The 115,343-nt window shown below is 27.2% G+C and carries 115 protein-coding genes, 4 tRNA genes and 1 other annotated feature (1 of these 120 running past the window's edge); of the genes, 105 read left to right on the forward strand and 14 right to left on the reverse strand.

Annotation, left to right across the window (positions count from 1 at the left end; all coding sequences use genetic code 11):
* Nucleotides 1-368 precede the first annotated feature (368 nt).
* From ACLGL0_RS06195 to ACLGL0_RS06230, 8 genes are all read left to right on the forward strand, one after another.
* Entirely contained in the window at nucleotides 369-686 is a 318-nt protein-coding gene (locus ACLGL0_RS06195) for a transcriptional regulator (protein WP_411014035.1), read from the forward strand.
* Between the two features lie 11 nt (nucleotides 687-697).
* Nucleotides 698-1,327, forward strand: a complete 630-nt coding sequence (gene tmk, locus ACLGL0_RS06200; protein ID WP_314559074.1) for a dTMP kinase — start codon at nucleotides 698-700, stop codon at nucleotides 1,325-1,327.
* A complete protein-coding gene (locus tag ACLGL0_RS06205; protein WP_314559076.1) occupies nucleotides 1,324-1,650 on the forward strand; it encodes a cyclic-di-AMP receptor in 327 nt (108 codons plus the stop codon). Before tmk ends, ACLGL0_RS06205 begins: the two co-directional genes overlap by 4 nt.
* 8 nt (nucleotides 1,651-1,658) lie before the next feature.
* A complete protein-coding gene (locus ACLGL0_RS06210) occupies nucleotides 1,659-1,931 on the forward strand; it encodes a cyclic-di-AMP receptor (protein WP_314559078.1) in 273 nt (90 codons plus the stop codon).
* Nucleotides 1,932-1,934: 3 nt separating this feature from the next.
* Complete coding sequence (locus ACLGL0_RS06215; protein ID WP_411014036.1) at nucleotides 1,935-2,741, forward strand: hypothetical protein; 807 nt, start codon at nucleotides 1,935-1,937, stop codon at nucleotides 2,739-2,741.
* Nucleotides 2,742-2,753: 12 nt separating this feature from the next.
* Nucleotides 2,754-2,882: an LPXTG cell wall anchor domain-containing protein gene (locus tag ACLGL0_RS06220; RefSeq protein ID WP_233056389.1), complete on the forward strand. Its 129-nt coding sequence runs from the start codon at nucleotides 2,754-2,756 to the stop codon at nucleotides 2,880-2,882.
* Between the two features lie 260 nt (nucleotides 2,883-3,142).
* Complete coding sequence (locus ACLGL0_RS06225; RefSeq protein WP_411014037.1) at nucleotides 3,143-3,652, forward strand: hypothetical protein; 510 nt, start codon at nucleotides 3,143-3,145, stop codon at nucleotides 3,650-3,652.
* 111 nt (nucleotides 3,653-3,763) lie between these two features.
* Nucleotides 3,764-4,033, forward strand: a complete 270-nt coding sequence (locus tag ACLGL0_RS06230) for a Veg family protein (protein WP_411014038.1) — start codon at nucleotides 3,764-3,766, stop codon at nucleotides 4,031-4,033.
* 73 nt (nucleotides 4,034-4,106) lie between these two features.
* Here ACLGL0_RS06230 and ACLGL0_RS06235 read toward each other — a convergent pair whose 3' ends face one another.
* Nucleotides 4,107-4,670 (reverse strand): ECF transporter S component, encoded by a 564-nt coding sequence (locus ACLGL0_RS06235; protein WP_233056386.1) that lies wholly within the window; start codon nucleotides 4,668-4,670, stop codon nucleotides 4,107-4,109.
* A 171-nt stretch (nucleotides 4,671-4,841) separates the two neighbouring features.
* Here ACLGL0_RS06235 and ACLGL0_RS06240 point away from each other — a divergent pair, with 171 nt between their 5' ends.
* From ACLGL0_RS06240 to ACLGL0_RS06305, 14 genes are all read left to right on the forward strand, one after another.
* Entirely contained in the window at nucleotides 4,842-5,975 is a 1,134-nt protein-coding gene (locus tag ACLGL0_RS06240; protein WP_313961931.1) for a THUMP domain-containing class I SAM-dependent RNA methyltransferase, read from the forward strand.
* A gap of 12 nt (nucleotides 5,976-5,987) precedes the next feature.
* Nucleotides 5,988-7,103 carry a SpoIIE family protein phosphatase gene (locus ACLGL0_RS06245; RefSeq protein ID WP_411014039.1) on the forward strand — a complete coding sequence of 372 codons (1,116 nt, stop codon included), beginning with the start codon at nucleotides 5,988-5,990 and terminating at the stop codon, nucleotides 7,101-7,103.
* Nucleotides 7,103-8,371: a glucose-6-phosphate isomerase gene (locus ACLGL0_RS06250; protein WP_411014040.1), complete on the forward strand. Its 1,269-nt coding sequence runs from the start codon at nucleotides 7,103-7,105 to the stop codon at nucleotides 8,369-8,371. Before ACLGL0_RS06245 ends, ACLGL0_RS06250 begins: the two co-directional genes overlap by 1 nt.
* Nucleotides 8,372-8,384: 13 nt before the next feature.
* Nucleotides 8,385-8,957 carry an AI-2E family transporter gene (locus tag ACLGL0_RS06255; RefSeq protein WP_411014041.1) on the forward strand — a complete coding sequence of 191 codons (573 nt, stop codon included), beginning with the start codon at nucleotides 8,385-8,387 and terminating at the stop codon, nucleotides 8,955-8,957.
* On the forward strand, nucleotides 8,947-10,176 hold the full coding sequence (locus tag ACLGL0_RS06260; protein WP_411014042.1) for a molybdopterin molybdotransferase MoeA: 1,230 nt from the start codon (nucleotides 8,947-8,949) through the stop codon (nucleotides 10,174-10,176). The genes ACLGL0_RS06255 and ACLGL0_RS06260 overlap by 11 nt, the downstream gene beginning before the upstream one ends.
* Nucleotides 10,166-10,660 carry a molybdopterin-guanine dinucleotide biosynthesis protein B gene (gene mobB, locus ACLGL0_RS06265; protein ID WP_411014043.1) on the forward strand — a complete coding sequence of 165 codons (495 nt, stop codon included), beginning with the start codon at nucleotides 10,166-10,168 and terminating at the stop codon, nucleotides 10,658-10,660. The genes ACLGL0_RS06260 and mobB overlap by 11 nt, the downstream gene beginning before the upstream one ends.
* Nucleotides 10,661-10,804: 144 nt before the next feature.
* Nucleotides 10,805-10,880: transfer RNA gene (locus ACLGL0_RS06270), tRNA-Lys, on the forward strand.
* A gap of 668 nt (nucleotides 10,881-11,548) precedes the next feature.
* A tRNA-Phe gene (locus ACLGL0_RS06275) sits at nucleotides 11,549-11,624 on the forward strand.
* A gap of 3 nt (nucleotides 11,625-11,627) precedes the next feature.
* Nucleotides 11,628-11,702: transfer RNA gene (locus tag ACLGL0_RS06280), tRNA-Gly, on the forward strand.
* A gap of 9 nt (nucleotides 11,703-11,711) precedes the next feature.
* A tRNA-Cys gene (locus tag ACLGL0_RS06285) sits at nucleotides 11,712-11,785 on the forward strand.
* Nucleotides 11,786-11,856: 71 nt separating this feature from the next.
* Entirely contained in the window at nucleotides 11,857-13,332 is a 1,476-nt protein-coding gene (locus tag ACLGL0_RS06290; protein WP_411014044.1) for a UDP-N-acetylmuramoyl-L-alanyl-D-glutamate--2,6-diaminopimelate ligase, read from the forward strand.
* An 86-nt stretch (nucleotides 13,333-13,418) separates the two neighbouring features.
* A complete protein-coding gene (asnB, locus tag ACLGL0_RS06295) occupies nucleotides 13,419-15,242 on the forward strand; it encodes an asparagine synthase (glutamine-hydrolyzing) (RefSeq protein ID WP_411014045.1) in 1,824 nt (607 codons plus the stop codon).
* Nucleotides 15,243-15,253: 11 nt separating this feature from the next.
* Nucleotides 15,254-16,444, forward strand: coding sequence for a carboxylate--amine ligase (locus ACLGL0_RS06300; protein ID WP_411014046.1), 1,191 nt, complete (start codon nucleotides 15,254-15,256; stop codon nucleotides 16,442-16,444).
* Nucleotides 16,444-17,124 carry an aspartate/glutamate racemase family protein gene (locus ACLGL0_RS06305; protein WP_411014047.1) on the forward strand — a complete coding sequence of 227 codons (681 nt, stop codon included), beginning with the start codon at nucleotides 16,444-16,446 and terminating at the stop codon, nucleotides 17,122-17,124. The genes ACLGL0_RS06300 and ACLGL0_RS06305 overlap by 1 nt, the downstream gene beginning before the upstream one ends.
* A 16-nt stretch (nucleotides 17,125-17,140) precedes the next feature.
* Here ACLGL0_RS06305 and ACLGL0_RS06310 read toward each other — a convergent pair whose 3' ends face one another.
* On the reverse strand, nucleotides 17,141-19,066 hold the full coding sequence (locus tag ACLGL0_RS06310) for an acyltransferase family protein (protein ID WP_411014048.1): 1,926 nt from the start codon (nucleotides 19,064-19,066) through the stop codon (nucleotides 17,141-17,143).
* 313 nt (nucleotides 19,067-19,379) lie between these two features.
* On the opposite strand from ACLGL0_RS06310, the gene ACLGL0_RS06315 reads away from it, so the two are divergent.
* The 14 genes from ACLGL0_RS06315 to ACLGL0_RS06380 all read left to right on the forward strand — a co-directional run bounded on the left by ACLGL0_RS06315 (nucleotide 19,380) and on the right by ACLGL0_RS06380 (nucleotide 34,763).
* Entirely contained in the window at nucleotides 19,380-19,826 is a 447-nt protein-coding gene (locus ACLGL0_RS06315) for a Dps family protein (protein WP_411014049.1), read from the forward strand.
* Between the two features lie 353 nt (nucleotides 19,827-20,179).
* On the forward strand, nucleotides 20,180-21,883 hold the full coding sequence (locus ACLGL0_RS06320) for a proline--tRNA ligase (RefSeq protein ID WP_411014050.1): 1,704 nt from the start codon (nucleotides 20,180-20,182) through the stop codon (nucleotides 21,881-21,883).
* A gap of 124 nt (nucleotides 21,884-22,007) precedes the next feature.
* Nucleotides 22,008-23,798: an ABC transporter ATP-binding protein/permease gene (locus tag ACLGL0_RS06325; protein ID WP_411014051.1), complete on the forward strand. Its 1,791-nt coding sequence runs from the start codon at nucleotides 22,008-22,010 to the stop codon at nucleotides 23,796-23,798.
* Nucleotides 23,788-25,458 (forward strand): ABC transporter ATP-binding protein, encoded by a 1,671-nt coding sequence (locus ACLGL0_RS06330; RefSeq protein WP_411014052.1) that lies wholly within the window; start codon nucleotides 23,788-23,790, stop codon nucleotides 25,456-25,458. Before ACLGL0_RS06325 ends, ACLGL0_RS06330 begins: the two co-directional genes overlap by 11 nt.
* 107 nt (nucleotides 25,459-25,565) lie before the next feature.
* Nucleotides 25,566-25,979: a hypothetical protein gene (locus ACLGL0_RS06335; protein ID WP_411014053.1), complete on the forward strand. Its 414-nt coding sequence runs from the start codon at nucleotides 25,566-25,568 to the stop codon at nucleotides 25,977-25,979.
* An 88-nt stretch (nucleotides 25,980-26,067) separates the two neighbouring features.
* Entirely contained in the window at nucleotides 26,068-26,472 is a 405-nt protein-coding gene (locus ACLGL0_RS06340) for a YbaN family protein (RefSeq protein ID WP_411014054.1), read from the forward strand.
* A 235-nt stretch (nucleotides 26,473-26,707) separates the two neighbouring features.
* Entirely contained in the window at nucleotides 26,708-28,831 is a 2,124-nt protein-coding gene (gene nrdD / locus ACLGL0_RS06345) for an anaerobic ribonucleoside-triphosphate reductase (RefSeq protein WP_314558161.1), read from the forward strand.
* A gap of 12 nt (nucleotides 28,832-28,843) precedes the next feature.
* Nucleotides 28,844-29,338 (forward strand): anaerobic ribonucleoside-triphosphate reductase activating protein, encoded by a 495-nt coding sequence (gene nrdG, locus ACLGL0_RS06350; protein ID WP_314558162.1) that lies wholly within the window; start codon nucleotides 28,844-28,846, stop codon nucleotides 29,336-29,338.
* A 2-nt stretch (nucleotides 29,339-29,340) separates the two neighbouring features.
* A complete protein-coding gene (locus tag ACLGL0_RS06355; protein WP_411014055.1) occupies nucleotides 29,341-30,513 on the forward strand; it encodes a cation diffusion facilitator family transporter in 1,173 nt (390 codons plus the stop codon).
* Between the two features lie 112 nt (nucleotides 30,514-30,625).
* On the forward strand, nucleotides 30,626-31,276 hold the full coding sequence (locus ACLGL0_RS06360; RefSeq protein ID WP_411014056.1) for a YaaA family protein: 651 nt from the start codon (nucleotides 30,626-30,628) through the stop codon (nucleotides 31,274-31,276).
* A gap of 483 nt (nucleotides 31,277-31,759) precedes the next feature.
* Nucleotides 31,760-32,467, forward strand: a complete 708-nt coding sequence (locus ACLGL0_RS06365) for a CPBP family intramembrane glutamic endopeptidase (protein ID WP_411014057.1) — start codon at nucleotides 31,760-31,762, stop codon at nucleotides 32,465-32,467.
* Nucleotides 32,468-32,546: 79 nt separating this feature from the next.
* On the forward strand, nucleotides 32,547-33,245 hold the full coding sequence (locus ACLGL0_RS06370; RefSeq protein WP_411014058.1) for a CPBP family intramembrane glutamic endopeptidase: 699 nt from the start codon (nucleotides 32,547-32,549) through the stop codon (nucleotides 33,243-33,245).
* A gap of 26 nt (nucleotides 33,246-33,271) precedes the next feature.
* On the forward strand, nucleotides 33,272-34,006 hold the full coding sequence (locus tag ACLGL0_RS06375; protein ID WP_411014059.1) for a CPBP family intramembrane glutamic endopeptidase: 735 nt from the start codon (nucleotides 33,272-33,274) through the stop codon (nucleotides 34,004-34,006).
* Nucleotides 34,007-34,055: 49 nt separating this feature from the next.
* Nucleotides 34,056-34,763: a CPBP family intramembrane glutamic endopeptidase gene (locus ACLGL0_RS06380; RefSeq protein ID WP_411014060.1), complete on the forward strand. Its 708-nt coding sequence runs from the start codon at nucleotides 34,056-34,058 to the stop codon at nucleotides 34,761-34,763.
* A 47-nt stretch (nucleotides 34,764-34,810) separates the two neighbouring features.
* Here the strand turns inward: ACLGL0_RS06380 and ACLGL0_RS06385 are convergent, their stop codons facing one another.
* From ACLGL0_RS06385 to ACLGL0_RS06400, 4 genes are all read right to left on the reverse strand, one after another.
* Nucleotides 34,811-35,989, reverse strand: a complete 1,179-nt coding sequence (locus tag ACLGL0_RS06385) for a M20 metallopeptidase family protein (RefSeq protein ID WP_411014061.1) — start codon at nucleotides 35,987-35,989, stop codon at nucleotides 34,811-34,813.
* 35 nt (nucleotides 35,990-36,024) lie between these two features.
* Nucleotides 36,025-36,681: a hypothetical protein gene (locus ACLGL0_RS06390; RefSeq protein WP_411014062.1), complete on the reverse strand. Its 657-nt coding sequence runs from the start codon at nucleotides 36,679-36,681 to the stop codon at nucleotides 36,025-36,027.
* A 1-nt stretch (nucleotide 36,682) separates the two neighbouring features.
* Nucleotides 36,683-37,405, reverse strand: coding sequence for a DUF5058 family protein (locus tag ACLGL0_RS06395; protein WP_411014063.1), 723 nt, complete (start codon nucleotides 37,403-37,405; stop codon nucleotides 36,683-36,685).
* Between the two features lie 126 nt (nucleotides 37,406-37,531).
* A complete protein-coding gene (locus ACLGL0_RS06400; RefSeq protein ID WP_411014064.1) occupies nucleotides 37,532-39,076 on the reverse strand; it encodes a PucR family transcriptional regulator in 1,545 nt (514 codons plus the stop codon).
* A gap of 310 nt (nucleotides 39,077-39,386) precedes the next feature.
* On the opposite strand from ACLGL0_RS06400, the gene ACLGL0_RS06405 reads away from it, so the two are divergent.
* The 11 genes from ACLGL0_RS06405 to ACLGL0_RS06455 all read left to right on the forward strand — a co-directional run bounded on the left by ACLGL0_RS06405 (nucleotide 39,387) and on the right by ACLGL0_RS06455 (nucleotide 49,661).
* Nucleotides 39,387-39,623 carry a hypothetical protein gene (locus ACLGL0_RS06405; RefSeq protein ID WP_313962190.1) on the forward strand — a complete coding sequence of 79 codons (237 nt, stop codon included), beginning with the start codon at nucleotides 39,387-39,389 and terminating at the stop codon, nucleotides 39,621-39,623.
* Nucleotides 39,624-39,899: 276 nt separating this feature from the next.
* The gene (gene lpdA / locus ACLGL0_RS06410; RefSeq protein ID WP_313962189.1) at nucleotides 39,900-41,300 is read left to right on the forward strand and encodes a dihydrolipoyl dehydrogenase; all 1,401 of its coding nucleotides are present in this window, start codon (nucleotides 39,900-39,902) and stop codon (nucleotides 41,298-41,300) included.
* 57 nt (nucleotides 41,301-41,357) lie between these two features.
* Entirely contained in the window at nucleotides 41,358-43,451 is a 2,094-nt protein-coding gene (locus ACLGL0_RS06415; RefSeq protein WP_411014065.1) for a Tex family protein, read from the forward strand.
* 341 nt (nucleotides 43,452-43,792) lie between these two features.
* On the forward strand, nucleotides 43,793-44,596 hold the full coding sequence (locus ACLGL0_RS06420; protein WP_411014066.1) for a DUF169 domain-containing protein: 804 nt from the start codon (nucleotides 43,793-43,795) through the stop codon (nucleotides 44,594-44,596).
* Between the two features lie 74 nt (nucleotides 44,597-44,670).
* Complete coding sequence (locus ACLGL0_RS06425) at nucleotides 44,671-45,588, forward strand: TDT family transporter (protein WP_411014067.1); 918 nt, start codon at nucleotides 44,671-44,673, stop codon at nucleotides 45,586-45,588.
* Between the two features lie 142 nt (nucleotides 45,589-45,730).
* Nucleotides 45,731-46,288: a translation initiation factor IF-3 gene (gene infC / locus ACLGL0_RS06430; RefSeq protein ID WP_411014068.1), complete on the forward strand. Its 558-nt coding sequence runs from the start codon at nucleotides 45,731-45,733 to the stop codon at nucleotides 46,286-46,288.
* Nucleotides 46,289-46,303: 15 nt separating this feature from the next.
* Nucleotides 46,304-46,495 (forward strand): 50S ribosomal protein L35, encoded by a 192-nt coding sequence (rpmI, locus tag ACLGL0_RS06435; RefSeq protein WP_004832272.1) that lies wholly within the window; start codon nucleotides 46,304-46,306, stop codon nucleotides 46,493-46,495.
* 18 nt (nucleotides 46,496-46,513) lie between these two features.
* Nucleotides 46,514-46,858: a 50S ribosomal protein L20 gene (gene rplT / locus ACLGL0_RS06440; protein ID WP_004832268.1), complete on the forward strand. Its 345-nt coding sequence runs from the start codon at nucleotides 46,514-46,516 to the stop codon at nucleotides 46,856-46,858.
* A gap of 43 nt (nucleotides 46,859-46,901) precedes the next feature.
* Entirely contained in the window at nucleotides 46,902-48,251 is a 1,350-nt protein-coding gene (locus tag ACLGL0_RS06445; protein ID WP_411014069.1) for a TrkH family potassium uptake protein, read from the forward strand.
* Nucleotides 48,252-48,259: 8 nt separating this feature from the next.
* Entirely contained in the window at nucleotides 48,260-48,901 is a 642-nt protein-coding gene (locus ACLGL0_RS06450) for a potassium channel family protein (protein WP_314558183.1), read from the forward strand.
* Nucleotides 48,876-49,661 (forward strand): TrmH family RNA methyltransferase, encoded by a 786-nt coding sequence (locus ACLGL0_RS06455; RefSeq protein ID WP_411014070.1) that lies wholly within the window; start codon nucleotides 48,876-48,878, stop codon nucleotides 49,659-49,661. Before ACLGL0_RS06450 ends, ACLGL0_RS06455 begins: the two co-directional genes overlap by 26 nt.
* A 34-nt stretch (nucleotides 49,662-49,695) precedes the next feature.
* Here the strand turns inward: ACLGL0_RS06455 and ACLGL0_RS06460 are convergent, their stop codons facing one another.
* Nucleotides 49,696-50,229 (reverse strand): TDE2712 family protein, encoded by a 534-nt coding sequence (locus ACLGL0_RS06460; protein WP_411014071.1) that lies wholly within the window; start codon nucleotides 50,227-50,229, stop codon nucleotides 49,696-49,698.
* 216 nt (nucleotides 50,230-50,445) lie between these two features.
* On the opposite strand from ACLGL0_RS06460, the gene ACLGL0_RS06465 reads away from it, so the two are divergent.
* The 5 genes from ACLGL0_RS06465 (at nucleotide 50,446) to ACLGL0_RS06485 (ending at nucleotide 57,378) form a co-directional block, all read left to right on the forward strand.
* Nucleotides 50,446-51,345 carry a YitT family protein gene (locus ACLGL0_RS06465; RefSeq protein ID WP_411014072.1) on the forward strand — a complete coding sequence of 300 codons (900 nt, stop codon included), beginning with the start codon at nucleotides 50,446-50,448 and terminating at the stop codon, nucleotides 51,343-51,345.
* Nucleotides 51,346-51,580: 235 nt separating this feature from the next.
* Complete coding sequence (locus ACLGL0_RS06470) at nucleotides 51,581-54,046, forward strand: L,D-transpeptidase family protein (protein WP_411014073.1); 2,466 nt, start codon at nucleotides 51,581-51,583, stop codon at nucleotides 54,044-54,046.
* A 239-nt stretch (nucleotides 54,047-54,285) separates the two neighbouring features.
* Nucleotides 54,286-55,677, forward strand: a complete 1,392-nt coding sequence (locus ACLGL0_RS06475) for a glycine--tRNA ligase (protein WP_411014074.1) — start codon at nucleotides 54,286-54,288, stop codon at nucleotides 55,675-55,677.
* 9 nt (nucleotides 55,678-55,686) lie between these two features.
* Nucleotides 55,687-55,953, forward strand: coding sequence for a glutaredoxin domain-containing protein (locus ACLGL0_RS06480; RefSeq protein WP_411014075.1), 267 nt, complete (start codon nucleotides 55,687-55,689; stop codon nucleotides 55,951-55,953).
* Between the two features lie 9 nt (nucleotides 55,954-55,962).
* Nucleotides 55,963-57,378, forward strand: a complete 1,416-nt coding sequence (locus ACLGL0_RS06485) for an aminoacyl-histidine dipeptidase (RefSeq protein WP_411014076.1) — start codon at nucleotides 55,963-55,965, stop codon at nucleotides 57,376-57,378.
* Between the two features lie 84 nt (nucleotides 57,379-57,462).
* Here the strand turns inward: ACLGL0_RS06485 and ACLGL0_RS06490 are convergent, their stop codons facing one another.
* On the reverse strand, nucleotides 57,463-57,654 hold the full coding sequence (locus tag ACLGL0_RS06490; protein WP_233056342.1) for a DUF1858 domain-containing protein: 192 nt from the start codon (nucleotides 57,652-57,654) through the stop codon (nucleotides 57,463-57,465).
* Between the two features lie 166 nt (nucleotides 57,655-57,820).
* Here ACLGL0_RS06490 and ACLGL0_RS06495 point away from each other — a divergent pair, with 166 nt between their 5' ends.
* From ACLGL0_RS06495 to mnmA, 6 genes are all read left to right on the forward strand, one after another.
* Entirely contained in the window at nucleotides 57,821-58,405 is a 585-nt protein-coding gene (locus tag ACLGL0_RS06495) for a methyltransferase domain-containing protein (protein WP_314558199.1), read from the forward strand.
* A gap of 21 nt (nucleotides 58,406-58,426) precedes the next feature.
* Nucleotides 58,427-58,582, forward strand: a complete 156-nt coding sequence (locus ACLGL0_RS06500) for a hypothetical protein (protein WP_233056340.1) — start codon at nucleotides 58,427-58,429, stop codon at nucleotides 58,580-58,582.
* A 12-nt stretch (nucleotides 58,583-58,594) separates the two neighbouring features.
* Entirely contained in the window at nucleotides 58,595-59,878 is a 1,284-nt protein-coding gene (locus tag ACLGL0_RS06505; protein WP_411014077.1) for an MFS transporter, read from the forward strand.
* A gap of 144 nt (nucleotides 59,879-60,022) precedes the next feature.
* On the forward strand, nucleotides 60,023-61,357 hold the full coding sequence (gene glmM / locus ACLGL0_RS06510) for a phosphoglucosamine mutase (protein WP_411014078.1): 1,335 nt from the start codon (nucleotides 60,023-60,025) through the stop codon (nucleotides 61,355-61,357).
* Between the two features lies 1 nt (nucleotide 61,358).
* Complete coding sequence (locus ACLGL0_RS06515; protein WP_411014079.1) at nucleotides 61,359-62,195, forward strand: DegV family protein; 837 nt, start codon at nucleotides 61,359-61,361, stop codon at nucleotides 62,193-62,195.
* A gap of 10 nt (nucleotides 62,196-62,205) precedes the next feature.
* Nucleotides 62,206-63,282 (forward strand): tRNA 2-thiouridine(34) synthase MnmA, encoded by a 1,077-nt coding sequence (gene mnmA / locus ACLGL0_RS06520; RefSeq protein ID WP_411014080.1) that lies wholly within the window; start codon nucleotides 62,206-62,208, stop codon nucleotides 63,280-63,282.
* Between the two features lie 29 nt (nucleotides 63,283-63,311).
* Here mnmA and ACLGL0_RS06525 read toward each other — a convergent pair whose 3' ends face one another.
* Nucleotides 63,312-66,260, reverse strand: a complete 2,949-nt coding sequence (locus ACLGL0_RS06525; protein ID WP_411014081.1) for a transglycosylase domain-containing protein — start codon at nucleotides 66,258-66,260, stop codon at nucleotides 63,312-63,314.
* 297 nt (nucleotides 66,261-66,557) lie between these two features.
* Nucleotides 66,558-66,627, forward strand: a sequence feature (ribosomal protein L21 leader region).
* Nucleotides 66,628-66,637: 10 nt separating this feature from the next.
* On the opposite strand from ACLGL0_RS06525, the gene rplU reads away from it, so the two are divergent.
* The 9 genes from rplU (at nucleotide 66,638) to ACLGL0_RS06570 (ending at nucleotide 72,888) form a co-directional block, all read left to right on the forward strand.
* The gene (gene rplU, locus ACLGL0_RS06530; protein ID WP_233056334.1) at nucleotides 66,638-66,949 is read left to right on the forward strand and encodes a 50S ribosomal protein L21; all 312 of its coding nucleotides are present in this window, start codon (nucleotides 66,638-66,640) and stop codon (nucleotides 66,947-66,949) included.
* The gene (locus tag ACLGL0_RS06535; RefSeq protein WP_347713970.1) at nucleotides 66,949-67,287 is read left to right on the forward strand and encodes a ribosomal-processing cysteine protease Prp; all 339 of its coding nucleotides are present in this window, start codon (nucleotides 66,949-66,951) and stop codon (nucleotides 67,285-67,287) included. Before rplU ends, ACLGL0_RS06535 begins: the two co-directional genes overlap by 1 nt.
* A 3-nt stretch (nucleotides 67,288-67,290) precedes the next feature.
* Nucleotides 67,291-67,569, forward strand: a complete 279-nt coding sequence (gene rpmA / locus ACLGL0_RS06540; RefSeq protein ID WP_233056332.1) for a 50S ribosomal protein L27 — start codon at nucleotides 67,291-67,293, stop codon at nucleotides 67,567-67,569.
* Between the two features lie 81 nt (nucleotides 67,570-67,650).
* On the forward strand, nucleotides 67,651-68,976 hold the full coding sequence (der, locus tag ACLGL0_RS06545) for a ribosome biogenesis GTPase Der (RefSeq protein WP_411014082.1): 1,326 nt from the start codon (nucleotides 67,651-67,653) through the stop codon (nucleotides 68,974-68,976).
* Complete coding sequence (gene plsY / locus ACLGL0_RS06550) at nucleotides 68,969-69,565, forward strand: glycerol-3-phosphate 1-O-acyltransferase PlsY (protein WP_411014083.1); 597 nt, start codon at nucleotides 68,969-68,971, stop codon at nucleotides 69,563-69,565. Before der ends, plsY begins: the two co-directional genes overlap by 8 nt.
* 172 nt (nucleotides 69,566-69,737) lie before the next feature.
* Nucleotides 69,738-70,925, forward strand: a complete 1,188-nt coding sequence (locus ACLGL0_RS06555) for an acetate kinase (RefSeq protein ID WP_411014084.1) — start codon at nucleotides 69,738-69,740, stop codon at nucleotides 70,923-70,925.
* Nucleotides 70,926-71,016: 91 nt separating this feature from the next.
* On the forward strand, nucleotides 71,017-71,196 hold the full coding sequence (gene rpmF, locus ACLGL0_RS06560; protein ID WP_009448574.1) for a 50S ribosomal protein L32: 180 nt from the start codon (nucleotides 71,017-71,019) through the stop codon (nucleotides 71,194-71,196).
* A gap of 73 nt (nucleotides 71,197-71,269) precedes the next feature.
* Complete coding sequence (locus tag ACLGL0_RS06565) at nucleotides 71,270-72,160, forward strand: M15 family metallopeptidase (protein ID WP_411014085.1); 891 nt, start codon at nucleotides 71,270-71,272, stop codon at nucleotides 72,158-72,160.
* A 290-nt stretch (nucleotides 72,161-72,450) separates the two neighbouring features.
* Nucleotides 72,451-72,888, forward strand: a complete 438-nt coding sequence (locus ACLGL0_RS06570) for a hypothetical protein (RefSeq protein ID WP_411014086.1) — start codon at nucleotides 72,451-72,453, stop codon at nucleotides 72,886-72,888.
* A gap of 242 nt (nucleotides 72,889-73,130) precedes the next feature.
* Here the strand turns inward: ACLGL0_RS06570 and ACLGL0_RS06575 are convergent, their stop codons facing one another.
* Together ACLGL0_RS06575 and ACLGL0_RS06580 are read right to left on the reverse strand one after the other, a co-directional pair.
* Nucleotides 73,131-73,331: a hypothetical protein gene (locus ACLGL0_RS06575; protein ID WP_411014087.1), complete on the reverse strand. Its 201-nt coding sequence runs from the start codon at nucleotides 73,329-73,331 to the stop codon at nucleotides 73,131-73,133.
* Between the two features lie 39 nt (nucleotides 73,332-73,370).
* Entirely contained in the window at nucleotides 73,371-73,571 is a 201-nt protein-coding gene (locus tag ACLGL0_RS06580) for a hypothetical protein (RefSeq protein WP_411014088.1), read from the reverse strand.
* A 233-nt stretch (nucleotides 73,572-73,804) separates the two neighbouring features.
* Here ACLGL0_RS06580 and ACLGL0_RS06585 point away from each other — a divergent pair, with 233 nt between their 5' ends.
* The 4 genes from ACLGL0_RS06585 to ACLGL0_RS06600 are packed head-to-tail and all read left to right on the forward strand — an operon-like array spanning nucleotide 73,805 to nucleotide 77,351.
* On the forward strand, nucleotides 73,805-74,821 hold the full coding sequence (locus ACLGL0_RS06585) for a FecCD family ABC transporter permease (RefSeq protein ID WP_411014089.1): 1,017 nt from the start codon (nucleotides 73,805-73,807) through the stop codon (nucleotides 74,819-74,821).
* On the forward strand, nucleotides 74,808-75,599 hold the full coding sequence (locus ACLGL0_RS06590) for an ABC transporter ATP-binding protein (RefSeq protein WP_411014090.1): 792 nt from the start codon (nucleotides 74,808-74,810) through the stop codon (nucleotides 75,597-75,599). The genes ACLGL0_RS06585 and ACLGL0_RS06590 overlap by 14 nt, the downstream gene beginning before the upstream one ends.
* Nucleotides 75,586-76,287: a class I SAM-dependent methyltransferase gene (locus ACLGL0_RS06595; protein WP_411014091.1), complete on the forward strand. Its 702-nt coding sequence runs from the start codon at nucleotides 75,586-75,588 to the stop codon at nucleotides 76,285-76,287. Before ACLGL0_RS06590 ends, ACLGL0_RS06595 begins: the two co-directional genes overlap by 14 nt.
* Nucleotides 76,284-77,351, forward strand: a complete 1,068-nt coding sequence (locus tag ACLGL0_RS06600) for an ABC transporter substrate-binding protein (RefSeq protein WP_411014092.1) — start codon at nucleotides 76,284-76,286, stop codon at nucleotides 77,349-77,351. The genes ACLGL0_RS06595 and ACLGL0_RS06600 overlap by 4 nt, the downstream gene beginning before the upstream one ends.
* A gap of 40 nt (nucleotides 77,352-77,391) precedes the next feature.
* On the opposite strand, the gene ychF is transcribed toward ACLGL0_RS06600, so the two are convergent.
* Nucleotides 77,392-78,486, reverse strand: coding sequence for a redox-regulated ATPase YchF (gene ychF / locus ACLGL0_RS06605; RefSeq protein ID WP_411014093.1), 1,095 nt, complete (start codon nucleotides 78,484-78,486; stop codon nucleotides 77,392-77,394).
* A 159-nt stretch (nucleotides 78,487-78,645) separates the two neighbouring features.
* Between ychF and ACLGL0_RS06610 the strand changes: the two genes are divergently transcribed.
* From ACLGL0_RS06610 to ACLGL0_RS06620, 3 genes are all read left to right on the forward strand, one after another.
* On the forward strand, nucleotides 78,646-79,062 hold the full coding sequence (locus tag ACLGL0_RS06610) for an NUDIX hydrolase (RefSeq protein ID WP_233056321.1): 417 nt from the start codon (nucleotides 78,646-78,648) through the stop codon (nucleotides 79,060-79,062).
* A 2-nt stretch (nucleotides 79,063-79,064) separates the two neighbouring features.
* On the forward strand, nucleotides 79,065-79,988 hold the full coding sequence (whiA, locus tag ACLGL0_RS06615; protein ID WP_347713980.1) for a DNA-binding protein WhiA: 924 nt from the start codon (nucleotides 79,065-79,067) through the stop codon (nucleotides 79,986-79,988).
* A 102-nt stretch (nucleotides 79,989-80,090) separates the two neighbouring features.
* Nucleotides 80,091-80,705: a DUF4230 domain-containing protein gene (locus tag ACLGL0_RS06620; RefSeq protein WP_411014094.1), complete on the forward strand. Its 615-nt coding sequence runs from the start codon at nucleotides 80,091-80,093 to the stop codon at nucleotides 80,703-80,705.
* Between the two features lie 37 nt (nucleotides 80,706-80,742).
* Here ACLGL0_RS06620 and ACLGL0_RS06625 read toward each other — a convergent pair whose 3' ends face one another.
* Nucleotides 80,743-81,630, reverse strand: a complete 888-nt coding sequence (locus ACLGL0_RS06625) for a linear amide C-N hydrolase (protein ID WP_411014095.1) — start codon at nucleotides 81,628-81,630, stop codon at nucleotides 80,743-80,745.
* Between the two features lie 102 nt (nucleotides 81,631-81,732).
* Between ACLGL0_RS06625 and ACLGL0_RS06630 the strand changes: the two genes are divergently transcribed.
* From ACLGL0_RS06630 to ACLGL0_RS06660, 7 genes are all read left to right on the forward strand, one after another.
* Nucleotides 81,733-83,520: an ABC transporter ATP-binding protein gene (locus ACLGL0_RS06630; protein WP_411014096.1), complete on the forward strand. Its 1,788-nt coding sequence runs from the start codon at nucleotides 81,733-81,735 to the stop codon at nucleotides 83,518-83,520.
* Nucleotides 83,513-85,258, forward strand: a complete 1,746-nt coding sequence (locus tag ACLGL0_RS06635) for an ABC transporter ATP-binding protein (protein WP_411014097.1) — start codon at nucleotides 83,513-83,515, stop codon at nucleotides 85,256-85,258. The genes ACLGL0_RS06630 and ACLGL0_RS06635 overlap by 8 nt, the downstream gene beginning before the upstream one ends.
* Before the next feature lie 9 nt (nucleotides 85,259-85,267).
* Entirely contained in the window at nucleotides 85,268-86,104 is an 837-nt protein-coding gene (locus ACLGL0_RS06640) for a P-loop NTPase (protein WP_411014098.1), read from the forward strand.
* 124 nt (nucleotides 86,105-86,228) lie between these two features.
* Nucleotides 86,229-87,155: a bifunctional riboflavin kinase/FAD synthetase gene (locus ACLGL0_RS06645; protein WP_411014099.1), complete on the forward strand. Its 927-nt coding sequence runs from the start codon at nucleotides 86,229-86,231 to the stop codon at nucleotides 87,153-87,155.
* 9 nt (nucleotides 87,156-87,164) lie between these two features.
* On the forward strand, nucleotides 87,165-88,181 hold the full coding sequence (gene galE, locus ACLGL0_RS06650; protein ID WP_411014100.1) for a UDP-glucose 4-epimerase GalE: 1,017 nt from the start codon (nucleotides 87,165-87,167) through the stop codon (nucleotides 88,179-88,181).
* 11 nt (nucleotides 88,182-88,192) lie between these two features.
* The gene (locus tag ACLGL0_RS06655) at nucleotides 88,193-89,527 is read left to right on the forward strand and encodes an MATE family efflux transporter (protein WP_411014101.1); all 1,335 of its coding nucleotides are present in this window, start codon (nucleotides 88,193-88,195) and stop codon (nucleotides 89,525-89,527) included.
* 9 nt (nucleotides 89,528-89,536) lie between these two features.
* Entirely contained in the window at nucleotides 89,537-90,079 is a 543-nt protein-coding gene (locus tag ACLGL0_RS06660; RefSeq protein WP_411014102.1) for a TIGR01440 family protein, read from the forward strand.
* 53 nt (nucleotides 90,080-90,132) lie between these two features.
* Here ACLGL0_RS06660 and guaB read toward each other — a convergent pair whose 3' ends face one another.
* Nucleotides 90,133-91,596 carry an IMP dehydrogenase gene (gene guaB, locus ACLGL0_RS06665; protein ID WP_411014103.1) on the reverse strand — a complete coding sequence of 488 codons (1,464 nt, stop codon included), beginning with the start codon at nucleotides 91,594-91,596 and terminating at the stop codon, nucleotides 90,133-90,135.
* 494 nt (nucleotides 91,597-92,090) lie between these two features.
* Here guaB and gcvH point away from each other — a divergent pair, with 494 nt between their 5' ends.
* The 24 genes from gcvH to ACLGL0_RS06785 form a co-directional block, all read left to right on the forward strand.
* The gene (gene gcvH / locus ACLGL0_RS06670; protein ID WP_347713988.1) at nucleotides 92,091-92,462 is read left to right on the forward strand and encodes a glycine cleavage system protein GcvH; all 372 of its coding nucleotides are present in this window, start codon (nucleotides 92,091-92,093) and stop codon (nucleotides 92,460-92,462) included.
* 70 nt (nucleotides 92,463-92,532) lie between these two features.
* Nucleotides 92,533-93,420: a DMT family transporter gene (locus tag ACLGL0_RS06675; RefSeq protein ID WP_411014104.1), complete on the forward strand. Its 888-nt coding sequence runs from the start codon at nucleotides 92,533-92,535 to the stop codon at nucleotides 93,418-93,420.
* A 291-nt stretch (nucleotides 93,421-93,711) separates the two neighbouring features.
* Entirely contained in the window at nucleotides 93,712-95,241 is a 1,530-nt protein-coding gene (locus ACLGL0_RS06680) for a G5 and 3D domain-containing protein (protein ID WP_314558269.1), read from the forward strand.
* Between the two features lie 304 nt (nucleotides 95,242-95,545).
* Nucleotides 95,546-96,766 carry an MFS transporter gene (locus tag ACLGL0_RS06685; RefSeq protein ID WP_411014105.1) on the forward strand — a complete coding sequence of 407 codons (1,221 nt, stop codon included), beginning with the start codon at nucleotides 95,546-95,548 and terminating at the stop codon, nucleotides 96,764-96,766.
* A complete protein-coding gene (locus tag ACLGL0_RS06690; protein ID WP_411014106.1) occupies nucleotides 96,766-97,656 on the forward strand; it encodes a LicD family protein in 891 nt (296 codons plus the stop codon). Before ACLGL0_RS06685 ends, ACLGL0_RS06690 begins: the two co-directional genes overlap by 1 nt.
* Nucleotides 97,657-97,814: 158 nt before the next feature.
* On the forward strand, nucleotides 97,815-98,522 hold the full coding sequence (gene nadE, locus ACLGL0_RS06695) for an NAD(+) synthase (protein ID WP_411010023.1): 708 nt from the start codon (nucleotides 97,815-97,817) through the stop codon (nucleotides 98,520-98,522).
* Nucleotides 98,523-98,524: 2 nt separating this feature from the next.
* Entirely contained in the window at nucleotides 98,525-99,268 is a 744-nt protein-coding gene (locus tag ACLGL0_RS06700) for a YebC/PmpR family DNA-binding transcriptional regulator (protein WP_314558278.1), read from the forward strand.
* A 1-nt stretch (nucleotide 99,269) separates the two neighbouring features.
* Nucleotides 99,270-99,902, forward strand: a complete 633-nt coding sequence (locus ACLGL0_RS06705; protein ID WP_411014107.1) for a TIGR01906 family membrane protein — start codon at nucleotides 99,270-99,272, stop codon at nucleotides 99,900-99,902.
* Nucleotides 99,903-99,911: 9 nt separating this feature from the next.
* The gene (gene lgt, locus ACLGL0_RS06710) at nucleotides 99,912-100,661 is read left to right on the forward strand and encodes a prolipoprotein diacylglyceryl transferase (protein ID WP_411014108.1); all 750 of its coding nucleotides are present in this window, start codon (nucleotides 99,912-99,914) and stop codon (nucleotides 100,659-100,661) included.
* Between the two features lie 286 nt (nucleotides 100,662-100,947).
* Nucleotides 100,948-101,385: a division/cell wall cluster transcriptional repressor MraZ gene (gene mraZ / locus ACLGL0_RS06715; protein WP_233056299.1), complete on the forward strand. Its 438-nt coding sequence runs from the start codon at nucleotides 100,948-100,950 to the stop codon at nucleotides 101,383-101,385.
* Between the two features lie 11 nt (nucleotides 101,386-101,396).
* On the forward strand, nucleotides 101,397-102,329 hold the full coding sequence (rsmH, locus tag ACLGL0_RS06720; RefSeq protein WP_411014109.1) for a 16S rRNA (cytosine(1402)-N(4))-methyltransferase RsmH: 933 nt from the start codon (nucleotides 101,397-101,399) through the stop codon (nucleotides 102,327-102,329).
* Between the two features lie 13 nt (nucleotides 102,330-102,342).
* Nucleotides 102,343-102,708 carry a septum formation initiator family protein gene (locus ACLGL0_RS06725; RefSeq protein WP_314558286.1) on the forward strand — a complete coding sequence of 122 codons (366 nt, stop codon included), beginning with the start codon at nucleotides 102,343-102,345 and terminating at the stop codon, nucleotides 102,706-102,708.
* Nucleotides 102,709-102,809: 101 nt separating this feature from the next.
* Nucleotides 102,810-105,233, forward strand: coding sequence for a penicillin-binding transpeptidase domain-containing protein (locus tag ACLGL0_RS06730; protein ID WP_411014110.1), 2,424 nt, complete (start codon nucleotides 102,810-102,812; stop codon nucleotides 105,231-105,233).
* Between the two features lie 15 nt (nucleotides 105,234-105,248).
* Complete coding sequence (gene mraY, locus ACLGL0_RS06735; RefSeq protein ID WP_314558292.1) at nucleotides 105,249-106,220, forward strand: phospho-N-acetylmuramoyl-pentapeptide-transferase; 972 nt, start codon at nucleotides 105,249-105,251, stop codon at nucleotides 106,218-106,220.
* A 13-nt stretch (nucleotides 106,221-106,233) separates the two neighbouring features.
* On the forward strand, nucleotides 106,234-107,559 hold the full coding sequence (gene murD / locus ACLGL0_RS06740) for a UDP-N-acetylmuramoyl-L-alanine--D-glutamate ligase (protein WP_411014111.1): 1,326 nt from the start codon (nucleotides 106,234-106,236) through the stop codon (nucleotides 107,557-107,559).
* Complete coding sequence (locus tag ACLGL0_RS06745; RefSeq protein WP_427189422.1) at nucleotides 107,559-108,662, forward strand: FtsW/RodA/SpoVE family cell cycle protein; 1,104 nt, start codon at nucleotides 107,559-107,561, stop codon at nucleotides 108,660-108,662. The genes murD and ACLGL0_RS06745 overlap by 1 nt, the downstream gene beginning before the upstream one ends.
* 1 nt (nucleotide 108,663) lies before the next feature.
* Nucleotides 108,664-109,776 carry an undecaprenyldiphospho-muramoylpentapeptide beta-N-acetylglucosaminyltransferase gene (murG, locus tag ACLGL0_RS06750; RefSeq protein ID WP_411014113.1) on the forward strand — a complete coding sequence of 371 codons (1,113 nt, stop codon included), beginning with the start codon at nucleotides 108,664-108,666 and terminating at the stop codon, nucleotides 109,774-109,776.
* A 788-nt stretch (nucleotides 109,777-110,564) separates the two neighbouring features.
* Nucleotides 110,565-111,428 carry a cell division protein FtsQ/DivIB gene (locus ACLGL0_RS06755; RefSeq protein ID WP_411014139.1) on the forward strand — a complete coding sequence of 288 codons (864 nt, stop codon included), beginning with the start codon at nucleotides 110,565-110,567 and terminating at the stop codon, nucleotides 111,426-111,428.
* 80 nt (nucleotides 111,429-111,508) lie between these two features.
* A complete protein-coding gene (ftsZ, locus tag ACLGL0_RS06760; RefSeq protein WP_314558306.1) occupies nucleotides 111,509-112,564 on the forward strand; it encodes a cell division protein FtsZ in 1,056 nt (351 codons plus the stop codon).
* Nucleotides 112,564-113,010, forward strand: coding sequence for a transcriptional regulator NrdR (gene nrdR, locus ACLGL0_RS06765; protein ID WP_314558308.1), 447 nt, complete (start codon nucleotides 112,564-112,566; stop codon nucleotides 113,008-113,010). The genes ftsZ and nrdR overlap by 1 nt, the downstream gene beginning before the upstream one ends.
* Before the next feature lie 163 nt (nucleotides 113,011-113,173).
* Nucleotides 113,174-113,665 carry a hypothetical protein gene (locus ACLGL0_RS06770; protein ID WP_411014114.1) on the forward strand — a complete coding sequence of 164 codons (492 nt, stop codon included), beginning with the start codon at nucleotides 113,174-113,176 and terminating at the stop codon, nucleotides 113,663-113,665.
* A gap of 14 nt (nucleotides 113,666-113,679) precedes the next feature.
* Nucleotides 113,680-114,480, forward strand: coding sequence for a peptide chain release factor N(5)-glutamine methyltransferase (prmC, locus tag ACLGL0_RS06775; protein WP_411014115.1), 801 nt, complete (start codon nucleotides 113,680-113,682; stop codon nucleotides 114,478-114,480).
* Nucleotide 114,481: 1 nt separating this feature from the next.
* Nucleotides 114,482-115,003: a chromate transporter gene (locus ACLGL0_RS06780; protein ID WP_411014116.1), complete on the forward strand. Its 522-nt coding sequence runs from the start codon at nucleotides 114,482-114,484 to the stop codon at nucleotides 115,001-115,003.
* Between the two features lie 9 nt (nucleotides 115,004-115,012).
* Nucleotides 115,013-115,343: the 5' portion of a chromate transporter gene (locus tag ACLGL0_RS06785; RefSeq protein WP_411014117.1), read on the forward strand. The gene runs 206 nt beyond the window's last position; 331 of the gene's 537 nt are visible here — the first part of the coding sequence; the start codon lies at nucleotides 115,013-115,015; its stop codon lies beyond the right edge, outside the window.

Here is a 115,343-nt window from a genome sequence, read left to right on the forward strand (position 1 = left end):
TACGAAGTAACAAGGTTCCCGGGCACCCACCCGATGTGAAGCATCGTGGAAGGGTGGGGTTTTTATTACGAAGTAACAAGGTTCCCGGGCACCCACCCGATGTGAAGCATCGTGGAAGGGTGGGGTTTTTATTACGAAGTAACAAGGTTCCCGGGCACCCACCCGATGTGAAGCATCGTGGAAGGGTGGGGTTCTTATTAATATAAATACAATTGGAAATAAAATAAAATTTTTAAAAAATAAGAGTTTTTAAATTATTTGTGTAATAAAAAATTAAAGTAAAAATATGATATGTCTTAATATTTATTTTTAATTGATAAAATCCTTATATTGTGATAAAATATTAATAAGAATAGGAGAGTGATACTTTGGAAAAATATGGAAAAATGTATTTAGAAAAATTAGAATCATTTGATTTTGCCAGTTTAAGTAAATTTTTTTTCAAAAATAGTATTGTATCTTATATTATTGGATTTTTAGTGATTTATGTTCTTTTTAAATTATTAAAATTTCCTTTTAGAATTTTAAAAAAGATTATTTTGAACTCTATAATAGGTTATGTGATTTTATATATTCTTGCAATTTTTAAAATTGTAATAGTTCCATTTACCTATTTAAGTTATTTCCTAGTAGGTAGCTGTGGAATATTAGGAATAATTTTATCGTATATATTTTATTCAATTTAAGGAGTTATAAAATGGGATTATTTATTACTTTTGAAGGTCCTGATGGATGTGGGAAAACTTCTATAATAAATTTAATTAAAGAATATTATAAGAATAATGAAAAAATAATATTTACTAGAGAACCAGGTGGAACAGAAATATCAGAAAAAATTAGAGAACTTATTCTATCTAATGATAATGATAAAATGTCACCAAGAACGGAAGCATTGCTTTATTCTGCGAGTAGAGCTCAACATATAGATGAACTTGTAAGACCTAATTTAGAAAAAGGAAATATTGTTATTTCCGATAGATTTGTTTTAAGTTCACTTGCTTATCAAGGTGGAGGCAGAGAACTTGGGGTTGAAAATGTTAAGAAAATAAATGAATTTGCAATTGATGGAGTTAATCCTGATTTAGTTATTTTCTTTTATGTAGATCCACTAACAACTTTAAAGAGAAAGTCTTTGAGTGAAAATGCAGATAGACTTGAACTTTCGGGAGATGATTTCCATAGTAGAGTTTATGATACTTATATGGAACTTCTTGATAAAATGAAAGATCAAAAAGGTTTAAGGAAAGTTGATGCTACTAAGAGTATGGAAGAAGTTTTTGAAACTGTAAAAAATATAATAGATGAAAAATTGGAGGAATTGCTATGAAGATGATAATTGCAATAGTTCAAGATCAAGACTTGAACCCACTACAAGAAGATTTAACTGAAAAAGGATTTAGAATGACAAATCTAGCTTCTACTGGTGGATTTTTAAGATCAGGAAACTCAACACTTTTAATAGGGGTTGAAGAAGAAAAACTAGAAGAATGTTTAAAGACAATTGAAGAAAATTGTAAATCTAGAGAAATTACTACATCTGTACTAAGCGTAACAATGCCAGGAGACGCTTATATTCCTTTCCCTATGGAAGTTTTAGTAGGCGGAGCTACTGTTTTTGTTCTTGATGTTGTTGATTTCGTAAGAATGTAGGTGATAATATGAAACTTATTTTAGCAATTATTCAAGATCACGTTGCTCAAGATGTTTTACATGAACTTTCTGAAAATAAAATTAGAGCTACAAAATTATCTTCTACTGGTGGTTTCTTCAAAAAAGGAAATACTACAATTTTAATTGGTATAGAAGATGAAAAAGTAGATAGAGTTAAGGAAATGATTTTAAATATTTCTAAGAATAAAGAAACAGTTGATGATATTACTGCCAATACTGTAATGTTCGTTCTAAATATGAATCAATTAGTAAGGATGTAATCTATGAATTATACTCTTTTCAAAGAAAAGATTAATGCTTTTGAATTTTCTCAAAATTATATTATTGAGGGAAATGAAAGTTTTTTAGATACTGTTTCTAAAGAGTTAACTTTAAAGGTTTTGAATCCAGATCAAGACTTTAAAATAACAAGAGAAATTGAGGAACAAACACATCCTGATTTATTGATAGTTGAAAGTGAAAGAAATAACATTTCAATTGAGTCAATTAGAAATATGATTAAATATGTTCAAAAAAGACCTTTGGAATCTAAATATAAATTGGTTATCATAAAAGGTGGACAATTTTTAAGGACTGAGGCTTCAAATGCTCTATTGAAAACTCTAGAGGAATCTTTTGATTATGTTATAATTTGTATTTTAGTTGATTCAAGACATAAACTATTATCAACAATAAAAAGTAGATGTATATTTGTTTCTGAAGCAAATTCTTTTGAAAGTTTTGATTATTCGGACTATGGAAAATTATTAGAAATTTTATCTTTAGCATTAAAAGGTGATTTTTTTGCTATTTATGATTCGAAAAATAAAGAGTATTTACTTGGTTTAAAAGAAGATAAAAATTTCATTCCATTGTTATATAATTTCTTTAAAGAATTTTATATATTTTTAGAAACAGGAAAAGAAATTACAGATAAAGAAATTTCAAAGATATTTAAGAATAATATTTCTTTTAATAAGGAAAAATTGTTAAAAATTTTAGATACAATTGATGTTGTAAGAGAAAACTTATATAATAATGTGAATTTTCAATTATCAATTGAAAAAATATTCATAACAATTTTAAGATAGATGGAGGTTTGTATGGAAAATTTTACTAATCTAATTCCATTGATGAATGTTGATAGTAGTAAAAATTTGTTTCTAATTGTAGGACTTTTGAGTCTAATAGCAATTATAGCTGTATTAGTTATAAAAAGAAAAAATAAATAAATTAAATTAGTAAAAGCACTATATTTGAAAAATATAGTGTTTTTTTGTTGATTAAAAAACTTCAAAGTTAAAAAATAATATGATATTATATTTAATAGTTGTTGACAAAATTAATTTTGAGTGATATTATGATAATGTAGATATAAAAGTGAAATAGCATATTATAATGGAGGTTGTTATGAATTATTTAAATCTTCAGAGGTATAAAAACGGAGACTAGTTAGAATGCAGGATTAAAGTCAATTGTATAATTTATTTAAATGGAGGTTATTTATGAAAAAATATTAATAACATGTACATTTATTTTGTCTATTGTTTTAGGTTATAATATAGTAATGGCAAGTGAATACTTTGAGCCAACTCATAAAAACACTAAATCTGGTAAAGAATATGGAACAAAAGAAGAATATAGAGTTAGAGAATTAGATAATGGTAAATTAGAAATTGAATTTCAAAAGGGAAAGTTTACTATTGTAGAAAAAGATGAAATTTCTACGATTATTGCTCTAGATAGTGAAGAAGAAACTGAGATAAACAATGAATTTGATGAAATATATAATGAATATAAAAATAGTGTAGTAACAAGGTATAAGACATTAAAAGAATATGGAGATTCATCATATTTTCCATATAGTAAATATTATGAAGAGTATGATGAGTATTTGGAAGCCTGGTATGGTGGCACTTTAATTTTAGATAATGTTGATTGTATAAATTCAAAAACCTATAGGGCTACTTATAAAGGAACAATGTATTTATTATCTAAGTAGCATATAAAATATAAAATGATAATTTTCTTATTTAAAAAAAGCACAGACATAGAAAGTCTGTGCTTTTTTAAATTTTGTAAAAACTACTTTATTTGACTTTAATTCTTTTTTATGTTAAAATATATAAAAGGCGGTGCTGTTATGGATACAAAAGAAAAATTAGTTAAAATTAAGAGAGTTTTGAGCAACAACATTGGAAAAAAAGTATTAATTACTATTAGACGTGGGAAAGAAGAGTACGTTGAAACTAAGGGAGTAATTAATGAAGTTTTTACATCATTTTTTACTGTTGAGATTGAAACGGAAGAACATAAAAAAAGAACTTGTTCATATTCATACTTTGATGTTTTGACATCACAAGTAAGTTTAAAAGCAAGCTAATTTAAATTTTTAGGACTTTGATTTTCAAAGTTCTTTTTTTATAAAAAACCTGAGTAATTACTCAGGTTTTAGTTTAAAATTTTAAAATTTTTTGTAGACTCTTGTAAATCATTGGAACCAATATTGAGCATACAATTATTTCAGGAATTCCATTTGAAATTGCAACTCCAAAAAGAAATTTTGCAGGATTTAATTTAAGTGCTTCATAGATTTGATTTGCACAGAAAATATATGCCATGGATAATACTCCGAATGTGTTTATCATTGTTCCTACCATACTTGCAATTATAACATTAAAAATACTTTTAGTATATCTTTTTACAAAATTAAATGTGTAATATGTTCCAAGTCCTATTAATGCTCTTGGTAGAACAGATACTAAAGGATTTATAAACATAAATGATAATGGACTTATTCCTGATAAATGTTGAAAAAATGAAAATAAACCAAAGATTAGACCAACAAAAAACGATACTGTTGGTTTTTCTATTAATGCGATTAATATTATTGGTATATGAACTGTAGTTATTCTAACAGGTCCTAATGGAATAAATCCTATTGGAGAAAGTGATAAAATAATTACAATTGCACTTAAAATACCGATTTTTGTAATAGATTTTGTTGAAATGTTTTTCATGAATTCCTCCTTTAATCTTATTTATTAAATTCTTGTTTATTATAACAAAAATAATAGAAAATTTCTATAAGTTTTAAATTTGTTTTGTGTTTTTTATGCAAATTTGATATAATTATATTTAATGGTGGATAAGTGTTTGTCATATAAGATTTTTATATAAATGGTGATATAATGAAAAAAATAACTTTGATTGCTACATGTGCTTTTGGACTTGAAGCTATTGTTAAGAGGGAAATTATCAAACTAGGTTTTGATGATATAAAAGTTTCTGACGGAAAAGTAGAATTTGTGGCAAATGTAAATGATATAGCAAAAGTTAATTTATGGGTTAGATGTGCAGAGAGAATTTTATTGAAATTGGATGAATTTAAGGTTCTAAGTTTTGAAGATTTATATCAAGGCATAAAGAAAATTAAATGGGAAGAATTAATTTCAGTAAATGATAAATTTCCAGTAAATGCAAATAGTGTAAAGTCAAAACTTTTTAGTTTATCAGATATACAAAAGATTACTAAAAGAGCAATTGTTGATAGACTTAAAGATATCTATGAAGTTGAGTGGTTTGATGAAACTTCTGATGCCTTATACTATATAGAGGTATCTGTTTTAAAAGATATTGCTACTGTTACAGTTGACACATCTGGAGAGGCTTTGCATAAAAGAGGATACAGAAAAAGAGCGGGAGATGCACCACTTAAAGAAACTTTGGCAAGTGCTATGATTAGTCTTTCTTTTTGGGATCCAAGCAGAGTGTTTTATGATCCATTTTGTGGAAGTGGAACACTTTGCATTGAAGCTTATATGATTGGTAGAAATATTGCACCAGGAATAATGAGAAATTTTGCTTTTGAAAATTGGAATTTATTGGATAAAGATGCTTTAAAAAATGAAAAAAATAGAGCAAGAGCATTAATTGATTATGATAGAGAATTAAAGATTTTAGGATCTGACATAGATAGACGCTCTATTTTAAGAGCAAGAGATAATGCTGATATTTTAGGTGTAGAAGATGAAATTTCATTCTTTATAAAAGATATGAGAGATGTTGATTTATATAATGAATACGGTGTTGTAGTTACAAATCCTCCTTATGGTGAACGTATGGGAGATGTTGAAGAAGTTGAAAGACTTTATAGAGATTTTGGTAAAAAGTTTAAAGAATTAGATACTTGGTCTGTATATTTAATTACAAGTATGGAAAATTTTGAAAGATTATATGGAAGGAAAGCAGATAGAAAGAGAAAGTTATTTAATGGGCGAATTAAAGTTGATTTCTATCAGTTCTATGGACCAAAACCAAAATAATGGGAGAACAGCATGTATAAGAATAACTTTGTAAATTTGGATTTTGAACTAGTGGATTTTATGGAAGATTTAGTTAGAGTTTATGATAAAACTGGACTAATTGTCTATACTAATACTAGTATGAAAAAATTTTTAGAAAATGAAGAAGGAAAATTTTGCTTTTTTTCAGATGATGATACACATAAAAACGATAAAAAGTATTCTTCTTTAAAGTGTGTTGCACCAATTGGACACAAGGAGCGTGTAGAAACTGAATTGTTATCAGTTGGCGAAAGAGATTTCTTAGTTAAGAGCAGTCCTATATTTGATGATAATAAAGAATATTGGGGTTGTATAGAAGTTTTTAGAGATATTACTGAGGGAAATAGACTTCAAAAAGATTTGCTTAAATATCAACAAATGATTGAAAATGATATGTTGACTGCTTCAGATATACAAAAGTCTCTGTTGTCAAAATTAAATCGTATTGATGGGCTAAATATAGAATATAAATATATATCATCAGATCAATTATCAGGAGATTTTTTTGATGTTATAGAATTGCCAAATGATAAAACTTGTGTATATATGGCAGATGTTATGGGACATGGTATTTCTGCTAGTATGATAACAATGTTTATAAAATTCTCAGTCAGAATGTTAATTCACGGAAGAAAAATAGAACATCCTAGAGAAATTTTAATGGCATTATCTAAAGAGTTTTCAAAATTGAATTTAGAAATGTATTTTACAATATTTTTAGGTATATATAATAGGGCAACTTGCGAATTTGAATATTCAAATGCTGGACATAATTCTATTCCATTAATATTCTGCAAAGAAAAGAATGTTCGCTTAGAATTAAGTGGTTTGCCTATTTCTTGGTTATTCCAAGATAGTAGATATTCTGTTGGTAAAGTTAAATTATGTCATGGAGATTGTATATTATTTTACACAGATGGTATAACTGAAACTAAAAATAAAAATAGAGAAGAATATGGAGAAGAAAGATTTTTTAATGTAGTAGAAAAATATAAAAATTCACTTTCTGATAAAGAACTTTTGGACAAACTAGTTGAGGATGTTTCAGAATTTAGATGTGGAGTTCAAGAAGATGATATTGCATTATTAAGTATGAGGGTTTTATAGTGAAATATAATAATTTTGAGTTAGATTTTTCAGAAGATTTATGTTTTAGTGAATATAAAGAGGATGCTTTTAAAGCATTGGACTTCATTTTAAATAAAAATGGTTTAGGAAATAAATTTTTAGGTTGGGTAACTCAACCAGAAGTTTATGATAGAGAAGAATATGATAGAATGAAACAACTTTCAGAAAAAGTAAAAAAATCAGAAGTTCTTGTCGTTATAGGTGTCGGTGGTAGTTTTCTTGGATCTAAAGCTGTAATAAAAGCATTAAAACCATATTTTAAACAAGAAGGTTTAGAAATAGTATTTGCCGGAAATAACCTAAGTGGAGATTATTTAAGCGAGTTAGTTGAATATATAAAAGATAAAGATTTTTACATAAATGTAATATCGAAATCTGGAAGTACTTTTGAAACAGCGGTTGCATTTAGAGTTTTAAAGAATTTTTGTGAAGAAAAATATGGAAAAGATGCAACAAGTAGAATTATTATTACCACAGATGCAGAAAGTGGATTATTAAAAAAATTAAGTGATAAAGTCGGATACGAAACTTTTTTTGTTCCTGATGATATTGGTGGAAGATTTTCAGTTTTAACAGCGGTAGGATTATTTCCTATTATGTGTGCTGGAATTGATACTGATGCAATTTTACTTGGAGCAAATGATGGTTTGGAGGAATATTCGAAGAAAAGTTTAGATAATATTTCTCTTAAATATGCAATAATTAGAAATGCAATGTTTAAAGATGAGAATAAAGAAATAGAGTATTTAGTTGCTCATGAATTTAAATTATCATATCTTCAAGAATGGTGGAAACAATTATTTGCAGAAAGTGAAGGAAAAAATGGCAAAGGCCTTTATGTAGAAAGTGCTATTTTTACAAGAGATTTACATTCTTTTGGACAAATGATTCAAGATGGAAATAAAATCACTTTTGAAACAATAATTGAAGTTGAAGATTTAAAAAATGATATTATTATTCCTTATATTGATGAAGATTTTGACAATTTGAATTATTTAGCAAAGAAATCTTTAAATGATATAAATAGGGTTGCAGTTACTGCGACTAGAAAGGCACATACAGATGGAAATGTACCAACTGTAAGGATTAAAATTCCAAAACTAGATGCTTACAATATTGGTAAATTAATTTATTTCTTTGAAATGTCTTGTGCTATTTCTGCATATATGTTAGAGGTTAATCCTTTTGATCAACCTGGAGTAGATAATTATAAAAAAAATATGTATCAATTATTAGAGAAAATGTAAAGGAGGAATAAACATGTATCTAAATTATATAAAAGCTTTGTTAAAAAAAGGTAAAAAGACTTTTAATGATTATTTACAAGTTCAAGGTATACTTGTTTTATTAGCATTGCTTACATCAATAGTTGCTGTTTATCTTATGAATTATTCTGGTAGATTTAAAGCTGCTTTAATAATGGGTGTTTTGGAAATTGTTCCAGTAATTGGAAATGGTCTGTATTTATCATATCAAATCCTAATTAATTTAGTTAGAAAAGAGACAGTTATTGCTGCTAATTTAGCAACATTATATTTAACAATACTAAGTGTTAGATTAGTTTTGGAACCTATTTTATTAGGTAGAAAAGTTAATATGAAAATTGCTATAATAATAGTTTTAGCTCTTATATCTAAATTAATTGGTGGAAATAGTGGACTTGCCATTATGACTATAATTATATTTATTTTAAATACTTTAATGAGTATCAATGATATCATTTCTTTTGACCAAAAAAGAAAAATGAGAGAAAGAAAAGAAAAAAGACTTAGAGAAAGAGAACTTAGAAAAAAATATGATTATGAAAATTTAGGAGATGGTTATGATAATTAATAATTTTTCACCTATTGATTTAAAGGTTGCAAGAGAACTTACAGAAGAAATTGTTGTTGATGAACAATTTGAAAAAGTATATTTTAATGATGCTCTAAAAAAAGTTATAGCTGAAGATGTTATATCAAGAGTTAATATACCAAACTTTGATAAGTCTCCTTTAGATGGTTATGCTTTTAGAGAAGAAGACGTTGTTAATGCAAGTAAAGCCAATCCTGTTGTGTTAGAAGTAATTGATGTAATTATGGCAGGAGATGTTTCTGAAAAATCTATATCTAATGGACAAGCTGTCAGAATTATGACTGGAGCAAAAGTTCCTACTGGAGCTAATTGTATAGTAAGATATGAAGATACAGAATTTACTGAAAAAGAAGTTAAAATTTTTGCACCAATTGGGAAAAATAAAAATATTATCAGAACTGGTGAAGACGTTAGAAAAGGCGATGTAATCATAAAAAGAGGAACATTGATTACACCTGCAGAAGTTGGAGTTTTAGCTAGTTTAGGGATTCCTTTTGTTAATGTATATAAATCTCCAGTTGTAAGTGTTTTTGCAACTGGAAGTGAATTACTTGATGTAACAGATGAAATGGAAGATGGTAAAATTAGAAACAGTAATAGCTATACTATTGAACAACTTGCAAAAATGTATGATGCAGAAGTTATTCAATATGGCAAAGTTGATGATAACTTAGATACATTAGTTGACATGTATAAAAAGGCATTAAGAAACAGTGATATAGTTATTTCAACTGGTGGTATTTCTGTTGGAGATAGCGATTTTGTATTAACTGCATTAGATAAGGTAGGAGTAAAAACTATTTTCTCTAGAGTTATGGCAAAACCAGGTGGACATGTTTTCTTTGGAGAATACGAAGGAAAATATGTGTTCGCATTATCTGGAAATCCTGCGGCATCTTTTATGAATTTTTATCTTTATGTAAGACCTTTGATTTTAAAGCTACAAAATAAGAATGTTCATATGCTTAAAGTTCAAAGCGAATTACTTAATAGATTTAATAATAAGGGGAAAGTTAGTAGAATTTTAAGAGCAAACACATACTATAAAGATGGTAAATTCTATACTGAAATAGAAGAAAGGCAAGCATCAGGTGTTCTTTCTACAATGGTTTCTAAAAATTCTATAGTAGTAATGCCAAGTCAAACTGAATATTCTAATGGTGATATAGTAGAAGTGGAGTTTCTATATGAAAAATAGAGCAATTTCTATAGTTGGAGAATGTTCTAATGTTGGGAAGACAACGTTGATTAAACATCTTTTAGAAATTTTTTCTAAAGAGGGATTGAAAGTTGGAGTTGTAAAACATCATCATAAAGAATTTGATTTTGATAGAGAGGGAAAAGATAGTTTTATTTTTTCTAAATCTGGAGCAAGTTGTGTAAAAATGGTGAGCCCAAATAGAGTTATTACTATTGAAAATTTAAATTATGAAAAATCATTGCATGATGTATTAGAAACAATGACAGATTATGATTTTGTTTTAGTTGAGGGTTATAAATGGGAGAACCTCGATAGAATCGAAGTTTATAGAACTGGATATTCAACAAAAATAATTTCCGATAAAGATAAATTAATAGCTATTGTTTCAGATTTAAAACATGATTTGGATGCAGATCAATTCAATCCAGATGAATATGATAAAATTGCAAATAAAATAAAAAAATATTTTAAAATTAATTGAGATGAATAGCATCTCAATTTTTTTATAAAAATTATATTTTTTATTGTTAAAATCTTTACTATAACTTGATTTCATAACAAAAAAGTATATTAAAGTACTTGACAAATTAAATTAAATGTTTTATACTATTTAGGTACTGAATGCGCACCTTTAGCTCAGCTGGTAGAGCACCTGACTCTTAATCAGGGTGTCCAGGGTTCGAGCCCCTGAAGGTGCACCAATAATTTTTTATAATCCAAGATAGTGAAAAGTCGGTATAAGGAAGTGGCAAAAACAACGAAGTTGTTTTTAGGCAATGACTTAGTTTAGTGCGAAGCACGAGAGAATGAGCTATCGAAAGAATGAACTAAAAGAAATTGTAAAAATTACTAAAAATTTGAAAAATTTGAATATTATATGCCCAGATAGTGAGAGTCGGTATAAGAGAGTGGCAAAAACAACGAAGTTGTTTTTAGGCAATATCTTAGTTTAGTGCGAAGCACGAGAGAATGAGCTATCGAAAAAATTAACTAAAAGAAATTGTAAAAATTACTAAAAATTTGAAAAATTTGAATATTATATGCCCAGATAGTGAGAGTCGGTATAAGAGAGTGGCAAAAACAACGAAGTTGTTTTTAGGCAATATCTTAGTTTAGTGCGAAGCACGAGAGAATGAGCTATCGAAAGAATGAACTAAAAGAAATTGTAAAAATTACTAAAAATTTGAAAAAAATTGAGTATTATATGCCCAGATAGTGAGAGTCGGTATAAGAGAGTGGCAAAAACGACGAAGTTGTTTTTAGGCAATATCTTAGTTTAGTGCGAAGCACGAGAGAATGAGCTATCGAAAAAATTAACTAAAAGAAATTGTAAAAATTACTAAAAATTTGAAAAATTTGATTATTATATGCCCAGATAGCTCAGTCGGTAGAGCAGAGGACTGAAAATCCTCGTGTCGGTGGTTCGATTCCGCCTCTGGGCACCATATGCGGGAGTGGCTCAGTGGTAGAGCATCGCCTTGCCAAGGCGAGGGTCGCGAGTTCGAATCTCGTCTTCCGCTCCATTTCAATTTGGCGACATAGCCAAGTGGTAAGGCAGAGGTCTGCAACACCTTCATCTCCAGTTCAAATCTGGATGTCGCCTCCAAGGTCTCTTATGAGACCTTTTTTATTTATATAGAAGTATTTTTAAATATAGAATTAAAATAGGAGATAGATATGTTAGCTAGTGAATTATTATCATATATAAAGTTAAAAAAAATTTGTGGAAATATTGAAGATGTAAATATTGATTATATTTCACAAGATAATAGAAATATAAAAGAAAATACAGCTTTTATTTGCATTGAAGGAAACACAGTAGATGGTCATTCATTTGTTGAGAGTGCTAGGGCAAATGGAGCAAAACTATTTATTGCATCAAAGGATATTTCAGATAAATGTGGGGATATTCCTGTTGTTTATGTAAAAGATACATTAAAAGTTATGGGTCTTCTAGCTAATATTTTGTATAAATGTCCAAGTGAAAAATTATTTATGGTTGGCATAACAGGTACTAATGGCAAAACTACTACTAGTTATTTAATAAATCATATTTTTGAAACTTGTAATTTTAAGACTGGTTTAATAGGAACAATTCATCATAAAATTGGAAGCAGAGTAATTCCAACAAAGAATACAACTCCAATTTCAGTTGATTTACAAGGATTATTAAATGAAATGGTAACTGAAAAATGTGATTGTTGTGTTATGGAAGTTTCATCTCATGCTTTGGCATTAAGTAGAGTTTTAGGATGTGATTTTGATTGTGCTATTTTCACAAATTTATCTCATGAGCATTTAGAGTTGCATAAAACCATGGAAAATTATGCAAATACAAAGGAGCTTTTATTTACACAATTAGGTCATAATTTAAAAAATGGCAAGTTAAAAACAGCTATTTTAAATATTGATGAAGAATATGCAAAAATATATTCAGAACATATTCCAACTGAAATAATAACTTATGGAATAAAAGATAGTTCAGCTGATTTTTATGCAGATAATATCTCTTTCGATGATTGGAAAATGAGATTTGATTTACATGTTTTAGAAAAAGTATATAAAGTTGAAACTAATTTAGTTGGAGTATTTAATGTTTATAATGTATTAGCTGCAATATGTGCGGCATTTACAAAAGGAATATCAATTTCGGACTCAATTGAGGCTTTAAAAAGTTTTTCTGGTGTAAGTGGAAGAATGGAAATTGTTAATTCAGATAGAGATTATAAAATAATAATAGATTTTGCTCATACTCCAGATGGGCTTATAAATGTTCTTGAAACTTTAAATAAAGTTTCACATAATAGAATAATTACATTGATAGGTCATAGTGGTGGGAATAGAGATTCTAGTATGAGACCTGACCTTGGAAGAATTGCTTTAGAAAATTCTGACGAGGTCGTATTCACAGCTGATAATCCAAGACATGAAACGATTAGCAAGATTGTAAGTGAATTAGTATCTGAGTGTGACAAGAAAAATTATACTATCGTAGAGGACAGAAAAGAAGCGATTGAATATGCTTTTGAAATCGCAAGAGAAAATGATATTGTTTTACTTGCGGGAAAAGGTGCAGAGCCTTATCAAGTTATAGGGGATGAATATATTCCATATAGCGAAATTGAAACAGTTAAAGAGATTTTAAATAAATAGAAATAAATTTTAGTATATGATATAATTAAATTAGATTGTTTAGTATATTATAGATTAATTCTTTTAAGAATATTTAAGGAGAAGTTATGTGCGGATTTGTTGGATTTTACAGTAAAGATGTAAGAGATGAAAATGTAATAAAAGAGATGAATAATCAAATTATTCATCGTGGTCCAGATAGTGATGGTTATTATTTTGATAATGGAATAAATTTTGGTTTTAGAAGACTAAGTATAATTGATTTACATGAAGGATCTCAACCAATATTAAATGAGAATAATGATATTGCTATAATTTTTAATGGTGAAATATATAATTATCAAGAAATAAAAGATGATCTACTAGAAAAAGGATATAAATTTAAAACAAATACTGATACAGAAGTTATATTGCATGGATATGAAGAATATGGTGAAGAAGGTATTTTAGCAAAATTAAGAGGAATGTTTGCTTTTACTATTTGGGATAGTAAAAAACAAAGACTTTTTGGAGCAAGAGATCATTTTGGAATTAAACCATATTACTATTCATTAATTGATGGAGATTTTGTTTTTGGTTCAGAAATTAAATCATTTTTAAAATATCCAAAATTTAAAAAAGAAGTTAATGAAAAAGCACTTAAACATTATTTAGTGTTTCAATACAATCCTTTAGAAGAATCCTTTTTTAAAGGAGTTAAGAAGCTAAGACCAGGTCATTATTATATTTTTGAAAATGGTAAATTAGAAATAAAGAGCTATTATAATTTAACTCTTGATTATAAAGAAATGACTTTTGATGAGGCTGTTAGTAAGATAGAAAATGAAGTTGAAGAATCAGTAAAGTACCACAAAATTAGTGATGTTGAAGTAGGTTCTTTCTTATCAGGTGGTGTTGACTCAAGTTATGTTGTTGCAACAGCAATGCCTAATAAGACTTTTTCTGTAGGTTTTGACAACAAGGGATTCAATGAGACAGTATATGCAAAAGAGCTTTCAGATAGACTTGGTATTGAAAACTTTTCTAAGATAATTACTCCGGATGAATTTTTTGATGGAATAAATAAAGTACAATATTTTTCAGATGAACCACATGCGAATCTTTCTTCTGTAGCTTTGTATTTCTTATCAAAATTAGCATCTGAACAAGTAAAGGTAGTTTTATCTGGAGAAGGTGCTGATGAATTGTTTGCTGGATATAATGAGTATGCAGAGGCTCTTCCACAAAGAATTTACAAAAAATTACCATTCTGTTTAAGAAATAAATTATATAAAAAATTAAAAGATAAAAGACATTTTAGTGGTAAGACAATTGTAATGAAATATGGTCAAAAAGTTGAAGATAGATATATTGGACCTGCTGAAATTATGTCTGATGAACAAGCAAATTTAATTTTAAAAGAAAAATATAGAAATTCTGAAACTTCAAGAGATTTAACTAAGAAATACTATGATGAAGTTAAAGATATGGATGACGTTTCAAAAAGATTATATCTTGATATGAAAATGTGGATAGTTGATGATATCTTACTAAAAGCAGATAAGATGACTATGGCAAATTCTATTGAGCTTAGAGTTCCACTTTTAGATAAAAAAATGTGGGAACTTGCAAGAACAATACCAGTAAGACATAAAGCTCATAACGAAATAACAAAATATGCTTTTAGAAAAGCAGCTTTAAATAAATTGCCAGACGATTGGGCAAAGAGAAGAAAATTAGGTTTTGTTGTTCCTTTTGTTTTATGGATTAAAGAAGAAAAATATTATAATATTGTTAAAGAAACTTTTAATAAAGATTTTGTTAGTGAATTTTTTGATGTTGAAAAAATTAACACAATTTTAGAAGATCACTATAATAATAAAAGAAATAATGGACGTAAGATTTATACTATTTACACATTCTTAAAATGGTATGAACAATATTTTAATTAAGAGGTAAAAAGATGAACAAAGCGGTTGTTTTAGGTTGTAATTACTATATAGGACTTAGTATAATTAGATGTCTAGGTCGTGAAGGAGTTCATGTTGTAGCTTGTGATTACGACTTTGAAAACTCTTATGGAGCAAAGTCAAAATATATATCTGAATTTTTAAAAATAGAAAATTTGAATAATTTTGGTGAAGAGGCTTTTCAAGGCTTAATAGAGTACGGAAAGAAACAAGATGAAAAACCTGTTTTACTTCCGACACATGATAAATATGTTGAATTTATTGATGAATATTATGATGAGTTAGAAAAATATTATTTGATTAGTCAAGCTAAAGGACTTAATACAAGATTATTAGATAAATGGACTCTACATGATATTGCAAAAGAAAATGGAGTAAAAATTCCGACTACTATAAGTGCAAATGATGAAAATTTAGTTGAAAGAGTAAATAATGAAGTGGGTTTTCCATGCATAATTAAACCTTTTGATACTGTAAAATTTACAAAAGTATTTAGAAATAAAGTTTTTATTTGTAAAAATATTGAAGAAATGGAAGCTGGAATAAAGAAAGCAAACGATAATGATATTGAAATTTTTGTTCAAGAAATTGTTCCGGGATTTGATGATTGTATGTTAACTTATGACTATTATATTGATAGAAGTGGTAAAACTACTCATTATATGACTGCTCAAAAACAAAGACAGTGGCCAATTAATTTCGGAGCTTCAGTTTTTACAATTCAAAAATATAATCAACAATTAGTAGATATTTCAAAGCCATTCCTAGAAAATATCGGATATAGAGGTTTTGGAGAAATAGAATTTAAAAAACATGAAAAAACAGGAGAAATTTATTTAATAGAGATAAATGCAAGAACTACTAATTTCAACAACTTAATATATAAAGTTGGAATTAATATGCCATATATTGCGTATCTTGATGTAACTGGTCAATTAAAAGAAAGTGATTGTAAATATATTGATTACGATACAAACTTAGCTTTTATTTATGGCTTTGAAGATATGGTTGCAATTTGGCGTTATGCGAGAACTAAACAAGTAAGTATTTTAAAATCTTTAAAGATTTCATTTTCCAGAAAGTGGGCTCCTGCAATTTTTGCAATTAATGATTTAAAACCATGGTTTTTCTTTAATAAAATTCTATTAGGAAAAGTTTTTAGAAAGATATTTAGGAGGAAATAGTGTATAAATTAGGAGTTATTGGGGGTATGGGACCTTTAGCAACTGTTAAATTTTACGATAAAGTTGTTTTAAATACAGATGCACATAATGACAATGAACATATTGATTTAGTTGTATTAAATCACTCAACTATGCCAGATAGAACAAGATGTATTATTGAGAAAAAGGATTTAGAGTTTTTAAGTGTAATAAAAAAAGACTTAGAAATTCTTGATAATATTGGTGTAGATGTAGTTGCTATTCCTTGTAATACAAGTCATTATTTTTATGATGAATTTAGTAAATATACTAATTTAAAAATTATAAATATGATTGAAGAAACAATTCTTGAAATAGAGAGAAGAGGAGTAAAACAAGTTGCCGTTTTTGGAACTATTGGAACTCTTAATTCAAAAGTTTATGATAAATATGCACAAAAATATGGAATAGAAGTTAAAGAATTATCCACTGCGGATAAAAATTCTGTTATGGATATTATTTATAATATTAAAGAAACAAATAACTTAGAAAATAAAGAATTTATTGAAATTCTTAATAAGTATTGTGACAAAGATACTATTGGAATAATTGCTTGTACAGAACTTAGTCTTTTAGATATTTGTAAAAGCATAAATACAATTGATGCTTTGGATGTTCTTGTAAATAAAAGTATTGAACTTAGCGGTGCGAAAATAAAATAATAATATAAAAAGGAGCTTAATGCTCCTTTTTTAAATATTTACTTAATTCAGTTTTTAATAAATTAGTATATTCTTTTGAACCTTGTCCATTTGGATGTGTAGCATCTTTATAGAAAAGTTCTTTTTTATCTTTAGCAAATGAGTACCAATCTATAACTTCTACATTTTCCATTTCATCAGAAAGTTCTTTTAAAGTTGTATTAACTTGTTCTTCCCAAGGATCTGGCACCACACAGTTTATTAAAAATATTTTTCTATTTCCTAAAGATTCAAGATCTGCCTTGAATTTTTCTTTATTTATTTTGTAATTACTTCCTAAATGAATTACAACAATATCTTTTATATTGTTAGTTTCTTTTAAATGATCTAAAACTTTTGGCAAATCCCATGCTTGACGACTAACTTTTGCATCTACTATTGCATTTTTAAATTCACTTTTAATTGCATCTGAAGCTGATAACATTATACTATCTCCAATAAAAGTAATTTCAGTTGTAGATAAATCAATATTGTTCTCAGGTTTTATAGTAGGTTCATTTTTAGTAATTTTTTTATTCAATTCTTCTTTGTTTGGAATTTCTTGATTATTATTTTCAATATTTTGAGCGTTATTTTTTTGAATATTTTCAAGCTTTGTTTTTAGTTCTTCAATATCATCAGTTTTTTGTGAAATTGATAGAATTGATGTTGCAAAAATAATAAATACTGCTAAAATTCCAATTGCTGAAAATAGATTTCTATTTTTTATATCTTCACTACATTTTTTATTTATATAGATTAAATAATTTTCTTTACCTTCAAATAATCTATAACTAATTTCTGCAAAAATAATTGAAAATAAAAGTTCTAATAAAACAAGGTATATAATTGAAATTTTACTCCATTTTAAGTAATCACCTATAAATATTGTAATTGGATATTGCCATAGGTATAAACTATAACTTCTTTTTCCGATTTCTATAAATGGTGTAAAACAAAAGAATTTATTAATTATATTATCTTTTAAAAGTAATAAGATAAGTAAAATTCCTATTAAAATTGAGTAAAAATACATTCCGAATTTATATACTATATCCATCTTTGCATCCATAGTTACTGAAAGATATAATATTCCTAAAAATAGTATAATGGAGATAATACCTACACATATACTTTTTGTTTTTGAAAGTTGAATTTCTTGCACTTTATTTCTTGGAAATAAAAAAGCAAAGAAGCATCCTATTAAAAAGCTAAAAGCTCTTGTGTCAATTCCATAGTATATTCTTGATACATCAGTATTTTGAGAATATAACATAAACATTGTAGTTGCTGACGCTAATGATAGTATCAATGTAATAATCGCAAGGCTTTTTCTTCTTAACTTAAATGTTCTATATAGTAGAGAAATTAAAATAGGCCATATTAAATAGAATTGTACCTCAAGTCCCAAAGACCAAAGATGTGTAAATGGATTTGGATTTCCATGCGCATCAAAATATGATAGTCCATGAAGTATTTGGTAAATATTATTTATTCCAAAGATTGAGCTAAATAAATTTCCAACATAGTCATTTAACATATCATTAAAGAATAATAATACGAATAAACTTACTATGCTAAGCATTGGTAGAAGTGGAGTATAAAGTTTTACAACTCTTTTTTTCCAAAACTTAATAATATCCAGATACATATGCTTATCCATTTCTCGTAAAAAGTTATCAGTTACTAAATAACCACTTAATACTAGAAAAATTACAACACCTAAGTATCCTCCAGGTACTATATGAGGAATAATATGATATAGCATAACAAGAATGACGGCTATTGCACGAAGTCCATCAAAACTCTTTATATGAAATTTTTCTTTATTTTTATCTTCTCTTTTTTTAAAAAAATCAGATTTTTTTATTTGTTTTAATTCATTTAGATTTATTTTATTTAAATTTAATTTAAAGCTTTTCATTTGTGTGTCCTTATAAAATTGTTCATTAGAGATTATAACAGAAAAAAAAATAAAAGCAATTACAAAAATGTTACAATTTAGGCGTTTGTAGGTATTTTTCTAATGGTAAAATTTGTCAAATTCCATTTTACAATTGAAATAATAACAATTTTTTAAAATAATAACCAATTAAATGTTTTTAGATGCTATTTTATATAAAATATCTCCACAAATGAATAAAAAAATTTTTTTTAAAATTTTTAAAAAAAACTTTATTTTTTTAATTTTTGGGTATATAATAGTTGTAATTAATAAAAAATTAGGAGGGTTAAAAATGAAAGATTTTAAAAGTTTAAATGTTTATTTATCAAACATCGCAGTTATGACTACTAAGTTACATAACTTACACTGGAACGTAGAAGGAAGAAACTTCTATCAAACTCATATTTTCACAGAAGGTTTATATGAAAAATTCTTTGATTGGTATGATGAAGTTGCTGAAGCAATTAAAAAGAAAGGTGGATTCCCATTTGCATCATTAAAAGATTATGTTGCTAATGCTACAATTGCTGAATTAGATTCTAAAAAAGTTATAGTTGACGAAGTAAACGAAATTGTTATGAATGACTTAGTTGCTATTAAAGAAGAAGCTACAAAGATTAGAGAAGAAGCTGATAATGATGGAGATTTCATAATTGTTTCAATGTTAGAAGACCATATTGGAGAATTAGAAAAGAATATTTGGTTCTTAAGAGCTTCTAAACCTTGCTGCAATAAATAAGAATAAATAAATTTGGGTTGAGTTTTTACTCAACCTTTTTTTTGTAAATTTAGAAATTTACTATTTTAAGGTTGACTTTTTTTGCTAAATTTAATATAATTTATTCATTAGATATTTAGTGATGATAAGAAATAGTAAATTATTTTTGTATATGTAGAGAGAAGTTGTTTGGTGAAAAACTTTTATGCAGATAATTGAACCTATCTTTGAACTTGTATTAAAATTACAGGGTTGTGCCTTATAGCTTTCAAGTATAAATTAGAGTGGTACCACGGCTTTCGTCTCTTGGAGATGATTGCCGTTTTTTTTATATCATCACAATTACAAATTTGTTATTTTGGAGGAATTATATTATGAAAATGAAAAGATATTACATGCCTACACTAAGAGAAGATCCTCAAGAGGCAGAAATAATAAGTCATAAATTGCTTTTAAGAGCTGGAATGATTAGAAAGAGTGCAGCAGGAATTTACTCTTATCTACCTCTTGGCTATAGAGCAATTAGAAAAGTTGAAAATATAGTAAGAGAAGAAATGGATAGAATGGGTGGATATGAAATTTTAATGTCTGCACTTCAACCTAAAGAAATATGGGAAGAATCAGGAAGATGGCAAACTTTTGGCCCGGAAATGTTTAAAGTTTCTGATAGAAATGAAAGAGAATTCTGTCTTGGACCTACTGCCGAAGAATATTTTACAACTTTGATTAGTGGAGAAATTAAAAGTTATAAACAATTACCTTTAAATATTTATCAAATTCAAACAAAATATCGTGATGAAAAAAGACCTCGTTTTGGAATCAATAGAGCAAGAGAATTTTCAATGAAGGATGCATATACTTTCGATGTAAGTCCTGAAATGATGATGGAATCTTATAAGGAAATGTGGAAGGCATATGAAAAAGTATTTAATAGATTAGGTCTTAATTATAAAATTGTTGCTGGTGATGCAGGAGCAATGGGTGGAAATAGCTCTCATGAATTTATTGCACTTTCAGAAGTTGGTGAAGGAGTTATCTGTTACTGTGACGAAAGTGGATATGCAGCAACAGACGAAAAAGCAGAAGTTATTTACAAAGTTGACGAAAGTGGAGAAGAAAAAGAACTTGAATTAGTTCATACTCCAAATTGTAAAACTATTGAAGAAGTAGCAGGATTTTTAAAACAAGAGATTTCAAAATGTGTTAAGGCAATTGATTTAGTAGTTTCAGGAGAACCTGTAATTGCTTTTATTCCAGGAGATAGAGAATTAAATCTAACTAAACTTTGTGCTTATCTTGGAGCGCCAGAACATGAAGTTGAAATGATGGATGATGAAACAATTTTAAAAATTGGAACATTTGCAGGTTACACAGGACCTGTTGATTTAAAGGTAAGAAAAATTTTAGATAAGAGAGTAACTCTTATGAAAAATACAGTAGTAGGTGGAAATAAAGAAGATCATCACTATATAAATTGCAATTTTGGAAGAGATTTTGATGGAGAAATTGTAGAAGATTTACTTATGGTACAAGAAGGAGATGTTTGTCCAATAAGTGGTCATCCATTAAAATTTGCAAGAGGAATAGAAGTTGGAAATATCTTCCAATTAGGAACAAAATATTCAAAAGCATTAAATGCTACTTTCTTAGATGAAAATGGAGTTAGTCAATATTTTTGGATGGGAAGCCATGGAATAGGGATTACAAGAAGTATTACTGCAATTATAGAACAAAATAATGATGAAAAAGGAATTATTTGGCCTATTCAAGTTGCACCTTATCATGTAATAGTTACTGTTGTAAATGTGAATGATGAAGATCAAATGACTCTTGGAGAAAAAATTCATGATGAATTAGAAGCGCAAGGTGTTGAAGTAATGCTTGATGATAGAAAAGAGAGAATAGGAGTTAAATTTAATGATAGAGATTTAATTGGAATTCCTCTAAGAATTACAGTTGGTAAAAAAGCTAACGAAAATGTAATTGAATTTTCAACAAGAAGAGAAATGGAAAATGTTGAAATGTCATCTGAAGAAGCAATAAATAAAGTTGTAGAAGAAGTTAGAAAGATAAAATAGATAAAAATACCACATTTATGTGGTATTTTTATCTATTTATAATTGAGATTGATTATATTTTTAATTATTATCATTGTGGGGTATTATAAAAAACATAAGTATAATTAATGATGAGGAGTTTTTTATGGATAGTGATTTCAGCACAAAAATTCAGAAACAAAAAATAAGTCGTGAAAGACGAAAAGAATTAAAAAATAGATTAAAAAAAGAACTTGGAGATAGAATGAGATTTGTTTATATTGCATCATTCTTATCTTGGATTCAATTTTTGATGAGAATAATTTCTTTTGGAGTTATTGCAAAAGGATTTTCAAATTTATATAACAATACAGAATTTAGCCTTTTTACATATGTAATTATTGTAATAGGATTAAATATTTTCGGTTTTGCAATTTCAATTTTTGCAAAGAAATATCAAGGTGTAGCATCTCAATTTGCTAGAGATAATTTAAAAGTTAAATTTTTTGATGCTTTTTCTAAAAGTGAGGAAGAAGCGTTTAAAGGTTATTCAACTGCTGATATACTTACAATTGCATCTCAAGGGATCGATAGTTTAGATACCTTTTACAGTAATTATCTAACAACTACTTTAAGAACATATTTTAACTGTGCAACAATTTTATTAATTGTAGTCTATATCTATCCATTAGGAGGTTTGGTTTTCTTAGTAAGCATACCTTTTATTCCAGTTTCAATAGTCTTAATCCAAAAACGTTCTGCAAAAATAATGCAACATTATTGGTCAACATATATGGATGTAAGTAATTTATTTATGGATGATTTAAAAGGGTTAAATACTCTTTATTCTTATTGCGCTGATGGAATTTATGAGAAAAATTTCAATGAAAGTGCTGAAAAATTTAGGCTTTCAACTATGGAACTGTTAAAATTCCAACTTCAATCTGTTGGTTATATGGACGGAGTTATGTATTTAGGAATAGCAATATCAGGATTTTTAGCTGTAAGTTCAATTTCAAATGGTGGAATGTCAATTTTTAACTTTATATTCTTTATACTAATTGCTACTGAATTTTTCACTCCTATTAGAGAATTAGGATATTGTATGCATTTGCTTATGATGAATACAAAAATGGCTGATAGAATTTTTACTTTCTTAGATGGCGTTAAAGTTGATAATATAAATGGTGATTCTAACATTGAATTGAAAAGCATTGATAATATAGAATTTAAAAATGTTTCATTTGCTTATGATGATAGATATATTTTAAAAGATCTTGATGTTATTATTTCAAAGGGCAGTTTATTTGCAATTGCCGGAGAAAGTGGACTTGGAAAGAGTACATTTGCAAAGATATTATTTAAAAATCTTGAAAATTATTCTGGAGAGATTTTACTTGATGGAAAGTCATTAAGAGATTTTTCAAAAGCAGATATAAATTCATTAGGCTTTTATGTTTCTCCTGATTCTTATGTTTTTAATGAAAGTATTATGGATAATTTAAAAAAAGCAACAAAAATGTCTGAAAAAGAAATTTTAGATTGGATTGAAGAAAAAAATATCTTAAAATTCGTACAAACATTACCTGATGGTTTTAATACAATTATTGGAGAAAATGGAAGATTAATTTCTCCTGGTCAAAGACAACAAATTATCTGTGTTAGAAGTTTACTTGCAAATAGAAAAATTTACATTTTTGATGAAATGACTTCAAGTGTCGATACTGAAAATGAAATTGCAATTTTAGAATTAATTAAGATGATTTCTAAAAATTCTATTGTTATGTTTATTTCTCATAAGATGAAACAAGTTAACAAAGCTGACTTTGTTCTATTTATGGGACAAGAAAAAAAATGGGACTTTGGAAAACCTAATGATTTATACAATTCAAACTTTGAATATAAATTATTATTAGATAAACAAAATGAAATGGAGGAAATTTTAAATGAAAGATAGTATAAAACTAGTTACTAGACTAATTAATTTTATGAAAAATTTACTTCCTGTAATTTTGTTGGCTGTATTTTTTGCAGTTTTTGGATTTCTAATTACAGTATATATTCCTGCGAAAATAATTTCTTTAGGATTTGATGTTTTGAACGGAGGGAAGTTAAAGATATTTTCCTTAATAATTTTAGTTGTTCTTGCAGTTTCAAGAGGACTATTCAGATATGGAGAACATTATTTTGGTCATTACGTTGCATTTAAAGTTTTAGCTGATTTTAGAAGAGAAATTTTTGCGAAACTTAGAAGACTTGTTCCTTCAAAATTAGATTCTCAAGACAGTGGAGCTCTATTAAAACTTATAGGAGAAGATGTTGAAGCTCTAGAAGTTTTCTTTGCTCATACATTAGCTCCAATTACAACAGGACTTATTGTTTCAATAGTGCTTATTTTGTACTATTTACATTATAGCTTACAATTAAGTTTAATTGCACTAACTGTATACTTTATACTTGCAGTTATAATTCCTAATGTATTTTCAAGTAAATTAAAACCACATCTTGAAATTCAACAACAATATAGAAAATCATATACTTCATATTTCTTGGAAAGTTTAAAAGGTATGAAAGATTTACTTCAACTTGGAGTTGAAAAAGAAAGATTTAAAAATTTAGAAAAAGAAAGTAAAATTGTTAATAGAAAAGAAAGAAATGTTGCAAAATTAAACTTTTTACAATTTTCATTTAGCTTTTTAACAATTGGTCTCGGCGTTTTCGCTTTTGCATTTGTTGATTTTGTTCTTGTTAAAAAAGAATTGATTAGCATTAAAGATGCAGTAATTACCCTAGTTGTTTTCAGTTCATCTTTTGCTCCTTTCTTAGAGCTTAGTAGACTTCCGTTGGGTTTAGGACGTGCTTTACAAGCTGCAAGACAAACTTTTAGTCTATTAGATGAAAAGGAAGCAGTTGGAAATGAAGGTAGTAAAGAAGTTGAAAAGATTGATGAAATAAAGTTTGAAAATGTTGACTTTTCATATCCAAATAGAGATAAGCTAATTTTTGAAAATTTAGATTTAAAATTTGAAGACAAGAAAATTGTTGGTCTTGTTGGTGAAAGCGGCTCTGGAAAGAGTACATTGATGAAAATAGTAATGAAATGGTATGTTGCAAAATCTGGTAAAATATCTTTAAATAATGATGATATTTTGAATATTGATAGTAGAAAACTACAAGAAAAAATTGCATATATACCACAATTTCCACAAATTTTTTCACAAACAATTAGAGAAAATTTAACTCTTGGAAATAAAAATATTACTGATGATGAAATTTTATATATCGCAGAAAAATGTAGATTAAAAGATAAGATTTTATCAACTGAAAATGGACTTGATACTAAGATAAATTCCGAAAGAGTAATTTTTTCAAGTGGGGAAATGCAAAGACTTGAACTTATGAGAGCATTATTGAAAAAAGCAGATGTTTATATTTTTGATGAGCCAACAAGTAATTTAGACACTTTAAATGAATCAATAATTTTAAATTTAATTAAGGAAAATTGTAAGGGAATGGTATTTTTGATTTCTCATAGAATGAGCACAGTATCATTTGCAGATGTTATTTACAAAGTAGAAAATGGGAAGTGTTTAAAATATAGTATTACAACTCTTTAATTATATCATATTTTGAAATAAATTATCAGTCTTTTTTAAAAATATATATTATGATATAATAGATTTACAGTAAAGTTTTACTGAATAAAAAATTAAGAGGATTTGTAATGAAACAAATAAAAAAAACTGTGTTACTTTTAATGTTAGCATTGGGAACTATTTCAGTCAATAATTCTTTTTATAATGTCTCATTTGCTGAAGAAAATGAAGAAAAAGAGTTTGATAAAGTTTATTTAGAAGAACTTGATAAAACTATTTATGTAAAAAAGGGGTTAGATGTTTCGAGAGACACTTTACTAGATATAGCAAGTTTAAGTGAAGGAGAAGAAATAAGGATTCATAATGTTGTAAATTCTGAAAAGAAAAAACATATAAATAAAACTAACTATAAACCTATGGGAAGAAGAACTTATGAGATTAGTAATTTTTTTATAAGAAATATTAATAGAAATAAAAAGGTATTGGCAATAGTAGGTAGAGGATCTAGTTATACACTAAATAGAGCAATAAATTTTAAATAAAATAAATTTAATAAAATTTAATTTTGTTTTGTTGAAGATTAATTTGAAATATGTTATCATTATCATATCAAAGATATGGAGGTAATATATGAAGAACAAAATTGTTAGATATACATGGATTGTAATAGGTTTAATCTTTTTTGCAATAGGTACAGTTGGTGTTTTTTTACCACTATTACCTACATTCCCATTTTATGTTGTTACGTTATTTTGCTTTACAAGAAGTTCTACAAAACTACATGATTGGTTCGTAGGAACAAATTTATATAAGAATAATTTAGAAAAGATTACAAACCGAAAAGGTCTTACAGTAAAACATAAACTAAAAATTATAGTATTTTTTACATTAACTATGGGAACTGGTTTTTATTTTATGAAAAATACTAAAATCGGAAGAATTATATTAGCAATTGTTTGGTTTTTCCATGTAGTATATTTCATGTTTGGAATAAAGACTTTAAAAGAGAATGAAGAAGAAATAGAAAATATATAAACTGATATGATTTTCATATCAGTTTTTTTGTGCTAAAAATATTTTTAAAAAATTCTTTTTAGTTTATCATGCTACTAATTGTTATAAAATTATTTGCAATGGATTTTAAAGGCTAAAACAACAAAATATACTATATATAGTATATATAAAAATCGTTGACAATATATATTGTTGATGTTATAATCTTACTATCAAGCATTTTTTAAGTGTTTTTAATAATATTTTGGAGGTTGTTATGATTAAGGTTGTAAAAAGAAATGGTCAAGAAGTTGATTTTGACGCAAAAAAAATTGCTATTGCAATAAATAAAGCAATGCATAGCAGTACAGGAGTTTATGAAGAAGGACTAGCAGAAAAGATTGCTAAAGAGATAGAAACTTTTGCAACAACAATTGGTAAGAAAATGAGTATATATGACATAGAAGATCATGTTTATTATAGTTTAATTAAATATGGTAATCCTGCAACAGCAAGAGCATATGAAAATTATAAAGCTGTTCAAACTTTTAAAAGACTTAAAAATACTACTGATGAAAGTATTTTAGGTCTTTTAGATAAGACAAATTTAGATGTTATAAATGAAAATTCAAATAAAAATGCAATTCTAGCTTCTACTCAAAGAGATTTAATAGCTGGGGAAGTTTCAAAAGATATCGCAAGAAGAATGTTAATTCCAGTTGATATTGTTCAAGCACATGATGAAGGAGCAATACATCTTCACGATATGGACTATTTAATTCAACCAATGTTTAACTGTTGTCTAGTTAATATTGGAGATATGCTTGATAATGGAACAGTTATTAATGGTAAGATGGTTGAAACTCCAAAATCTTTCCAAGTTGCTTGTACTGTAATGACTCAAATTATTGCTCAAGTTGCTTCAGGTCAATTTGGTGGTCAAAGTTTAAATGTTGCTCATTTAGGAAAATATCTAAGAAAGAGCTATGAAAAACATTTAAAACTTGCAAAAGAAATTTTAACTGATGAAGAAGATGTTGAAAATATTGCAAGAGCAATGACTAAGAAAGAATTGGAAGCTGGTATCCAAACAATTCAATATCAAATAAATACTTTGATGACTACAAATGGTCAAAGTCCATTCGTTACTCTTTTTATGTATGTTGAAGATGGTTTTGAGTATGAAGCTGAAGTTGCTCAAATTGTTGAAGAAATAATAAAGCAAAGATTAGAAGGAATTAAAAATGAAAAAGGTGTTTATATTACACCGGCTTTCCCTAAATTGATTTATGTTTTAGACGAAAACAATGTAAGAGAAGATAGTAAATATTACTACTTAACTAAACTTGCTGCAAAATGTACTGCAAAGAGAATGTATCCTGACTATATTTCTGCTAAAAAACTTAGAGAAAATTATGAAGGTAATGTATTCGGACCTATGGGTTGTAGATCTTTCCTAGCTACTTATAAAGACGAAAATGGAAATTATAAATTTGAAGGGAGATTTAATCAAGGTGTTGTAAGTTTGAATTTACCTCAAATAGGAATTTTAAATACAGGAAATGAAGAAGGATTCTTTGAAATGTTGGATAAAAGACTTGAAACAGTAAAAAAGGCACTTTTATTTAGAAATTCACTTCTTCAAAATGTAAAGAGTGACAATTCACCTATTCACTGGCAATATGGAGCAATTGCAAGACTTAAAAAGGGTGAAAGTATTAAAAAATATCTTGAAAATGGATATTCAACACTTTCTGTAGGATATATCGGATTGTATGAAGCCACAATGTGCGTAAAAGGTGTTAGCCATACAACAGAAGAGGGAAAAGAATTTGCCCTTAAAGTTATGAAGAGAATTAAAGAAGCAGCTGACAGTTGGAGTGAAGAAACAGGAATGTCATTCTCATTATATGGAACTCCTGCTGAAAGTTTAACTCATAGATTCTGTTCTATTGATAAGAAAAAATATGGAGAAATTAAGGATATAACAGATAAGGGATACTACACAAATAGTTATCATGTTGATGTTAGAGAAGACATTTCTGTTTTTGATAAATTTAGATTTGAAGAAGAGTTCCAAAAATTATCAACTGGTGGTTGTATTTCTTATGCAGAAATTCCTAATATGAATCATAATGTTGAAGCTGTTGAACAAATGATTAGATTTATTTACGATAATATTCAATATGCTGAATTTAATACTAAATCAGATTATTGTCATGTATGTGGATTCGACGGTGAAATTATTGTAAATGATTATAATGAATGGGAATGTCCTCAATGTCATAATAAAGATAAACAAAAAATGAATGTAACTAGAAGAACTTGTGGATATCTTGGAGAAAATTTCTGGAACGAAGGTAGAACTAAGGAAATCAAGTCAAGGGTTCTTCATATATAGTGAGGGGGTAAAATGAGATATGGTCAGATAAGATCTTATGATGTTGCAAATGGTGTTGGTATCAGAACTAGTATTTTCGTAACTGGCTGTACACATAATTGTAAAGATTGTTTTAATAGAAAATATATGGATTTTAATTTTGGGGAGATTTGGACGAAAGATACAACTAATCAAGTAATTGACTATCTTCGTGATGAAAATGTATCAGGTCTTACACTTCTTGGTGGAGAGCCAATGCAAAATGCCAAAGAGCTTCTTGAGATTGTTAGAGATATAAAAAAGAGTGTAAATAAAAACATTTGGATTTATTCAGGATATACTTTTGAAGAAATACTGGAAGATGATGATAGATTCGAACTCTTAAAAGAGTGTGATGTCTTAGTTGATGGGAGATTTGATTATAGATTAAAAGATTTAACTTTAAAATTCAGAGGATCTTCAAATCAAAGAATTATTGATATAAAGAATACACTTGAAAGTGGAAATATTATACTATTTATGGAGTAATTATGTTATATAAAAAAATATTAAATATTTCGAAAATTGAAAACACAGATAAATATGACCGTAAAAAAGTTGGTTATTTTTCAGGTTTGATAGGAACTTTTTTAAATGTTACTTTAGGAATATCAAAATTTTTAATAGGTATATTGGCGAATTCAGTCTCAATAACAGCAGATGCAGTAAATAATTTTTCAGATGCTATTTACTCATTTGCAACAGTTTTAGGCTTTAAATTTTCTTCTGCTCCACCGGATAAAGATCATCCTTATGGACATGGTAGAGTTGAGTATATAACAACTTTAATAATATCTATGATGGTAATGGTAGTTGGTGTCCAATTCACCAAAACATCAGTAGAGAGAATAATCAATCCTGAAAAAATACTAATGGGAAGAATTGGAATTATATTTTTAGTGATTTCAATAGTAGTTAAACTTTGGATGAGTTTCTTCAATAGAAAACTTTCAAAAGCAATAGATTCAAGCATTTTAAAGGCTACATCTATTGACTGTCTAAGCGATGTTTTTACAACTTCGGTAGTTTTAATTGCTATGATTGTTTCTGATTATACAACATTTCCAGTAGATGGAGTTGTAGGACTTGTGGTTTCAGCATTTATACTATTTTCTGGTTTTTCTCTAGCAAGAGAAACGATAAGCGAACTTATTGGAGAAACTCCTGATTTAGAGCTTATCAAATTAGTATTGACGGACATTGAAAATCATAGTGAAATATTAGGAATTCATAATTATACTTTTCATAAATATGGACATTTAAAAACAATTGGTACTGTTGACGTAGAAGTTGATTGTGAAATGAGTCTAGTAAAAGCACATAATCTTATGAGCCTTATTGAAAAAGAAATCTATGATAAATATGAAATTGTACTTGTTATACATGTTGAACCTGTTGGTGGAAACTTTACGGAAAGAGAAATTGAATTAAAAGAAATTACTGAAAATTGGAAAAATCAGTTTGAATATATAAAATCAATTCACGATTTTGCAATCTACAAAGAAGGAGAGGAATATTTTGTAGGTATGCAAGTAGCATTATACGGAAATAAATTAAGTAAAACATTTGATGAAAATATATTTAAATGTGAGATAGAAGAACTGATTAAAAACTATGATAATAATTTAAAAACATCAATAACAATATTATATGATTATTTATAAAATAGCACTTCGGTGCTATTTTTTTATTGACTATAATGAGATTTTTTAATATAATCAAAGTAGTAATTTATTTGGAATATTGCTATTTTAAAATAGATTTAAGGAGAGAAATATGAAAATAATTTTATCACCTGCAAAGACAATTTCTAAAACTTGTGAGAGGTTTTTTTCAGGATTTGATTTTTCTGATAAAACAAATGAAATTTTAAAAAATGTTCCGGAAGTTTTGATATCAAAATATTACTGTAAGGCTTTTTTTATGTATGACGGAATGTGCTATAAAAATATAAAAAGAGAAGATTTTGATGAGTGCGATTTAGAGTATATAAGAGAGCATTTAATTATTATTTCTGCACTTTATGGTGCGCTTAAACCTTTTGATTTAATTAATCCATATAGACTAGATTTTCTTATGAAAACAAAAATGGGAAATTTATATAATTATTGGAAAGATGATATTGCTAAGAACATTTTAAAAGATACAGATTTCATTGTTAATCTTGCAAGTGAAGAATTTTCAAAAACAGTTAAAAAGTACATTTCAGAGAAGCAAATTTTGGATTTTGAATTTTATGAAAAAGTAGATGGAAAGTTAAAAAAACATTCTACGATTTCAAAAAAAGCTAGGGGAATGATGCTTAACTTTATGACTAAAAATAAAATTGAAAATATTGAAGATATAAAGAAATTTGACAAAGACGGATATGTATTTATTGGAGAAATGTCTTTAGAAAATAAATTTGTATTTGTGAAAAATAGCTAGAAATCTCATAAATTTAGAATATGAGTAAACAAAATAAGGACTAGATTATATTCAATTCTTTTAATTTCTATTGAGATTACATACTAGGGATTAGATTTACAGAGTAGTATTAAGTAAATATTTTTTATTTTATAATTATTACTTCAAAAGTGTAAAAACTTTTGGAGTTTTTTTGTTTAAAATATTTTTTATAAAAATGTTTACCTAAAATTAAAAAATTAAGAATAGTAATTTAATTATAAGAAAAAATTATAAGTAATTATAAAATTTTTGTTAGCAAATATAGTATTTACAATAAAATAGAAAAAATAATTACAATATTATATTCTTTTTCCGAATTTTGTGAAATCCATTTGACAAATACGTTTTCTTTTGGTATCATAACTTTGCATAGCAATTATTGTACTGCATTTACGTTTTTTTAGGTAAAATATGGCTAATTTTATTTATTAATTTGTAAATTAAATGATTGGAGTTAGATTTATGGCAAAGATTAAAAGAAGTATTATAATAGGATTTATAGTTTTATATTTAGTTTTGATGTCAGGTCAAATGGAAAATTTAGTTTCTTTTTTAAATAAGGGAAAAATATATTCGTGGGGAATGGATTTTGTAAATGTAGTTAGAAAGTACGAGATAGCCCTTTATGTAATTATAATTTTTTTCAGCATTTTTTTGAGAAATGTAAATTCAATAGAAAAAAACAGTGAAAAATTTAAAATAAAAAACTTAAAGAAATATATATTATCAGTGATTATTTCTTTAACTTTAATTATAGTATTTGGAATTGCATTAACTAAACTTTTATTTTATTTTAAAATATCGGGTGATAGTTTTGGTAAGACAGATTTTTTTGCTTTTCAATATAATTATTTGAATTATGTATTTATTACTTTATTTTCAGCATATGCAGAGGAAATTATATTTAGAGGATACTTTTTTGGCACTTTATATGATATTTATAACGGAACGAACAAATATGTTAGATTTTTTACTGCAAGTTTAATTTCTGGAATAGTATTTGGTATATTGCATGAGGGATTATTTGACTATAGAATGATTCACTATGTATTTATGTCAATGATTTTATCATATCAATATAAATATTGTAAAAATATTTATGTCGTAGGATTTACACATCATTGTGTAAATATTGTGGGAATGGGAATAAATATGTTTCTTTTGAATTAGAAGTTTATAAGTAATTGTTTTTATTGATAGAGTTTAAAAAAATACAGTATATTTAAAAAATATTGTATAGGAGTTAGTTATGGAAAAAACGAATTTATTAAATATAAAAAACTTTAAAAAATGGATATTACCGATTTTGATATTTTTAGCTTATAACTATTATAGTAAAAATATTGTTAAACTTTCTGTGGTATATGGTTTAAAAAGTTTTGCTATGATATATTTTATTGCTCATGTTGTTGGAATACTTTTCTTTATATGTTTAATTCATTTTGTATATAAGGATAAATTTAATTCAATAGATAATTCTAAAAAAATGAATTTACTAAAATCAGTATTGATTTCAATAGTAGTATTTATAATTAGTTATAATTTTGATAAAATTATTTCCATTATTATTTATAATGTATTTGGAAATGTTAAAAGTATTAATGATAGTGTCATAAAAGCATCAGAAAAAGTGAGTATATTCACATATTTTGAAGTATCATTTGCGGGACCTATACTTGAAGAAATTGTATATAGACAATTATTATTTGGATATTTATATGATTTACATTCAGGATGTAATAAATATATTAGATTTATTACTGCAACAATTGTATCATCCATAGTATTTGGTTCAATACATAATGGAGTTTTTCATCCTTATATGCTATATTATGTTACTTCCGGTATAATTTTATCCAGTTTATATGTTTATACTAAAAGATTATCATCACCTATTATTGTCCATATTTTAATTAATTTAATTCCATATCTTAGAAGATTATTATAAAAAATTAGAAAATAAAGGAGAAAACAATGCTAGATACTAATTTATTAAATATAAAAAACTTTAAAAAGTGGATTTTTCCTGCTTTAATGTTTCTATTTTTTGAATTTATCTTTAGGCAGAAAATTTTAAATTCTTTATTTTTTGGAAAAATATTTGTTTTTAAATTTTTTGAAAATCCAATTGTAAATAATTTCTTTGTTGGTGGGATTTGTTGCCTATTTGGGAATTGTATAATATTTTTGATTATAAAGTATGTATTTGATGGAAAATTAAATTCTATAGATAGTTCAGAAAAAATGGACTTAAAAAAATCTATAATTATTTCAATTTTAGTTTTTGTTTTTACTATGTTGATTATATATTTTGCTTTGTACATTGAAAGCATTTTCAAACTTGAGATTTATAGTTTGAATGCAAAAAATATTAGTGGTACTGAAAGACTTAATTTGTTTGTAAGTTTATTTTCGATGTCTTTGGTGAGTATATATGAAGAAATGGTGTATAGGCGAATACTGTTTGGATATTTGTATGATTTACATTCGGGTTGTAATAAATATATTAGGATAATAACATCTATAGTAGTATCATCAATAATCTTCGGTTCAATACATGATGGTGTATTTCATTTAGCTATGATTCAGTATATTATATATGGAATATCTTTTTCAGCAGTATATTTATATACTAAGAGAATCAGTGCTTCTATAACAGTTCATGTTTTAATTAATGTATTTTTAATAATTAGGAATGTTTTTTTCTAATTTAAACATAAAAAAACTTATTATAAAATAAAAATTTTAGGAGGAAGCTATGAGTGTTAAGACAAAAAATTTTATTGTATCATTCTTGCTATCATTGGTGTATTTTTTAGGAATTTCAAGATTTCCTACATTGGCAAATAAGTATATAAAATCAGAATTTGTGATTAAAAACTTAACAAATATAAATATTGCTTTAACTTTGATTTTTGCGATTATTGTATATTTGTTTTGTAAAAAATTCCCTACAAATTCAATTTCCAAAGATGGTAAAAAGGAACCTTTATTAAAATCTATTTTGATTGGAGCATGTTCTGGGATAGCTTTACTGGTTGTAATTCAAATTTTATTTAAAATTTTAGGATTTTTAGGTTATAGTTATGATATGACAGGGGAATTTATTAGAATTAAAAATGTGGTTTCTAATAATAAAATCTCATTAATAAATTTAGTTTTTATTATTCCTTTTGTAACTGAAATAGTTTATAGAAATGTAGTATTCGGCTATTTATATGATTTATATGAAGGTGGATACAAATTTGTACGATTATTCACACCGGCTTGTTTATCAGGAATATTGTTTGCACTTATAAATTTAAAATATACACTTCCTATAGTAGTAGAAATTGTGATTATCTCCTTAACTTTTGGATATGTTTATTTAAAGACAAAGAGAATAGAAAGTGCTATAGTTGGACATATTGTATTTAGTACTGGAATTGTAATACTTTCATTTGTTTTAAAGACAAGTGTTTTATAAAATAGAATATAAAAAAAGCACCTAATATTATTTAGGTGCTTTTAAATTTATTTTAAATAATCATGTACTGCTTGAACGAAGAATTTTACTCCATTTATGAAATATTTTTCATTAAGTCCAAATTTTCCGTTGTGGTGAGGGTAGGCAATACCATCAACATAAAGAGGGTTTCTTAAAAATACATAAGCACCTTTTTTCTCTTCAAGATAGTAAGCGAAATCTTCACCAGCTAGGATTGGCTTTTGTAAAACTTGAACATTTTCTTCGCCTAATGCATTAATTGCACTTTGTTTAGCAAAGTCTACGATATCATTATTATTTACAACAGGTGGTGGACCATAATGGTATTCATAATCTGCTTTTGCTCTCATTGCAATTGCCATATTAGTTGCAATTTCTTCAATTCTTGTAGCTATAAACGCTCTAATTTCTTTTGAAACAGCTCTAACTGTTCCAACTATTTCAACTTCTTCTGGAATTATGTTAAAAGCACTTCCTGCATTTATCATACAAACTGAGATTACAGCAGTATCAACAGCATTTATTTCTCTTGAAACTATATCTTGAATTGCTGAAATAATATGAGTTGATGTAGTTATTGGATCTATGCTCATATGAGGATAAGCACCATGGCTTCCTTTACCTTTTACTTTTATAGTAAATTTATCCATACAAGCCATCATTGAACCATATTTTACACCAATTTTACCTTCATCAAGTTCATCTGTTGTATTTCCATTGTGTAATGCTAATATGAAGTCAACTCCTTCTAAAGCACCACCTTTAATCATATCAATTGCACCTGATCCTGTTTCTTCACCAGGTTGTAATAAGAATTTAACTGTTCCACGTATTTTATCTTTCATTTGATTTAATGCGTAGATTGTTCCTAACATCATCGCAGCATGTGCATCATGACCACAAGCATGCATATTTTGATTTGTAGATTTAAAAGGTAAATCTAAAAATTCTGGCATTGGAAGGCCATCTGTATCTGCTCTTAAAGCAATACATTTATCTCCTTCAAGTTCTCCTTTAATTGTAACTAAAATTGAAGAATTATTAGGGAAGTCTGTTCTATATTCAACACCAATTTCATCTAAAACTTTTTTTAGATAAGCTGTAGTTAATGGAAGATCATTTCCAAGTTCTGGAATTTTGTGTAAATCACGTCTCCAATTAATAACTTTTTCTTCTAAAGTCTTAATATCTTTAATTAAGTCCATAATACTCCTATTTAAAATTTCTAATTATATTAAAATTATTTGTTGTTCTTTTTGTTATAGTCAAAAATTCCAAAAGCTGCAGTTGAAAATACTGCTATAGGAATCATTAAATAAACTGGTAATGATTTTGATAATAACATAGCCATTACTATAACTATTGCAAATGTACCATATTTTAAATTTTTTGATGCAAACATTGCAAACATTGCTCCGAAAATTGCAGATGATACATATTTAAATGCCATTAATACTACTGGTGGAAATAAACTTAACAATGCTTGTCCTCCAATAGCTGCTATTGTTATAATGATAATATTTGTAAAAATTGAACCTGCAATACCTAAAGTTGCAATAAGTTCAGCTTTTTTAGTACCTGGTTCTACTCCTAAACTTTCTTGAGCTATTACGGCACAAGGTACTCTCATGTTTCCGATATTTCCTGATAAGAATGACATATATGTACCAGGTAAGCCTAAAATGGGGAAGTAGCAAATTGGTTCAACTACTGAGTAAATAGCAAACATTGATGCTGTATACATCCAACCAGTTAAAATATTACCCCAACCTGGAAAAGCTCCTTTAGCAATCCATAAATAAATTGCTGGTATAAAACATAGAGGTATAGCAATTAAATTTGTAAAACTTCCATATCTTATAATAGGTTTAGTAAAAGATTTATCGTAATTATTCATATTACATACCTCCTAATTTTAAATAAATTACAGCTGATAACATTCCGGCTAACATTGCAACACCTAAAGTGTATTCTTTAAATTTTGGATATTTATCTGATAATTTTGTTAAACCAAACATTACAACTGCAGCTCCTATTGCTGAAACCATGAAAGGTCTAGTTTCAGGATTTAATCCCTTCATTATTTCTGCTCCACAAAGATAAGCGAATGATCCGCACATAGCAGCGATACTTATAACTCCAAGTTTTTTTGCATCTCCACCAGAAACTTTTTTAGTAATCTTATCTAATTGATGAGAGAAAAGTCCTGTTGTTAATAACCATGCACTTCCGTTTAATGCCGTTACCCAAGCGGCATTTGCGAAGTGAACTAATTCAAATCCATTTCCACCAAGTTCTACTCCCATAGCTTTTGCAGCCATACTTGATGCTGCAAGTTCTGCAGGTGCTGAACCAATTATAGCAAGACGCATCCAAGAAAGAGGTCCTCCTAATACTGACATAAGACCAAGCATTACTACGAAAACTCCTAATGCAGGTCCTATTGAAGAAACAGCTCCAATTTTAAATGCTTTTTTTGCATCACTTTTTGACAAATCAACTAAATCAGCAGATTGAATTGCCTTTTTTGAAAATATGTAAGCTTGAATTAATACTAAAAGCCCTACTGGTAAACATAAAATCCAAAATATTGGACTATTGGCGATTTTTAAATATTCCATTTGAATTCCTCCTAATTTTTTATATGTCTATATAATAACTTAAAAAAATTTCTATTCCTATGGAATATTTTACAAAAAAATATACTTTTTTAGTAAAAAAATACAACTGTTATTTTAACAGTCGTATTAATCTATCATATTTTTATTTAGTTTTATATATCTGTAACCTAATTCTAATAAAAATCTAGTATTGTAATCATCTAAATCTTTATTAATAATTTCAGATATTTTTTCAAATCTATATTTAATAGTATTGTAATGTAAAAATTGTTTTTTTGAAGTTTGTTTTAGACTCCAATTATTTTCAATTAAGTGTGTTAAAGTTTCAAAATAAGTAGTATCTTTTTCTTTATCATAATTGACAAGTTTTATAACATCATTTATAAATCTAGGCGTTTTTGAAGAATTTATAGTATTATTCAGAATTTTGAAGAATTCTATATCATCATATTTGAAAATTCCATCATTTTCTTGTAAAAGTCTTCCTATCTTAATACAATCCATAGCTTCTTGATAACTCTTGTTTATATCTATTATATCTTCACGAATATTTCCCATTCCAACAGTAAAAGTAAAGTAAAAATTCTCTTTAACTATTTGTTTTATCCTTTTTACTAGAGATTCTAATTGATATAATAATGTAGTATCAATTGAATTATGTTTTGTAATTAATACTAAACTATCACTCTTTTTATAGTACAATGCTTTACTTTTAAGAATTTCGAAATTTTGTAATATTTTGTCAAATACTTTTCTTTTTACTTCTTCAAGTTTTATATTTTCTAGTGGATTTTCAACTAAATTGTATTTAAAATTATCTATATCAAAAATTACAACTGAGTTATATCCACTTATATCAATACTGAATAGTTTTGCCCTAGTTAATAGCTCCTCTTTAGAACGAACATTGCCACTTAGAATATCACTAATAAAGTCATTTAAATAATATTCTTTTAGTTTAACTATTGTTATTTCTTTTTCTATTTGTATTAACACAATCTCTAAAGCATATTTTATTATTGTATTATCAAACTCTGATAATTTAGATTTTGTTGTATTTAAAACTAATTTTCCAACTTCTTTATTCTTGCTGAAAACACTTTTTGAAAAATTCTTATGTGTTTCTGAAAATTCTTTATTATAATATTTTTTATCTAAAAAATAGTCATAGAAAATATAATCGATTTTTAATAAATTGTATAGATAATTTAAAGTTATTTCTAATGATTTGTTTTCTACTACAATTCTAATAAAATTATTTCTAATCTTTTCGGTTTTTGTTAGATTATCAACTTTGCTGTCTATAAGTTTTGCTAAAATAGGAGTTAAAATTGCTGAAAAAGGATAATATATAGGAATATTAATTATAGGAAATCTTAGTTCGTTTGCAATTTTTATCATTTCTTCAGGAATTTCACTAAAATATCTTTCTATCTTTATTCCTAAAGCACAACAACCTAATTTTTTTAATCTTTTAATGTAGTTTGTAATCTCTTTTTCGTTTTGTTTGAAAAGATATCCAGAACTTATTACAAACTCATTTCCACAAGCAAATGTTGCTCCATCAGGAGCATCAAGAACTGTAGTATGTAAAATTTCAATATCATCTATATTGAAATTAGTAAGTAGTTCAAAATCTTTAAACATATCCAAAATTTCAGTTAATTTCATTTTTTACTCCTTTCTAAGATTAATTAATTACTATATATTTTACCACAAAAATTTTGAATTTTCATTTAAAACATGATAACTATTTCGTACAAAGTATTGAAAAAAAGTATTTTTGATATATAATATATGTGATAAGGTTAATTAAATAGTTTTATTTGTTTGTGTTATAACATATTTATTAGTTGTTGTATTTTAGAAATAGTTTTGTAGGAGGATATGTTTTGAAAAAAATTTTCAGTTTAATTGTTATCATATGTATTTGTTTATCATTTACAGTTATGAGTTTGCCTTTTTTCAAAATGTTTAATATATGATTAGTTTAGAAATTTTGATGTTTTTACTAGTAGTTATAGATGGTGTTTTAATCTATTTTTACATAGAAAAAACAAAAGATATAACAATTATTGTAGAGTTTTCTATTGAATTTATTTCAATAGTTTTGACTATCATTACGACAACTGATATATCTTTATTTACATCTATAATTCATGGATTGATTATAGTTTTAATGTCTATTTTATTTGTAATATTTATAAAGATATTATAAGAGGTAGTTATGATAAAGAATATGATGAGCTGTCTAGTGATAATTTGTTAAAATGGTTTCAAAAATATAATATTAATTAATTAGTATCGTCCAACTAGTATTTATTGTAAACTCGGTTTTTGTGTTTTTTAATATCAAAATCCGAGTTTTTTAGTTGGTTTTACATTTTTTATTAAATGTGAAAACAATTTTACTTAAAAACTTGAAAAAAAAGTATTTTTGATATATAATTTTAGTGAGTGAAAACTTAAAAAAATTTATTAAGGAGTGTGTTTTATGACTAAAATAGCTGTTATTGGAGCAGGCCCAGGAGGATATGAGGCTGCAATCAGAGCTGCACAAATGGGAGCAGAAGTTGTACTTATTGAGGCAGATAGACCAGGTGGTACTTGTTTAAACAGAGGATGTATCCCAACAAAAACACTTTGGAAAAATGCTGAAATTATGGAAAACATCCATAGAAAAGCAGAATTCGGTTTACTTATGGACGAATGTAAAATTGATCCAATAAGACTTAATGAAAGAAAATGCGAAGTTGTTGAAAAAATCGTAGGTGGGGTAGAATTTTTAATTGGTTCTTATCCAAATATTGAATACCTAAAAGGTTTTGGTTCTTTTGTTGATCCACATACAATTCATGTTAAATTAAATGATGGTTCAGAAAAAGATGTTACAGCTGACTACATAATTATTGCTACTGGTTCTAAACCAAGCGTTCCACCAATTGCTGGAACTGATTTACCAAATGTAATTACAAGTGATGAATTCTTAGATTTAAAAGAAATTCCACAAGAACTTATAGTTGTTGGTGGTGGAGTTATAGGTATGGAATTTGCTAGTATCTATGCTCAATTTGGATCTCAAGTAACTGTTATTACAAATGGTGTTTTACCAGCTACTGATGGAGAAATTCAAAAAAGAATACCAAGTATTTTCAAAAAAGCAGGAATTAAGATTATAAACAAAGTTCGTGCTAGTGAAATTACACAAGAAAACGGGAAATTAAAAGTTTCAGCTAAGAGAGTTGATAAAGATAAAGTTGAAGAAGCAGAAGGTACAATGGTTCTTTTAGCAACAGGAAGAAAAGCTAATATTGATGGATTAGAAATTGAAAAAGCTGGTGTTGTTACTGAAAGAGGAGCTGTAGTTACTGATAAAGGATTTAAAACAAATGTTGACCATATTTATGCAATTGGTGACGTTGTTTATGGAAATGTTCAACTTGCTCACGTTGCAAGTGCTCAAGCAATCCATGTTGTTGAAAAATTAATGGGAGAACATCCTGAAATTAATTTAGACATCGTTCCTGCTTGTACATTTACTTTACCTGAAGTTGCTCAAGTTGGTTTAACTGAAGAAGAAGTTATTGCTCAAAATATTCCATATGTTAAGAGCAAATTTATGTTCAGTGGAAATGGTAAAGCTGTTTCATTAGGAGAAGCTGATGGATTTGTAAAAGTTATCGCAACTGAAGACTTAAAGAAAATTTTAGGTATCCATATTATTGGACCTCATGCAAATGACTTAATTCATGAAGGAACAGTTGCAATGGCAAATGATATGGGAGTTGAATCAATAGGAAAGATGATTCACGCTCACCCAACTCTATCAGAAGCATTTATGGAAGCTATTCACCAATTAGAAGGAAAATCAATCCATAGTGCACCTGCAAAATAATTATTTTGTTAGAATTTTAGGGAGCGTAAGCTCCCTTTTTTATTTAAAGGGGTAAGAATGAATATTTTTGAACAAATTGCAAAAGAGTTAAATATCAAAGTAGGACAGGTTGAAAATACTGTAAAACTTATTGATGAAGGTAATACAATTCCTTTTATCGCTAGATATAGAAAAGAAGTTACAGGAAATTTAGATGATGAAATACTTAGAAATTTAGAACAAAAATTACAATATTTAAGAAACTTAGAACAAAGAAAAGAAGATGTTATAAGATTAATTGATGAGCTTGGCGAGTTAACAGAAGAATTAAGAAAAGAAATCATAAATGCTGAAACACTTTCTAAGGTTGAAGATATTTATCTTCCATTTAGACCAAAGAAGAGAACTAGAGCTACAATAGCGAAGGAAAAAGGTCTTAAACCACTTGCTGATTTAATTTTAGATAGAAAACTTAATGAAGGTAATTTTGAACAAAAAGTTTCTGAATTTATTGATGAAGAAAAAGAAGTTTTAACTATTGAAGATGCTATGGCAGGAGCTTTAGATATTATTGCTGAAATGGTGTCTGAAGATAAAGATTTTAGAGATATTTTGAGAAATGATGCTAATAAAAACGGAGTTTTAGTTTCTGAAAAAGGAAAAGAAGAAAATAATGTTTATGATATGTATTATGAATTTTCTGAAAAAATTTCAAAATTACCAGCTCATAGAATTCTTGCTATTAATAGAGGAGAAAAGGAAAAAGCTTTAAAAGTTTCTGTTAAATTAAGTGATGAAAAAAATATTGATGATATTTTATTCTCATTATGTATGGATAAAAGCAATTTCTGTTATAAATTTTTAAAAGAAGCTGTTGTTGATGGTTATAATAGATTGTTATTCCCTCAAATTGAAACAGAGATTAGAGCTGATTTAAAAGAAAAGGCAGATACTCAATCAATAGAAGTTTTTGGTAAGAATTTAAAACCATATATTATGCAGTCTCCAATTCTTGATAGAGTTGTTTTAGGAATAGACCCAGGATATAGAACGGGTTGTAAGGTAGCTGTAATTTCTAAGACAGGATCTGTTTTAGATCATGTGAATATTTATCCTACAAAACCACAAGAAAAGATTAAAGAAAGTAAGGATATTTTAGCAAAACTTATTAAAAAATATGATGTTAGTTTAATTGCAATAGGAAATGGAACAGCAAGTCGTGAAACTGAAAAAGTAGTTGTAGAACTTATAAACGAGTTAAAAAAAGAAGATTTATTCTATTCAATTGTAAATGAAGCTGGAGCTTCTATTTACTCAGCTTCAAAGCTTGGCCAAGAAGAATTTCCAGATTTAGATGTTACTGTTAGAGGAGCAATTTCAATAGCTAGACGTATTCAAGACCCTATGGCAGAACTTGTAAAAATTGAACCAAAACATATTGGTATAGGACAATATCAACATGATGTAAATCAAAAACAATTAACAGAAACATTATCTGATGTAATAGAAGATTGTGTAAATAAAGTTGGAGTTGATGTTAATACTGCTTCATTCTCTCTTTTATCATACGTTTCAGGTATGACAAAAACTATGGCAAAAAATCTAGTTTCATATCGTGATGAAAAAGGTGCTTTTAAAAATAGGGATGAAATTAAGAAAGTAAAGGGAATTGGACCAAAAGCATATACTCAATCAGCAGGATTTTTAAGAATTAGGAATGGTGAAAATCCTCTTGATAATACCGCTGTTCACCCTGAGAGCTATGAAATAGCGGAAAAATTATATGGACAAGATTTAGATAAGTTAAATGTTTCGAAACTTTCAAAAGAATTAGGAGTAGGGGAATTAACTTTAAAAGATATTATTGAGGAATTAAAAAGACCAGGCCGTGATATAAGAGAAGATATGCCAAAACCTATTTTAAGATCTGATGTGCTTTCAATTGAAGATTTGGAAATAGGAATGGAATTAAAGGGAACGGTAAGAAATGTAGTTGACTTTGGAGCTTTTATAGATATTGGAATTAAAAATGATGGACTTGTTCATATCTCACAAATTTCAAATAAGTATATTAAACATCCTTCAGAAGTATTAAAAGTTGGAGATATAGTTAAGGTTAAAATATTAGAAATTGACCTTGAAAAACAAAAGGTAAAATTAACTATGAGATAAGATCCACGATGCTTTGCATCGGGTGGGTATTCGATAACTTTGTTATTTCAGAATAAAAGAAATGTGTTAAACACATTTCTTTTTTTATTAAAAAATTTAAGAAATTTTTTAAGAAGAATTGTCACATATTATAAGAAATTTTTTAGTTCTAGTTAGTCGCAAAACGTTGGAATTTCAAACAAATCTATTTTACATAAGAAAAACTTATTAATAATCCTTATTAATAGAAAAAAACTATTAGACTATTTTATAACTGTATGGTAAAATAAGCGTAATGATAATTTTTTATGTATTAATAAAATAATTTATCAGATATAAATATTCTATTTAGGAGGTTATGAATGAATATTCAAGAAAGTGTTAAACTAATTAATTCGTATTTAGATTTAAATCGTAAAGTTGTTGGAGTTAAATTCTTCCATGACGAAGAAAGTTATGAAAATTTTGAAGTACCTGAAAGAGAAACTAAAGTTACATATTGTAATGCTGTTAATTTAGCATCAAAAGGTTCAAACATAAAGGTAAGAAAGGTACATCAAGGTTGTCCAAATGGAGCAGTTGCTTTTGGCTTTAATCAAGCGCCACCAAAGTTAGCTTCAGGTGAAGCTAGATTAAGCAAAAATATTTATAAAGACCTTGAAACTTCAAAAAGTGTTTCTGATGAAATGATATTTTTATCTAAAGATAAAATATACGGAATGGCTGTAATGCCTTTAGAAAATTTCACAGTTGAACCAGATGTTGTTGTTATGATTGAAAAAGCCTTTAACATCATGAGAGTTGTTCATGGATATTCTTATTTTAATGGATATTCTCCAGAAATGAAAACTGTAGGATTACAAGCTGTATGCCACGATCTTACAACTCTTCCTTATGAACATGGAACAATTAATATTACATTCTTATGTCCAGGAACAAGATTAATGGCTAACTGGCATCCAGATGAATTAGGTATCGGTATGGCTTGGAAACATTGGTATAATGTTGTTCAAGGAATTGTTGAAACAACAAATCCATTTGAACGTAATGGAAATAAGAGAAAAATAATTAAAAAGATGAAACAAAACAAGATGGACGATTCTGTAATAGAATTAAATAAAAACTATGATACAGGAGTTTATTCAGGTGGTCCAATAGATAAATAGATTAAAAAAGTTAGGAGTTTCTTTTTTGAAATTCCTAACTTAAATATTATTTAATATTAGTAAAGGAGAATTTTATGAATTTATTAAAAAAATTACCTATTCCTATTGCGGGATTGATTTTAGCTATGTTCGCACTTGGAAATTTACTACAATCTTATAGTAATGCAGTTAGATTAGGGATTGGAGCGATAGCATTTATTTTATACTTAATTTTTGTTTTAAAAGTTGTTGTTTTGAATAGTAAATTAAAAACTGTTTTAGAAAATCCAGTTGCTGCAAGTGTTCTTTTAACAATTACAATGGCTACTATTTTACTTAGTAGTTATGCAAAACCATATTCATCAGGTTTAGCTGTTGCGTTTTGGTTTGCAGGTGTAATATTACATACATTACTTATGGTTTGGTTTAGCATAAAATTCTTACCAAATTTTTCAATTAAAAAAGTATTTCCATCTTGGTATATAGTATATGTTGGTATTGCAACAGCTAGTGTTACAGCTGGTGCTGCTGGACAATTAAAGTTAGGACAAATTTGCTTTTGGTTTGCTTTAGTAGGATATTTAATTTTAATACCTGTTGTTTGTTATAGAGTATTTAAAGTTAAAGAAATTCCTGAACCTGCACAACCTACATTCGCAATATTATCTGCACCTGGTTCACTTGTACTAGCAGGATATTTGAATACTTTTCCAGAAAAGAGTTTTACTTTTGCAACTGTTTTATTTGCAATTTCAGTATTATTCTTTATTATAGTTTTAGTTAATTTACCAAGATTATTAAAATTAAAATTTTCACCAGGATTTTCAGGATTTACTTTCCCATTAGTAATTAGTGCGCTTTCATCTAAATTATTTAATGGATATGTAACTAAAGTAAATGGTGCAAATTCAATTTTAAAATTATTTGTTAATTTCCAAGAAATATTAGCGACTGTTATAGTGCTATATGTATTTATTGGTTATATGAAATTTTTATTAGAAAAAGAAAACTAAAATTTTTTTAAAATTACTTGACTAATCTTATTCTTTATGGTAAAATATTCGAGTAATATGATTGATGAAGTAGAGTACTCGCTCTCACCTAGTTACTATTTTGTTTCAGGTTTATGTTAATAATTTAAGTTTTGTAATTATTATGGCGAGTTTTTTACTCGCCGTTTTTTTATATGGAGGTGTTATTATAAAAGAGCTTTTAATTAATGAAGAAATTAGAGCAAAAGAAGTTAGATTAATTGATGCAGAAGGTAATCAAATAGGAGTAGTTTCAATTGCTAGAGCAATGGAAATGGCAAGCGAAAAGAAATTGGATCTTGTAAATATTTCTCCAAATGCTAATCCACCTGTTTGCAAAATATTAGATTATGGAAAATATAGATATGATTCTTTAAAGAAAGAAAAGGAATCAAAGAAAAAACAAAAAGTTATAAATGTTAAAGAAATTAGACTTACTCCAAGTATTGATAAACATGATATTGAAGTTAAAGCAAAACACGCAAATAACTTCTTAAAAGGTGGAGATAAGGTAAAAGTTTCTGTAAGATTTAGAGGTAGAGAATTGGGACATACTGAAATTGGTAAGGTAGTTTTAAATAAATTTAAAGAACTTACTGAAGAATATGGAAATGTAGAAAAAGATTCTGTAATGGAAGGTAGAAATATGACAATGTTTTTATCTCCAAAACAACAAGATTAATAGGAGGTTTTAGGTATGGCTAAAATGAAAACACATAGAGCGTCAGCTAAGAGATTCAAGAGAACTGGTACTGGTAAGATTAAAAGATTTAAGGCATATAAGAGCCATTTAACAAGTAAAAAATCACCAAAGAGAATTAGAAACTTAAGAAAATCAACAGTTATCAGTAGTGGAGATCAAAAAAGAATCAATCATATGATTCCTTAATTATGGAGGTAAAGAGTAATGGCAAGAATAAAACGTAGTTTAAATGCAAGAAAAAAACATAGAAAAGTATTAAAACAAGCTAAAGGATATTACGGCGCAAAGTCAAAATTATTCAAAGTTGCTAACCAAGCAATTATGAAATCTATGACTTATGCTTTCATCGGAAGAAAGAGAAAGAAAAGAGATTTCAGAAGTCTATGGATTGCTAGAATTAATGCTGGAACAAGACAATATGGTTTAAGTTATAGCAAGTTTATGTATGGACTAAAGAAAAACAATATAAATATGAATAGAAAAATGCTTTCTGAAATGGCTATAAATGATCCTGAAGGATTCAAAAAATTAGTTGAATTAGTAAGATAGAGAAATGTCCCTTCATAAGAAGGGATTTTTTTTGGAGGTTAATTTGAAAAAAATTATAGATAATATAAAAGGTAAACTTGAATCAAATCCTCCGGCAGTTTTAACTTTAGGATTTTTTCTGGTTATAGCAGTTGGATCAATTTTATTGTTTTTACCTTTTTCATCTAAAAACTTAAATTTTACAAATTTTTTAGATTGTGTATTTATATCAACTTCATCTGTTTGTGTAACAGGTCTTTCAACTATAAATATAACTAATGAATTTAATTTTTTCGGGAAAACAGTCATAATGTTATTAATTCAAATGGGAGGATTGGGTTTTATGACTATGGCTACAATGGTAGCGATGATTTTAGGTGAAAAGATAACTTTAAAAGATAGGCTTGTAATTCGAGAACAAATGGGTTCAACAAAACTTAGTGGAATGGTTAAACTGATAAGATATGTAATTTTTTCAACTTTTTTAATAGAAGGGCTGGGAGCGATTTTACTTTCTTTTACATTTGTTCCAAAGTTTGGTATAAAAGGAATTTTTTATTCTATTTTTCATTCAGTATCAGCTTTTTGTAATGCTGGTTTTGATATTTTAGGTGAAAATAGTTTAGAAGGTTTTAATACAAATCCTTATTTACTTTTAGTTATTTCTTTTTTAATAATTTTAGGTGGGCTCGGATTTAACGTTTATATTGATATAAATAATTTTAAATTTAATTTTAGAAAATATTCTTTGCATACTAAGATTGTTTTGGTAATGACTTTAGGATTACTTATTTTTGGGACAATTGTATTTTTCATCTTGGAATATTCTAATTCAAAAACTTTAAAGAATTTTAACTTTTTTGATAAAATAACAAATTCATTTTTTCAATCTGTTACTACCAGAACAGCAGGGTTTGCATCTATAAATCAAACTGGTTTTACTGAATCGTCAACGATTTTAACTATTTTTTTGATGTTTATAGGAGGTTCGCCTGCAAGTACTGCTGGAGGAATAAAGACTACTACGATATTTTTACTTATTGTTACTACAATATCTTTTATAAAAAATAATGATGAGATAGAAGTATTTAGTAGAAGAATTTCTTTTTCTCTTGTTAAAAGAGCTATTGGTATTTTTGTAATATCTATAATATTGGTTAATTCAGTTGTATTCGTTTTAAGTCTAATAGAAGATTATAGTTTTATAGACTTACTTTTTGAAACAATATCAGCTTTTGCAACAGTAGGTCTTAGTAAAGATTTAACTCCGCATTTGAAAGATATTACAAAAGTGTTTATAATTATATTGATGTTTATTGGAAGAGTTGGACCGCTTACAATTATTTTTTCTTTCTATAATAAAGTTAATAGAAAGAAATTTAAGTATTCAAACGGAAATGTTATTATTGGATAGGAGATATTATGAAACAAATTGTTGTTATAGGTTGTGGAAGATTCGGAATGAATTTAGCCATTACCTTAGAAAAACTTGGAAATGAAGTAATGGTTATAGATAAAGACGAAGAAATCATAAATTCTATTGCAGATAAAGTTACTCATGCAGTAGTTTGTGATGTTAGAGTTGAGGGAAGTTTAAAAGAATTAGGTTTTGCAAACTTTGATATTTGTGTTGTTGCGATAGGATCTGATTACAAAACTTCTATTATCGCAACTGTTGAAGCCAAAGAACTTGGTATTCCTAAAATCATTGCAAAGGCTACTGATAGTGTTCAAGCAATGGTACTTAGAAAAATAGGAGCAGATAGAGTTATAATTCCTGAAAGAGATATGGGAATAAGAGTTGCAAATTCTATTAATAATTTGAATGTTTTAGATTCTATTTATTTATCAGATGAATATTCAATTGTTGAGATTTCTCCGATTTCTGAGTGGGTTGGAAAGACAATAAAAGAATCAGAAGTTAGAAATAATTATCATGTTAATATTGTAGCAATAAAATCGAAAGACGGTTTGGAAATAAATGCTTTGGCTGACTATATAATAAAAGATAGTGATATTCTTTTAGTTGCCGGAAGAAATGATATTATTAGCAAGTTGGTATAATATGGATTTTAAAGTGATAGATAGTAAAGAAAATAAAAAGTATAAATTTTTTAAGAGCCTATTTTTAAAGAAAAATAGAGATAAAAATAAGTTATTTTTATTGGAAGGAAAAAAACTCTTAATTGAAGCTCTAAATGAAAATCTAAATATTGAAAATATAATTTGTACTGAAAAATTTGTAAAAAGTTTTGAATTTATAGATAATACAGTAAATAAAATAATAATATTATCCGAAAATTTATTTAAAAATTTAACAGAACTAACAAATTCTGAAGGAGTAATTACAATTGTAAATTATGTTGATGAGAAAGAAATTTCATCTAAAAATATAATTTGTCTTGAAAATGTAAGTGATCCAGGTAACTTTGGTACAATAATAAGAACGGCAAATGCTTTTGGAATTAAAGATATTTTAACGATAAATTGTGTTGATAAATATAACTCAAAAGTATTAAGAGCCACTATGGGAGCTTTGTTTAGAACAAATATTGTAGATTGTAATATTGATAAAATTAAAGAGCTTAAAGGAAATGGATATAGATTAATTTCAACAACATTAAGTGAAAATTCAAAATTTTTAGAAGAATTTAATTTCGAAGGAAAAAACATTGTTGTTATGGGAAATGAAGCTAATGGAGTTTCTGAAGAGATGCTCAATATTTCTAATGACCATTTGAAAATAGATATGGATAATTCAATGGAGTCTTTAAATGTTTCGATAGCAACAGCTATAATAATGTATAAAATATTTAAAAATTGAAAGGAAGTGTCAGACACTTCCTTTTTATATAAAATTATTTTAAAACTTCTTTTAATTTTTCTAGAATGTATTCATCGATAGGTTGTCCTTCGATAAATGCATTTTCTCCATCCGGAAGCATTATTCTAAAGAAGTTGATGATTAAATTTCCGTCAACTATATAGTAATCGTCCAAATGTAGAGGAGCAATATATACCTTTAAAATTTCTCTATCATTATTTGGGAATTCTTTATTTAATTCGTCAATTAAGTGATTTACATTTAAAACTTTTATAGGTTTTGCCATAAGTTTTGGAAGTTCAAGATCTTCCATCATCCACATATTGTTATTCCAAAATCTTTTTTCTTCATTAGTTGCAGCAGAAAGTAATTCTCTATTTTGGATAGCAGATAAAACTTTTCTTACTGATTCTTCATTGAAATCTTTAGTTTTAATAGCTTGTAGTGGATATTGTTTAGCTACATCAATAAAAAAGCTTTCAGCAACTTTTTCTTTTTCAGCTAAAGCTGTCCATAAATATAACATGGATTCGATAGTTTCTAAGTTTAATTCAATTTGTTTAATCATATAAGCCTCCAATATATTTTTTATTTCACTTTGCAGATAAATTATTTTTTTCTTAAAAAATATCTAGTATAAAAAAATTTTATCGAAAGTGTAAAATATAGTATAAATTTATTTTAAACTTTTTTTATAAAAAAATCAAGACTTATATAATTTGATTGTTGTAAATTTTTAAAAGTTTTGTTATACTTGAACGGTGGAATATAGGAGGTCTGGATTATGAATTCAAATACATTTAAAAAAATTATAATTACTACATTAGCATCAGTTTTGGTTTCAGCAGGAGTTTATTTCTTTATGATTCCTTATAATTTAACAATAGGAGGAACAGCTGGACTTTCAATAGCGCTTTCTAAATTTATTCCAGGCATTCCTGTTGGAGCTTTTCAACTTGGAATAAATGTTATATTATTTATTTTAGCTTTCTTGCTTATAGGATCAGAGTTTGGCGGATTAAGTATTTATGCTACAGTTGTACTATCTGTTGCACTTATAGTTTTTGAAAAATTAATTCCAAATGTTCAACCTGTAGTTGATACTCCTTTTATGAGTATGATTATTGGTGTTGGAGTTACAGCTATAGGGATTGCTTTGACATTAAATCAAAATGCTTCAACCGGTGGTACAGATATTGTTGGTAAGATTTTAAATAAATATATGCATGTAGATTTGAGTGTTGGTGTATTTATTGCTGACTTTTCAGTTGTAGTTATGGGATATTTTGCCTATGGAATAAATGCAGCCATGTATGCAATTGTAGGTATTTTATTTAATGCAATAGTTATTGATAAAGTTCTAACAGGATATAAAACGAGAATTAAGGTTTATATCAATTCAAGATATTGGGAAGGAATTAATGAGTTTATTGTTCATGAATTAGTAAGAGGAAGTACACTTTATGAAGTAAAAGGTGGATATAATAAGAGTGAAAGAGTTATGGTAGAAACAATACTTACAAGACCAGAATATATAAAACTTATGAATTTTATAAGAGAATTTGATGATACTGCATTTGTAAATGTTGCAACAGTTAATGAGGTATCTGGAGAAGGATTCAGTTATCTTACAGAAGATAATCTTAAAATTTTAAAAGAAAAGAATAAAAGAAGAAAAATGTAATTTAAAAAACTGTTATAGATATTTATTTATAACAGTTTTTTGTTGCAATTTTTCGAAAGTAAACGTTCGCATTCGATTGACTTTTGTCCGAAAATTTTATATACTATATTATGAGCGATTTATACTATTATATTAGATAAAAATTGTTTTATTTAACTATTTATTAAATATAATTTTTGGGTAAATTAGTTATGATTTTATATATTGATTTTTATTTTTATGTTTAGGAGGAATTATGAAAAAGCGAGTTTTTTCAAGAAGTATTCTAGTTTTCTCACTACTTTTTGCAAATGTTTTAGTTGTAAATAAGTATTCAGACAAAAAAATAGTTTTTGCTGATGAATTTAGTGGTTGGAAACAAGAAGGTAATGAAAGATATTTTTACCAAAAAGGAAAAAAATTTACTGGAGAATTTGAAGGTAAATATTATTATGAAGGAAAATTTGCTACCGGTTGGTTTAATAATGGAACTGCTTGGTATTACTTTAGAGAAGGTATAAAACATACTGGGAAAGGAAAAGATGCTAATGGTGAAATGTACTTCGTAAATGGTAAATATGCAAATGGTTATGTTGGAGATATTTACTATTATGAAGGTAAAGTCGCTAATTGGTGGTTTAAAGATGGAGCTGAATGGCATTTCTTCCAAAATGGTAAAAGACACATAGGTTATGCAAAAGATGGTAATGGAAGAAGATATTTTGCTAATGGTAAATATGCTAATGGAATATATGAAGGTAAACTTTTTAAAGATGGTGTAGAGTCAAAAGGTAAAGTTTATGCTAATGATATTTTCTATGATGAAAATAGTAAGCCAGCTAACGGATGGTATGATGATGGAAGTGCATGGTATTATTTCAAGAACGGAAAAAAACATACTGGAAAAGCCAAAGATGGAAATGGCGAAGTGTATTTTGTTAATGGAAAATATGCAAATGGATATGTAAATAACTCTTTCTATAAAGATGGAAAAGTTGTTACAGGTTGGTATGATGATGGAAGTGCTTGGTATTTCTTTAAGGATGGAAATAAATTTACCGGAAAAGCAAAAGATGGTAACGGGGAAATGCAATTCATAAATGGTAAATACGCTAACGCTTATATAGGCGGTACTTACTATGGATATGGTAAAATTGCTAATGGATGGCATGATGATGGAACTGCATGGTACTTCTTTATAAATGGTAAAAAATTTACTGGTAATGGAGTAGATGGCAACGGTAAGAGATTATTTGATAATGGTAAATATGCTAATGGGATATATGAAGGAAAACTATATAAAGATGGTGTAGTTTCAAAAGGAAAAGTATATGCAAAAGGCATTTTTTACGATGAAAATAGCAAACCAGCTACTGGTTGGTATGATGACGGAAGTGCATGGTATTACTTTAAAGATGGTTACAAATTTACTGGAAAAGCAAAAGATGGTAACGGAGAAATGCAATTCATTAATGGTAAATATGCTAATGCTTATATAGGCGGTGTTTACTATGGACATGGTAAAATTGCTAATGCATGGCATGATGATGGAAGTGCATGGTATTACTTTAAAGATGGATATAAATATAGTGGAATTGGTATAGATGGTAATGGCATTAGATTTTTTGTTAATGGTAAATATGCTAATGGAAAATATAATGGAAATTTATACAAAGACGGATTAGACTCTAAAGGCAAGACTTATGTAAATAATATTTACTATGATGAAAATAAAGTTCCTGCAAATGGATGGCATGATGACGGAAGTGCGTGGTATTTCTTTAGAGATGGAAATAAATTTACTGGAAAAGCTAAAGATGGAAATGGAGAAATGCAATTCTTAAATGGTAAATATGCTAATGCTTATATAAATGGAGTATATTATGGTTATGGAAAAATCGGTAATGGCTGGTATGATGATGGAACAGCTTGGTACTTTTTCTTAAATGGTAAGAAAGTTACAGGTTTTGCAACTGATGGAAATGGTAGAAGATATTTCATAAATGGTAAATATGCTAATGGAAGATATGATAATAAACTATATAAAGAAGGTTTAGAGTCAAACGGAAATACTTATATAAGCGGACAATATTATGATGGAAGTAAATATCCAGCAAGTGGTTGGTATGATGACGGAAGTGCATGGTATTACTTTAGAGATGGTTACAAATATACTGGATATGCAACAGATGGTAATGGAAATAGATACTTTATAAGTGGAAAATATGCTAATGGATGGCATGATGGAACTTCTTATATTGATGGAGTTGAAACTGAATTAGCTGATTCTAATTGGTATGTTCAAAATGGAATCTGGAGAGTAAAAGGTTCAGGTAGAAGCTGTCATGTAAATGGAAATTTTATAGTTGTAAGTTTAAGCGACCAAACATTATGGCTTGTTAGAAATGGTCAAATTATTTCAAAAATTGGTATTGTTGGTGGTAAACCTTCAACTCCTACTGTAACTGGAAATTTCAGTGTTCAATCAAGAGAAACTTCTAGAATTTTAAGAGGGCCAGGATATGCTTCTAGGGTTAGTTACTGGATGCCATTCCATGGAAGTTATGGAATTCATGATGCAAATTGGCAACCACGTTCAGCTTTCTCAAATAATAGATTCTATAGATGGGGTGGCTCACATGGTTGTGTAAATGTAAGTCCTGGATCAATGGGATATATTTTCAATAATTCATTTGTTGGAATGAGAGTAATAGTTTACTAGTTGATTTTAAAAGGCAAATATGTTAGAATAAATTCATTAATATTTACGTTGAACGATAAAAAATAATATGAAATTTTTAGAGAGTAATTGTTTGGTGAAAAATTATATTTTTGTATTATGGGGATATCGGGAGTAATTAAATTTTAGAGTGATGTTTTTTAACATAATTAGGGTGGAACCACGGTCATATCGTCCCTTACGATATGACCTTTTTTATTGTAAAAATATAGGAGGATATTATGAAGTCAGAAAAAAGTATGGAAAAAATTGTTTCTTTATGTAAAAGTAGGGGAATAATTTATCCAGGGTCAGAAATTTATGGTGGACTAGCAAATACTTGGGATTATGGTCCTTTAGGTGTTGAATTTAAAAATAACGTTAAAAAAGCTTGGTGGAAAAAATTTGTTCAACAATCTAAATATAATGTTGGTCTTGATAGTGCAATCTTGATGAATCCAGAAGTTTGGGTTGCATCTGGTCATGTAGGAAGTTTTAGTGATCCTCTTATTGACTGTAAAGAATGTAAATCTCGTTTTAGAGCTGATAAGCTTATTGAAGATTTTTATTTTGAAAATAATCTTGGTGATATAAATGTTGACGGATGGGAAAATGAAAAAGTTGAAGAATTGATTAAGGAAAAAAATATTTGTTGTCCAAACTGTAAAAAGCAAAATTTTACTCCTATTAGAAGATTCAATCTTATGTTTAAAACTTTTCAAGGAGTTACTGAAGATAGTAAATCTGAAATTTATTTAAGACCTGAAACTGCACAAGGTATTTTTGTCAATTTTAAAAATATTGCTAGAACTTCAAGAAAGAAAATTCCTTTTGGTATCGCACAAGTTGGTAAATCTTTTAGAAATGAAATTACACCTGGTAATTTTACTTTTAGAACTCGTGAATTTGAACAAATGGAATTAGAATTTTTCTGCAAACCGGGAGAAGATTTAGAATGGTATAACTACTGGAAAAACTACTCTTTCAATTGGTTATTATCTTTAGGAATGAATGAAGAAACTCTAAGACTTAGAGATCATGAACAAGAAGAATTAAGTTTTTACAGTAAGGCTACTTGTGATATAGAATTCTTATTCCCATTTGGTTGGGGAGAACTTTGGGGAATTGCAGATAGAACAGATTATGATTTATCAAGACATATTGAAGTATCTGGTGAAGATTTAAGATATATAGACCCTGTTACAAATGAAAAATATATTCCATATTGTATTGAACCTTCACTTGGAGCAGACAGAGTTGCTTTAGCTTTCTTATGTAATGCTTATGATGAAGAAGAAATAGGAGAAGGTGATGTTAGAACTGTATTAAGACTACATCCTGCCCTAGCTCCATTTAAGGCTGCAATTTTACCACTTACAAAAAAATTATCAGATAAATCTGATGAAATTTATGATGAACTTTCAAAATATTTTATGATAGATACAGATGTTTCTGGAAGTATAGGAAAGAGATATAGAAGACAAGATGAAGTCGGAACTCCTTTCTGTATAACTGTTGATTTTGATACTTTGGAAGATGAATGTGTAACTGTAAGATTTAGAGATACAATGGAACAAGAAAGAATTAAGATTTCAGAATTAAAAGATTTCATTGAAAAATCTTTAGAATTTTAGGAGGTAATTATGGTTAGTAAAAAAGTTGTTTTTGGATCAAGTATGTGTCCTGATTGTATTGTTATGAAAAAGGCTCTTGATGAGAGAGAAGTTAAGTATTTGTATTTAGATATTACTGAAAATTTAGCAAATCTAAAGAAATTCTTAAAGTTTAGAGAAGATCCTGCATTTGATTTTGTTAAGGAAAATGGATCTATCGGAATACCAGCAATGGTTGTAAATGATGGAGAAAAAATAATCTTTAGTATTGAAGAATTTGATGAATATTTTAAATAGGAGGTATTTATGTTAGAAAATTTAAAGCCTGAAAGAGTTTTTCATTATTTTGAAGAACTTACTAAAATTCCAAGAGAATCAGGAAATGAACAAGCTGTAAGTGATTATTTATACAGTGTTGGAAAATCATTAGGATTAGAAACAATCCAAGATGAAAGTAATAATATTGTTATTAGAAAACCTGCATATAAAGGTTATGAAGATCATGAACCAGTTGTAATTCAAGGACATATGGATATGGTTGCTGAAAAAGCTGATAGGGTAGAACATGATTTCTTAGTTGATCCTATTCCTGTAATTGTTGACGGAGATTGGGTTAAAACTAAAGGAACAACTCTTGGAGCCGATGATGGTATTGCTGTTGCTATGGGACTTGCAATTTTGGAAGATAAAGAAGCTAAACACCCTGCATTAGAACTACTTGTAACTACAGATGAAGAAAGAACAATGGCAGGAGCTAGAGCTGTAAAAAGAGAATTATTAAACGGAAGAAAACTTTTAAATATTGATGCTGAGGAAGAAGGAGTTCTTTTATCAGGTTGTTCAGGTGGACATAATGTTATGGGAACTTTAAAGGTTAAATTCGAAGAAAATAATAAGAAAAATACTTTTATTCTATCAGTAAACAATATGCTTGGTGGTCACTCTGGAATGGAAATTCATCAACAAAGAGGAAATTCTTTAAAATTTGCTTTAAGAGCAATGGATTTAGTTAAAGAAATCGCTGAATATAGATTAGTTAGTATTGAAGGCGGAACAAAACATAATGCAATTCCAAGAGATGCAAAAGTTGTTTTCACAAGTGATGCAGATGAATTTAAAATTGATTTTTCAAAATTAATAAGTGAATATCCACTTGATAAGGATATGAGAGTATCTATAGAAAAAGTTGAAAATGTAAAAGAAGTTTTATGTCAAGGATGTCAAGAAAAAATTGAAAATGTAATTAGAAATATTCCTCATGGAGTATATTCAATGATGGAAGAATATCCTTCAATTGTTGAATGTTCTGATAACTTTGCTATGATTAAATTTGATGGAAATTTCGTTAGATTTACACTTTCATTAAGAAGCTCAAATCCTAAAACTTTTGAAGAATATACAAATATTGTAAAAAAAGTTTATGAAGAAAATGGTGTAGAATATACATTAGAAGATTATTATAAACCTTGGGAATTTGCAAAAGTTTCAAAATTGAGAGATACTGCATTAGAAGTTTATAAGAATTTAACAGGAAAAGAAATGAAAGTTGAAGTTGTTCATGCTGCTTTAGAGCCAGCTGTTTTTGTTGATACATTCCCAGATATGGAAATGATCTCAATAGGACCTACAATGAAAGATGTTCATAGCCCTGTTGAAAGATTAAATATTCCTTCAACACAAAGAACTTTTGAATTTGTAAGAGAATTATTAGAAAATCTTTAATAGTAAAAAATCGCGAGTTATAACTCGCGATTTTTTTATGTATTACTCACCAAGCACTATTGTGAAAGGTGAGGAATTTTAAACTTAAGCGTTTTCGTTTAAGACATCAAGAAGTAAATCTAAATTAAGTCCATGAACCATAGTAGCTTCTTCAAGAGTCTCCATTTGACTTGCAGGACATCCTACACAAGAAAGTCCGAAGTTAAATAGAATTTCAATTGCATCTGGATGGATTTGAATAATGTCCCCGATTAACATATCTTTTGTTATTTTCATAACTGCACCTCCTAATAATCTTATACCCATATAATACAAGGAATTGATAAAAAAATCAAGGGATAATGATTAAATAATTAAATAGAATTGGAAATTTTGGTTATCTATATAATAGACTAATATTTTGTTTTATGGTAAAATAATGAAGTCGTTGAGGAGGGAAATTATGAAATGTTGTGATAACAAAAAAGCAATTGATGAATTGTATAAAAATATTGCTTTAAATGACAGATTAAATGAAACAGAAGATAGTAAAGAAATAGAAGAAAGAATTGCCTTAAGTTTAGGCTATACTTTAGAGGATTTGGAAAATGGTGCAAATCTTGGATTAGGATGCGGAAACCCAATTGAAAATGCGAATTTAAAAGCTGGAGAAACAGTTCTAGATTTAGGCTGTGGCAAAGGAATGGATGTTTTTAAAGCATGTAAAATAGTTGGTGATGAAGGCTTGGTAATCGGTGTAGATAGACTTGATGAAATGGTTGAAAAAGCAAAATATATAAGAGGTAAAAAAGGATTTTTAAATACTGATTTTAGAGTATCTGATATTGATGACCTAAAAGTAGATAGTAATACAGTTGATTGTGTAATTTCAAATTGTGTTATAAATCTATGTGAAGATAAGGAGAAAGTTTATTCTGAAATTTTTAGAGTTCTAAAACCTGGTGGAAGAATTTCAATTTCTGATATTGTTCAATTTAATGAATTGCCAACTTGGGTAAAAGATGAACCAATTTTTCATGCGACTTGAGTTGCTGGATCTATAACTTCGGTGAAGTTAAAGAATATATTGAAAAAAGTTGGTTTTGAACTTTATACAATAATTGAAGAAGAGTTGACAGACGAATATCTGGCAAAATGGGGTCATAAGTTAAATTTAAGAGATTATATTAGACGTGGAAAAATTTTAGCATTTAAGCCAAAATAATTAGGAGAAAAAATGATTAAACTTTATTCATCAATCTTTATGATTGTTTTAACTTTTATTATCGTATTTTTTATTTCAAAAAAATATGATTTAGATAGAAATCAAAAATTAATATTTTGGCTTTTTGTACTATTTTGGAGCGGAATAACAGTTGTAAGAGCTTATAGAAAACTCTATGCTATTAGTCCCATAGAAGAGGGTGGACTTGGATATTCGATTATTTTAGCAGCTCAGATAACATCGGCATATGGACTTATAAGTTGCTTTATTAGATTGCCTATATTTATTTTGAGTGATATTTTTAATAAGAAGAAAATATTTATTCAAATTGCACTTTTTGTTTTAACATTGACTTCTTTTTTAGTTGTATTAAAACCTGGATATAACTCTCTTTATTTTTCATCAATAGCAATGGGTATTTGTGCTTCAATGCTAGCGGTATTTAATGTGTTGTTTTCAGAAACTTTTTCAAAAGAAAAAGCTGCAATTTCAGCATCAATTTTATCTACTGCACCACTTCTCGCAGAGTTTATCGCAGCTCCAATACAGTATTTATCAACTTTTGGAGCATATAAAAATTTTAAATTGCTTTGGGGGCTTTCTGCTACAATTTCGATAGTAGCTTTAATCTTAACTTTTTTTGTAAAAGATGTTTCTTATTCTGCAAAGAGATTTAGTTTTGAAAAAGTAAAAAAAGTTTTTGAGTTTAAAGGCTACTTATATATTTGTCTGATTGCGGTTTTAGTATCTTTTATAAAGTTTTCAACATCCGGAGCAAATATGATTGCCTATGCTAAGGTTACTTTAAATATGCCACCAATTCTTTTGGCATATATTGATGTTTTATTTGCTTTCCCTCAATTGATTGCAAGTGTTCTAGCTGGAACTTATTTTGCAAAAAAAATCGGAATAGAGAAGACATTAGTACTAGGTTTGATATCAAGTTTAGTTTTCTATATAATTATAATACTAACTGATTCATATGTACCTGCTTTTTTAGGATATATGTTTAATGGTTTTGGATATGGAATTGCTTATACATGTCTAATATCAATGGCTATGCAATATTTTGAAAAAGAAGATAGAAATGTAAGTATGGGAATATTTCAATTATTTTTTGCGATGGGAGTTTATTTTGGAGATAGAGTATATTTATGGATTTCAAAACTAATTCCAAATGGTATTTTAGGTTTTGAACAAAACAAATCAATATACCTTATTGTTATTGGAATAACATTGATCAGCATATTAATGGCACAATTAAAGATTAAAGATAATGTAGGAAGAACAATATAGTTTGTATTTTATAAAAACAATTATTTAGCAATTAAATAATTGTTTTTTATTTTATAATTAATGATTTTTTTAATAATTTGTGATATAATTACAGTGATTATTTATATAATCATGAATATTATAGAGAATTAATTAGGAGATAAAATGGGAAATTATTTTGGAACAGATGGCCTCAGAGGAGTTTATGGAGAAAATTTAACTGATGAACTTGCTTATAAATTAGGTAAATCTGTTGGATACATTTTAAAAGATAAAGAAGAAAAATTATTTATAATTGGTAGAGACACTAGAGAAAGTGGAAAAAATCTTGAAAATAGTTTAGCAAAAGGTTTATTGGAAATAGGACTTAATGTAGTTACAGTAGGAATTGCTCCAACACCAACTGTTGCCTACTTAATCAAATACTTTAAAGCTGTTGGAGGAGCTGTTATTTCAGCATCCCATAATCCTTATATTTATAATGGTATTAAGGTGTTTAATGAAAATGGTTTTAAAATTTCTGATGAAATAGAATATAGAGTTGAAAGTATTTTAGATGATGAAAATTTTGATTTTGGAGAAATTCAAGAAGGGATTTTCACAGAAGAAAAAGAAGCGGTTTCTATTTATGCTGACTATTTAAAATCAAGAGTTGATGCTGATTTTTCAAATTTAAAAATAGCAGTTGACTTTGGAAATGGTGCTAGTTATAAAATTGCTAGAAAATTATTTGAAGAATTAGGAATAGAAGTAATCTCTTTAAATACAGCTCCTGATGGGAAGAATATAAATTTAAACTGTGGTAGTACAAATATGGAAGTAATAAGACAGGCTGTTTTAGAAAATGATGTTGACATGGGATTTTCTTTTGATGGTGATGCTGATAGATGCTTAGCTGTTGATGAAAAAGGAAATATCATGGATGGAGATCATATTTTAGCAGCTATGGCTAAGTCATATAAAGAAAAAGATGAATTAACAAATAATGCTGTTGTTGGAACAGTTATGAGTAATATTGGTCTTAAAAAATACTTAGATTCAATTGATGTTGATTTTGTACCAGCTAAAGTTGGAGATAGATTTGTTTTAGAGCAAATGCTTGAACATGACTATATTTTGGGTGCAGAACAATCTGGACATATGATTTTCTTAAATGATAGTACTACGGGAGATGGAACATTTACAGCCCTAAAAATTTGCGAATTAGTTGCTAGTAGTATAAATAATTTATCATATTTTAATGAGCTTATGGTTTCATATCCTCAAGTTTTAGTAAATGCAAAAGTTAAGCTTGAAAATAGAAATGCTTATGCACAAGATAAAGAAATTGTATCTGAAATAAATAAAATTGAAGAAAAATTTTCAGGAAATGGTAGAGTTTTAATAAGACCTTCAGGAACTGAGCCTTTAGTTAGAGTTATGATTGAAGGAGAAAATCAAGAAGAATTAGAAGTTGAAGCTAATAAACTTGCAAAGTTTATTGAAGAGAGGTTAGGATAAGATGAAAGATAGACTCATAGTAGCTGATAGTTGTTGTGATTTTACAGAAGAATTGAAGAAGGAACTAAAAGTAGATATTGAAATGGTTCCTCTAACATTACAACTTGATGATATAGATTATTTAGATGATGAAAAATTAGATATAGATAAATATATAGAAGAGATGAAAAAAGCAAGTTCTATAAAAACTGCTGCACCTTCTCCTAAGCTTTTTATGGATAAATTTGAACAAGCTAAGGAAATTTTTTGTTTAACTTTGTCAAGCAAATTGAGTGCAACATATTCTAATGCTTGTTTAGCTAAAACTATGGTACTTGAAAAAGGCGAAAGATTAATCCATATTTTTGATACTAAGTCAGCTGCTTCTGGAGAAACTTTAGTTGCTATAAAAATACAAGAATGTATAGACAAAAAGATGACATTTCAAGAAATTGTAGATAATGTTACAAAATACATTTCAGAAATGAAAATATTTTTTGTTTTAGAAAGTCTTGATAATTTAATAAAAAATGGTAGAATTTCTAAAATAAAAGCAATGATAGCTTCTGCTTTTTCTATTAAACCAGTTATGCAAGGTGTAGATGGAGAAATAGATATTTATAAAAAAGTCAGAGGCCTAAAAAAGGCATATTGTGAACTTATTGATGCAATAGGTGAAAATTGTTCTAACTTTCAAGAAAAAACAATGGTAATTACACATTGTAATTGTTTTGAAAGAGCAAAGGAAATAAAGAAAAAAATTATTGAAAAATATAATTTTAAAGATGTTTTAATTGTTTCCGCTAGAGGTTTATCTACTACTTACGAAAATGAAGGCGGAATAATTATAAGCTATTAGTGAGGTAGTTTTGAATAAAAGAGTAATTTTAGGAATGAGTGGCGGGGTCGACAGTTGTGTTGCCTGCCATTTGTTATTGAAAGAAGGATATGAAGTAATAGGTGTTACAATGAATTTGGTACCAAAAGGTCATCTATATGATGAAGAAAAAGGTTGTTGTTCATTGTCTTCTGTAATGGATGCAAAAATAGTTGCTGAAGCTATGGGTGTTAAACATTATACAATGAGTTTTAGAGAAGAGTTCGACAAAAAGATAATTGAAAATTTTGTTAGAGAATATTCTCTAGGATATACACCAAATCCATGTGTTGCTTGTAATAAATATATAAAATTTAATAGTTTTGTAGATAAAATAAAGCCTTTAAAGGCAGATTTTATTTCTACAGGACATTATGCAAAGGTTGAATTTAATAAAGACTACAATAGATATCTTTTAAAAAGAGCTAAAGACTCTAAGAAAGATCAAACATATTTCTTATATAATACTAGTCAAGAAGTTCTTTCAAAGACTATATTTCCACTTGCTGATTTGCTAAAAGATGAAGTAAGGGAAATAGCTAAAAATGAGGATATTTTAACTTATTCAAAAAAAGATAGTGAGGAAATTTGTTTTGTTCAAAATAGGGACCATGGATTATTTATAAAACAAAGAAATCCAGAACTTATTAAGGAAGGTTATTTCGTTGACGAAAAAGGTGAAAAACTAGGAAAACATAATGGAATAGTTTATTATACTGTTGGTCAAAGAAAAGGACTTGGAATCGCTCTTGGAAAGAGAGTTTTTGTATCAAAAATAAATGCTTTTGACAATACAGTTACATTATCTGATGAAGATGCTTTATATAAAGACAAAATAAAGATAAGAGATGAAAATTTTATTCCATTTGATAATTTAGAAAAACCATTAGAAGTAAATGTAAAAGTAAGACATGGACAAAGTGAAACAAAAGCATTATTATATTATAAAAATAGTGAATTATTTGCAGAATTTGAAAAATCTGTAAGAGCGCCAAACAAAGGACAGTCAGCTGTTTTCTATTTGGATGATATTGTAGTTGGTGGCGGAATAATTGATGAAGTATATTAAAAAAAGAGTTGCGATTTGCAACTCTTTTTTTATGGATTATTGTTATTATTATTTTCACCATTATTATTGTTATTATTATTGTTATTGTTATTGTTATTATTATTGTTATTATTATTGTTGTTGTTATTATTGTTATTATCTCCATTATTTGGATTAGGATTAGTATTTGTATTATTATCAGTAGGATTTGGAGATTCATTAGTATCGACTATATCTGATACTTCTCTAGGTGGTGCGTTTATAAACTCATCACTTGAGTAACTAGTTTTACCTTCTTTATATGCACTAGGTTTTATATAGAATTTCTTTTCTTCTATATACTGTGCAGGAGTTGATGAACTAGCTAATTTACCATTTCTTGTATCAATTTTGTAAATTATATAATATAGTTGTTCGTATTTTGTAGGCTCAGTGCCTTTTACGAAGTATTCGTATACTCCACCTGCTCCTTCTGGAACTAATAAACCGGATATCATAGAAACATATCTTTTTATTACATTTTCAGGAGCTGGAGCAAATTTTCTCGCTTCTTTTCCTTCAAGAACAATTTTATTAACCTTTCCCCATAGGGTAGCAGCCATTGAATTGTTGTTGTTAAGTTCTATATTTTGATTATCAAATCCTATCCAAGTACCAATCGTATAATAAGGTGTAAAACCAACAAACCAAGAGTCTCTGATATCATTTGTTGTACCAGTTTTTCCTGCGACTTCTATGGTTGGATGCTTTGCACCAGGTGCCATTGCATCAGGTACTCCTTTAAGAATATCTCTCATAATAAAAGCATTTTCTTTAGAAGTAACTTCATTTTGCTTTTGATCTGGTTCTAATATAACTTTTCCTGTTGAATCTACAACTTTTGTAAATGATATTGGTTCAAGGTATTTTCCATCATTTGCTATAGCAGCATAAGCTCCTGTCATTTTAAGAGTTGTTACACCTCTTGTCATGGCACCAAGAGCCATACTTGATAAGTTTTCGTCATTGTAATCTACATTTTCAGATCTTGAAACATAAGTATCATCTAATTCATTTTCTCCATTAATTATTCCGAATTTCTTTAGATATTCTTTTGATTTTTCTATTCCAACTTTTTCTAATACCTTAACAGCATTTACGTTTATAGATTGCACAAGACTTGTTCTTAATGTTTGTAAACCTCTATATCCATTATACCAGTTTTTAGGCCATAATTCACCTTTGTCGTTATAATGTGGGGCGTCATCAATTCCAGTAGCGGCTGTAAATCCGTTATCTAATGCAGGAGTATAAACTCCTAATGGTTTCATTGTAGAACCTGGTTGTCTAGGAACTCTATAAGCTCTATTTAGTGGACGACCAGTTGTTTCTCTACCACCAATTATTGCAATTAATTCACCATTAGTGTGGTCAATTACAACAGAAGATGATTGAGGTTGAACAGTTCCATTTTCATCAATTTGGAAATATTTAGAATTTAAAACTAAATTTCCGTTATTATTTACACTATAGAAATCTTTGTATGTTTCAAAGAAATCTGCAGAAATTTTAAAAGTTTTTTCTCCCTCATTAGTTAATTTATCTTCAGGGATTTGGAAATTTCCAATTCCATGAGTAACTAAGTTATTTTGATTATTAATAGTATAAAAACTAGCTATTGAAAGAACATTTTGATAAACTGTTACTCTTGAACTCTTTAAGACTAATGATTTATCTTCATTAACAGTAAATTCTCCTTTTGGAATTATAATACCATTATTTCCATCTAAAAGATTAGCTTTTTTATAAAATATTACTTTTCCTTTTGCATCCGTAATATTACCTGATTTATCTCTATTAAACGATGCAAATGCAGGTCCACCGCTTTTTGGAGCATTCATAACACTTGCAAAATTACTGTAAAGATTTTCTAATTTTTTTTGAATGTTTTGATCCATTGTTGAATGGATTGTTAAACCTCCATTGTAAATTTTGTCCCAAGCGTCTTCTTTTGAATAATTATATTTTTTCATTAACTTTTCAGCAACTTGATATTTAACATATTCGGTGAAGTAAGTTGAAACTTCTCTTTCAAAACCTTTGTTTGGTTTTATAGCAGCAAAAACATCTTCATTAATTGCTTCTTCGTATTGTTCTTTGGTTATTTTTTTAAGTTCATACATTTTTTTCAAAACATATTTTTGTCTATCTAAAACTTTAGGATTATATACAGCCTTGTATATTTGTCCTCCTATATTTAAGTCTTTAATAACTGAAGCTTCATCACTTACATCTTCAGGCTTAATAGTTTTATAAAGAGAATAATTTGTTGGACTTTGAACAATAGCTGCAAGAAGAGCTGACTCTGCAATAGTTAAGTCTTTAACATCTTTTGAAAAGTAACCTTGACTTGCAGATTGAACGCCGTAAGAGTGTTGTCCTAAGAATACTCTATTTAAATAAGCCTCAAGAACACCTTCTCTTTTTATGCTATCAGTAATTTTAATAGCAAGGTATGCTTCCTTTAATTTTCTTTCTATTTTCTTTTCATTTGAAAGATACATATTTCTCGCTAACTGTTGTGCAATTGTAGAACCACCTCTAAGTCTACCTCTAGCAGTATCTAAAAGACTCTTTGCAATACCAATAGGGTCAACACCATTATGAGAATAAAATCTTTCATCTTCGATAGAAATAAAAGCATCTATTAAATGCTGAGGTACATCACTTAGCTTTACAATAGTTCTGTTCTCTAAATTTTCTATTTTCTCAACCACATTTCCATCTCTATCAAGAATTTTTGATGATTGAATCATAAGATCATTCATATTAGATGTATCAACAACAGGAGCATCTTTCATAATATCAACAAAAGTTGTTGCAAAAATACCAGTTATACCTGCTCCAATCATTAAGATTGCCAATATTGTAATACTTAAAATTCTTAAAAAGGGTTTTAAAGGACTTTCTTTGTCTTTTTTATTTTTCGATTGTATACTTTTTATTTTTTTTCCTGACATAAAAAACCTCCTCAAAGAACAATCATTTAAATTTATATTAATTACCTTTTTATCTAGTTTTAAAAGTAAAAAAACAAATTTTAAAAACATAAAATCACTATCAAGTAATTTTGATGAATTTATTATAGTCTTGTCATAAGGACAAGGTTACAATAATTATATCATAAAATTAAAATAATATAAATATGCCGAAAACGTTGAAATTTAGATGTTTATAACGATACTGATGATTGATTCTATTTTTCAACTAAAAAAATTTGAAAATCCTTGATTTTTTGTTCTTTTTATGATATACTACTTGTTGTGTTACCGCACGGATTAGGTTTTTAAAGCATAGCACCTAATTTCGGCGAGTCTTAAGAATGAGGAGGTGCACTATGTACGCAATAATTGAAACTGGTGGTAAACAATACCAAGTTGAAGAAGGACAAAGTATTTTTGTTGAAAAATTAAATGTTGAAGAAGGTTCTAAAGTATCTTTTGATAGAGTTCTTTTAGTTTCTAAAGATGGAGATATTAAAGTTGGTTCTCCAGTAGTTGAAGGAGCTAAGGTTGAAGGTACTGTTGAAAGACACGGAAGAGGAAAAAAAGTTATAATTTTCAAGTTTAAAGCTAAGAAAAATTATAGAAAGAAAAAAGGACATCGTCAACCATTTACAAAAGTTAAGATTGAAAGTATCGTATTTTAATGACTAATATTTATATTTTTAAGAAAAAAGATTTATATTATGGATTTGAAATGGATGGACATGCTGATTTTAGTGAAGAAAATGATATTCTTTGTGCATCATTGTCTATTTTATCAATAAATACACCAAATGCTATTGAAAAAATTTGTGCTTTAGATTCAAAGAACATGGATTTAGAAGTAGGAGATGGATATTTAAGAATGATGATAGATATTGATAACTTGGATGATTATAAGATTAGAGATGTTCAGACTATAATTAGAACTTTTGAAGTTGGCATTATATCATTGAAAAAAGAATATAATAAATATATTGAGATTTATTATAAGGAGGTGTAGAGTATGTTAAAAATGAATTTACAACTTTTTTCTAGTAAAAAAGGTTTAGGTAGTACTAAAAACGGTCGTGATAGTAGAGCTAAAAGATTAGGTGCTAAAAGAGGGGATGGACAATTCGTTCTTGCAGGAAATATTTTAGTTAGACAACGTGGAACAAAAATACACCCAGGAGTAAATGTTGGTAAGGGTGGAGATGATACACTTTTTGCTAAAGTTTCTGGTGTTGTAAGATTTGAAAGAAAAGGTAGAGATAAAAAACAAGTTTCTATTTATCCAGTATAATAATGAGCTCCTTCTAAGGAGCTTATTTTTTTAAATAATAAAATATGATAAAATATATATTAAGAAGATGGAGGTGAAGTTATGGAAAGACCTTTAGTTTGTGTGGTTGGACGTCCAAACGTTGGAAAGTCAACACTTTTTAATAAACTTATTAATAAAAGAATAGCTATTACTGAAGATACTCCAGGTGTTACAAGGGATAGATTATATCAAGATGCTGAATGGCAAAACAAACATTTTATTCTGTGTGATACAGGTGGATTAGAGCCTAATAGTGATGATATAATTTTACAAAAAATTAAAGCTCAAGCAGATGTTGCTATGGAGAATGCTGATGTAATTTTATTTGTTGTAGATGGAAAAAATGGTTTGATGGATGAAGATAGAGAAATTTCAAACTATTTAAGAAGAACAAAAAAACCAATTGTTCTTGCAATAAATAAAATTGATAGTCACAAGACACCAGCTGAAGTATATGAGTTTTACGAACTTGGTTATGAAAAATTAAATGTTATTTCTGCTACTCAAGGATTTGGACTTGGAGATTTACTTGATGAAATTATTCGAGAGTTTCCTGAAAACAAATATACTGGAGAAGAGGATGATGTAACTAAGATTGCTTTAATCGGAAAACCTAACGTAGGTAAAAGTTCTCTTATGAATAGAATTTTAGGTGAAGAGAGAATGATTGTTTCTGATATTGCAGGAACAACAAGAGATTCTATTGATTCAAGAGTTGAGATTGATGGAAAAACTTATATTTTTACTGATACTGCAGGACTTAGAAGAAAGAAGAATATAACTGAAAATTTGGAAAGATATAGTGTTGTTAGAACTTTAAATGCAGTTGAAAGATCTGATATTGCTATTCTTTTAATAGATGCTACTGAAGGTGTTACAGAGCAAGATACAAAAGTTATAGGGTTTGCTAAAGAGCAAAATAAGGCTTTAATTATTGCAGTTAACAAATGGGATTTAATAGTAAAAGATAATAAAACTTATAAGGCTTTTGAAGATGATATTAGAACTAAATTAAGTTTTGTTCCTTATGCACAATTAGTTTTCATTTCAGTTAAAACTGGTCAAAGAATAGATAAACTTTTTGATGCTATAAAAATTGCAGATGAAAATTATAGTACAAGAATTTCAACAGGAATTCTTAACGATATTATTAATGATGCAGTAGTTCATAATTCACCACCGACAGATAAAGGACAAAGACTTAAAATATTTTATGCAAGTCAAGTTTCGGTTAGACCTCCGAAATTTGTTATATTTGTTAATAAAGTAGAATTGATGCATTTTTCTTATTTAAGATATTTAGAAAATCAAATTAGGAAGAATTTCTCATTTACTTCTTCACCTATAGTTTTTGAACTTAGAGCAAGAGGAGAAGAAAATGTTTAAAGTTATCAGTTGTATTATTATTTCATATCTTTTAGGTAATATATCCGGAGGAATGATTTTCGGAAAATTATTATTCAATAAAGATATTAGAGATTATGGAAGTAAAAATGCTGGAACAACAAATGCATTAAGAGTTTTTGGATTAAAAGCGGGAGCTTTGACTTTTATTATTGATGTTTTAAAGTCAATATTAGCTTGTTTTATAGGAATGAAACTTTTAGGATTAAATGGTGTATTATTAGCTGGAATTTTTGTTGTTTTAGGTCATAATTGGCCTGTATTTTTGAATTTTAAAGGCGGTAAGGGAATAGCATCATCTTTTGGTTTTATTATATTTTTAGACTATAAAGTTGCAATTTTAGCTATTACATTTTTTATAGCTATAGTTTTATTAACTAAATATATTTCATTAGGATCAATGTTGGCAACAACATCTGCTTTACCTATATCATATATAATTTTTGGTTATAGAGATACTAATGTTTTATTAACATTTGTATTTTTAGCAGGACTTACTATATTTAGACATAAGAGCAATATTATTAGACTATTAAATGGAACTGAAAATAAAATTACAGTAAAAAAATAAGAAAATTATAAACAGAAATTCTAAAGAATTTCTGTTTTTTGTTTTATAATTTTTTATTAAAAAATTTTTAGATTTTTTATAATAATATAAAATTGTATTGACTTATTAAGCTCAAAATAGTAAAATATTTATGTATGTAAAATATGTTTTTAAACAATTTAGGAGGACATTAATGAAAATTTTAGTTATTAACTGTGGAAGTTCATCTTTAAAATATCAATTATTTGATATGACTGATGAAAGTGTATTATGTAAAGGATTAGTTGAAAGAATTGGTATTGAAGGTTCAAAATTAACTCACAAAGTTGGAAGTGAAAAATTAGTTGTTGAAGAAGCTATGAAAGATCATACAGCAGCTATTAAACATGTATTTGATGCTCTTGTTGACGAAAAATACGGAGTTGTTAAAAGCTTAGATGAAGTTAATGCAATTGGACACAGAGTACTTCACGGTGGAGATAAATTAACTGCTTCATGTATAATTGATGAAAATGTTAAAGCAAAAGTTAAAGAATTTATTAAATTTGGACCGCTACATAACCCTGCAAACTTAATGGGTATTGAAGCTTGTGAAAGCTTAGTTCCAGGAAAGAAAAATGTTGCAGTATTTGATACAGCATTCCATCAAACTATGCCTGCAAGAACATTTATGTATGCGATTCCTTATGAATACTATGAAGATTATAGACTTAGAAAATTCGGTTTCCATGGAACAAGCCATAGATATGTAACTTTAAGAACTGCTGAATTATTAAATACAGACAAGAAAAACTTAAATGTTATAACTGTTCATTTAGGAAATGGATCATCAATCGCAGCAATTAAAAACGGAGAATGTTATGATACAACAATGGGATTAACTCCGTTAGAAGGTCTTTTAATGGGAACAAGAAGTGGGGATATTGACCCTACAGTTATGACATTCTTAATGAATGAAAAAGGATATTCAGCTGATGAAATGAATCAAATTTTAAATAAAAAATCCGGAGTTCTAGGAGTTTCTGGATTAAGTTCAGATTTTAGAGATTTAGAAGAAGCTGCTGAAAAAGGAAATGAAAGAGCTCAACTTGCATTAGATATGTTTATTACTAGAGTAAGAAGATATGTAGGTGGATTTATGGCAGAATTAGGTCATATTGATGCTATTTCATTTGCAGGTGGTATTGGAGAAAATTCAGCTTCAATGCGTAAATTAATATTAGAAAATATGGAAGAATATGGAATCATTATTGATGATGCTAAGAATGACACAAGAGAAGAAGCTATTATTTCAGCTGATAACTCAAGAGTAAAAGTTTTAGTTGTTCCTACAAATGAAGAATTAATGATTGCGAGAGATACTATGAATTTAGTAAAATAATGTTGACAAATTAATTTTTTTGTAGTATAATACTTCTGTTATCCGTTTGAAACGGAGGTATATGTTATAAAATTCAGAGGAGGTGTTATTAATGGCAGTACCAAAGAGAAAAACTTCAAAAGCAAAAAGAGACAAAAGAAGAGCATCTTCATATAGACTACCTAAAGTGGCTCTAGTTAGAGATCCTGAAACTAATGAATTGGTTGTACCTCACAGAGTTAATCCTGACACAGGAATGTATAAAGGAAGAAAAGTATTAGATGTTGAATAAAAAGTAGTTTAAGGGATTTAGTTTTCTAAATCCCTTTAATTATATATTAATGTAGAAAAGATAGAGGGTAATTTTGAAAAAAGTAAAAAATGGAAAAGTTATTATCATTTCATCAATTTTTATAATAATAATTACTTCAATAATATTTTTTTATGTTCAAAATAAAAACAAAAAATTAGAAAACGAAAAGAAGATGCCTTATAATTTTGAAAATATAAGCATACCAGAAGTGTCTGATTTTTCAGAAAGTTTAACAAATTATGCAAAAACTGTTGAAAAAACATCTATTTATGATAGTTCTGATTTACAAAAAGAAAATGGGAAAATAGAAAAAAATAAATATGTTGAAGTATTTGGATATAAAGACGGTGTAAGTAAAATAAAACTTGGCGAAAAATTTTATTTTGTAAAAAGTAAAAATATAGAGAATGTATCTAAAGATAAAAATTTCAAAGTAATAAAAGGTATTTTATTAGTTAATACTGAGTATGGATTACCAAGTGATTTTGATCCTAAATTTGATAAATTTGTTGAAAAACAATTTGAATTAATGAAAATTGATGCAAATAGAGAAAAAATAACTTTAGATTTATATAAATCTTATATAAGCTATGACGAACAAAAAGAACTTCATAAAAGCGCTCCTAAGTCTGATAGAAATGTAAATTATGCTTTATATGCTACTGCAGGGCATAATGAATCACAAATTGGACAAAGTATAGATATTTTTGGTAAAGATGAGGCAACAAATCTAAAAGAAGAATTTAAAGATACAGAAGAATTTAAATGGCTTACCAAAAATGCTCATAAGTATGGATTTATTCTTCGCTATCCTGAAAACCAAGAAGATAAAACTAATTTTAGATTTGAACCTTGGCATTTCCGCTATGTTGGAGTAGAAAATGCGAACAAAATAATAAAAAACAAACTTACATTAGAAGAATTTTTAAGACTGAACGACTAATATAGAAAAATTTTTACAATGTATAAAATTATTATATGAAAAAAGTAATGTTAATGAAAACATTACTTTTTTATTGTGAAACAACAAGGTTTGCAGGAACCCACCTGATGCGAAGCATCGTGAAAGGGTGGGGTTCTCATTAGTTATTAAACATAAATAATAATATGTAAATATATTTACTATTGTACTTTAAAGAAGTTTCTAAACTTTTTTGTATTTGATTCATATTGTATATTATGATACAATGATAAAAATTAATTAATTTTAGAAGAAAAAAGAAAGGGAATAATATGATAGGAGTAGTTGTTTTTTTAATAGTTTGTATATTATTTTTTTTATTTACTTTAGGTATAGTATTTTATATATATAATCTAAAAATAAGATCTTGGAAACGCCAAAATCCAGAATATGCTGTAGTCTATTTTGAAAGAGTAAATAGAAATGATTATCCTAAAGAAAATGTTATTGGAACTAGAGGGATAAGAATTTCGCATGTTGATGGAGAGTATCTTCATTTCTCAAAAATAGCTCTTTTTTGTTTTAATAATAAAATGTTAATAGCTAAGGGAATACATGAAGTTAATGTACAAAGAGTGAATCAATATTATAAAAGTAAGATTGATAATGTATTATTTGAAGAAAAAATAGAATTTAATTTTCGTGCAAATAAACAATATATTGTAAGAAGTGATAGAGAATTAGAACATTTTAAAATTGAAGAGTTATAGAAGTATGAATAATTTAAAAAACAAACTTACATTAGAAGAATTTTTAAGTCTGAATGACTAATAGAGAAAAATTTTTTACAATGTATATTATTATTATATGAAAAAAGTAATGTTAACAAAAACATTACTTTTTTTATTGTGAAGCAATAAGGTTACCAGGAACCAACCCGGAGCGAAGCATCGTGGAAAGGTGGGATTTTTTTATGCTATTTATATATAAATTTTGAAATTATACATTAAGATTAATACCTAAAAAATATCATAAAATAAAGTAAGCCTACAACAATTATAAAATATACAATTCTACTATATATTACAAATTTTTTAAGTGATATATTTTTTTCTTTTTCTATACTAGGTATTACAAATTTTTTATAAAGTATCTGTATATTAAAAATCATAATACAAGATAACACAAAAAGAAACCATTCTCTTGATGTCATAATAGCACCTCCAAATTTTCATATATTTTTTATAAGAGTTTATCGGGCGAGAAACAAAATGTACGCCATATAAAGTACAATCGAAGTAACAACTGTTAACCCAATTCTTAAATACAATTTATATCCTTCATAAGTCCCATTATTTTTTAATGTCGGTACAACATATTTTTTATGAATATATACACTTTGAATTATTAGAATAGTAAATAATATTCTAAGATATAATTCTTTTGATGTCATAACAGAACCTCCTATTTTTTACACAATATATTTCTAAAGTGAGCATATCATATATATTTATAACTGTCAAGTTTTTCTGTGAAAAAGTTCGCTAAAAACTATAATATCTTGCGAATATTAATTGTTTAATTAAATTTTAAAATTTTATATATGAATAATTAATAATTTAATTGACTTTTTCATATTAATACTTTATAATCTATATAACGTTATAGTTTTTGGAGAAGATAGAAATGACTGAAAAAAAGACAAGAATAAAATTTATATTTTTAGTATTTTTTTTGATTTTATCTTTTATTATGTCTTTTAGTATTGGAAGATATCCAATTAAATTTTTTGATGTAATAAAAGTGATTATAGATAGAATTTTTTATGGAATAGTTGATAATTCACCTGCAAGTACAGTTATTTGGAATATAAGGATTCCCCGTGTATTATGTACTATACTTGTTGGAGCTGGAATTTCAACAAGTGGAGCGTTATATCAAGGTCTTTTAAAAAATCCTATGGTAAGTCCCGATATTTTGGGAACTACACAAGCTGCAGCTTTTGGCTGTGCTTTTGGAATACTTATGTATTTTAATTTTTTTGAAATAACACTTTTATCTTTTAGTTTAGGAATTCTTTCTGTTTTTGTAACTTATACTTTAAGTAAAATTTTTAGAAGTGATAGAATTTTAGGGCTTATTTTAACTGGAATGATGATAGGTAGTTTATTTTCTTCTTTAATATCTTTTGTAAAACTTGTTGCAGATACAGAAAATCAGCTTCCAAGCATAACATATTGGTTGATGGGCTCTTTTGCATCAGTAAAAATGATAGATTTTAAATTTATATTTTTCCCAATTGTAATCGGACTTATCGTTTCAAATTTATATAAGATTGAAATTAATATATTTACAATGGGAGAAGAAGAGGCAAAAACACTTGGACTTAATACTGAAAAAATAAGATTTATTATAATATTTTTTGCTACATTAATGACAGCATCAAGTGTTGCTGTAACAGGAGTAATTGGGTGGATTGGTCTAATAATTCCACATTTTGCAAGACTTATTTTTGGGGACGATTATAGATTTGTAATACCAGCATCAGGTCTTTTAGGGGCAAGTTTTTTACTTGTAGTAGATATTTTATGTAGAAATATTACTACATCAGAAATTCCAATTGGAATAGTTACTTCTTTTATCGGAGCTCCAATATTCTTGTATTTGATTTATAAAAAAGGTAGAGATTATGATAGAGGTTAAAAATTTAAATGTTTTTTATGGGAAGAATGAAATATTAAAAGATATTAGTTTTTCATTAAATAAAGGAGAGATAATCTGCATTTTAGGAGAAAATGGGGCTGGAAAATCAACTTTATTAAAAGCACTTTTAAAACTAATTCCTATTAAAAATGGAAATGTAATTATTGATGATTTTGATTTAAAAGAATTAGATAGTAAAAAACTTTCGAGATTTATTTCATATATTCCACAGATTCATTTTCCAGCTTTTGATTATAAGGTTATTGATGTTATATTAATGGGAAATTATTCTAAAAAAGATGGATTTTTTTATAAAACGACTAAGGAAGATTATGAAAAATCTGTTGAGTTTTTAAAAACTTTAGGAATTTCGTATTTAAAAGATAAAAATTATAGACAAATTAGTGGTGGAGAAAGACAGCTTGTGCTAATTGCAAGAGCATTGTTACAAGCTAATAATTATATTTTTATGGATGAGCCTATTGCTAATCTAGATTATGGAAACCAACTTAAAATTATGGAAATTTGTAATTCATTAAAGAAAAAAAATATAGGTTTTTTAATTACAACTCATAATCCAAATCATGCTTTAACTTATGCTGATAAAATATTAATTATTAAGAAAAATAAGGAAAGTCAATTTGGGACTATCTCAATTTTAAATAAAGAAACATTAGAAAAATTATACAATGTTCCTATAAATCTAATAGAAACACAAGATGGTAAGTATTGTATTCCTGATTATAAGGAGGTTAGAAAAGACTATGTTTTGGAATGAAGATAGAATAAAATGGTATCTAGTAGCTTCAGAATATACTAAATATCACGATAATATGAAATTGGAAATTAAAAAAATCATTCCAGAAGGAGAAAGTCTTGTTGATTTTGGCTGTGGTTTAGGAATTTTACCTATGAAATTATCAGATTATTTCAGCGATATAATCGGAGTAGATTATGATGAACATGTATTAGGAATTCTTGGAGATAGCATTTCAAAGAAAAATATTAAAAATTTCAAAACTATTTGTTCTAATTGTTATAATGGGGAACTTGTTGAAAAAATTGGGAAACCAGATAATATTTTATTTAGCCATTTTGGGAATATTGAAGATTATTTTTACAATTTTTATAATTTATTTAATAAAAGGATGATTATAATACGAAACGATGTCGAAAAAAATATTGTTCATAATCGTAATAAAAATACAATTCAAGATATTTGCACATTTCTAGAAGAAAGGAAAATTCCTTATAAAATTTATAGGCAAACATACGAATTTGGTCAACCATTAAAAGATGAAGAAGAAGTTTTAAAATACTTAGATAAATGGTATGGCGAAGATGGGAAAAAATTGATATCTAATGTAAAAGATATAGATTATACTTACAATGGTGAGGTATTTACAAAATATTATTCTAAACCTAAAAATACAGCCATTGTAGTGGTAAATAAGGAGGATATATGAAAAAATCTAAAAGAATTTTAGCTCTTTGTTTGACTTTTGGACTTTTATTTACAGCTTGTTCCAAACCTTCAGAAAAGAAAACTGAACAAACAGAGACAAAAGAAGAAACAAGAGTTTTTAAAGATGACTTAGGAAGAGAAGTTACTTTAAAACAAAAAATTGACAGGGTTGCACCATCAGGAAATTCAGCTCAAGTTATGTTGCATATTTTTGTGCCTAACAAATTAGTTGGTGTTGCATCAAAATTCTCAAAGGGTACTGAAAAATATGTCTCAGATCAATTAAAAAATTTACCAGAATTTGGAGCGTTTTATGGAAAGAAAGCAAATCTTAACATGGAAGCTGTTATTAATGCCAAACCCGATGTTATAATTGATATGGGTGAAAAGAAAAAGGGAATTGAAGAAGATTTGAATAAATTACAAGAACAATTAAAAATTCCTGTAGTTTTCATAGAATTAACTCTTGAAAAATTACCAGAAGCTTTTGATAGACTTGCTGAAGTTTTAGGAAATAAAGAAAGAGGAAAGGAACTTTCAGAATATATCAAAAAAACTTATAAAGAAATCGAAGAAAATAAAGCAAAGATTAAAGATGTTAAAAAAGTATACTATGGTGGAGGAAAAGCAGGACTTAATGCAAATGCAAAAGGTTCTATTCACGCAGATATTATTGAATTTATAGGTGCTCAAAATGCTATTACAGTAGAAAAGGTTCAAGGTGGAACAGGAAATGAAATTCCATTTGAAAAATTATCAGAGGCAAATCCAGACTTATTAATATTTGAATCAAAAGAATTAGCTTACCAAATTAAAGGCGAAGAAACTTTTAAAACTTTAAAAGCTGTAAAAGAAAATAAAGTATTTTATGCTCCAATTGGACCTTATAATTTCTTTGGTAGACCACCAGCAATTAATAGAGTAATTGGTATGAAATGGTTAGGAAATCTAGTTTATCCAGAAATATATAATTATGATATGGAAAAAGAAGTAAAAGAATTTTACAAATTATTTTATAATTACGAATTAAAAGATGATGAAGTAAAAAATATTTTAGGAAAATAAAAAAAGACTGTGTTTTAAACACAGTCTTTTGTTTTTTATATTAAACATTAAATCTAAAGTAAACTACATCTCCATCTTGCATAATATATTCTTTACCTTCAAGTCTAACAAGACCTTTTTCTCTAGCCGTTACCATACTTCCAAGTGAAATTAAATCATCATAATTTACTATTTCTGCTCTAATAAAACCTCTTTGAATATCTGAGTGAATTTTTCCTGCGGCATTTACAGCACTTGTTCCAATTTTAATAGTCCAAGCTCTAGTTTCTTCTGGGCCAGCTGTTAAAAAGCTCATAAGACCTAAAAGGCTGTAGCTTTCTTTAATTAATTTAGAAACACCACTTTCAGAAATACCTAAATCATTTAAAAATTCAACTTGTTCATCATCTTCAAGTTCAGAAATTTCTTTTTCGATTTGAGCACTGATAACTACAATACCAGAATTTTCTTTTTTTGCAAAGTCTGCTAATACTTTTACATATTCATTATTTCGGCCTTCATCTAACATATCATCTTCATTTACATTTGCTACGTAGATGATAGGTTTTACGCTTAGTAGAGAAAAGTTCTTTAATATAGCTTTTTCATTGTCGTCAAATGTTAATGTTCTAATTGATTTTCCTTCTTCTAAAACTGGTAATATTTTTTCTAAAAGATCAACTTCTTCTTTAAAGCTCTTATTTCCCTTTAAAGATTTTCTAGCTTTTTCTAATCTTTTTTCAACTAATTCAAGGTCGGATAATATAAGTTCTAAGTTTATTGTTTCAACATCTCTTAAAGGGTTAACTTCTCCATCAACATGGACAATATTTTCATCTTCAAAACATCTTATTACTTCAACGATAGCATCAACCTCTCTAATATGAGATAGGAATTTATTTCCTAAACCTTCACCTTTACTTGCACCTTTTACAAGACCTGCAATATCATAAAATTCTATAACAGCAGGGATTGTTTTTTTTGAGTTATAAAGTTCTGTTAATTTATTTAATCTTTCATCAGGTACATTTACAAGACCTACATTAGGATCTATTGTACAGAAAGGATAATTTGCTGATTCAGCTCCGGCTTTTGTAATTGCATTAAATAATGTACTCTTACCTACATTTGGTAGTCCAACTATTCCTAACTTCATTTAAAATCTCCTTTATTATTTGTTTTTTTATCTGAAATACACAAGACATATTATAACATAATTTCTCTGTTATAATCAAATATAATAGTATAATTTGAATGTAAGCTAATTTCATGGTATAATATTAGGAAGATATGAGACAAGATAATAGGAGGGTGTATGCTAGAAGTTAGTGCTGGTGGAGTTGTTATTCACAATGGCGAATTTCTGTTATTGAAGAAGTTTAGTAACGATTGGGTTCTACCTAAGGGTAGACTTGAGAATAATGAAACTATTGAACTTGCTGCGATAAGAGAAGTACAAGAAGAGTCTGGAATAAGTGCTAAGATTGAAAAGTACTTGGGATTTGTAAAGTATGATTATCAACATAATGACGGCGAAAAAGTAAAAAAGACAGTTCATTATTTTTATATGGAGCCTGAAGATTTAAATTTAATTCCTCAAAGGGAGGAAGGTTTTGTAGAAGCTATATTTTTACCATATGATAAAGCTATGAAATTAGTAAAACATGATGCGGAAAGAAATATGTTAAAGAGTGCTAATTATTTTTATGAAAAGAGAAAGAAAAAAAGATAATAATGGCTTTTTCAATTGATTTAAAAAATGAACTTTCAAGAAGAGAAATAGAAGATAGAGAAACTGCTATTTCTGAACTTTGTGCTTTTATAAGAACAAATGGAACAATTGTTTTTAGTAATTTTGCTTTTATTATTAGATTTGAAACAACTAATAATTCAATTATTAGAAGAATCTTTAAACTATTTAAATTTTTATATTCTTATGATGGAAAAATAATGGTGTCTAAGATTTCTAATTTAAGAAAAAATAATGTTTATAAAATTGTAATTGAAGATGAGGAAATTTCAAAGAAATTTTTAAAAGATGCATTTTTCTCAGATTTAGATAGTCTTTTTCCAAAAGATGATTTATACGAAGATTCTGTTAAAAGCAAAAATTTTATTAAAAACTTTTTATGTGGAATTTTCTTAGGAGCTGGTTCAGTTACAAATCCAGATAAGAGTTACCATTTAGAATTTACTTTAAATTCAGAAGAGTTAGCTAAACTTGTAATTAAGTATTTAAAAATATTTGGAATAAAAGCAAAGAGTCTTGAAAAAAAGGGACTATATATTGTATATGTAAAAGATAGTGAACTTATTTCTGATTTTCTTTCGTTAATAGGAACTGTAAATAGTTTGTTTAAGTTTGAAGAAACTAAAATGATTAAAGAAATAAAAAATAATACAAACAGACTTACAAATTGTGAAACTGCAAATTTAGATAAGACTTTAAATACTTCTTTTGCACAAATTGATGCAATAAATAAACTTTATAAAAGATATGGTAAAAAAAATATAGATAAAAATTTACTCGATCTTTGTGAACTAAGATTAAAAAATCCAAGTTATTCATTAAAAGAATTGGCAGATATTTTAAAGATTAGTAAATCAGGAGTAAATCATAGATTTAAAAAAATAATTGAAATGGCGAATAAAATATAATTTATTTGCCATTTTTTTTAATGAAAAAAATACTTGACATCATATATATATATATATATATAATGGTTACGTAAATATATTTATTTAGGAGGATTTTCAAAAATGAAAATGGATGTAAAAGGTTTTTTGAAAAAAACTATTTCAATGCCTATGGTTATTTTACTAGTTATAGTAATTGCAGGAGGCTCTTATTTGTGGTTTAGAACTGATAATGGGAAACCAAAAATTACTAATGAAACTATAGGGGTTCAAATTAAAGAAATAAAGGAGATGTCAACTATACAATATAAGTATAAACAATTGGCTAGTAGAGAAGACTGGAATACTTTATTTAATATTAAATTACCATTTACAAAATCAAGTTTTATTTTAACTTATACTGGAGTTTTAAAATTAGGTATTGATTTTGCGGAAACAAAAATTGAAGTTGACGAAGGTAGTAAAACAATAAAGGTTACTTTACCTGAATCAAAAGTATTATCTAATGAGATAGATATGAAATCAATAAAAGTTTATGATGAAACTAATTCTATTTTTAATCCAGTTAAAATTGATGATTATGCACAATTTACTCAAAGTGGCAAGGAAAATGCTGAGGCTGATGCTAGAGAAAGCGGAGTTTTTGAACAGTCAAAAGAGGTAGCAAAGAAAATAATTACTGAGCTTTTAAATACAACAAAAGAAATAAAAGAAAAATATAAAATAGTATTTGAATAAAATAATAAAAAGACTTTACAACAATGTAAAGTCTTTTTTATTTAAACTGAACAGTTATTTTATTTTTCTCATCTTTAAAATCATCAAAAGAAAATGTATTTATATTCTCTTTATTTGTATATTTTAAAAAGTATTTTAAAGTTTTGGAATTAGTAATAGAATAGTATAAAGTTATATTTTGTGATTCTTCTGAAATATTTTCTATGTCCTCTTTTTTTATTGTAAATTTTTTCAAAGAATTAAATAAAATATTTTCATTGTTTTCAAAAAGATTATTTTCTTTTAAGTTTTGTAACTCTATGTAAGCTCGTATAAATCTTTTTGTAGGAGTATAAATATTTCCTTTTAATTCTCCTTTTTCTAGGTATTTTTCTAAATTTCTTATATGTTTTGCAAAACTTGGACTATTAGTCATTACATTATATTTATTTTCATAAACTTTTAAATTACCATCTTCGATTTCTAAAACAAGACTTTTATTATTTTTGTCTGTAAACATATAGTGAAAATGTATTGAAAAGTTAGTGTCATCAACAAGAGATTTTTCAATTATATATATTTTTGGAGCTAAATTTTTTATATCTTCAAGTGTTTCACAATTTGTCAAAAATACATTTAAAATCTTAGTTGATGTTAAATTTAATTTAGATTCTATAGGTTCAGTTTTAAAGCTAATTGCATTTCTAAAAGAATTAGTACATCCTAAAAGTCCCTTTTCATTGATTCCATCAATTAGATTGTCATAATCTTTAAAAGTTGCTCCCATAATTTTGTATTTTGTATATAATTTATTTCCAAAAACATCTTCTTCATAATTGAAGTTTTCAGGAAAATATTTAAATTCATATCTATGATGGACTCTTAAATCCATTGTTCGTCCAAGTAGTGTTTCACCATTTCTGTTAATTGAAAAAGTAGTGCACATAAAATCACCTCTTATTGTATTATACCCATATAAATGTAATTAAATTTGCCTTTTTTTTCAAATTAGATTAAAATATAAGTAAGTATATTTTGAGGTGATGTATTGAAAGAAATTAAACTTTTTTGGAAGATTTTAAAGAATAATAGACTGACTTACTTTCTTTCTATGATTTCTACAATTTTTATACAAATTTTTTCCGGGCTTACACCTATTGTAATCATGATTACTGTGGATTCAATAATTGGCGATAAAGAGTATAAATACGATATTTTAGAGAAAGCTGTTAATCTTATCGGAGGTAGAGATTTTCTAAGAAGTCATATATACATATTAGCTTTTGTAATAGTATTTTTAACAGGTATTAGTTGTATTTTTATTTTTTTAAGAAATTATTACTCTAATGTCGCTTGTGAAAATTTAATTTATAATTTAAAAGAAAAAATGTATAATAAATTTTTAAATATAGATATAAGATGCTTAAATGATTATTCAACTGGAGACTTGATTCAAAGAAGTTCTTCTGATATAGAGACTGTTAGAAAGTTATTTTCAACTCAGCTAGTAAATGCTTTCGGATCAATTGCGACAATTGTTTTAGTAATTATTGTTATGTCTTTAATAAATTTAAAACTTGCTATGATAAGTATAAGTCTTTGTATAGTTATATCATTTTTATCTTATGTTTTTTATGGCAAAATTGGAAAGATTTTTAAAGAGACAGATGAAGCTGAAAGTCAACTTATGGTATTCATAAAAGAAGCTTTATTTAATATTAGAGTTATAAAAGCATTTAATAGAGAGGATTATATTTTAAAACTCTTTAGAGAAAAAAACGAAGAATTTAATATAACTCAAAATAAATTTATGAAGACTTCTGCGAAATTTAGAGCTGTAAATGACTTTTTAACTTTCTTGCAACTTGCAATAATTCTAGTTGTAGGAGGTTATGAAACTATTTCCGGTAGAATGAATTTTGGGGATTTGATAGCTTTTGTCATCTATATAAATATGATTATTTGGCCTATTAGACAAATGGGACAGTTACTTAGTGATATGGCAAAAGCAAGTGTTTCAATTTCTAGAATTTATGAAGTTTTAGATTTGCCAGAAGAAGATTATGAATATGGTATTAGAGATGTATCTTTCTCTGAAAAAATTGAATTTAAAAATGTTAGCTTAGTAATAAATGATAATACAGTTTTAGATGATATTAGTTTTGCTATAAATGCAGGCGAAAGTCTTGGAGTTATTGGTTCTACTGGTAGTGGAAAGAGTATGATTGTATATTTACTTTTGGGATTGTTTGAAGTTACAAGTGGAGAAATTCTTATTGATGGAATTAATATTAAAGAAATAAATAAAAGATATCTTAGAGAAAAGATTTCTGCAATTATGCAAGATAGTGAATTATTTAATATGTCAATTTTAGAGAATGTTAAGATTACAAATGATAATATTGATGATAAATCAGTTTTTAATGCAACTGAAGTTTCATCTATTCATGATGAAATTCTAAATTTCTCATCTAAATATGAAACAGTTGTAATTGATAATGGTGGAAATTTATCTGGGGGTCAAAAACAGAGAATTTCTATCGCAAGAGGTTTATTAAAGCCTTTTGAAGTACTAATTTTAGACGATAGTTTAAGTGCTGTAGATATGAATACAGACTTAAAGATAAATAATGCACTAAAATCAATGGATAAAAAATTTACTTCTATTTTTATTTCACATAGAATTTCAACAATAACTAACTGTGACAATATAATTGTTATGGATGGTGGAAAAATAGTTGAAAGTGGGAAACATAATGATTTGATTATGAAAAATGGAATATATAGTAAAATTAATGAAATTCAAAGTAAGGAATATGATGTAAGTAATGAATAAAAGGAAAGTTGTAAATATTAATATTTTTAGAGACTTAATAAAATTTTATAAAATTGAATATAAAAAACTTTATGTGCTTATGTTTGTAGTTGTAATTTCAGGTCTTTTACAAGCAGTTGTTCCATTATCAATCAAATTATTAACTGATGATTTTATTACAAAGCAAAATTTAAGGGGTTTTATTATTGCTGGACTTTCATTCTTTTCTCTTGTAGTAATATCAACTCTTGCAATATATAGCTTTTATGTTTTTGGTGGGAAGCTTGAATATCAAGTTTCAAAAGATATAAGAAAATCAGTTTTTGAAAAAATTGAAAAATTCTCAATTACAAATATTAAGAAATATGAAATTGGAGAATTAATCTCAAGATTAACTTCTGACGTTCAAAAACTTAGTGAAGTTTTTAGCTGGGGAGTAATGGATGCTTGTCATAGTATAATTGTTCTATTGTTTTCAATAGCAATAATGCTTTATTTAAGCTTTACTTTGACTATAATGCTATTTTTAATGTTGCCTATTATATACATTATAACTCTTCTTTTTCAAAAAAATATATTAAAATTCCAAAGAAAAGTAAGAGACTATAATTCAAAAATTATAAGAAGTTATACTGAATCTTTAAGCTATATTAAAACAATAAAAGCGCTTGGAATAGAGGAAAAAAAGAAGAAGGAATTTGTAGTTTTTAATGAAAAATATAGAAAATACAATTTAAAATCAATTCTTATTTCAGCAATTTTTGTTCCAACTGTTATGTTTATTGCAAGTATTGGAGTTGGTTTTGCATTTAATTTTTCTTCAATTTCAGTTATGAAACATGTAATGACTTATGGAGCTTTTTTGAGTTTCTTAACTTATAGTTTTCAAATATTTGAACCTTTTAAAATGCTTGCTCAAATTTTTACAGATTTAAAATCTGCTCAGGCTTCTGCAGAAAGAATTTTTCAAATATTATATGAAGATGATGAAGTTATTGAAGGTCTTGAAACTGACTTAAATTTTGATGGAAATATAAAGTTTGAAAATGTAAGTTTTCATTATTTTGATGATGATAAGTTAATTTTAAAAGATTTTAATTTTGAAATAAAAAAGGGGCAGAGTGTTGCCTTTATTGGTAGTACTGGAAGTGGTAAATCTACTATTGTTAATTTAATCTGTAAATTCTATGATCCTACTTCTGGAGATATTTATTTAGATGGAATTAACTATAAGAATATTGATAAAACTTGTTTATATAATAATTTAGGATATGTTTTACAACAGCCTCAACTTTTTTCCATTTCTATCAAGGAAAATATAAAGTTTGGAAACGAAAATGCAACTGATGAAGAGATTATGGAAATATGTAATTTGCTTGGAATAGATGAGTTTATTTCTAAATTACCAGATGGAATTGATACAGTTATTGGAGAAAGTGGGTATAATATATCAAGTGGACAAAAACAATTAATTTCTTTTGCAAGAGCTTTGATTAAAAATCCAAAATTGTTAATATTAGATGAGGCAACTTCTTCAATAGATACTGAAACTGAAAAATTCATTCAAAATAAAATGAAGGATATTTTAAGTGGAAAGACGTCTATAATTGTTGCACATAGATTGTCAACAATTAAGCATTGTGATAAAATTGTTTTGATAGAAAAAGGAAATATTCTTGAACAAGGTACACATACAGAATTATTAGATAAAAAGGGAATATATTATAAAATGTATATTTCTGAAGAATTGAAAATTTAGGGGGATATTATGAGTAGTGGATGTAGCTCAGGTGGATGCTCAGGATGCTCAAGTGCATCAAGCTGTGGAGTATCTGAAGAATTTGAAAGTTTATTGGTTGAACAAAATCAATTTAGTGATATTAAAAAGGTAATAGGTGTTATAAGTGGTAAAGGTGGAGTTGGTAAATCTTTAATTACATCTATGCTTGCTACTGGAATGATGAAGAGAGGAAAAGAAGTTGGTATTTTAGATGCAGATATTACTGGACCATCTATACCAAAATCTTTTGGTATTGACACTAAAGCTCAAATAGATGACAGAGGAATCATTCCATGTAAAACTGAAAATGGAATAAAAATAATGAGTATTAACTTATTACTTGAAAAAGAAACTGATCCAGTTATTTGGAGAGGACCTGTTATAGGTGGTGTTATAAAGCAATTTTGGACAGATGTTGTTTGGGAAAATGTAGACTATATGTTTGTGGATATGCCACCTGGTACAGGAGATGTTGCTTTAACGGTATTTCAATCACTACCAGTTGATGGGATTATTATTGTAACCTCACCACAAGATTTAGTATCTATGATTGTTGAAAAAGCTGTTAAGATGGCAAGAATGATGAATATTCCAATAATAGGAATTGTTGAAAATATGAGTTATTTTAAATGTCCATGTTGTAATGAAGAATTGAGTATATTTGGTGAAAGTGATTTACCATATATTTCTAGAAAATTTGGACTTACAAATGTTGCTAAAATTCCTTTAAATAAAAATATACCTGAAATGGTAGATGAGGGAGAAGCAGAAAAATTAGATACTGATTATTTATCAGATATATTAGATTCAATTGAAAAATTATAGAGAGAACATGTTCAATACGAACATGTTTTTTATTTTTTGAAATAGATATTCCAATATGGTAAATTGAAATAAAGCATTATTTGTTGTATAATTATTGTAAAATATGGATTAAGAAGAGGTTTGTATGGAGCATTTTAAATTAAATTTGGAGAGTAATTTTAAATTTGATGATATTGTTGTAGCTCTAGGAAATTTTGATGGTTTCCATATAGGCCATCAAAAATTAATTTCAGAATTAAACAATGTAAAATTAAATAAAGGATATAAGAGTGCAGTTTTCCTTTTTGTAAATCATACTAAAGACTTAATTTTCAATCAGAATTTAAGTAGGATAATGTCTTTTGAGGATAAATTAAAAAAACTGGAAAGTTTTAAAATAGACTATGTTTTTAGTATAGATTTTTCTGAAAAAATTAAAAGTTTAACACCAATTGAATTTTTAGATTTTTTAACTATTAATCTTAATGTCAAACATATTGTAGTTGGTAAGGATTATAGATTTTCAAAAAATCGTGAAGGAAATATTGATTTTATTGAATCTTATATGAAAGAAAAACAATTATCTTGTACTATTATAGAAAAATTAAGCTATGATAATAATGAAATTAGTAGTACAAAAATTATTGAATACATAAAAACTGGGAAAATTGAATTGGCAAATACTTTGCTTGGAGACTATTTTTCAATTAAAGGAAAAGTTATACAAGGTTTCCAAAGGGGAAGAGATCTAGGATATCCAACCGCAAATTTAGAAATGTCATTTAATTATGTTATGGTAAAAGAAGGTGTTTATCTAACAAAAACTATAATTGGTGATAAAGAGTATTTTAGTTTTTCAAGTGTTGGACATAATCCTACTTTTGATAATAAAAAGTCATCTATAGAATCACATATTTTTGATTTTAATGACGATATTTATGGAGAAGAGATTGAACTATGCTTTTTAAAAAGACTTAGAGATAATATCAAATTTAACTCTATAGAAGAATTGATAGATCAGTTAAAAAAAGATGAAATTGAATGTAGAGAATTAATTAATGAGTATAAATAGGAGATAGATATGAAACAAATTTTAGTTACAGGTGGAGCTGGATATATTGGTTCGCATACTTGTATAGAACTTTTAAATGAAGGATATGAAGTTGTGATAATTGATAATTTTTACAATTCTAGTAAAAAAGTTTTGAATAGAATTGAAGAACTTAGTGGCAAAAATTTTAAGTTCTATGAAGGTGATATTAGAGATAAAGAAATACTTAGAAAGATATTTTCTGAAAATGATATTTACGGAGTAATTCATTTTGCTGGTCTTAAAGCTGTTGGGGAATCAGTAGAAAAACCAGTTGAATATTATGATAATAATATTAATGGAACTTTAAAGTTAATAGAAGTTATGAGAGAGTTTAATGTAAAAAATATTATTTTTAGTTCTTCAGCAACTGTATATGGAAAACCTAAAACAGTTCCTATTAATGAAGGATTTCCACTTTCTGTAACTAATCCTTATGGGAGAACAAAATTATTTTTAGAAGAAATTTTTAGGGATTTATATATTTCAGATAATAATTGGAATATTGTACTTCTTAGATATTTTAATCCAATTGGTGCGCATAAGAGTGGAAAAATAGGTGAAAATCCTAATGGTATTCCTAATAATCTAGTTCCATATATAACTCAAGTTGCAGTTGGTAAATTAGAGTATGTTAGAGTTTTCGGTGATGATTATGAAACAAAAGATGGAACAGGTGTAAGAGATTATATCCACGTTTTAGATTTAGCATTAGGTCATATAAAGGCAATTAAAAAGTTTGAAGATAGTAAGGCTGTTAGGATTTATAATCTTGGAACAGGTGAAGGTTATAGTGTTCTCGATATGATTAAAAATTTTGAAGAAGTTACAGGTAAAAAGATAAAATATGTAGTTACTCCAAGAAGAAGCGGAGATATTGCAGAGTGTTATGCTGACTCTTCTAAAGCTAAAAATGAATTAGGTTGGGAAGCTAAATATGGAATCAGAGAAATGTGTGAAGATAGTTGGAGATGGCAAGTAAATAATCCAAATGGATATGAGGATTAATGAGGTTTAAAATGGGCACGAAAAATATTTATAACGAGAATAATATAGTTAAGGCAATATTACATTTTGCAATTCCTGGAATTTTAAGTATTCTGATTGCAGAACTATACAATATGGTTGATACTTTTTTCGTAGGTAGATATGTAGGAGCAGATTCTATAGGTGCTTTAAGTGTAGTTTTTCCTTTACAAAGACTTATTATTGCAATTTCAGTATGTTTAGGAATTGGAGTTTCAAATTTAATTTCTAGAAGACTTGGTGAAAAAAGGAATAAGGATATAACAAAATATACAACAGCAGTAAATGGACTAACTTTGTTAATAATATTAATAGTTAGTGTATTTACATTTCTATTTACTTCGAATATTTGTATGTTTTTAGGAGCTCGAGATAATATTTTATTATATTCTACTAACTATTTAAGAATAGTTATGTTTGGAAGTATTTTTTTAGCATTTACAACAGTTTTTGGATATATAAATATTGCTTATGGCAATATGAAAGTAATGCTATTAACTTCAAGTATTGGGGCTTTAATAAATATAGTTGTAGATTATATTTTAATTAAAAATTTGAATATGGCTGTAGAAGGAGCTGCGATTGCTACTATTTCGAGCCAATTTATATCTTTTTTATTTTCATTTGTTTTTGTAAAAAAATTACAGAAAGAAAATAATTTCAGCTTAATTCCAAGATTTGACTCGAAAATTTCATTTAATATTTTAGCAATAGGTTTTTCTTCATTTGTAATAGAATTTTCAGATGCTATATTAATAAGTGTCCTTAATCATTTACTTTTACCAGTTGGCGGTAATGATGCAATTATTTTGGTAGGAGTAATAACAAAGGTTTCTATGTTTATGTTTGTTGCAATGATAGGGGTAAGCAGTTCAATTCAACCACTCATCTCTTATAATTATGGAGCTAAAGATTTTTTAAAAATAAAGAAAATTTTAAAAACAGGATTTGTTTTTGTGTTTTCACTATCTACAATTATCTGGATTTTTATGAATTATAATATTAATTTAATTATAGGTCTGTTTTTAAAAGATGAAAGACTTTTACAAATGGCGACAGATAGTTTTAGATATGTAATTTTAGTTTTTCCGATTTTGAGTTTTTATTACATTTGTATATACTTTTTTCAATCAGTTGGGATGGAAAAAAACAATTTTTTCTTATCAATTTATAGAGAAACACTTCTATATATTCCGATAGTTATAATTATGATAGGTAAATTTGGTGTTTTAGGAGCGTGGATTACTTACCCAATAGTTGATTTTATTTCCGCTATAACAGGATTTATCTTGCTTTTAAAAACTGTTAAAAAGATTAGTACTTTTTAGGAGGTTATTATGGATTTAGGTAAAATTAGAAAAGATTTAGAAATTTGTATGGATGAACTTATTGAAAAAGCAAAATTTGATGAGGGAGATATTTTTGTTTTAGGTTGTAGTACAAGTGAAGTAAAAGGAAAACATATAGGTAAAGATACTGATATTGAAGTAGGAGAGCTAATTGTTGAAACTATAAAAGAAAAGTTGGATAAAATTAAAGTAAACTTTGCTGTTCAATGTTGTGAACATTTGAATAGAGCGTTAGTTGTAGAAAAAGAAGTTGCTATTAAAAATAATTTTGAAATAGTAAATGTTATTCCACAAAAAAATGCTGGTGGTGGAGTTGCCACTTCAGCATACGAATTATTTAAAAATCCTGTAGTTGTAGAAAAAATAGTTGCAAAAGCAGGACTTGATATTGGAGATACATCAATTGGAATGCATATTAAATTTGTTCAAGTTCCAGTTAGATTATCAATAAAAGAAATAGGAAATGCACATTTAACTGCATTAACTTCAAGACCTAAATTGATTGGAGGAAGTAGGGCAGTTTATCAATAATAATTTAAAAATAAAGGCTATTCGCTTTAAAACGAATAGCCTTTTTTATATTTCTATTTTGAATAATTTGGAGCTTCTTTAATTATTTGAACATCATGTGGGTGAGATTCAATTAATCCTGCACCTGTCATTCTAACAAATTGTGCAGTTTCTCTTAAAGTTTCTAAGTCTTTTGCACCAGTATATCCCATACCAGCTCTAATTCCACCAACGATTTGATAAATAGCATCTGCTAAAGTTCCCTTATAAGGAATTCTTCCTTCAATACCTTCTGGAACAAGTTTTTTACCTTCTTCTTGGAAGTATCTATCTTTTGAGCCTTTTTCCATAGCTGCAAGAGATCCCATACCTCTATATGTTTTAAATCTTCTTCCTTGGAAAATTTCAAATTCTCCTGGTGATTCATCAGTTCCAGCAAGCATTGAGCCTAACATTACAACATTTCCACCAGCAGCAAGAGCTTTAACAACATCTCCTGAATATTTTAATCCACCGTCAGCTATGATTGTTTTTCCCATTTCTCTAGCAACAGTTGCACAATCATAAACAGCTGTAATTTGAGGAACACCTACACCAGCAACAACTCTTGTTGTACAGATTGATCCAGGACCAACACCAACTTTAACAACATCTGCACCAGCTTCAAAAAGTGTTCTAGTAGCTTCTGCTGTTACAACATTTCCTGCAATAATATCAAGATCTGGATATTTTTCTCTGATTTCTTTTACCTTTTGAACAACTCCCATAGAATGACCATGAGCTGTATCAATTACAATAGCATCAACACCTGCATTAACTAGAGCTTCAACTCTTTCAAAAGTATCAGCACCAGTTCCTACAGAAGCAGCTACAAGAAGTCTTCCTTGTGCATCTTTTGCAGAATTTGGATATTTAACAACTTTTTCTATATCTTTTATAGTTATTAATCCAGTAATGATTCCTTCATCATTTACTAGTGGTAATTTTTCTATTTTATGATTTCTTAAAATTTTAGCAGCTTCATCTAATGTAGTTTTTGAAGGAGCTGTAACTAAATTTTCTTTTGTCATTACAGAGTCAATTTTTACTGAATAATCTTCTAAAAATCTTAAATCTCTGTTAGTTAGAATTCCAACTAATTTTTTTTCTTCAAGAGAATTTACAATTGGAACTCCAGAAATTCTATATTTTCTCATTAAATCTTCAGCTTCTTGAACTTTATTATCTGGAGTTAAGAAAAATGGGTCATTAATAACTCCACTTTCTGAACGTTTAACTTTTCTTACTTCTTCAGCTTGTAATTCTATTGGCATATTTTTATGTATTACACCAAGTCCACCTTCTCTTGCCATAGCAATAGCCATTTTATGTTCTGTTACAGTATCCATTGCAGCAGAAATAACTGGAATATTTAATTTAATTTTCTTTGTTAATTGTGATGTTAAAACAACATCTTTTGGTAGAACTTCACTCTTTGCTGGAATTAAAAGTACATCATCAAATGTCAATCCTTCTTTTTGGAATTTTGTTTCCCACATAATATCTTTTCCTCCTAAAAATTTTATTAAATTCAAACATATTTTTTAAAAAATTTACTGTATAATAAATATTTAATTTAACTATGTAATTTTTTTATTATATTATAGAGATATTTTATTATTTAACAACAAAATTTATTAAAAAATATATTAACATATATTATACAACAATTTATAAAAAAATCAATTAAAAAATTAATAAGATAAAAGTTTTCCCGAAAAAATTTCACGATTTATTTGTTTTTTTCTTTAATTATTTATTATTTTATGTGAAAAATATAAAAAAAATTACTTTATAATTATTATTATTTAACTATTTTTATTAAATTTTCGAATAAATTTCAAAAAAATAATAAAAAATTAATAAAAGGTATTGAAATTTTTTCTAAACTACTCTATAATTTAAGTATACTATAATGTTATGGTTAATATCCAATAAATTAGTACATAATTGGAGTTATTGTTATAGTAAAAATTTTAGGAGGTATATTAGAATGAGAGTAGAAAAAGGATTACTTTATACTAAAGATCATGATTGGGTAAAAGTTGAAGGAAATGTTGCAACAGTTGGTTTAGCGGACTATGCACAAGATCACTTAGGAGACATCGTTTACGTTGAACTTCCAGAAGTTGATGATGAAGTTGAAGCTGGTGATTCTTTAGCATCTGTTGAATCAGTAAAAGCTGCAAGTGATATTAACGCTCCTGTATCAGGAAAAATTATCGAAGTTAACGAATTATTAGACGACGAACCAGGCGAAATCAACAAAGATTGTTATGCTGCTTGGGTTTGCAAAATTGAAATGTCTAATCCAGCTGAATTAGAAGAATTAACTAATGACGCTGATTATGAAGCATCATTATAATAGTTTCTTAAAATTAATTATTTAATAAATGCCACTTGCGTGGCATTTATTTTTTTAATAAGGAGGTTTTATGGCAGAAAATTCCAAAAATAAAAATTTAAGACTAGGTATTATTTTTATGATAATTTCTACACTTGGTTTTAGCTTTATGCAAATTTTTGTAAAGCTAACATCTGGGAAATTTACACTTATGCAACAAGTTTTTATGAGAAATTTTGTAATGCTAATTATTTGTACTATATATATATTAATGAAAGGAAGTAGTTTCCTAGGAGAAAAGAAAAATAGAAAATTACTTCTTATGAGATCAACTTTCGGGTACATGGGTGTTATCTTTAATTTCTATGCTATAAATAATATGGTTGTAGCAGATGCAGGAATTTTACAAAGAACTAGTCCTATTTTTGTAGTTTTAATAGCTTGTTTTTTATTTAAGGAAAAATTTACATTGGAAAAATTTTTAACTTTAACATTTTCATTTATTGGTGCAATTTTCGTAGTAAGACCACAATTTAATTCAAGATTATTTCCTGCTATGGTTGGAATGAGTTCTGCTCTTAGCTCAGCTATAGCATATATGTGTGTATCAAAAATAGGAAAATCAGAAAAAACTGAAACAATTATTTTTATTTTTTCACTATTCTCAACTATTTGTAGTTTCCCGTTTGTTTTTAATAATTTAAATATACCTGATTTAACTAGTATTATATATTTGATTTTAATAGGAATTGCTTCTGCAGTTGGTCAGTTCGGATTAACTATAAGCTATCAATATGCAAAGGCTTCAGATGTAAGTATATTTAATTATTTAGGAATTGTATTTGTAGTTATACTAGGAAAATTAATACTAAATGAGTCTGTAAGTATCTATAGTTTAATAGGAATTAGCTTGATTTTCTCAATGTCTTTAATGTCATATTTATTAAACACAAAGAAAAATAGAGAGAAAAAAGCATAAAAAATAGCAAATATTACATTTTTTTAATATTTTCAAGTTTTTTTTACGAAAAAACGCCTTTTGATTGTAACACTTCTGTAACCTTTGAAAATTAGAGAAGTATAAATTAAAAAAAATTACAAAAATGTTACAAATACTATTTTTAAGTTAAAAACTTTGTTAAATTTATGCGTTTTTTTAGGTTTTGTCCCGAAAAATTTGAATTTTATTGACTGGTTTATGTAAAATCATTATAATTTTATTATCAGATTAAAGCTGTTAATCTGGTTAATTTAATTAAGGAGTGATTATTTGAAAAGAGCAATATTTAGAAGTGTTTTAGCATGTTTGTGTGTATATGCTACATTTTCTGGATTTTCATCTAAGTCACTTGCAGACGAAAAAGTAAAAGGATTTGTAATTTCATCAGAATCCGATTCTAAAACTATTGAAAAAGTAAACAACAGAATTTTAGATAACACTAATGGTAGTGCTTCAAAAGTTTCTTACGTAGTTAATATAGACAATAAAATTAACTTCAGCTTGGCAGGTTTACTTTCACTAGATAGGAACGGAGTTATTATTCCAGTAAAGGATAATAATATAGATGATGTTTCAAAAGAACTTTTGAAAAAAAGCGAGCAAGTGTATGTTGTTGGAGATAATAGTTCAATTTCAGATGATATTTTGAATGATTTAGGAATTAAATTCGAAAGAATTGGTTCAAACAATCCTGATGACACGAATTTATATGTAAATAAATTTTTAGATAATCGTGATCTTTTGATTGTTGATTCGGGAAATGATTCTGATATTTTAGGTGCTATTCATTATGCACGTATCTATAATATGAGCTTATATATCTATGATTCAACTAAAAAAGTCGATGAAAATATAATATCAGAAGTTAAGAATGAAGGTAATATTTACTTCTATGATGGAGTTAATTCTTTACCAGAAGATTTAAAAGTTAAAATATATAGTTTATCTAAAAAAGATAAGAAAGAAATAAAGAGTTATTCTTTAGATGGAAAAGATTTAGTAAAGATTTTCAAAGATGAATACTCTTCAAAAGAAAATAACAATGTTGTTTTAACTGAAAATAAAAATTTAACAGATATGTTAAGTTCTTATATATTTGCTGATAAAGTTGATTATGAGTATTTAGTAATTGATTCAGATTCAATGAATTTAGATGTTGAAAAGCTAATTACTGAGTCTGGAGCTAAAAACTTATATTATGTTTCTACTGATGAGTTAGCAAAATATGTTAATTTTAGAGCTTTATTATCATCTGTAAATAAAGAAGAAGCAACAGGATTTGAAGTAAATGAATCTGAAGGTGAAATTAAAGTAGCTGATTCTAATGCGGATAAGAAAGATGAAAATGCAGTTTCAGAAAAAGTTACAGTTAATTCAAATGAAGTTTTAGTTGATGGAAAAGTTGTTTCTAAAGAACAAGAACAAGAAAAAGTAGCAGCTGAAAAAGCTGAAACTAAACCAGTATCAACTACAGAAACATCTGATAACAAAAAAACTGATACAAATTTTGAATATAGTAAAGTATTAGTTATGAATGCAACTTCATATACTGATGATCCAGCAGAAAATGGAGGATATAACACTACAAAAATGGGAACTAGACTTAGATATGGGGTAGTTGCCGTAGATCCTAGAGTTATTCCTTTAGGAACAAAATTATACATTGAAGGTTATGGTTACGCTGTTGCGGAAGATACAGGTGGAGCCATAAAGGGAAATAGAATAGATCTTTGCTATACTGATAGAGCAAAAGCTGAAGCTTTTGGTAGAAGAAATGTAAAAGTTTATATTCTAAAATAATTTGAATGAAGATAGAGAAGAAATTTTAGTATTTCTTCTCTTTTTATTTTGAAACAAGAAGGTTCCAGGAAATCTACCCTATCAAGCATCGTGGAATGTTGGGATGTATATTTATAAATATATAAACAATAATATAATAGACAATAATTTTTAAATATGATATAATGATTTTGTTAAAAAATGATGGTATATGGCTATTTTACAATTATTTCATTAGATATTAGTTATGTGTTTACACATTATTTTTTTAGTCAAAAAGTTAGAATGGAATATTATATTTATTTTTATTATTTGGAGGAAGTATATGTTCGGTTATTCAAAAAAAGAATTGAGCTGGATTTTATATGATTGTGCTAATTCTGCTTATTCTATGGCAATTACTACAGCATTATTCCCAATTTATTTTGGGATGATTGGTGGAAATGAAATGAATTTAGGATACTATAATTCGTTTGCAAGCATTATTATAGCTATTCTTAGTCCTGTGCTTGGAACTATAGCTGATTTTAGAGGTATGAAGAAAAGATTATTTACGTTATTTTCAATTATTGCAATTTTTTCTACACTATTTTTATCTTTTGCAGGTGAACTAGGATTACCTTTATTGATGGCTTTTTTTATTTTAGGTAGTGTAACTTTTGCAGGTTCTAATATTTTTTATGATGCATTTTTAGTTGATGTAACAAATGATGAAAGAATGGATAAAATTAGCACTGCAGGGTTTGCCTATGGTTACATAGCAAGTGTAATTCCATTTATGTTTTGTTTAGGGGCAGTTTTAATCTTTGGAATGAAAAATCCTCTTGGTTATCAAATAGGCTTTATAATAACGGCACTTTGGTGGTTAGTACTTACGATTCCAATGTATAAAAATGTAGATCAGGTATATGGAGTTGATCCAGTTCCTAATCCTGTTAAAGAAAGTTTTTCAACAATTTTCCATACATTAAAAAATATTAAGAAGAACAAAGTAGTAGTTATATTTTTATGTTCCTACTTCTTATATATTGATGGAGTAGATACTATTATAAAAATGGTTATACCATATGCTAAGTCCGTTTTAGATGCAGATAAATTTAATACGCTTGTTCTTTTAGGTATTTTAATCTATGTTCAAATAGTAGCCTTTCCTTTTGCTATAATTTATGGAAAGCTAGCAGATAAATTTGGAACTAAAACTATGATTAAAGTTGGAATTATTACATATATGGTTTCCGTTTTTTTTGCGTATTTTATGAGTAATCTTATTCATGTTTTTGTTTTATCAACATTTATTGCATCTGCTCAAGGTGGAATTCAAGCTTTGAGTAGAAGTTATTATGCAAAGATTATTCCAAAAGAAAATGCAAATGAATTTTTTGGATTCTATAATATATTTGGAAAGTTTGCAGCTATAGTAGGACCTTTTATTATGAGTTTGATAACTACAATAACTCATAATCCAAGATATTCTATTCTTGGTATTATTCCTCTATTTGTTGTAGGCTATATTATAATGTTACAATTACCGAAGGAAGAGAAATAATGATTTTTAAATTTGATTCAAAAAATACTTGGAAAATAAAAAGTGAATACAAAAAGAGAAAATTTGATATAGATTTTGAGGCTTTAAAGAAAAAGGAATTAGAAATTCTTAAGAATTTCATTACTTGTTGTGAAAAGATGAACTTAACATATTATATTGGATTTGGAACTTTGCTTGGAGCTATAAGACATAAAGGCTTTATCCCTTGGGATGATGATGTTGATGTTTGTATGCCGAGAGAAGATTATGATAAATTTATTGCTGAAGCTAGTGAATATTTGCCAGAAAATTATTTTATACAGACAATGGAAACTGATCCAAAGTATGCTTTAAATTTTGCAAAACTTAGGGATAGTGATACAACTCTTTTTGAAAAACATGTTATTGATGTTGATATAAATCATGGAGTATTTATTGATATTTTTCCGCTAGATGGGTATATCAAAGGTCAAAGTAAAGTTATGGATTTAAGGGTTAAACAAAAACCTGTGTTTGAAGAAGCGGATACTAATGCTTTTTCAAATGCTATAAGTGGTTTTAGTAAAAAGTTTGTTTATAAATTGGGAGAAACAATACCAAATAAGATAAAGACAGATATATCAAAAATGTCTGTTCCAAAAGATAATCCAAAATTTGCAGATTGCGAATATGTTGCTTGTCTAGTAGATAATTTTTATATTATGCCTTTTAAAAGAGATTTGTTAGGGACGGGAGTAAAAGTAGACTTTGAAGATTTGAAAGTTAATGCTCCTGAAAATTATGATGAATATTTAAGAGTTTTATATGGTGATTATATGAAATTGCCACCAGAAGACCAAAGAGAAAATCACCATAATTTTCATCTTGCAGATGTAAATAAAAGTTTTAGAGAATATCAAGAAAAAAACTAAGCTATGAGTAAAATCATAGCTTTTTTTGACTTTTTGTAGAATTTTTTTTGATTTTTTGGTATAATAATTACAGTTTTGCGCTATTTGTGAAAATATTAAAAATGTAAAGACTTATAATTGGTTTGTATATTTAATAAAGACTTTAAGGGGGTGTTATTATGAAAGAAGTAGTTGATAATCTTGTTGAATGGCTCAGAGATTCTGTAAAGGAAGCAAATTGTAAAGGAATAGTTTATGGACTTAGTGGAGGAGTTGATTCAGCTGTTATTGCTGCACTTTCAAAACTTGCCTTTGGAGATGAATCTTTAGCTATAATGATGCCGATAAATAGTTCTTTTGAAGACGAAATAGATGCAAAGTTAGTTATTGACAAGTTTAATTTAAATGCTATTAAAGTTGATTTATCAAGAACATATTCTGAATTTGTAGAAGTTGTTGAAAAAGGTGATAATCAAATGGCTTATGCTAATGTTAAGCCAAGACTTAGAATGACAACATTATACTATTATGCACAATTAAAAGGATATTTAGTCGTTGGAACAAGTAACAAATCAGAATTTACTGTAGGATATTTTACAAAATATGGAGACAGTGGATCTGATTTAATGCCATTAGTAGATTTTACTAAGAAAGAAATATTTGAATTGGCAAGATATTTAGAAATTCCAGATAAGATTATTCAAAAGCCACCAAGTGCAGGTCTATTTGAAGATCAAACTGATGAAGACGAAATGGGTTTTACCTATAATGATTTAGAAAAATATATAAATAATGAAAAAATAGATGAAAGAATAGAAGAAAAAATTAATAGAATGGTAAAAATTTCTGAGCATAAAAGAAATTTTGCAAAAGGATTTAGGAGGTAATTATGTCAGGACATAATAAATGGAGCACGATTAAGCATAAAAAAGGAAAAGAAGACGCAAGAAGAGGAAAAATATTTACAAAACTTGCTCGTTATATAATTGTAGCAGTTAAAGAAGGTGGAGCAGATCCGGAGTACAATCCTGCATTAAAAACTGCAATTGAAAAAGCAAAGGCAGAAAATATGCCTAATGATAATATTGAAAGAGCATTGAAAAAAGGATCTGGAGATGGAGATTCTTCTAACTATGAAACAATAATATATGAAGGATACGGTCCAGAAGGAATAGCAGTAGTAGTTGAATGTTTAACAGACAATAGAAATAGAACTGCTGCAGATGTAAGACATGCATTCGATAAGCATGGTGGAAATTTAGGACAAAATGGTTCAGTATTATTTATGTTTGATAAAAAAGGAGTTATTGTAATTTCTAGAGATCAAGCTGAAGAAGATGAATTAATGGACTTCGCTTTAGAAAATGGGGCAAGTGATTTTGAATCTGATGAAGAAGGATATACAATATATTCTGAAGTTGCTGATTTTATATCATTAAGAGATGCGTTGCAAGAAAAGGGATATACTTTTAGCGCTTGTGACTTAGAATATGTACCAAGCAATAATTCTCAAATTACAAATCCAGATAATATTAAAAAAATGGTTAAGATGATCGACCAATTAGAAGATAATGATGATGTTCAAAATGTTTACCATAATTGGGAAATACCTGAAGATCTAGATGTAGAATAGTATGAAAAAAATATTTGCTTTTTTGATTTCGTTGAGTATAATTTTATGTATCTTATTATATTCAATTGATTTTATGGCTAAAGATATTTCTTACTATAATAATTTTCATACAGAATATAAAATTGATGAAGAATCAGGGCTTTCTAAAGAATGGATTGAGAGTGCTAGTAAATCGTTAGTTGAATTTATAAAAAATGGAGATAAAGAAGTTTTAAAAAATCATTTCAATGAAAAAGAAATTTCACATATGGAAGATGTATATAAACTTTTTAAATTAGACAGAATAGTTTATTTCATTTTATTTATCATTTCGTTTATGGTATTGTTATATAAAATATTTAAAAATGATAATTTATTTTTAAAATATATAAAAAAGTATATTTTGATAGCTTATCTTTCTGTGATTTCTTTTCTTGGTGTTTGTTCTATATTCTTTTCGGATAGTTTTATCTATTTCCATAAATTATTTTTTAATAATGATTTGTGGCTTTTGGACTATAAAACAGACTTAATGATAAGAATATTACCTGAAGAGTTTTTCTTTGTGTTATTTTTAAATGTACTAGTAATATCAACGATTGTTATTTGTTTAATTTATATTTTTTTAAGTATGAAAAATTATGATTATAATTAGGAGAAAAATATGGAAGTAAAAATTGACAGAGTTGCATTTTCTCTTTTTGGAGTAGATATAATGTGGTATGCCATTATTATTTGTTTTGGAATTATGGCAGGACTTTTTGTAGCTACAAAAAACTCAAAACTTAGAAATATAAAAGAAGATGATATTTCTAATTTATTGCTTTTTGCATTACCTATAAGTGTTATAGGAGCAAGAATATACTATGTAATATTTGAGTGGGATAAATATAAAGGTAATTTCAAATCAATGATAAATATTAGAGAAGGTGGATTAGCTATATATGGCGCAGTTATCGGGGCTATAATTGTGGTTTACTTTTTTAGTAAATATAATAAAATTGATTTTAGAGATTTAGCTGATGTATGCGCTCCAGGGCTTATTCTTGGACAAGCAATTGGAAGATGGGGTAATTTTATAAATCAAGAAGCTCATGGCACTGAAACAACATTACCTTGGGCGGTAATAATTGATGGAAAAAAATATCATCCAACATTCTTATATGAATCAATAGGAAATTTCTTGATTTTTATATTTCTAATGATTTATATCAGAAAATATCAAAAGAAAAAAGGTGAGATAATACTTTTCTACGCAATTTTGTATGGAATTGTAAGATTTTTTGTTGAAGGATTAAGAACAGATAGTTTAATGTTCTTAGGTTTCAGAGTTTCACAAGTTTTATCACTTTTTGGAGTGATAGTAGGAAGTATTCTTTTCTTCTTAAATAGAAAATATGGAAAAGATATATAATTAATATAAATTTAACTACATAGATTAATCTATGTAGTTTTTTTTTACAAAAAAATAGAAAAAAAACATAATTTTTTAAAAAAAATTTAGGAATTTTCCTCCACTTTTTTTGAAGTTATTAATAAAATATTTAAAAATACACGTTTTAACATAAAATTGTATTTTTTATTTTTTAAAAAATTTTTGCAAAAAGGGTTGCAATATATGAAAAAATAGTATAAAATATAGATGTATCAAAAAATGTGGTACAAAATGGAGTAAAATGGAGTTAGATTTTTAGGAGGTGATGGCATTGTTTTTAGGAGATTTTCCACATACTTTAGATGATAAAGGCAGATTGATTATGCCATCAAAATTCAGAAATGAGTTAGGATCTAATTTTATAGTTACTCGTGGTCTTGAAGGCTGTCTATTTGTTTTTACTGAACAAAAATGGACTGAATTTACAGAACAGCTTAATTCAAAGGGTTTTAGTAAAAAAGACGTGCGTTCAATTACTAGATTCTTTTGTAGTTGTGCTATGAATTCTGACTTAGATAAACAAGGAAGATTTGTTGTAAACAAAAATCTACGTGAATTTGCCGGAATCGAAAGAGATGTAATGATTATTGGTGTTTCCGACAGAATTGAAATTTGGTCTAAAGAAAAATGGGATGAATATAGTCAAGCTGAATATAGTAACGACGATATTATGTCTGAAAAATTTGATGGTCTTGATTTTTAAGGGATTTAATTATGGAATTTAATCACATACCAATAATGTTGGATGAAGTAATAGATAACCTAGATATAAAACCAGATGGAATTTATGTAGATTTAACTGTTGGTGGTGCAGGCCATTCAACTGAAATTTTAAAAAGAATAAAAAATGGAAAACTAATTTGTGTTGACCAAGATGAAGAGGCTTTATCTGTTGCCAAAGATAGACTTTTAAAAGTTTCAAATAATGTTCTATTTTATAAAAGTAACTTTGAAAATTTTAAAGAAATATTGGATTATTTTGAGATAGAAAAAGTTGATGGTGTTTTATTAGATATTGGAGTTTCTTCATATCAAATAGATAATGGACAAAGAGGTTTTTCTTATATGATTGATGCTCCATTGGATATGAGAATGGACAGAGATCTTAAAAAAACAGCATTTGACGTTGTAAATTTTTACAATTCTGATGATTTGGAATATATTTTTTATAACTATGGTGAAGAAAAATGGACGAAAAGAATTGTAGAATTTATAGTTAATTATAGAAAAGAAAAGTTAATAAGAACTACTTTTGAATTAGTCGATATTATTGAAAGGGCTATTCCAAAATCTGTTAGAGCTAAAGGTGGACATCCTGCAAAAAGAGTGTTTCAAGCAATTAGGATTGAGGTTAATAGAGAACTTGAGGTAATAAAAAATGTAATCCCTGATATAGTGGAAAGATTAAATGAAAATGGTAGATTATGTATAATAACTTTTCACTCTTTAGAAGATAGAATAGTGAAAGATTCATTTAAAGACTTGGCTAGAGGATGTATTTGTCCAAAGGAATTATATGTTTGTGTTTGTAATAATAAGCCAAAGATAAAGATTATAACTAAAAAACCACTAGTGCCTTCTAAAGAAGAAATGGAAAAAAACCCAAGATCAAAAAGTTCAAAATTAAGGGTTTGTTCAAAGTATTAGGAGGATGATTTATATGAGCATGGCTCAAGTAAAATATATTAACGTTTCAGGCGAGAGAATTTCGGAGCAAAACAAAAAAGCCTACGGAATTACCAGAGAATCCAGTTTATATAAAAACATTGCACTTATCTCATTGATAACTGTTACAGTTTTGTTTAGTGTAGTGATTTTATATGGATATCTAAATATTGCTCAACAAAATAGAATAATAAATACACTAAACTCTGAAATTCGCTCGTTAGAAACAGAAAGAGATGATCATAATATGAAACTTGAGCCTTATAAATCTGTTGATAGAATTGCAAAGATTGCAAGACTTAATTATAATATGGATTTTCCAAAAAAAGAACAAGTTAGATATTTAGATAAGATTAAATAATTTATTTTGTTGTTTAACAACAAGGTTCCCAGGAGCCCACCCGATGCTAAGCATCAAGGAATGGGTGGGGTTCTTATTAAACTTAGACAAGGGGAGTTTAAATGAAAAATAGGAAATATAGTATTAAAAATAAAACAGTCTCTTCTCGTTCGGCTGTTTTATTTTTTGTATTTATAATACTTTTCAGTATAATAATTACTAAATTGGCATATTTACAATTATATTCAGGAAATAAATATAGTGTTGAAGAATTTAAAGATTCTGTTAGTTATACAGAACTTGAAGCTAAAAGAGGTTCTATTTTTGATAGAAATGGAAATATATTAGCAAAGAGTATTAGTGTCTATAATGGGTATTTTTCAACTTTTGATTATAATCGTTATAAAAAGTCTACAGGAAAAAATAAAGATGCTGAGACGGAAAAATTAGATAAAATTTTTGATATTTTACAATTAAATAAAGAAGAAATTTTTGAAAAAGCTGATCAATATAATAATTTATTAATTAAAAAAGATATAACAGAAGAACAAAATTCTGTTGTGAAATCTAAAAATTCTCTTATTATAAGTGTCAATAATAGTAAAGAAGTTTATTTTTCTATTTTAGAATATGATAAATTTAAACTTTATTCTCAAAAAGCTAGAGAAACAGAAGAAAAGAAATTAGATGAAATATTTTCTGCTCTTGAGCTTGATAAGAAAAAAGTATTTGATAGAGCTGATAGAGGAACGAATTTTAAAATTAAAAAGAGTATTAGCCCTGAAGTAGCTAAAGAAATTAAAGATATAAATTCTTCTATTATTAGTGTAGAAATAGAACAAAGTAGAACTTATGTAGACGGAACTTTAGCACCTTTTGTTATTGGTCATGCCAGTGAAAATGGTGGACAAAGTGGAATCGAAAATTATTTAAATAATTCTTTAGCTGGAACTAATGGCTCAAAGAGAGTTATTAGAGAAAGCCTTAATAAATCAGTAGAAGATGTAGTAGAAGCAAAAGATGGAAAAGATTTATACTTAACCATTGATAGCACAATTCAAAAATATGTTTCGGATTATGGAAAACAGTATTTTGATTTAGAAAAGCCAATAAAATTAAGTATTATAGTATCAGATGTAACAAATGGTGATATTATTGCAATGGATAGTTTTCCAAAATATGATGCTAATAATCCAACTGTTCCACTTGATGAGACTGCTCTTAAAGAATTTGAAAATTTAGACGAAAAATCAAAATTAGAAAAAGTATATACTATGTGGAGAAACCCAGCTGTTAGTGATGCATATGAGCCAGGTTCAGTATTCAAGCTGATCACTGCGGCATCTTCTTTAGAGGAAAATACAGATACTTTAGATTCAACATTTTTCTGTAATGGATTTATAAAAGATATTCCTGGAATTACTCTTAGATGTTTTAACTGGCAAAATCCTCATGGTAAAGAAACTTTTACAGAAGCAATGGATAATAGTTGTAACCCTGCTTTTGTACAAATGGTTAGACATTTAGGTAAAGAAAAATTTTATAGATATATAAATGGTTTTGGTTTTGGAAATAAGACTGGAATAACTTTGCCAGGAGAATCTATTGGAAAAATACCAAAATCTTTATCTGATATTGGAGCGGCTGAACTTGCAACAATGAGTTATGGTCACGGTTTAGCTGTAACACCAATTCAAATGATAATGGCTGCAAATGCAGTTGTTAATGGAGGCTATTTATTAGAGCCTCAAATTAGTATAAAAAATGTAGAAAAAGATTCAGAAGATAAAATTAAATTAAAAGAAAATGAAGCCATTGTTAAAAATCAAATTATCTCCAAAGAAACAAGTGATAAAATGAGAGTAATAATGGAACATGGTGTAACAGATGGTATTGTTAAGAAAGTATACTCTAATAGCGTTAGAATTGGGGGAAAATCTGGTACAACAATAAAAGCTGTAAATGGTAAATATGATGATAAAAAGACAATTGCATCACTGTATATTGCTTTTCCTATTGAAAATCCAAAATATAGTATTTTAATTGTTTTTGATGAACCTAAGGTGAATGTTGGTGGTACAAGTGTATGTGCACCACTAGCGAAAAAATTAGCTGAAGAAATTGTTGAGTATAAACAAATTGCTAAATCAAATGATGAAAATGCATTAGTTAGAAAAACAAGAGTACCAGATGTAAGAGGTTTAACATTAGAATATGCTTCTGAAATTTTAAAAGAAGAATATTTAAATTATACAATTGACGGATCAGGCTCTTCAAAATCTGTAGTAACAAAACAAAGTGAAGATCCTGGAAATAGTGTTGTTGATGGAAGTACAATTAAGTTGACATTATCAGACGATGAAAACGAAAAATTATTAGTTGTAGATTTTTCAAAAATGACATATCAACAAGTTATTAATGTTGTAAATAAGATGGGATACAAATATAAAACTTCTGGTGGTAAAGGTAAATTTGTATCTTCAAGTAAAGAAATAGGAAGCTATATTTCTAAAGATGAAGAAATAGTGCTTACATTTGAAGACTAATTTAGGAGATGAACAATGAGAATATCAAATTATACACTATGGAGTGTTTTAGTTAGCTTTTTTCTAACGGTGATTATAGCTAAGTATTCTATTCCTTATTTAAGAAAGTTTAAACTAGGTCAAAATATAAGAGATGATGGTCCTCAAAGCCATTTATCAAAAGCAGGAACACCAACGATGGGTGGAGTATTCTTTGTTGTGGCAATTATACTTACTACATTTTGTTTAGGTAATTTTTCAAGAGAAGTTTTTTCAGTATTAATTGGAATGTTAGGATTTACTTTCATTGGATTCTTAGATGACTTCTTTAAACTTGTTATGAAAAGATCGTTAGGACTAACTGAAATTCAAAAATTGATAATTCAATTTGTAATTAGTATAGTTGTAATTATTTTTATTGAATTAGTTGTAGGAACAGATTTAACATATCAATTAGTACCTTTTGTTAAGAATCCTGTTCACTTTGGATGGATAATATACCCAATAGTTATTTTTGTTATGATAGGAACTGCAAATGCAACAAATTTGACTGATGGTTTAGATGGTCTTTCATCCTCAGTATCAATACCTGTATTTTTAGGACTAGCAGTTATAAGCTCATCAAGATATCCAAGTGTTGGAGTATTCTCATTAGTGTTTATGGCTAGTTTAATGGGTTTTGTATTATTTAATTCATACCCTGCAAGAGTTTTTATGGGGGATACTGGTTCAATGGCATTAGGTGGTGCTATTGCAACAATTTGTATTTTAAATGGAATGATTTTCTATTTGCCAATTATTGGTGGAATTTATGTAATAGAAGCATTATCAGTTATTATTCAAGTTGTAAGTTATAAGACAAGAAATAAAAAAAGAGTTTTCTTGATGAGTCCTATTCATCATCATTATGAGTTAAAGGGATATAAAGAACCACAAATTGTTACAGCATTTGCTGTAATTAGTGGAATATTATCAATAATAGCTGTGAATTTATTTTATAGCATTTAATTAGGAGTAGTTTATGGAAATTGCAAATAAAAAAGTTTTGGTTATAGGTTTAGGTTTATCTGGAATCTCAACTATAAAAACTCTTAGTTCTTTAAAGGCTGATGTTTATTGTTATGATGACAAAGAAGAATCAGAATTAGGAAGTGTTTTTGAAAAAATTAAAGATTTTAATTTTAAGTTTATTAAAAATTATAAAGAATATTATTTTGATTTTATAGTTAAAAGCCCAGGAATTAAACCGATTAATGAAGTAATTAAATATTTTGAAACCAAAGAAGTTCCAATTTATACAGATTTAGAATTAGCATACTCTTTATTTCCAAAAAGAAAAATTATTGCAATTACAGGTACAAACGGAAAAACTACTACAACAAGCTTAGTAGGAGAAATTTTTAAAACGGCAAATATCAAGTCAAAAGTAGTTGGTAATATTGGAATTGGTATGCTTTGGGAAATATATAATTCTGATGAAGAAACTGTTAATATTATTGAAGTAAGTAGTTTTCAACTTCATAATACTGAAAATTTTAAACCTACTATTGCGTCAATTGGTAATATTACTCCAGATCATATTGATTGGCACGGAAGTTATGAAAATTATATAGAAGATAAACTAAAAATATTTAAAAATATGGATAAAAATGGTTATCTAGTTTTAAATATTGATGATGAAATTTTAAATAATATAAAAGTTGAAAATACAAATATTACAAAGATTTCATTGAAAGATAATAGTGTAGATTTTTATCTTAGAGAAAATAATTTTTATCATAAAAACGAAAAGTTATTTTCTATGAAAGATTTAAAAATTTTAGGAAAACACAACGCTCAAAATGTTTTAATTTCTATCGCAATCTGTTATAATTATGGTATAAATCTAGATACTATTATTTTTGCATGTAAAAATTTTGGTGGCGTTGAACATAGAATTGAATTCGTTAGAGAATTTAATGGAATTAAGTTTTATAATGATTCAAAAGGAACAAATGTAGATTCAACTATAAAAGCTGTAGAAGCATTAGAAAAACCAATAATTTTGATATTGGGTGGGTATGATAAAAATGTTGACTTTAACCCTTTATTTGAAAGTTTTAATGGTAAAGTAAAAGCTCTAGTTCTAGTTGGAGATACAAAACAAAAGTTTTATGAAACTGCAAAGAAAAATGGATTTGACAATAATATATTAGTTAATGATTATAAAGAAGTAGTAGAAAAATGTATTGAACTTGCAAAAAGTGGTGATAATGTATTACTTTCACCAGCGTCTGCTAGTTGGGATATGTTTAAAAGCTATGAAGAAAGAGGAAATTTATTTAAAAAGTTGGTAAATGGATTATAATGAATAAAATTGACAAGTATACTAAAAGGCTAATTATAGTTGTAGTGCTGTTACTTCTATTTGGAGTAGTAATGGTATTTAGTTCAAGTTGGCCATATAGCTATAGAATAAAAGGAAATGAAATAGAAATAACAAGAAAACATGTAATATTTGTTGCTATTTCTGCTCTATCTATGTTTTTATTTTCACATATAAATATTTTAAAATTTAGAAAGCAAAGTCCGAAAATTTTTATTGCTGTATTTCTTATGGGATTTTTAGTGCTTACACCACTTGGAATGAATATTTATAATGCTAGAAGATGGATAAAACTAGGTGGGTTTACATTTATGCCTTCTGACTTTATGAAAATCGCTTCAATTATGATGATGGCATATATTATTGATCGATATAAGAATAATTTTACTTTTAGGAATATATTTCTAAAATATTTTGTAATTGTAGCTTTATCATCCATTTCAGTTATGATTCAGCCGGATTTTTCAACTACATTAATAATTATAGGAACTTTAACTGCAATGTATGTAATTGCTGGGATGGATAAAAAAGTATTATTATTCTCTGGAATGGGAATTGTACTTGCTAGCGCTGGTGTTATATATAAGTTAAATTCTGGATATAGTAGAGCGAGTAGAATTCATGCATTTATTAATCCGTTAAAATACAGAGATTCTAAATCATGGCAATTAATAAAATCTCTTTTTGCAATAACGAATGGTTCAATTTTAGGAGTTGGACTTGGAAATGGTAGACAAAAATTTACATTGTCCGAAGCACACAATGACTTCATTTTTGCGACTATTGCAGAAGAATTTGGATTTGTAGGGTCAGTAATTTTGATTGGGGTATATATCTATTTAGCTTACCTTGGAATAATGATTGCAAGAAATGTTAAAAATTTATATGGACAAATGGTAATATTTGGGATAACTTTCTCAATAGGACTACAAACATTAGTAAATATAGGAACAGCTACAGGAACAATTCCTCCTACAGGAGTTACTTTACCTTTTATTAGTTATGGTGGCTCATCTTTGGTTATGACTTCAATAATGATTGGAATAATTTTGGGAATTGTAAGACATGATACTAAAGGGAGATAATATGAAAGTTGTAATAACAGGTGGAGGTACAGGAGGACATATATATCCTGCCGTTGCAATAATTGAAGAATTAAAAAAAAGAGATGAAAGTATAGAAATTTTATATATAGGTTCGAAAAATAGTATGGAAAGCGAATTGATTCCAAGCTTAAATATCGACTATAAATCAATAGAAGTAATGGGACTTCCTAGAAAAATCAATTTGAAACTTTTTAAGTCTGCATTTGTATTGTTAAAAGGACTGTCTCAAGCAAAGAAAATATTAAAAGAATTCAAACCAGATGTAGTTATTGGTACTGGAGGATTTGTAACAGGACCAGTTTTATATAAAGCACACAAACTTGGAATTTATACAATATTCCACGAACAAAATAGCTACCCTGGAATTACAAATAGAATATTATCAAAATATGTTGACGCTATGGCTGTTACATTTAAGGAATCTATTAAATTCTTTAAAAATAACGAAAAATGTGTTGTAACAGGCAATCCGATAAGAAATAGATTTGAAGTATTGGATAGAGAGAGTTCATTAGAGTTTTTTGGACTTGATAAAAATACCAAAAATATATTTTCTTTTGGAGGAAGCAATGGTAGTGAAGAATTAAATAAAGCTGTAATAGGACTTCTAGATAAATTTAATAGTAATGAAAAAATATCTTTAATTCATGTTACTGGTAAAAAAAATTATGATAAATTCATAGAAGAAGTAAATAAAAGAGAAATTAAAATTGGTAAGAATGTAAGAATCTTACCTTATATGATAGAAATGGATAAAGCATACGGAGCTTCAGACTTAGTAATAACAAGTTCTGGAGCAATAACACTAGCTGAGATTTCAAAAATTGGATTGGCTAGTATATTAATACCGAAAGCTTATACTACTGAAAATCATCAAGAATATAATGCTAGAGCCTATAAAGATATAGGAGCTTCTGAGCTAATTCTTGAAAAAGATTTGAATTCAGATTTATTATGGGAAAATATAGAAAAAATAGTTTTTGATAATAATAAACTTGAACAAATGAAAGAAAACGCAAAGAAATTTGCAACACCAAATGCAGTAAGCGATTTTGTTTCAATTTTTTATGATAAATTTAAAGGGAGGAGATAAGGATGTCTGGTAATAACGGAAAAAAGCCAAAAATATTTGTAAAAAAGAGATCTGATGAAGTTAGTTCAGAGCATGATGAATTTTATGAATATGATAATTTGAAATCTAAGAGTTATACTATTGACGAATCATTCTTTGAAGATTTTGAAAGTGTAGATTTTGATAAGAAAAATTACGAGAAAGAAAATGCTTCTTCTGAAGAAACAAAAGATGAGGTATTAACATCTGCAGAAATTTTAGAAGATGAAGTTTTTCAAGAAATTCCTAACGAAATTGATGCTAAAGAAGAAAATGAAGTTGAAATAGTAAATGAAAAGGAAGAAGAAACTCTTAAGGATATTAGTGAAAGCAAAGAATTTGAATCTAAAGAAGAATATGAAGAAGTATTAGATGAAGATGACGATGATGATTTTGGAAGTTTAGAATCAGAAGAAGATATTGTTCCAAATGTTGAAAATCAAGTAGATAAACAAGCAGAAGAAGTTCAAAATGATAATTTTCAATCTAATAATATACAAGAAGAAAATATTTTAGAAGAAACTCAACAAATTAAGGTTCAACCTGAAGATAAGTTTGAAGATGGAGTTGAAAATTCTGAAATACCTGTTGTAGATAATAATGAAGAAGATTCAATATTTAACAAATATAGTATTGCAAATAATGAATTATCAAGTAATGAAGGAAATTATGATTCTTTATTTGAAAAAAATCAAGAAATAATCGAAAATAATGAATTAGTTGAAGAAGATGATGACGATTTTGGAAGCTTAGATGAAGTTGATACTACAATGACACAAGCTTTTGTAAATGTAAATCAAAAACCAGATTATTATGAAGATTTGAAGGATACTACAGATGAGTTTTCTTTTGATGAAGAAGATGAAGATGAAGAAGATGAATATTATATAGACAAGAAAGGTAATAAAAAGAAAAAAAGAAGAGGGTTTAGATTATTCTGTAAATTCTTATTAGTATTTTTATTAGCATGTTTTGCAATATCAGTTTATTTTGGTTTAACTCATGATTTATTTAAAATAGATTATATAAATGTTGTTGGAAATGTAGCAAACGAAAAAGAAATTTTAATTTCTAAAAGTGGAGTAAATATTGGAGATAATATATTTTTAGTTTCAACAAGTAAAATTAAGAAAAACTTAAAAGAACTTTCAAATATTGAAAGCGTAAATGTTAAGAAGAATTTTCCTAATATTCTAGAAATAGAAGTTAAAGAAAATTATGTAAGTGCATATATCAATACTGCTAGTGGATTGACAACAATAGATAACTACGGAAAAGTTAAAGAAGTTGCAACTGATAATTCTAAAGCTTCTGGAATTCAGTTGAAAGGTATTTCTGGAACTGGATTAAAAGTAGGAGAAAACTTCTCTAATGATGAGGATAAAGTTAAATTCTTACTTGATATAATAACAAAGGAATATTACTTTGATATTGTTAGTATAGATTTTACAAATGATTCAGAAATTGTTTTAGAATTCAAAAATTCTTTCAAAGTTACATTTGGAGATTTAAAAGATTATGCAAAGAAAACTCAAATAATTGGAATTTTAATTAAAAAGATACAATTAGAAGGAATTAATGCAAAAGAAATTATATTAAATGTTGGAGATAATCCAATAATCGTTAAAAAATAGTAGAATTTTGTTTGAAAATTTAGTATAATAACAATGGTTATCTAAATAATTAAGTATAAATAACATAGGAGGAAATTATAATGGCATTTGAAATGGAAGTTTATGGAAATGATTTAGCAAAGATTAAAGTATTTGGTATCGGTGGAGGCGGAAATAACGCTATCTCAAGAATGAAACAATCTGGATTAAGAGGTGTTGATTTCGTAGCAGTAAATACTGATAGACAAATTTTAAATTCTATTGATATAGAAACAAAAATCCAAATTGGAGAAAAATTAACAAGAGGACTTGGAGCTGGAGCTAATCCATCAGTTGGAGAAAAAGCTGCAGAAGAAAGTAAAGAAGAAATAATGAAATCTCTTGAAGGAACAGATATGGTATTTGTTACTGCTGGTATGGGCGGTGGAACAGGTACAGGTGCTGCTCCAGTTGTTGCAGGAATTGCAAAAGAAATGGGAATTTTAACTGTTGGTGTAGTTACTAAACCATTTACTTTTGAAGGAAGAAAAAGAGCAATCCAAGCTGAACAAGGTATTGAAGCTCTTAAAGAAAAAGTTGATACTTTAATTACAATTCCAAACGATAAATTAATTCAAATTGCTGAAAAGAGAACTACAATGTTAGAAGCATTCGCTATGGCTGATGAAGTTTTAATGAATGGTATTCAAGGTATTTCAGATTTAATAGCTGTTCCAAGTATAATTAATTTAGACTTTGCAGATGTTAAATCAGTAATGGAAGATAAGGGTGTTGCTCATATGGGTATCGGTAGAGCAAGTGGAGAAAACAGAGCCATTGAAGCTGCAAAAATGGCTATTAATAGTCCTTTACTTGAAACTTCTATTGATGGAGCTAGAGCTGTTCTTCTTAATGTTACAGCTGCAAATGTTGGTCTTTTCGAAGCGCATGAAGCTGCTGAATTAATTAGAGAAGCTATTGATGGAGATGCTAATGTAATCTTTGGTACAGGTGTTGACGAATCATTAGGAGATGATATTAAGATTACTGTTATTGCAACTGGATTTGATCCTCTTGTATCAGGTGGAATTAGAAGATCATCTGGCGTTGAAAAAAAATCTGTATTAGATAAAAAAGATGACGGATTAGATTTAGACATTCCAAGTTTCTTAAGATAATGAAATGTCCTAACTGTGGAGCAGAAACTACTAGAGTTTTAGATTCTAGAAATTCTCATGATAAAACTTATGTAAAGAGAAGAAGAGTTTGTGAAAAATGTAATTATAAATTTACAACTTATGAAAAAATGCCTGAGTTTGTAATTTTTGTATTAAAGAAAGACGGCTCAAGACAAATCTTCTCAAGAAATAAAGTTTTTGCTGGTATAAAAAAATGCTGTGAAAAAAGAAATATTGAAGACAAAGAGATAGAATCTGTTATAGATAGTATTGAGATGGATATTAGACAAAATTATAAAAATGAAATTAAATCTACTCAGATTGGAGAATTGGTTTTAAAATATTTAAAATCACTTGATGAAGTTTCTTATGTTCGTTTTGCTGCTGTATATAAAGACTTCAAAGATAAAAAAGCATTTTTGGAATATTTACAAAAAGAATTTTAGAGGTGAATGAAAATTCACCTCTTTTTTTATATTATTCTAAAAAATATGAATATTTAGCTTATTATTGCTTATTTTTAATTTATTTTTTTTTCAAATTATGATAAAATAATAATGGATTAATAAGATTATAATTTGTTGTTATCATTATATTAGGGAGAGCTTTATGAAAAAAAATATTAGACCTATAGTTATTATAGTATTAGTCATCGAATTTTTAGGATTAGGAACAATTTTTTATCAATCTAGTGTAGAAAGAGCAAGATTAAGAAAAGAAAGAGAAAAATATTATATTGTTACTGATGCAAATAATAATGATGTCTTAAAAATCGAAAAGAAGTACTTATCTTCTCAAGAGTTAAATAAAATAGTTATTACAAAAGCTGATAACGATAAGAAATATATAATTGAAGATAAAAAATTAATGGAAGATGTTATTGCAAAAGTAGATTTTACAAAATTTGTATCTAATTCGAATCTTACTATGGGAACAATAGACATAACAATAAATTTTGAGAGCAATAATAATATTTTTACAATATCATTATCTGCTGAAGATAAAACAGCTACTTTAAAATATAATGAGTATACTTTTTATGTAACAGTTTCAGATGATTTTTATAATTTTGTCTATGATTTATATTCAAAAATCTCTTAGATTAGGAGTTTTATATGAATATAAAAGATTTAATTAAAAAACATGGAGATACAAATGAGAATTGGCTAATTTTAGAATTTTTAACTGAAAGAAAATTGGTTGAATTAAAAGCTGATTTAAATTTTTGTATTGATGAAATATATGATAAGTTTTTAGAAATAATCGAAAAGAGAAAGCAAAATTATCCGTTACAGTATATTTTTGGGAAATGGGAATTCTATGGATTAGAATTATATGTAGACGAATCAGCTTTGATTCCTAGATTTGAAACAGAAATTTTAGTTGATGAAATTTTAAAAATAGATTGTAAAAAGGATAAAATTTTAGATATTGGTTGTGGAAGTGGAGCTATTAGTCTTGCTTTAGCTGATAATCTTGTAAATTCTTATATTTATGGAATAGACATAAGTGAAGATGCACTAATTTTATCAAAAAAAAATAAAGATAAATTAGGATTAAAAAATGTTGAATTTTTTAGAAGTGATATTTTTTCAAATGTTAATGATAATAATTTTGATATAATTGTTTCAAATCCACCTTATATAGATGAAGTTGATATGAAAACATTAGAAAAAGAGCTATCATTTGAACCTCAAAATGCTTTATATGGAGGAAAAGATGGATTATTTTTTTATAGAGAAATAATAACTAATTCTTTAAACTATTTATCTGATAAAGGTATATTGGCTTTTGAAATTGGATACAATCAAATGGAAGATATTTCTAATTTATTGATTGATAATGGATTTGAAATTTTGATTCAAGAGAAAGATTTTGCAGGTTTTGATAGAATTATAATAGCTAAGAGGAGATAAAATGATTTTAATTAGCTTATTTTTGGTTTTCCTATTTATAGGAGCATATAATTTTGGTGGCGGATATGCTATGATTCCGTTGATTATATCTCTTGTTGTAGATAAATATGGTTGGATAAAAATGTCTGACTTTATAAATTTTGTAACAATTTCACAAGTAACACCTGGACCAATAGCTATAAATCTTGCTACATTTGTTGGTTATACTGTTGGTAATGGTGTTATAGGATCTATTATTGCTACATTAGCAGTAATTCTACCAAGTTTTATTTTAATAACTTTGATTGTAATATTTATGAAAAAGTTTAGTGATAATAAACATATAAAAAATTTCTTTGTTGGAATTAGACCTGTTGTACTTGGCTTAATTGCATCAAGTTGTATTTCAGTAATAGATTCGGACTTTTATTCAATTTATTCATTTATTGTATTTGGAATTATTTTTTATTTAACAACTTTTAAAAATTTACATCCAATAATTGCTATTTTTGTAACTGGATTTATTGGAATGTGGATTATTTAGGAGGCAACAATGTTATTTCAATTATTTAAGACATTTTTATGGATAAGCACTCTAACTGTAGGTGGGGGAGCAGCGATGATACCGGTTATAAATAAAGAAATTGTAGAAAAAAAACAATATATGACTCAAGAAGAATTTCTAGATGCACTTGGTATAGCACAAAGTGTACCGGGAGTTTTAGGTTGCAATATTAGTATTATTGTTGGATATAAAATAAAAGGTATAAAAGGAGCAATAGTTTGCTTAATATGTTCTATTTTACCAGCTTTTTTATCAATACTTTTAATTGCAATATTTTTTAAAGATATGAGTACAAATTACTATGTTAATAAATTCTTTA

The sequence above is a fragment of the Parvimonas pharyngis genome (genome assembly GCF_046569675.1).
Taxonomy (GTDB): Bacteria; Bacillota; Clostridia; order Tissierellales; family Peptoniphilaceae; genus Parvimonas.

What these genes read in the sequence shown, in the direction of transcription:
- tmk (WP_314559074.1), top strand. Translation starts at nt 698, where the DNA reads ATGGGATTATTTATTACTTTTGAAGGTCCTGATGGATGTGGGAAAACT.
- ACLGL0_RS06205 (WP_314559076.1), top strand. Translation starts at nt 1,324, where the DNA reads ATGAAGATGATAATTGCAATAGTTCAAGATCAAGACTTGAACCCACTA.
- ACLGL0_RS06210 (WP_314559078.1), top strand. Translation starts at nt 1,659, where the DNA reads ATGAAACTTATTTTAGCAATTATTCAAGATCACGTTGCTCAAGATGTT.
- ACLGL0_RS06215 (WP_411014036.1), top strand. Translation starts at nt 1,935, where the DNA reads ATGAATTATACTCTTTTCAAAGAAAAGATTAATGCTTTTGAATTTTCT.
- ACLGL0_RS06220 (WP_233056389.1), top strand. Translation starts at nt 2,754, where the DNA reads ATGGAAAATTTTACTAATCTAATTCCATTGATGAATGTTGATAGTAGT.
- ACLGL0_RS06225 (WP_411014037.1), top strand. Translation starts at nt 3,143, where the DNA reads ATGGAGGTTATTTATGAAAAAATATTAATAACATGTACATTTATTTTG.
- ACLGL0_RS06230 (WP_411014038.1), top strand. Translation starts at nt 3,764, where the DNA reads ATGTTAAAATATATAAAAGGCGGTGCTGTTATGGATACAAAAGAAAAA.
- ACLGL0_RS06235 (WP_233056386.1), bottom strand. Translation starts at nt 4,670, where the DNA reads ATGAAAAACATTTCAACAAAATCTATTACAAAAATCGGTATTTTAAGT.
- ACLGL0_RS06240 (WP_313961931.1), top strand. Translation starts at nt 4,842, where the DNA reads ATGAAAAAAATAACTTTGATTGCTACATGTGCTTTTGGACTTGAAGCT.
- ACLGL0_RS06245 (WP_411014039.1), top strand. Translation starts at nt 5,988, where the DNA reads ATGTATAAGAATAACTTTGTAAATTTGGATTTTGAACTAGTGGATTTT.
- ACLGL0_RS06255 (WP_411014041.1), top strand. Translation starts at nt 8,385, where the DNA reads ATGTATCTAAATTATATAAAAGCTTTGTTAAAAAAAGGTAAAAAGACT.
- ACLGL0_RS06260 (WP_411014042.1), top strand. Translation starts at nt 8,947, where the DNA reads ATGATAATTAATAATTTTTCACCTATTGATTTAAAGGTTGCAAGAGAA.
- mobB (WP_411014043.1), top strand. Translation starts at nt 10,166, where the DNA reads ATGAAAAATAGAGCAATTTCTATAGTTGGAGAATGTTCTAATGTTGGG.
- ACLGL0_RS06290 (WP_411014044.1), top strand. Translation starts at nt 11,857, where the DNA reads ATGTTAGCTAGTGAATTATTATCATATATAAAGTTAAAAAAAATTTGT.
- asnB (WP_411014045.1), top strand. Translation starts at nt 13,419, where the DNA reads ATGTGCGGATTTGTTGGATTTTACAGTAAAGATGTAAGAGATGAAAAT.
- ACLGL0_RS06300 (WP_411014046.1), top strand. Translation starts at nt 15,254, where the DNA reads ATGAACAAAGCGGTTGTTTTAGGTTGTAATTACTATATAGGACTTAGT.
- ACLGL0_RS06310 (WP_411014048.1), bottom strand. Translation starts at nt 19,066, where the DNA reads ATGAAAAGCTTTAAATTAAATTTAAATAAAATAAATCTAAATGAATTA.
- ACLGL0_RS06315 (WP_411014049.1), top strand. Translation starts at nt 19,380, where the DNA reads ATGAAAGATTTTAAAAGTTTAAATGTTTATTTATCAAACATCGCAGTT.
- ACLGL0_RS06320 (WP_411014050.1), top strand. Translation starts at nt 20,180, where the DNA reads ATGAAAATGAAAAGATATTACATGCCTACACTAAGAGAAGATCCTCAA.
- ACLGL0_RS06325 (WP_411014051.1), top strand. Translation starts at nt 22,008, where the DNA reads ATGGATAGTGATTTCAGCACAAAAATTCAGAAACAAAAAATAAGTCGT.
- ACLGL0_RS06330 (WP_411014052.1), top strand. Translation starts at nt 23,788, where the DNA reads ATGAAAGATAGTATAAAACTAGTTACTAGACTAATTAATTTTATGAAA.
- ACLGL0_RS06335 (WP_411014053.1), top strand. Translation starts at nt 25,566, where the DNA reads ATGAAACAAATAAAAAAAACTGTGTTACTTTTAATGTTAGCATTGGGA.
- ACLGL0_RS06340 (WP_411014054.1), top strand. Translation starts at nt 26,068, where the DNA reads ATGAAGAACAAAATTGTTAGATATACATGGATTGTAATAGGTTTAATC.
- nrdD (WP_314558161.1), top strand. Translation starts at nt 26,708, where the DNA reads ATGATTAAGGTTGTAAAAAGAAATGGTCAAGAAGTTGATTTTGACGCA.
- nrdG (WP_314558162.1), top strand. Translation starts at nt 28,844, where the DNA reads ATGAGATATGGTCAGATAAGATCTTATGATGTTGCAAATGGTGTTGGT.
- ACLGL0_RS06355 (WP_411014055.1), top strand. Translation starts at nt 29,341, where the DNA reads ATGTTATATAAAAAAATATTAAATATTTCGAAAATTGAAAACACAGAT.
- ACLGL0_RS06360 (WP_411014056.1), top strand. Translation starts at nt 30,626, where the DNA reads ATGAAAATAATTTTATCACCTGCAAAGACAATTTCTAAAACTTGTGAG.
- ACLGL0_RS06365 (WP_411014057.1), top strand. Translation starts at nt 31,760, where the DNA reads ATGGCAAAGATTAAAAGAAGTATTATAATAGGATTTATAGTTTTATAT.
- ACLGL0_RS06370 (WP_411014058.1), top strand. Translation starts at nt 32,547, where the DNA reads ATGGAAAAAACGAATTTATTAAATATAAAAAACTTTAAAAAATGGATA.
- ACLGL0_RS06375 (WP_411014059.1), top strand. Translation starts at nt 33,272, where the DNA reads ATGCTAGATACTAATTTATTAAATATAAAAAACTTTAAAAAGTGGATT.
- ACLGL0_RS06380 (WP_411014060.1), top strand. Translation starts at nt 34,056, where the DNA reads ATGAGTGTTAAGACAAAAAATTTTATTGTATCATTCTTGCTATCATTG.
- ACLGL0_RS06385 (WP_411014061.1), bottom strand. Translation starts at nt 35,989, where the DNA reads ATGGACTTAATTAAAGATATTAAGACTTTAGAAGAAAAAGTTATTAAT.
- ACLGL0_RS06390 (WP_411014062.1), bottom strand. Translation starts at nt 36,681, where the DNA reads ATGAATAATTACGATAAATCTTTTACTAAACCTATTATAAGATATGGA.
- ACLGL0_RS06395 (WP_411014063.1), bottom strand. Translation starts at nt 37,405, where the DNA reads ATGGAATATTTAAAAATCGCCAATAGTCCAATATTTTGGATTTTATGT.
- ACLGL0_RS06400 (WP_411014064.1), bottom strand. Translation starts at nt 39,076, where the DNA reads ATGAAATTAACTGAAATTTTGGATATGTTTAAAGATTTTGAACTACTT.
- ACLGL0_RS06405 (WP_313962190.1), top strand. Translation starts at nt 39,387, where the DNA reads ATGATTAGTTTAGAAATTTTGATGTTTTTACTAGTAGTTATAGATGGT.
- lpdA (WP_313962189.1), top strand. Translation starts at nt 39,900, where the DNA reads ATGACTAAAATAGCTGTTATTGGAGCAGGCCCAGGAGGATATGAGGCT.
- ACLGL0_RS06415 (WP_411014065.1), top strand. Translation starts at nt 41,358, where the DNA reads ATGAATATTTTTGAACAAATTGCAAAAGAGTTAAATATCAAAGTAGGA.
- ACLGL0_RS06420 (WP_411014066.1), top strand. Translation starts at nt 43,793, where the DNA reads ATGAATATTCAAGAAAGTGTTAAACTAATTAATTCGTATTTAGATTTA.
- ACLGL0_RS06425 (WP_411014067.1), top strand. Translation starts at nt 44,671, where the DNA reads ATGAATTTATTAAAAAAATTACCTATTCCTATTGCGGGATTGATTTTA.
- infC (WP_411014068.1), top strand. Translation starts at nt 45,731, where the DNA reads ATGGCGAGTTTTTTACTCGCCGTTTTTTTATATGGAGGTGTTATTATA.
- rpmI (WP_004832272.1), top strand. Translation starts at nt 46,304, where the DNA reads ATGGCTAAAATGAAAACACATAGAGCGTCAGCTAAGAGATTCAAGAGA.
- rplT (WP_004832268.1), top strand. Translation starts at nt 46,514, where the DNA reads ATGGCAAGAATAAAACGTAGTTTAAATGCAAGAAAAAAACATAGAAAA.
- ACLGL0_RS06450 (WP_314558183.1), top strand. Translation starts at nt 48,260, where the DNA reads ATGAAACAAATTGTTGTTATAGGTTGTGGAAGATTCGGAATGAATTTA.
- ACLGL0_RS06455 (WP_411014070.1), top strand. Translation starts at nt 48,876, where the DNA reads ATGATATTATTAGCAAGTTGGTATAATATGGATTTTAAAGTGATAGAT.
- ACLGL0_RS06460 (WP_411014071.1), bottom strand. Translation starts at nt 50,229, where the DNA reads ATGATTAAACAAATTGAATTAAACTTAGAAACTATCGAATCCATGTTA.
- ACLGL0_RS06465 (WP_411014072.1), top strand. Translation starts at nt 50,446, where the DNA reads ATGAATTCAAATACATTTAAAAAAATTATAATTACTACATTAGCATCA.
- ACLGL0_RS06470 (WP_411014073.1), top strand. Translation starts at nt 51,581, where the DNA reads ATGAAAAAGCGAGTTTTTTCAAGAAGTATTCTAGTTTTCTCACTACTT.
- ACLGL0_RS06475 (WP_411014074.1), top strand. Translation starts at nt 54,286, where the DNA reads ATGAAGTCAGAAAAAAGTATGGAAAAAATTGTTTCTTTATGTAAAAGT.
- ACLGL0_RS06480 (WP_411014075.1), top strand. Translation starts at nt 55,687, where the DNA reads ATGGTTAGTAAAAAAGTTGTTTTTGGATCAAGTATGTGTCCTGATTGT.
- ACLGL0_RS06485 (WP_411014076.1), top strand. Translation starts at nt 55,963, where the DNA reads ATGTTAGAAAATTTAAAGCCTGAAAGAGTTTTTCATTATTTTGAAGAA.
- ACLGL0_RS06490 (WP_233056342.1), bottom strand. Translation starts at nt 57,654, where the DNA reads ATGAAAATAACAAAAGATATGTTAATCGGGGACATTATTCAAATCCAT.
- ACLGL0_RS06495 (WP_314558199.1), top strand. Translation starts at nt 57,821, where the DNA reads ATGAAATGTTGTGATAACAAAAAAGCAATTGATGAATTGTATAAAAAT.
- ACLGL0_RS06505 (WP_411014077.1), top strand. Translation starts at nt 58,595, where the DNA reads ATGATTAAACTTTATTCATCAATCTTTATGATTGTTTTAACTTTTATT.
- glmM (WP_411014078.1), top strand. Translation starts at nt 60,023, where the DNA reads ATGGGAAATTATTTTGGAACAGATGGCCTCAGAGGAGTTTATGGAGAA.
- ACLGL0_RS06515 (WP_411014079.1), top strand. Translation starts at nt 61,359, where the DNA reads ATGAAAGATAGACTCATAGTAGCTGATAGTTGTTGTGATTTTACAGAA.
- ACLGL0_RS06525 (WP_411014081.1), bottom strand. Translation starts at nt 66,260, where the DNA reads ATGTCAGGAAAAAAAATAAAAAGTATACAATCGAAAAATAAAAAAGAC.
- rplU (WP_233056334.1), top strand. Translation starts at nt 66,638, where the DNA reads ATGTACGCAATAATTGAAACTGGTGGTAAACAATACCAAGTTGAAGAA.
- ACLGL0_RS06535 (WP_347713970.1), top strand. Translation starts at nt 66,949, where the DNA reads ATGACTAATATTTATATTTTTAAGAAAAAAGATTTATATTATGGATTT.
- rpmA (WP_233056332.1), top strand. Translation starts at nt 67,291, where the DNA reads ATGTTAAAAATGAATTTACAACTTTTTTCTAGTAAAAAAGGTTTAGGT.
- der (WP_411014082.1), top strand. Translation starts at nt 67,651, where the DNA reads ATGGAAAGACCTTTAGTTTGTGTGGTTGGACGTCCAAACGTTGGAAAG.
- plsY (WP_411014083.1), top strand. Translation starts at nt 68,969, where the DNA reads ATGTTTAAAGTTATCAGTTGTATTATTATTTCATATCTTTTAGGTAAT.
- ACLGL0_RS06555 (WP_411014084.1), top strand. Translation starts at nt 69,738, where the DNA reads ATGAAAATTTTAGTTATTAACTGTGGAAGTTCATCTTTAAAATATCAA.
- rpmF (WP_009448574.1), top strand. Translation starts at nt 71,017, where the DNA reads ATGGCAGTACCAAAGAGAAAAACTTCAAAAGCAAAAAGAGACAAAAGA.
- ACLGL0_RS06570 (WP_411014086.1), top strand. Translation starts at nt 72,451, where the DNA reads ATGATAGGAGTAGTTGTTTTTTTAATAGTTTGTATATTATTTTTTTTA.
- ACLGL0_RS06575 (WP_411014087.1), bottom strand. Translation starts at nt 73,331, where the DNA reads ATGACATCAAGAGAATGGTTTCTTTTTGTGTTATCTTGTATTATGATT.
- ACLGL0_RS06580 (WP_411014088.1), bottom strand. Translation starts at nt 73,571, where the DNA reads ATGACATCAAAAGAATTATATCTTAGAATATTATTTACTATTCTAATA.
- ACLGL0_RS06585 (WP_411014089.1), top strand. Translation starts at nt 73,805, where the DNA reads ATGACTGAAAAAAAGACAAGAATAAAATTTATATTTTTAGTATTTTTT.
- ACLGL0_RS06590 (WP_411014090.1), top strand. Translation starts at nt 74,808, where the DNA reads ATGATAGAGGTTAAAAATTTAAATGTTTTTTATGGGAAGAATGAAATA.
- ACLGL0_RS06595 (WP_411014091.1), top strand. Translation starts at nt 75,586, where the DNA reads ATGTTTTGGAATGAAGATAGAATAAAATGGTATCTAGTAGCTTCAGAA.
- ACLGL0_RS06600 (WP_411014092.1), top strand. Translation starts at nt 76,284, where the DNA reads ATGAAAAAATCTAAAAGAATTTTAGCTCTTTGTTTGACTTTTGGACTT.
- ychF (WP_411014093.1), bottom strand. Translation starts at nt 78,486, where the DNA reads ATGAAGTTAGGAATAGTTGGACTACCAAATGTAGGTAAGAGTACATTA.
- ACLGL0_RS06610 (WP_233056321.1), top strand. Translation starts at nt 78,646, where the DNA reads ATGCTAGAAGTTAGTGCTGGTGGAGTTGTTATTCACAATGGCGAATTT.
- whiA (WP_347713980.1), top strand. Translation starts at nt 79,065, where the DNA reads ATGGCTTTTTCAATTGATTTAAAAAATGAACTTTCAAGAAGAGAAATA.
- ACLGL0_RS06620 (WP_411014094.1), top strand. Translation starts at nt 80,091, where the DNA reads ATGAAAATGGATGTAAAAGGTTTTTTGAAAAAAACTATTTCAATGCCT.
- ACLGL0_RS06625 (WP_411014095.1), bottom strand. Translation starts at nt 81,630, where the DNA reads ATGTGCACTACTTTTTCAATTAACAGAAATGGTGAAACACTACTTGGA.
- ACLGL0_RS06635 (WP_411014097.1), top strand. Translation starts at nt 83,513, where the DNA reads ATGAATAAAAGGAAAGTTGTAAATATTAATATTTTTAGAGACTTAATA.
- ACLGL0_RS06640 (WP_411014098.1), top strand. Translation starts at nt 85,268, where the DNA reads ATGAGTAGTGGATGTAGCTCAGGTGGATGCTCAGGATGCTCAAGTGCA.
- ACLGL0_RS06645 (WP_411014099.1), top strand. Translation starts at nt 86,229, where the DNA reads ATGGAGCATTTTAAATTAAATTTGGAGAGTAATTTTAAATTTGATGAT.
- galE (WP_411014100.1), top strand. Translation starts at nt 87,165, where the DNA reads ATGAAACAAATTTTAGTTACAGGTGGAGCTGGATATATTGGTTCGCAT.
- ACLGL0_RS06655 (WP_411014101.1), top strand. Translation starts at nt 88,193, where the DNA reads ATGGGCACGAAAAATATTTATAACGAGAATAATATAGTTAAGGCAATA.
- ACLGL0_RS06660 (WP_411014102.1), top strand. Translation starts at nt 89,537, where the DNA reads ATGGATTTAGGTAAAATTAGAAAAGATTTAGAAATTTGTATGGATGAA.
- guaB (WP_411014103.1), bottom strand. Translation starts at nt 91,596, where the DNA reads ATGTGGGAAACAAAATTCCAAAAAGAAGGATTGACATTTGATGATGTA.
- gcvH (WP_347713988.1), top strand. Translation starts at nt 92,091, where the DNA reads ATGAGAGTAGAAAAAGGATTACTTTATACTAAAGATCATGATTGGGTA.
- ACLGL0_RS06675 (WP_411014104.1), top strand. Translation starts at nt 92,533, where the DNA reads ATGGCAGAAAATTCCAAAAATAAAAATTTAAGACTAGGTATTATTTTT.
- ACLGL0_RS06685 (WP_411014105.1), top strand. Translation starts at nt 95,546, where the DNA reads ATGTTCGGTTATTCAAAAAAAGAATTGAGCTGGATTTTATATGATTGT.
- ACLGL0_RS06690 (WP_411014106.1), top strand. Translation starts at nt 96,766, where the DNA reads ATGATTTTTAAATTTGATTCAAAAAATACTTGGAAAATAAAAAGTGAA.
- nadE (WP_411010023.1), top strand. Translation starts at nt 97,815, where the DNA reads ATGAAAGAAGTAGTTGATAATCTTGTTGAATGGCTCAGAGATTCTGTA.
- ACLGL0_RS06700 (WP_314558278.1), top strand. Translation starts at nt 98,525, where the DNA reads ATGTCAGGACATAATAAATGGAGCACGATTAAGCATAAAAAAGGAAAA.
- ACLGL0_RS06705 (WP_411014107.1), top strand. Translation starts at nt 99,270, where the DNA reads ATGAAAAAAATATTTGCTTTTTTGATTTCGTTGAGTATAATTTTATGT.
- lgt (WP_411014108.1), top strand. Translation starts at nt 99,912, where the DNA reads ATGGAAGTAAAAATTGACAGAGTTGCATTTTCTCTTTTTGGAGTAGAT.
- mraZ (WP_233056299.1), top strand. Translation starts at nt 100,948, where the DNA reads ATGGCATTGTTTTTAGGAGATTTTCCACATACTTTAGATGATAAAGGC.
- rsmH (WP_411014109.1), top strand. Translation starts at nt 101,397, where the DNA reads ATGGAATTTAATCACATACCAATAATGTTGGATGAAGTAATAGATAAC.
- ACLGL0_RS06725 (WP_314558286.1), top strand. Translation starts at nt 102,343, where the DNA reads ATGAGCATGGCTCAAGTAAAATATATTAACGTTTCAGGCGAGAGAATT.
- ACLGL0_RS06730 (WP_411014110.1), top strand. Translation starts at nt 102,810, where the DNA reads ATGAAAAATAGGAAATATAGTATTAAAAATAAAACAGTCTCTTCTCGT.
- mraY (WP_314558292.1), top strand. Translation starts at nt 105,249, where the DNA reads ATGAGAATATCAAATTATACACTATGGAGTGTTTTAGTTAGCTTTTTT.
- murD (WP_411014111.1), top strand. Translation starts at nt 106,234, where the DNA reads ATGGAAATTGCAAATAAAAAAGTTTTGGTTATAGGTTTAGGTTTATCT.
- ACLGL0_RS06745 (WP_427189422.1), top strand. Translation starts at nt 107,559, where the DNA reads ATGAATAAAATTGACAAGTATACTAAAAGGCTAATTATAGTTGTAGTG.
- murG (WP_411014113.1), top strand. Translation starts at nt 108,664, where the DNA reads ATGAAAGTTGTAATAACAGGTGGAGGTACAGGAGGACATATATATCCT.
- ACLGL0_RS06755 (WP_411014139.1), top strand. Translation starts at nt 110,565, where the DNA reads ATGACACAAGCTTTTGTAAATGTAAATCAAAAACCAGATTATTATGAA.
- ftsZ (WP_314558306.1), top strand. Translation starts at nt 111,509, where the DNA reads ATGGCATTTGAAATGGAAGTTTATGGAAATGATTTAGCAAAGATTAAA.
- nrdR (WP_314558308.1), top strand. Translation starts at nt 112,564, where the DNA reads ATGAAATGTCCTAACTGTGGAGCAGAAACTACTAGAGTTTTAGATTCT.
- ACLGL0_RS06770 (WP_411014114.1), top strand. Translation starts at nt 113,174, where the DNA reads ATGAAAAAAAATATTAGACCTATAGTTATTATAGTATTAGTCATCGAA.
- prmC (WP_411014115.1), top strand. Translation starts at nt 113,680, where the DNA reads ATGAATATAAAAGATTTAATTAAAAAACATGGAGATACAAATGAGAAT.
- ACLGL0_RS06780 (WP_411014116.1), top strand. Translation starts at nt 114,482, where the DNA reads ATGATTTTAATTAGCTTATTTTTGGTTTTCCTATTTATAGGAGCATAT.